Genomic DNA, 82,055 nt, shown 5'->3' on the forward strand with positions numbered 1-82,055 from the left:
CCAGCCGCTCCGGGCCGTAGTGGTAGAGCACGTTGCGGGTCTCGAACGCGGTCGCGTCGTCCGGGTCGTCGTAGTAGGAGTAGTCGCCGACGTCGATCAGCGGGGACGTCACCAACGGCTTGAGGAGCACCACACGCGGCTGCCCGGCCACCGGGTGGAGAGTCGAAGGGTCCGGCGGGACGGAACTCATGGCGGTGCCACTCCTGATCGTCAGGTGTGAAGAGCGGAAAGGACATTGATCATCCCACGGGCTAGGATCGCGGCCCATGGATGCGAGCACCCGAACCGACCTGATCGCCGTCCCGCCCGGCCGCGTCACGCTGTCGGACCGCCGTACGCAGCGGAGCTGGACTGTCGAGCTCGCCCCCTACGAGCTGGCGGCCTGTCCCGTCACCCGCGAGCAGTACGGCGCCGGGGCCGGCGACCGGCTCCCCGCCGACAGCGTCTCCTGGTACGACGCCGTCCGCTACTGCAACGACCTGTCCCGGCGGGACGGGCTGGCGCCGGCCTACCGGCTCGACGGCGAGTCCGTCACCTGGGACCGCGCCGCCGACGGCTACCGGCTGCCCACCGAGGCCGAGTGGGAGTACGCCTGCCGCGCCGGAACGGACGGCCCCCGCTACGGGCCGCTCGACGAGATCGCGTGGCACCGCGGCAACTCGGACGAGCGCCCGCACCCGGTGGGCGGCCTGCGCCCCAACGGCTTCGGCCTGTACGACCTGCTCGGCAACGTGTGGGAGTGGTGCTGGGACGTGTACGACGCCGAGGTGTACGGCGGCTACCGCGTGCTGCGCGGCGGCGGCTGGTTCGACGAGCACTGGAGCTGCCGCGCCTCCGTCCGCCGCCGCAGCCACCCCACCCTGCGGATCGACGACGTCGGCTTCCGGCTCGCCCGGTCGATCACCGCCTGAAGGCGTGCGCCGCGGGGAACCCGGGCCCGGTCGCGGACCGTTGGGGTCTGCATGAACGACGCACCGGTGTCCCTCAGACCGATCGGCGAAGCCGACCTCGACCCGCTCGAAGCACTGCTGAACGACCCCCAGGCGGTGGGCCCGTTCCAGTGGTACGGGTGGCGCGACCCCGGGCGGTTCCGGCGCCGCTGGGCGGAGCAGGGCCTGCTGGCGCCCGAGCAGTCGATGCTCGCGGTGCTCGCCGGGGACGAGTTCGCCGGGTTCGTCGCCTGGCGGCAGGTGGGCCAGGTGGACGTGGCGCCGTACTGGAACGTCGGCATCGTGCTCCGCCCGGAGGCGCGCGGCCGGGGCATCGGCACGCAGGCCCAACGGCTGCTGGTGGACTACCTGTTCGCCCACACCCCGGTGATGCGGCTGGAGGCGGACACCGAGGACGCCAACCTCGCCGAGCAGCGCGCGCTGGAGAAGTGCGGCTTCGTCCGCGAGGGCGTCCAGCGCAGCAGGGGCTTCCGGGACGGCCAATGGCGGGACATGGTCCTCTACAGCCTGCTGCGCACCGACCCCCGGCCCTGATCCGCAAGACCCGTCAGGCGACCCCGAACCACTCCTCCGCGAGGGCGTCCAGCGTCCGAGCGGAGGGCTTCAACTCCCGCAGGTACCACGGCAGGTGGCTGTACGCGTGGAGCAGCGTGTACGCCATCAGCAGGCGCGGGTCGAAGCCGCGCCCGTAGCCGGCGAGGAGGCGGCCGAGCAGGCGCCGGTCGGCGCGGGTGGTGAACAGGCCGACGGCGACGAGGTCGTAGGCCGGGTCGCCGACCATGGCGGGTTCGAAGTCGAGCAGGCCGGTCAGGCGCCAGCCGTCGGCCGGGTCGACGAGCAGGTGCTCGCGCATGAACTCGGTGTGCAGCAGGGCGCGTTGCGGCGTCGATGGCAGTGGCGCGGCGGCCAGGAAGTCGGGGATCTGCTCCAGCCAGGCCTCGGCCAGGCCGCGTTCGCGCTGGCGGGCCACCGCCCCGGCCCGCTGCCGGGCCAGGAAGGCGCCCCAGTCGCCGGGGCCGAGGGCGTCGGCGAGCGGTCCGGGGTCGAGGGCGTGCAGGGTGGCCAGTGCCCGGCCGCAGTCGTGGGCGATCCGCTCCCGGTCGGCCTGCGGGATCCGCGGCCAGGCGGGGGCCAGGCCCTCGCCGGACAGCCGTGACATCAGCACGTAGCGCCAGCCGTTGACGTAGGCGCCGGCGGCCCGTACGTCGGGGGTGGGGATCGGCAGGGCGCCCTGGAGGCGGGTGAGGACGCGCTCCTCGGTGACGCCGTCCTCGGCGCTGGCGGCGGGGAACAGCTTGAGGACGTACGCGTCGCCCACCGCGTAGACCGGGACTGACCCTTCCGTGAAACGCTCCAACGGCAGCCCGGCCAGGCCGAGTTCGGCGCAGAGGGCTTCGGCTCCGGGGCGCATCACCGCCTCGTCGGGCACGATCGCGTCCCACTGCTCTTCCGTCTCCACCGCTGGCAGCATGGGCGCACGGTAGGCAGGTCGGCGCCGCTGCGGCAACGGGTTTTCGCGGTCGGGGCCGACTGGTTCGGTGTCGGACACAGGATCGAACGCGTTCGGTGATCGGCGCCCGTTCGAGTGGAGGGCGATCGAAGGTCGTCCGGGCGGGCCCGGCACGGCTCTTGGCTGGGTGCGTCCGTCGTGGACGGGTGGCTAACTCGCAGGATGGAGTGCCGAGTTGTTGAAGGGTTTGGTCCGGGCCGCGCTGGTCTCGTCGCTGGTGACGGGGACGTTGTCGGTCGGGGCGCTGAGTGCCGAGGCGGCCGATGCGCGGTGTGCGGGTGACGGCGTGTGCCGGGCGGAGTTCACCAAGACCCAGGAGTGGGTCGAGTTCGTGGTCCCCAAGGGCGTGCACAGCCTCACCGCCTACGTGTGGGGTGCGGGTGGCGGCGGTGGCAGCGGTGCCACCGGTGGTGGTGGCGGCGGGGGCGGCGGCACCAGTGGTGGTGGCGGGGGTGGTGGCGGCGGCACCAGTGGCGGCTGCGCGTACGGCACGATCAAGGTCAAGCCGGGGCAGAAGCTGAAGGTGTTCGTCGGGCGCGGTGGGGAGGGTGCCGACGCGGGCGGGGCCGGCGGCGACGGCTACGTCGTGATCCGCTGGGACAAGCCGACCGGCGCCTGAGGTGGGCACGGAGTGGGAAGTCGGCAGGGTCGACTTCCCACTCCGTGTGCCGCAACGGTTCAGCGGGGCCCGCAGCCGTCGGCGGCGGGGGAGAGGGGTTCCGGGCCGCCGGCCGGGTCGCGGGTGAGGAGGTAGCGGGCGCCGGGGCCGGTGTCGCCGGCGCGGTCGGCGGCGTTGTAGAGGGCGCAGCGGGAGAGGGAGAGGCAGCCGCAGCCGATGCAGCCGGTCAGCTTGGCCTTGAGGCGCTGGAGTTCGGCGATCTGCTCGTCGATGCGGCTCTGCCAGGACGCGGCGACCCGGTCCCATTCGGCACCGCTGGGGGCGGGGCGTTCGGGGAGCCGGTCGAGGGCGACGCGGGCCTCGTCGAGGGAGAGGCCGACGCGCTGGGCGGCGCGGACGAAGGCGAGCCGGCGCAGCGTGCCGCGGGGGTAGCGGCGCTGGCCGCCGGCGGTGCGGGTGGCGTGGATGAGGCCGAGGCTCTCGTAGTAGCGCAGGGCGGAGGCGGCGAGGCCGCTGCGGCGGCCGAGTTGGCCGATGGTGAGCAGGTCGTCGCGGTGGGGGCCGGGGCTGCGGCCGTGGTCCGGGGGCGCGGTCATGGGCACCCACTGTAGCCGCTTGACCTCAAGTCGGCTTTAAGTTGCACCATCGTGGTCATGACGACGAACGCAACCGCGAACCTCGCGGAGACCGCCCGCTTCGAGGACCTGTCGGCGCTGATGGGCCTGATGACCGGCGACGAGAAGCACGGCCCCGCCGCCACCTCCACCCTGGACGCGCTCTGGGTGCTGTACGACAGGGTCCTGCGGGTGAGCCCGGAGCGGGCCGGGGCGCAGGACCGGGACCGCTTCCTGCTCTCCAAGGGCCACGGCCCGATGGCGTACTACGCGGTGCTGGCGGCCAAGGGCTTCATCGACCCCGGGGTGCTGCCGAGCTTCGGCGGCTACGACTCCCCGCTCGGCCACCACCCGGACCGGATGCTCGTCCCCGGTGTGGAGATCGCCTCCGGCTCGCTCGGGCACGGCCTGCCGCTGGGCGTCGGCACGGCGCTCGGGCTGCGGGCGCAGGGCCTGACCGACCCGGCGGTGTGGGTGCTGGTCGGCGACGCCGAGTTCGACGAGGGCTCCAACCACGAGGCGGTGGCCTTCGCCGGCGCGTACGGGCTGGACCGGCTGCACGTGGTGGTGATCGACAACTCCTCGGCCACGCACGGCTGGCAGGGCGGGATCGCGGCCCGGTTCGCGGCCGAGGGCTGGTCGGCGCAGACGGTGGACGGCCGCGACCACGAAGCGCTGTACCGGGCCTTCACCGCCGAGCACCCGGGCCGCCCGCACGTGGTGGTCGCCCGGGTCGAGCCCAAGAACTCCTGAGGCCGAGAAGCCCTGAGCCCAAGAATCCTTGAGCCCAAGAATCCTTGAGCCCAAGATCCTTGAGCCCGAGAACCCTTGAGCCCGAGAACCCCTGAGCCCGAGAAACCCCACGCACGAGCCAACCAGTGCGAACCGAGAGGCACTTCACCGATGGACACCATGCGCGACCGCTTCATCGACGTCACCAGCCGCCTGCTGGACGAGGACCCCCGGCTGGCCGTGGTGCTCGCCGACATCAGTGCGGCCGCCTTCGAGCCGGCCCAGCAGCGCCACCCGGACCGGGTGGTCAACGTCGGCATCCGCGAACAACTGCTGATCGGCGCGGCCGGCGGCCTGGCGCTGACCGGGATGCGCCCGATCGCCCACACCTTCGCCAGCTTTCTGATCGAACGGCCCTTCGAGCAGGTCAAGTTGGACCTCGTCCACCAGGGCGTCGGCGCCGTCCTGGTGAGCGCGGCCGGCTCCTACGACTGGCCGGCCGGCGGCCGCACCCACATGTCCCCGGGCGACGTCGCCCTGCTGGACACCCTGCCGGACTGGACCGTCCACGTGCCGGGCCACCCGGACGAGGCCGAGCAACTGCTGCGCCACGCCGCCGCCGACGGCGACCGCAACGTGTACGTCCGGCTCTCGGCGCACCAGAACGCGGCGGCCGTGCCGGTCGAGGCGGGCCGGTTCACCACCGTGCGGCAGGGCTCGCGCGGCGTGGTCCTCGCCGTCGGGCCGATGCTGGACGCGGTGCTCGCGGCCACCGAGGGCCTGGACGCCACCGTGCTGTACGCGGCGACGGTGCGCCCCTTCGACGCGGCCGGGCTGCGGGCGGCGGTGGGGGACCGGGCGGACGTGGTGCTGGTCGAGCCGTACCTGGCGGGCACCTCGGCGAACGAGGCGCACGCCGCGCTGGCCGACCGCCCGCACCGGGTGCTGGGCCTGGGCGTCCCGCGCGAGGAGCACCGGCACTACGGCTCGATCCCGGAGCACCTGGCCGCCTACGGTCTGGACGCGGCCTCGCTGCGGGAGCGGATCGGCACCTTCCTCTGGTGACGCACGCGGTGACGCACGCGGTGACGCACGCGGTGACGCACGTGGTGAGTCACACTGCCGAGTCACGCCGCCGAGTCACGCTGCCGAGTCACACCGCGACGATCGCCACCGCGTCCGCCCCCAGCCGTACCGCCGTCCCGTCCAGCGCCGCCGCCCCGAAGGCCGCGACCAGTTCGCGCCCGGTCCCGTCCAGCGGCAACGCGGCCTCGGCGGGGCCGAGGTTGACGGCGATCCGGTACGGCCCGCGGTGCACCACCAGCCAGCGCGCCGCCTCGTCGTACGCCACCCGCACCGCGCCGAGGTCGGGGTCGGACAGCTCCGGTCGTTCACGGCGCAGCCTGATCAACGTCCGGTGCCAGGTGAGGAGTTCGGCGTGCGGGGCGCGCCGGGGCTCGGTCCAGTCGAGGACGGAGCGCAGGACGGTGGCGGGCTCCTGCGGGTCGGGGACGGACTCGGCGGCCCAGCCGTGTTCGGCGAACTCCCGGCGCCGGCCCTGCCGGACGGCCTCGGCGAGCTGCGGGTCGGTGTGGTCGGTGAAGTACTGCCAGGGGGTGGCCGCGCCCCACTCCTCGCCCATGAACAGCATCGGGGTGAACGGTGAGGTGAGCACCAGCGCGGCGCCGCAGGCGAGTCGGCCGGCGGTGAGGCTGGTGGAGATGCGGTCCCCGAGGGCCCGGTTGCCGATCTGGTCGTGGGTCTGCAGGTAGCCGAGCAGCCGGTGTCCGCCGTCCGGCGGGAACGGGCGGCCGTGGCCGCGGCCGCGGAAGCCGGACCAGGTGCCGTCGTGGAAGAAGCCGCGGGTGAGCGTCTTGGCGACGGCGGCGAGCGGGCGGTGGGCGAAGTCGCCGTAGTAGCCCTGGGATTCGCCGGTGAGCGCGCAGTGCAGGGCGTGGTGGAAGTCGTCGTTCCACTGAGCGGTGAGGCCCTGGCCGCCGACCGCGCGCGGGGCGGTGGTGTGCGGGGTGTTGAGGTCGGACTCGGCGATCAGGAACAGCGGGCGGTTGGTCGCGACGGCCAACGTGTCGACCTCGTGGGACAGTTCCTCCAGGAAGTGGACGGCCCGGTCGTCCGCGAGGGCGTGCACGGCGTCCAGTCGCAGGCCGTCGATCCGGTAGTCGCGCAGCCAGCCGAGCGCGCTGCCGATCAGGTAGCGGCGCACCTCGTCGGAGCCGGGGGCGTCCAGGTTGACCGCCGCCCCCCACGGGGTGTGGTGCCGGTCGGTGAAGTACGGGCCGTACGCGGGAAGGTAGTTGCCGGAGGGGCCGAGGTGGTTGTGGACGACGTCCAGCACCACGCCGAGGCCCTTGCGGTGGGCGGCGTCGACGAAGCGCTTCAGCCCCTCGGGCCCGCCGTACGGCTCGTGCACGGCCCACGGCGAGACCCCGTCGTAGCCCCAGCCGTGCCGGCCGGGGAACGGGCAGACCGGCATCAGTTCGACGAAGTCGACGCCCAATTCGACGAGGTGGTCGAGGTGTTCGGCGGCGGCGTCGAAGGTGCCGCGCGGGGTGAAGGTGCCGATGTGCAGTTCGTACAGCACGGCGCCGGGCAGCGCGCGGCCGCGCCAGCCGGTCTGCGACCAGCGGAACGCGGCGTGGTCGACCGGGCGGCTGGGGCCGTCGGGGCCGTGCGGCTGCCAGGGCGAGCGCGGGTCGGGCAGCGGCGGCCCGCCGTCGAGGCGGAAGGCGTAGTCGCCGGTGGGGGCGTCGCCGGCCCACCAGCCCGGGCGGTCCGGGCAGCGCGCCAGCCGGTGGGCGGAGCCGTCGACGTCGACCTCGACCCGGTCGGTGGCGAGGGGCGCCCACACCTCGTAGGTCCGCACGCTCAGCTCCTCCTCGTCAGCAGCGCCACCGGCTGGTCCGCCAGCAGCTGCGCGACGGGCACCGCGCCCGCCGGGTGGGTCCGCAGCGTCAGCAGGTCCGTCCAGGGCCCGCCCTCGGGCAGCTCCAGGACGGTGCCGCGCCAGCCGCCGGCGCGGTCCAGCCCGTAGGGGAGCCGGGTGACGGCGGTGACCACGTCGGCGCCGCGGGCGAAGGCCAGCAGGTGGTCGGCGGCGGGGCCGGCGGCGGTCAGCGGCCGGTAGGGCCCGAGAGGGCGGGAGCGCCGCAGGTGCAGCGCCGTCCTGGTGAGGTGCAGCTTCTCGCGGGCGAGGTCGCCGGGGCGCGGGGTGGCCGCGTCGGTGAGCCGGACGGCGAGCGCGCCGAGGTCCACCACGCCCCGGTTGTCCGGGTCGACGAGGGTGTACAGCGGCTCCTCGCTGCCCTGGTAGAGGTCGGGCACGCCCGGGATGGTGAGGTGCAGCAGCGCGGCGGCGAGGGTGTTGGCGCGGGCGTACGGGGCGAGGGCGTGCACCAGGCCCTCGATCCGGGGCAGCAGGCCGGGGTTGGTGTGGACGGCGCGGGCGCGCGCGGCGAGCGCCTGCTCGAAACGGGCGTCGGGGGCGGTCCACGAGGTGTGCAGCTTGGCCTCGCGGGCGGCCTTGAGGAGGGCGGCGACGAGCCGGTCGGCGTCGATCGGCCAGGCGGCGACGAGGGTGTGCCAGAGCAGCCAGTCGCCGTCGCGGGCGCCGTGGCCGCTGTGGCCGTCGTGGCCGTCGCCGTCGCGGGCGCCATCGGAGCAGGAGCAGGAGCAGGAGCAGGACTCGGGGCCGGAGCCGGAGCCGGATCCGGATCCGGATCCGGGGCCGGAGTCGGCCCCGGCGGCGGTGGACCAGGCGGCGGCCTCGGCGGCCCAGGCCTCGGGCCGCTCGGCGAGGACGGCGAGCCGGGCGCGGGCGTCGGCGCTGCGCTTGGTGTCGTGGGTGGACAGCACGGTCATGCTGTGCGGCCAGGCGCGCTCCAGGTAGCGGCACCAGTCGTGGAACGCGGCCGGGTGCAGCCCCGGCCGGCCGGGCTCGCCGCCGACCTCGTTGAGGCCGGGCAGCGCGTTCCACCGGTAGAAGGCGGTGTCCTCGACGCCCTTGGCAGCGACGGCGGCGGCGGTCTGCGCGAAGCGCACGCAGAACTCGTCCTGCTGCGGCCCGCGCCCCAGCTCCCCGAGGGCCAGGGCGGCGACCAGCCGGTCCGTCGGGTCGGCCGAGCCGCCCAGCGCCGCGCGCACCTGCTCGGCCGAGGCCGGCGGCACCGACTCCCCGGGCCGGGCGTACGGCCGGTACGCCGGGTAGCCGGTGAACAGCCGCCGCAGCGCCGCGCGCAGCCGCCAGGGCGCGTGGTCGGCGTGCGCGGGCTCGGCGGCGCCGATCCGCAGCGCGATCCGCACCAGCCGGTCGACCTCGGCGGCCAGCTCGCCGTGCGGCGCGGTCATGTCGGCCCGCCCGCGCCGGGCGGCGGCGACCGCCGGGTGGGGGTCGGCGCGGGGTGCGCCGTCCGGGGCGGACCCGGTCAGGAACGCCGCGTACGCCCCGGCCAGCCGGCAGGCGCCCGCGTGGTCGGTGAGCACGCCGTCGATGCGGCGCAGCGTGTCGTAGCCGGTGGTGCCGGCGACCGGCCAGTCCTCGGGCAGCCGCTCGTCGCCGGTGAGGATCTTCTCGACGACGGTGTACGCCCCGCCGGTGGCGCGGGCGAGGCGGCGCAGGTAGCCGCGCGGGTCGGCGAGCCCGTCGGGGTGGTCGATCCGGAAGCCGTCGACGACGCCCTCGGCGTGCAGCCGCAGCAGGACGGCGTGGGTGGCGGCGAACACCTCGGGCTCCTCGACCCGGACGGCGATCAGCTCGTTGATGGTGAAGAAGCGCCGGTAGTTCAGTTCGGTGCGGGCCAGGCGCCACCAGGCGAGCCGGTACCACTGGCGGGCGAGCAGCTCGTCGAGCGGCAGCCCCGAGGTGCCGGGCCGCAGCGGCAGCTCGTGGTCGTGGTAGCGCAGCACCTCGCCGTCCACCACCAGCCGGTCCAGCTCGGCGCCGAGCCGGTCGCCGAGCAGCGGCAGCAGCACCCGGCCGCGTGCGGGGGCGTCGGCGGGGCCGGGCTGGGCGGTCCAGTCGATGTCGAACCAGCGTGCGTGCGGCGAGTCGGGGCCGTCGCGCAGCACCTGCCACAGCGGCCGGTTGAGCCGTTCGGGGACGGGCACGGCCATGTGGTTGGGCACCACGTCGACGAGCAGCCGCAGGCCGTGCCGGTGGGCGGCGGCGGCCAGGGCGCGCAGGGCGGCCTCGCCGCCGAGCTGCTCGCTGATCCGGCCGTGGTCGACGGTGTCGTAGCCGTGGGTGGAGCCGGGGGCGGCCTCCAGCAGCGGGGACAGGTGCAGGTGGGAGACGCCGAGGGCGGCGAGGTAGGGGACGGCGGTGGTGGCGTCGTGGAGGGTGAAGCCGGGTTGCAGCTGGAGGCGGTAGCTGGCCGTGGGGGCGGTGGCGGGGCCGGAGGAGGGGGAGGTGGCGGCCGGGCGGGGCGGTGCGGGCTCGGCGGCGGAGGTCATAGGTCCATGAGTACCCGGGGGAGCCCGCCGCCAAGACCCGTTGCTGGTCCGAACAGGTGAGCGCACCTGCCCCCGGGAGCGGTCAGGCCGGCCGCTGGAGCACCATCAGCGAACGGTCGGTGAGCCACAGCGCGTCCCCGGCCTTGACCCGCGCGCCCGCGCCCGGGGCGGGCAGCCGGGGCTGCGCGGTGTCGACGACGACCTGCCACTCCTGCCCGTGGTCGGCGGGCACGGTGAACTCCAGGGGCTCGAAGTGCGCGTTGAACATCAGCAGGAAGGAGTCGTCGACGATCCGCCCGCCGCGCCGGTCCGGCTCGGAGATGGCGTAGCCGTTGAGGAAGACGGTCAGCGACTTGGCGTAGCTGGCGCCCCAGTTGCGCTTGGTCATCTCCTCCCCGCCGGGGGTGAACCAGGCGATGTCGGTGAGGTCGTCGTGGCCGCCGGAGCCGTAGCCGCCGGAGCCGGGCCCGCCGGAGGCCAGCCGCCCCGCCCCGGGCCGCCCCGGGACCGGCCGCCCGTGGAAGAAGCGCCGCCGCCGGAACACCGGGTGGTCGCGGCGCAGCCAGATCATCCCCTGGGTGAACTCCAGCAGCCGCGCCTCGGGCCCGTCGCCGTCCGGCCAGTGCACCCAGGTGAGTTCGTTGTCCTGGCAGTAGGCGTTGTTGTTGCCCTGCTGGGTGCGGCCGAGTTCGTCGCCGTGGGAGAGCATCGGCACGCCCTGGGAGAGCATCAGGGTGGCGATGAAGTTGCGCTGCTGGCGGGCTCTGAGCTCCTCGACGGCCGGGTCGGTGCCGGGGCCCTCGACGCCGCAGTTCCAGGAGCGGTTGAAGGACTCGCCGTCGCGGTTGTCCTCGCCGTTGGCCTGGTTGTGCTTGTCGTTGTAGGAGACGAGGTCGCGCAGGGTGAAGCCGTCGTGGCAGGTCACGAAGTTGATGGAGGCGATGGGGCGGCGGCCGTCGTCCTGGTAGAGGTCGGAGGAGCCGGTGAGCCGGGAGCCGAACTCGGCGAGGGCGGCGGTCTCGCCGCGCCACAGATCGCGCACGGTGTCCCGGTACATGCCGTTCCACTCGGTCCACAGCGGCGGGAAGTTGCCGACCTGGTAGCCGCCCTCGCCGAGGTCCCAGGGTTCGGCGATCAGCTTGGCCTGGGAGACCACCGGGTCCTGCTGGACGAGGTCGAAGAAGGAGGAGAGCCGGTCGACCTCGTGGAACTGCCGGGCCAGGGTGGCGGCGAGGTCGAAGCGGAAGCCGTCGACGTGCATCTCGGTGACCCAGTAGCGCAGCGAGTCCATGATCAGCTGGAGCACGTGCGGGCTGCGCATCAGCAGGCTGTTGCCGGTGCCGGTGGTGTCCTCGTAGAACCGCTGGTCCCGGGCGAGGCGGTAGTAGGAGACGTTGTCCAGGCCGCGCAGGGAGAGCGTCGGCCCGAGGTGGTTGCCCTCGGCGGTGTGGTTGTAGACGACGTCCAGGATCACCTCGATCCCGGCCGCGTGCAGCGCCTTGACCATCGACTTGAACTCCTGCACCTGCTGGCCCCGGTCGCCGCTGGAGGCGTAGGAGGAGTGCGGGGCGAAGAAGCCGATGGTGTTGTAGCCCCAGTAGTTGGTCAGGCCCAGGTCGCGCAGCCGGTGGTCGCGGACGAACTGGTGCACCGGCATCAGCTCGATCGCGGTGACGCCGAGCTTGGCCAGGTGCTCGATCACCGCCGGGTGGGCCAGGCCCGCGTAGGTGCCGCGGATCTCCTCGGGGATGCCCGGGTGCAGCCGGGTGAGGCCCTTGACGTGGGCCTCGTAGATGACGGTGCGGTGGTAGTCGGTGCGCGGCGGGTGGTCGGTGCCCCAGTCGAAGTACGGGTTGATCACCACCGAGTGCATGGTGTGCGGGGCGGAGTCGAGGTCGTTGCGGCGCTCGGGGGCGCCGAAGTGGTAGCCGTAGACCGCCTCGTCCCAGTCGATGTGCCCGCTCATCGCCTTGGCGTACGGGTCCAGCAGCAGCTTGGCGCTGTTGTGGCGCTGGCCTAGGCCGGGGTTGTACGGGCCGTGGACGCGGAAGCCGTAGCGCTGGCCGGGCTGGACGCCCGGGAGGTAGGCGTGCCGGACGAAGGCGTCCGTCTCGCGCAGTTCGACGGCCGTCTCCGAGCCGTCCTCGTCGATCAGGCACAGCTCGATCCGGTCGGCACTCTCGGAGAACACCGCGAAGTTGGTGCCGACCCCGTCGTAGGTGGCGCCGAGGGGGTAGGGCTTACCGGGCCAGACCTGCATGAGTCCTCAACTTCCTTGCAGTCAACGGAAACTGACATGTAGTCCGATAACGTGCCCGGACCCGGACGCTCTCTTCCCGGCCGGGCGGCCGGGCATGTGCGGCGCTCGCGCGCCGTGATGCACGGCACAGTGCGCATACTCCCCGAGCCTTCCCCCGGCGGCCGGGACATGTGCCGCCGGTTCGCCCGAACGGGTGTCCAGCCGGCATTCCTGCGATAAGCGCGGGCCTGCGATGGGCGCGGGCCTGCGATCGGCGGGTCCTGCGACGAGCACGGGCCGGTGGCGGGTGGCGGCCTGTGAAGGGTGGGGGGCCGGCGGCGGGTGGGTCCGGTGGTGGTGCCGGGCCCCATGGGCCATCCGGCTGCGCACCGCTCGCGGCGGGCAGTACCCTTGATCGTCCGGCCGCCCCCGGTCCGGTGGCGCTCCATCAGCCGCGCGGGGGCGGAGCGAAGAGCAGCAACCAGGTGAGGTGGCGCATGGTGTTCCCCGCCGGCGGCCGCGGCCCGGGGCCCGACGGCCCCGACCGGGGCGGCGCCCGCAGCGAGGCGCCCACGGTCGTCATGCGCCCCACCCTGTCCGGCCGCCCCCTGGTGCCCGCCCAGGGCGGCCCGGTCGAGATACCCGCCCTCGCCTGGTCCGCCGCCGAATGGGAGGACGCCTACCAGCGGGTCCGCCTGTCCGGCCGCGCCTACGTCTGGCTCAACCTGGTCGAGCAGCGGCTGCGCTCCCTCGTCGACGAGGTGCTGCACCCCATCTACGCCCCCGCCCACGGCGAGGACTGGGTCACCGCCGCCGCCGGCCCCGCCGGCGAGGAGTGGGCGCACCGGGCGGGCGCCGTCCGCGAGGTCAGCCGCCGCAAGGGCTACCTGCTCGACCCGGCCGACGACGACCCGCTGGTCTTCCTCACCCTGCCCCAGCTGCGCGAGCTGATGGTCCAGCACTGGCCCTGCTTCGAGCCCTACCTGTCCGACCGGCGCGAGATCGAACTCGCCCTGGACGAACTGGAGGTGGCCCGGCACGTGGTCTCCCGCAACCGGGTGCTCACCCAGACCGTCCTCGCCCAGACCGAACGCGCCGCCGCCCGCCTGCTCGCCGTCCTCGACGGCGGCGCCGGCGGCGTGCCCGCCGACGTGGTCGAGTCGCTGGTGGCCGGCCGGTACGCGGACGTCGTCGCCGTGCACGCCGACCGCGTCCGCCTCCAGCGCGACCTGCCCGTCGAGGACCTGCTGGAAGGCGCCCGGCGCCTGGACGCGCTCGGCATCGGTCTCGGCATGCTCTGCCAGAACTACACCGGCAAGCGGCTGGTGCGCCTGGCCGGCGACGGCTGCCGGGTCCGCCTGCTCTTCCTCAACCCGGCGAGCAGCGCCGTCCGCCGCCGCGAACGCGAACTCGGCCTGGGGCGCGGCGAGTTGTCGCGCTCCATCGAGATGAACATCATGCACGTGCGCCGGGTGCGGGCCCGGCTGCGCGACCAGGGCGGCTTCGAGATCCGGGTCTTCGACGAGACCCCGCGCTTCACCGCCTACCTCGTCGAGGGCCCCCGCCCGACCGGCCAGGTCGGCGGCCGCCGCCAGAGCCGCGACCTCGGCGTCATCCAGCCCTACCTGCGCCGCGCCCGGGGCATGGAGTCCCCGGCCCTGGTGCTGCGCGGCGGCGCCGGCCAGCAGCCCGGCGGCAGCGAACAGGGCCTGCTGGAGGTCTACCGCGAGGAGTTCGAGGGCGCCTGGGGCGACTCCCGGTCGGTGTCCTGAACCCCGCCCAATCCTGACGGTCCGTCAGGCTCCGTTCTCCACCCCCGGGTGGAGACCCGGAACTCCATCCGTGCGGCGGCGACACCCCGGGGCCGCACCGCGCAAGCTGGGGGCGGGGTCGCGGCCGCACGAGCGGCGCGACGACGTCGAGGGGAGTGCGCCGTGATGGACGGAACAACGCGCGGGGCAGTGCGCGGGGCAGTGCGTGGACCAGCACGGGGAAGGCTGCACGAAGGACCCCGCGAAGGGCCCGGCGAGGGGCCGCGCGGAAGACTGCCGGGGAAGGCGGGCGGACCCGCCCGCCGGCGCTGGCCGTTCGCGCTGGCCGGTGTGACGGCGGCCCTGCTGGGCCTGCTGCCGGCCGTCCCCGCCGAGGCCCGGGAGGCGGGCGGCTGCCGTACGGCGACCTCCGTCGGCCGCCTGCAAGGGGTGGCCCAGGACGGCCGGTGCGCCTACCTGGGCGTCCCGTACGCGGCGCCGCCCACCGGCGAGCGCCGGTTCCGCCCGCCGCAGCCGGCCGCGCCCTGGTCCGGAACGCTGCGGGCCACCCAGGCCCGCCCCGGCTGCCCGCAGGACCTGAGCGCGGGCGGCGACGGCACCGAAGACTGCCTGTACCTCAACGTGTGGTCGGCGCACGGCGGCGGTGCCCGCAAACCCGTCATGGTCTTCCTGCACGGCGGCGCGGACGAACTCGGCGCCGCCGGCCAGCCCGTCTTCGACGGCGGCCTGCTGGCCGAGCGCGGCGGCGCCGTCGTGGTGAACCTGGACTACCGGCTCGGCATCCTGGGCTGGACGGAACTCGGCGCGCTCGACCCGTCCTACGCCGGCTCGGGCGACAACGGGCTGCGCGACGAGAGCGCCGCGCTGACCTGGGTGCGCCGGCACATCGGCGCCTTCGGCGGTGACCCGGGCAACGTCACCGTCTTCGGCCAGTCGGCCGGGGCGATCTCGATCAGCGCCCTGCTGGCCGGCGACCACCCCGAGCGCCTCTTCCAGCGCGCCATCGTCGAGAGCGGGCCCGGCTACCTGGTGCACACCGCGGCCGCCGCGCGGGCCACCGCCGGGAAGGTCTTCGCCACCGGCGGCATCCGCACCGTCGCGGACCTCGACCGGCTGAGCACCCAACAGGTCCTCGAACTCCAGGAACAGGTCCAGCACGGGCTCTCCGGACTGTCCTCCGCGGTCTTCTTCGGCCCCTCCATCGACGGGGCACTGGTGCCCGGCCCGGTCGTCGAACGGATCGCCGCCGGCAGCGCCCGCGACGTCGACGTGATGACCGGCACCACCGAGAACGAGACCGACTACTGGGCGCTGTTCGACCCCACGCTGCCGGACCTCCCGCTGAGCGCCTACCGCAACCTGCCCCCCGTGCTCGCCGACCGCAAACAGCAGCTGTACGACCGGTACGCCGCCGACCGACCCGGGGCCACCGAGGGCCGGGTGGTGAACGCGATGCTCACCGACCAGACCGAACGGATCCCCACCCTGCGCCTGGCCGAGGCCCAGTCCCGCTGGCGGCCCACCTACGTCTACCAGTTCGACTGGCACGTGCCCTACGTCCCCGGCCTGCCCGCCGCCCAGAACCTGGGCGCCATGCACACCCTGGAACTGCCCTTCGTCTTCGGCGGCCTGGACCTCGGCGCGTTCCCGCGCGGCGCGCAGACCGTCGCCGCCCAGCGGCCCGAACTCACCCGGCTGTCCGAGCGGATGGCGGACGCCTGGGCCTCCTTCGCCCGCCGGGGGGAGCCGGGCTGGCCGTCCTACACCGCCGACGCCCGGGCCACCCGGATCTGGGACCTCAACCCCAGCGTCCAGTACGCCCCGCACGACGACGAACGCGCCCTCTGGGACGACTACTCCTTCCCCGCCCTGGACCTCGGCACCCGCTAGCCGCACCGCCCACCGCAGGAGGGGGCCCGGCCGCCGCCAGGCCCGGCCCCCTCCTGCGCGCCGGTGTCCAACCCCCGAAACCCGCTGGCCAGGCCGGTGCGGCCGCTGCCACACTGCGGCCGTGAACAGCCTCGCCGCCTGGACCCTGCGCCCCGCCACCGCCGCCGACGTCGAACCCGTCGCCGAACTCAAGGCCGTCGTCCTGCGCGCCGACCTCGAACGCCTCGGCCGCTACGACGACGACCGGGTCCGCCGCCGCCTGCGGGCGGGCTTCTCCAGCCGGCACAGCTCCGTCATCCTCGTCGACGGCGCCTTCGCCGGCTCCGTCACCGTCCGCCCCGCCGAGCAGGGCGGCCGCTGGATCGAGCACTTCTACCTCGCCCCCGCCCACCAGGGCCGCGGCCTCGGCACCGCCGTCCTGCGCCACCTCCTCGCCCAGGCCGACGCCGCCGGTGAGCCCGTGCGCCTCGACGTCCTCCAGGGCAGCCCCGCCCGCCACCTCTACGAACGCCACGGCTTCGTCCTCGACCACGAGGACCCGATCGACGTCTACCTGCTCCGCGAGCCCGCCGCCTGAACCGGGGCCGGCCGCGCCCGGTGCCCCTCGCCCGGGTGACGCCAGTAGGCCGGACGGATGGTGACCGGCGGTCGGGCGCGGCGCTCACCCGAGTACCGGGCCCGACCGCTTGTTAGCGTCCCGTCCATGATCGACAGCCCGCACTCCACCGGCTCCGAACACCCCCGCGCCACCCGCCGCGGCCTGCTGCGCACCGCCCTCGGCGCCTCCACCGCCGGAGCCCTCGCCCTCACCGGCGCCCGCCCCGCCCAGGCCGCGCCCCGCACCGCCACCGGGCGCATCGCCTTCCACGGCGACCACCAGGCCGGCATCACCAACCCGCCCCCCGGCTACGGCACCTTCCTCGCCCTCGACGTCAAGGCCCGCGACCGCCAGGCCCTCGAAACCCTCCTGCGCACCCTCACCGACCGCATCCGCTTCCTCACCGCCGGCGGCACCCCGCCCGACCTCGGCCCCGCCGCCGCCCCCTCCGACAGCGGCACCCTCGGCCCCGACCTGCCCACCGACGACCTCACCGTCACCGTCGCCGTCGGCGCCTCCCTCTTCGACACCCGCTACGGACTCGCCCCCCGGCGCCCCCGCCGGCTCACCGCCATGCGCCCCTTCCCCGTCGACGCGCTGCGCCCCGCCGAATGCCACGGCGACCTCTCGCTCCAGATCTGCGCCGAGAACCGCGACACCGTCCAGCACACCATCCGCGACCTGCTGCGCAGCACCAACGGCCTGATCCGCCCGCGCTGGCAGCTCGACGGCTTCCAGAACCGCTCCCGCCCCACCGGCGCCGCCCGCAACCTGCTCGGCTTCAAGGACGGCATCGAGAACCCCGACACCGCGGACGCCCGCGAGATGGACGCCCTCGTCTGGGTCGGCGAGGGCGGCGACGAACCGCGCTGGGCCGCCGGCGGCAGCTACCAGGTCATCCGCGCCATCCGCACCCTCGTCGCCGGCTGGGACGAGGTGCCGCGCCGGCAGCAGGAACGCATGATCGGCCGGCGCAAGGACGACGGCGCCCCGCTCGGCGCCGCCACCGAGACCGACCCCCCGGACTACCGCAACGACCCCGACGGCGCCGTCATCCCCCTCGACTCCCACATCCGCCTCGCCAACCCCCGCACCGAGGGCACCCGCGCCAGCCGCATCCTGCGCCGCGCCTTCAACTACGACCGCGGCCTCGACCCCGACGGCGAACCCGACCTCGGCCTCGCCTTCTGCTGCTACCAGCAGGACGTGGCCCGCCAGTTCGAAGCCGTCCAGACCCGCCTCGACACCGAACCCCTCGCCCGCCACCTCCGCCCCACCGGCGGCGGCTACTTCTACGTCCTCCCCGGCGCCCACGACACCACCGACTGGCTCGGCCGCACCCTCCTCACCACCGGCTGACGCCCCGGGCGGGGCACCGCTCACCCAACCGGGGTGCGGGCGCCCGCCGTTGGGGCGACCCGCCGAAACCGAGGCCGGCCGTCCGCCGCCGCCGCGGCCCGCACCCCGACCGCCCCAGCGGCCGGGTTGTCGGTGGGGCGGGTGATGATAGGGGCTGTTTCGAGCGGCAGGACGGAAGGACACCCCCTTATGAGCTGGTGGCAGCAGCCACTGGTCGGCTTCGACCTGGAGACCACGGGCACCGACCCGGCCGTGGACCGCATCGTCACGGCCGCGCTCGTGGACACCGTCGGGGCCCGCCGGGCGGGGGCCGCGCACTGGCTGCTCGACCCCGGGGTGCCGATCCCGGCCGAGGCGGAGGCGATCCACGGCATCGGTGACGAACTGGCCCGCGGCAAGGGCCGGCCGGCCAAGGAGGCGGTGGAGGAGATAGCCGGCGCGCTCTGCGAGCGGCTCGCCGCAGGGCGCCCGGTGGTCGCGTTCAACGCGCCCTTCGACCTGTCGCTGCTCGACGCCGAGCTGCGCCGGTACGGGCTGGCGCCGCTCGCCGAGCGCCTCGGCGCCCCGGTCGGGCCGGTGCTGGACGCGCTGGTCGTCGACCGGGCGGTGGACAGGTACCGCAAGGGCTCGCGCACCCTGCAACGGGTGTGCGAGGTGTACGGCGTCGAACTGACGGACGCGCACGAGGCGGGCAGCGACGCGCTGGCCGCCGTCCGGGTCGCCGTAGCCCTCGCCGAGCGCTACCGGGCCGAGGTCGGCGACGTCGCGCCGGCCGAGCTGCACGAGCGCCAGATCGGCTGGTACCGGGACTGGGCCGAGGGCCTGCAGGCGTGGCTGCGCCGCGGCAAGGACCCGCAGGCCGTGGTCGACCCGCGGTGGCCGATGAGGTAGCCGGCCCCGGCGGAGTGCCGGAGTGCCGGAGTGACGTCACGGCCCGCCCGGCCCCGCCGACAACGGCCGGCAGTCGGCTATCCGGCCGGCCAGTCGAAGGTGTAGCCCTGGGCGACCAGCCAGGGCAGCAACTGCTTGAGCGCGGCCACGGTCTGGGTGCGGTCGCCGCCGCCGTCGTGCATGAGGATCACGCCGCCGGGCTTGAGCTGCTTCTGCACGGTGGAGACGATGGCGGGCACGCCGGGGCGGGACCAGTCGCGCGGGTCGACGGACCAGCCGAGCGAGGACATGCCGAGGCTCGCGGTGATCTGCTCGTTGTCGGCGTTGAAGCCGCCGCCGGGGGCGCGGAACCAGCCGACCCGGGTGCCGGGGCCGCCGGCCTGGACGATCATGTCCTTGGCGGCGGAGATCTCGTAGGCGGCCTTGTCGTGGGGGAGCTTCGCGAACGGCTGCGGGTGGTGGACGCTGTGGTCGCAGAGCCGGTGGCCGGCCGCGAGGACGCGCTTGACCAGGGCCGGATTGGCGGCGGCGTTCTGGCCGATCTCGCAGAAGGTGGCCTTGGCGTGGTACTGGGCGAGCAGGTCGAGGATCTGGCCGGTCGCGGGGCCGGGGCCGTCGTCGAAGGTGAGCGCCACGGTGCGGCCGCCGGAGGCGGTGGAGCCGATGACGGTGCCCGGCCTGACCGGCGCGGGCGGCGGCGCGGGAGTGCCCGCGGCGGGGGCGGTGGCGACGGGCGTGGCGGTGACCGGGGCGCTCGGGGTGCCGCCGTGGGGCGTGGCGGCCGTCTCGGCCGGCGGCTTGGGCGTGCGCGGCTCCGGGACGGCCGGCGGGGCGGCGGAGGCGGGGGCGCCGTCGGAGCCGGGGGTGGGCGCGACGGTGGCGACGGGGCTGCCGGCCGGCTGGCCGCTGACCGGCGCGATGGTGATCGGGGACTGGGTGCCGGCGCCGGGCGTCGGCTGGAGGGCGCCGCTGGCGGTGCCGCACGCGGCCAGGCCCAGGGTGGCGGCCACCGCGACGCAGCCTGCGATCAGCCGGCCGCGGGCCGTACGGGTCGGGAGGGAGGGCCGGCGGGTGGCGGAGTGGGGCATGGCGGCGGCTCCTGTGGTGCAGAGGGGTGCAGAGGACGGGTGCCGATCCCTCGGTCAGGATGACTGTCCGATAGGACGCCGAGCGTACGTGCCCCGGTTGCGAACCGGACCGGAGCGCCGTAGGAGTCTTCTCACACGCGCCGGGGTCGGCGCCCCCGCGGCCCGCCGGGTATCCCGGGGGGCCGGGACGGGGGCGTCCCGGCCCTTCAGCGGCCCGATGCCCCGGGAGGGCCCGATGCCCCGGGAGCCCGACGCCTCAGAACGGGTACCAGCGCACCTCGGTGGCGCCCTCCCGCAGCGAGGCGACCCGGCGCCGGAACTCGGCCAGCGCGGCCGGGTTGCCGGGCACCTGCTGGGCGACCCAGGAGGCGCTGGCGGTCTCCCGGGCCCCGCGCAGCACCGCGAAGCCGGGCCAGGCGCGCACGTCCCAGCCGTACGCCTCGACGAAGGCCCGGTACTCCTCGCCGGGCACGCCGTACCGGTCGTGGCTGAGCGCGAGGACCACCAGGTCGTGTTCGCGCAGGTCGTGCGAGACGTTCTCCAGGTCGAGCAGGACGGGCCCGTCCGGGCCGACGTGGACGTTGCGGGGCAGCGCGTCGCCGTGGATCAGGCCGGGGTGCAGGTGCGGCGAGAGGTCGGGCAGGGCGGCGGCGAAACCGTCCCGGCGGTGGCGCAGGAAGGCGACGTCGGCCGGGTCGACGTGGCCCTCGGCGGAGGCCAGCCAGCGTTCGACGGGGGCCAGCAGGTCGCGGTGGGCGAGCGGGAAGGGCGGCAGCGGCAGCCGGTGCAGGGCGCGCAGCAGCGGGGCGAGGTCGGCGGGGCGGGCGGGGCGGGCGGCGGGGGCGAGCCGGTGCCAGAAGGTGACGGGGTGCCCGTGGGCGAGCTGGGGCTCGGGGTCCACCGCGTCGTACGGGCGGACCACCGGGACGTCCTGGGCGGCGAGCCAGTGGGCGACGGCGAGTTCGTGCTGCGCCCGTTCGTACAGTTCGGGGCCGCGGCCGACCTTGGCGACGACGGCCGGGTCGCCGAGGTCGAAGACGGCGTTCTCGCCGAGTGCGAGCAGCCGGGCGTCGCCGGGGCCGGGCAGTCCGGCGGACTCGCAGGCGTGGGCGAGCAGCAGCCGGGCGCGGCCTTCGTCGAAGGGGATCATGGCGGTGCTCCGTTGGGGCGGCGTTCATCCGGAGGCCTCCGGACGGTGATCATCATGACGGACCGGGGTGGGGTTTCCCCTACCCTCCTACCCTGACATCTCCTCCTAGGGGGTAGGGGGTGGGATCCACCCTGAGGGGGAGCTGTCTCCACCCGGAGCACGAGGTCAAGGGGGGTGCGCCCGGGTGAGACTAGGTCGGGGTCGCTTCGGGGCGACCCGACGGGGGTTGGAACACGGGGGCTCCTTGCCGGGCGGCAAGCAAGTGCTCGTAGGATGACGCCCAGACCTACTTACCTGCCGACCGGCTAGGGAGCGCCGCCGCGCGACTCCCGCCGGTCCAGCCGTCGCCCGGCGTCCCGTCCCCCAAGGGCTGCGGTGAACCATGCCCAGGAGGCATCGAGCATGTTCCACCGACTAGGACAATTCGTCGTCCGCCGCGCGTGGTGGGTGATCATCGCGTGGGTGATCGGCATGATCGCCGTCATCATGACCGCGCCGAAGGTCAGTTCGCAGACCGACGAGGCCGCGTTCCTGCCCAAGCACTACGAGTCCATCCAGGCCGCACAGGTGCAGGAGCGGGCCTTCCCGGCCGCCTTCACCCCGGCTGCGCTCGCGCTCTTCGAGCGCAACGACGGCGCCGCGTTCACCGACGCGGACAAGGCCGCGATGGGCAAGCTCGTCCAGGACCTGACGGCCAAGAAGATCGACGGCGTCGAGAAGATCATCCCGCCGTCCGACCAGCTGGGCATATCCCCGGACCACAAGTACGCGATGGCCATGATCGCCGTCGACAAGTCGAAGCAGCAGGACCAGGCCAAGACCGCGGACGTCGCCAAGGCCATCCGCGACGAGGGCAAGGCACTGGCCTCCGGCACCGACCTGAAGTTCCAGCTCGGCGGACCCGCCGCCCAGGCCCTCGACCAGAAGGACGCCTCCGGCTCGGCCGAGGCCGTCATCACCATGGCCACGCTGCTGCTGGTCATCGTGATCGTCGGCATCATCTTCCGCAGCATCCTGGCCGGCCTGCTGCCGGTCCTGGTCTCGCTGATGATCGCGCTGCCCGCCTCCATGGGCCTGATCAACTACGCGACCGACATCTTCGACCTCAAGAGCACACCCATCCTGATGGCGATCCTGATCGTCGTCGTGCTCGGCGTCGGCACCGACTACTTCCTGTTCCTCGCCTTCCGCTACCGCGAGCGGCTGCGGGCCGGCGACGACCGCAAGGAGGCCGTGGTCAACGCGGTCGGCCGGGTCGGCGAGGCGATCGCCTCCGCGGCCGGCGCCGTCACCATCGCCTTCGCCGCACTGATCCTCTCCAGCCTCGGCATGTTCCAGGCGCTCGGCCCCGCGCTGGCGATCGCGGTCGTGGTCACCGCGCTGGCCTCGCTCACCCTGGCCCCGGCGCTGCTCGCGGTCATCCCCGCCCGCGCCGTCTTCTGGCCCGGCAGGAAGTGGATGAACGAGCCGAGCACCGCGCGCTTCACCGCGCTCGGCCGGGTCGTCCAGAAGCGCCCGGCGCTGGCCGCCGTCGCCTCCGGCGGCGTGCTGGTCGCCCTGTCCGTGGGCGCACTCGGCTACAACGGCCTCTTCGACATGGCCGGCAGCTCCATGCCCAAGGACAAGGAGTCGATGGTCGTCCAGGACAAGATGGCCAAGGGCTTCTCCGCAGGCGCCGCCGACCCGAGCCAGGTCTACCTGAGCAGCACCAACGGCAAGAAGCTCGACCCGGCCTCCTTCCCGGCCTACGCCGACAAGCTGCAGGGCGTCGGCGGGGTGTCCAAGGTCTACCTGCCGAGCGCCGACGCCAAGAGCATCAGCGCCGACGGCTCCACCGCCCAGTTCACCGTCATGCTCAAGGACGCCCCGGCCAGCAACGAGGCGATCGACGCGGTGACCGAGCTGCGCACGGTCGCGCACGCGCAGGCCCCGGCCGGCAGCGAGGCCAAGGTCGCCGGCCTCACCTCGGTGTTCAAGGACATCAACCTGGCGATGACCCACGACTACAAGCTGGTCTTCCCGATCGCCGGGCTGCTGATCCTGCTCATCCTGGCCCTCCAGCTGCGCAGCGTGGTCGCCCCCTGGTACCTGATGGCCTCGGTCGGCCTCGGCTTCAGCGCCACGCTGGGCGCCACCACGCTGATCTTCCAGAAGATCGGCAACGAGACCGGCCTGATGTTCATGATGCCGATCCTGATCTACCTCTTCGTGGTGGCGATCGGGACGGACTACAACATCCTGATCATCGCCCGCCTGCGCGAGGAGGCCCGCGCGGGCCGCAGTCCGCGCGAGGCGGCCCGCGAGGCGCTGCGCCACGGCGGCCCGACCGTCGCCGCGGCCGGCTTCATCCTGGCGGCCTCCTTCGGGACGTTCATGCTCGCGGGCAACACCTTCATGATGGAGTTCGGCTTCGCCATGGCCTTCGGCATCGTGCTGGCGGCCTTCGTGATGGCGATGTTCTTCACCCCGGCGCTCACCGCGCTGATCGGCAACCGCGCCTGGTGGCCCGGTCACGGCGCGGACCCCGGCCACGGCCACGGCGGGGGTCACGGCGGGGGTCACGGCGGGAGCCACGGCGGGAGCCACGGTGCCGGCCCGGCGCCGGCGGCGGACACGTACGGCGTACCGGAGCCGGCCGGACGGCGCTGACCGCTTCGTTCGGACACGGGCGACGCCCGACCGGCGCGTCAACAGGCGGCGCCCCGCTTCGGCGGGGCGCCGCCTGCCCCCTTTCGCTGGCCGCCAAACGTGATCTGCCGAGCACAAAAGTCCCCGGTCAATCGGGGTGTCGCCGTGCTACAGTCGACTCAGTTGCAGTTTTGGTTCCCATGAACGTATGTGTGCGCCTGCTGGTTCAACCAACAGGCGCATTTGTTTTGTCCGGTGTTTCAGTCTCCGGATGGGGATCGCGGCTACTTCGGGGTTCACGCGGTGTGAATCCCTGATGCCCCAGTTTTATGAGGAGACGGTTATGGCTACCGGCACCGTGAAGTGGTTCAACAGCGAAAAGGGCTTCGGCTTCATCGAGCAGGCCGAGGGTGGCCCGGACGTGTTCGCCCACTACTCGAACATCAGCGCTAACGGCTTCCGTGAGCTCGTCGAGGGCCAGCAGGTCGAGTTCGACGTCACCCAGGGCCAGAAGGGCCCGCAGGCCGAGAACATCCGCGTCATCGGCTGACGTCAGCTTTCGAGCTGACTCGCGATCTCGCGAAAGCGGGGGCCCGTACCGCAAGGTACGGGCCCTCGTTCATGCCGCCGTACGGCCGGGGCGGCGAACTTCCTACCGACGGCCGACCAGCCCCACCCGGGGCTGCCGCCCGACGTACGGAGACTTCGTGACCACCCCTGCCCGCCCGCCGCGCGACCGCGCCGCCCGCACCACCGACCAGGCCCGCCGCGGCGAGAACCCGCGCCGCAGCGCCGGCTCCGGCCGCGCCGAGAACGCCGGCCGCACCGGCAACACCGGTGGCACCGACCGCGCCCGCCGCGGCGAGAGCCCGCGCGCCACCGGCGACGCCGACCGCGCGCGCAAGCCGCGGGGCCGCACCGGCGCCCCCAAGAACACCCGCGCCGCCGCCGAGCCCGCCGACTTCACCGTCGTCGAGGGCACCCCGGCCCGGCCCCCGGCGGACACCTTCGCCGAGCTCGACCTGCCCAAGGGCATCCTCAGCGCGCTCACCCGCGAAGGCGTCACCGCGCCGTTCCCGATCCAGGGCGCCACCCTGCCCGACTCGATCGCCGGCCGCGACGTGCTCGGCCGCGGCCGCACCGGCTCCGGCAAGACCCTCGCCTTCGGCCTGCCGCTGCTCGCCCGCACCGCCGGGCGCCGCGCCGTCGCCCGCTACCCGCTGGCGCTCGTCCTGGTGCCCACCCGCGAGCTCGCCCAGCAGGTCACCGACGCGCTCACCCCCTACGCGACCGCCGTCAACCTGCGGATCACCACCGTCGTCGGCGGCATGTCGATCAACCGGCAGGCCAACGCCGTCCGCCGTGGCACCGAGGTCCTGGTCGCCACCCCCGGCCGGCTCGACGACCTGATCGGCCGCGGTGACGTCAACCTCTCCGACGTCGCCATCACCGTCCTCGACGAGGCCGACCAGATGGCCGACATGGGCTTCCTCCCGCAGGTCAGCAAGCTGCTGGAGCAGGTCGCCGAGGGCGGGCAGCGGATGCTGTTCTCCGCCACCCTGGACCGCAACGTCGACCGCCTGGTCAAGCGCTTCCTCAGCGACCCGGTCACCCACTCGGTCGACCCGTCGGCCGGCGCGGTCACCACCATGGACCACCACGTCCTCCAGCTCGAACCGGCGGACAAGGCGTCCACCACCGCGCACATCGCCTCCCGCGACGGGCGCGTGATCATGTTCGTGCACACCAAGCACGGCGCCGACCGCCTCGCCAAGCAGCTGCTCGCCACCGGCGTCCGGGCCGCGGCCCTGCACGGTGGCAAGTCCCAGCCACAGCGCAACCGGGTCCTCGACCAGTTCCGCGAAGGCCACGTCACCGCGCTGATCGCCACCAACGTCGCCGCTCGCGGCATCCACATCGACGGCCTCGACCTGGTCGTCAACGTCGACCCGCCGATCGACCACAAGGACTACCTGCACCGCGGCGGCCGTACCGCCCGGGCCGGCGAGTCCGGCACCGTCGTCACCCTCGTCCTGCCCGAGCAGCGCCGCGAGGTCAACCGGCTGATGACGGTCGCGGGCATCCGCCCCACCGTCACCAAGATCCGCCCCGGTGACGCCGACCTCGCCAAGATCACCGGTGCCCGCACCCCCAGCGGCGTCGCGGTCGCCGTCGCCGTCCCCGCGCCCGCCGAGGCCCCCGCCGCCAAGGCGGACGCCAAGTCCGGCAACCCGCGCCGCCGCCCCGGCAAGCGCTCCGCGCTGCCCGCCGACGTCGACATGAACGGCAACCCGCGCCGCCCCCGTCCCAAGCAGCGCATGGGCGCCGCCGGCGCCGCCCAGGGCGACCGCCCCCAGGCGGCCGGCTTCATCGGCCGCTCCTCCGGCCGCGCCAAGCCCGGCAGCGGCGCCAAGTCCGGCTCCAACTACGGCACCGGCCGCCAGCGCCGCGCCTTCGACTGACGGACCCCGAACGTCCGACGGCCCGGCCCCCTCGGTGTGAGGGGGCCGGGCCGTTTCGTCGTCAGACGCTCTCGTGGTCGGTGGTCGGTGGTCGGTGGTCGGTGGTCGGTGGCGGTGGTGGCGGTGGTGGCGGTGGTGGCGGTGGTGGCGGGCGTCGCGGCCGTCGCCCCGCCGCCGCGCTCCGCGTAGGCGGAACGCAACGGGGCCGGGAGCCGGCGGGTGTGCAACTCCCCGTCCACCACCCGGGCCCGGCGGCCGCGCAGAAAGCTCGACAGCGCCGCGCGGCGCTCCCCGGTTTCGGCCCCGGTGTCCTCCACGCTGTCGTCCATCTCCCCCGTCCTCCCTGGTAGTCGCACTACCGGCATTTCCACGCACCGCCGCGTCCCCCGCGGCCGGGCGGGGCTTGATCACGTCAACGGACCGCACGCCCGAGGGAATCCGATGCACCGTCAGAACCGCACCGCCCGCCGCGCCCTGGTCGCCGCCGCGGCCGCCGCCCTCCTGCTCGGCACGGCCGGCGCCCTGCCCGCCGCGGCCGCCCCCGACCGGGCCCCGGCCGTGATCGCCGGCCACGCGCCCGGGCTGGTGCCCGAGTCGGCGGTCTGGGACCAGTCCCACCACCGGTTCCTGGTCGGCTCGCTGGGGCACGGTACCGTCTCCGCCGTCGGCACCGACGGAAGCGTCCGCACGCTGGTCGACGACCCCGGCACCCTGATCGAGATCGCCGGCCTGCGGATCGACCCCGTCCACCGCCGCATCCTGGTCACCAACCTCGACAACGGCCTCGGCGACCGCACCGGCTCCGCCACCTACGGCCGCACCGCCGGCCTCGGTGCCTACGACCTGGACACCGGCCGTCGCCTCTTCTACGTCGACCTCGCCGCCGTCGCCGCCGACGGCGGAAGCCACCTCGCCAACGACATCGCCGTCGGCCCCGACGGCACCGCCTACGTCACCGACTCCTTCGCCCCGATCGTCTACCGGGTGCACCCGGACGGCACCGCCGCCGTCCTGCTGCGCGACCAGCGGCTCGCCGCACCGACCGGCTCCTACGGCCTCAACGGCATCGCCTACCGGGAGGGCCTGCTGGTCCTCGGCACATGGGATGACGGCACGCTCTGGCAGCTCCCGCCGCACGACCCGGCCGGGCTGCGACGCATCGAGGTGACCGGCGCCGACGCGCTGCTCCACCTCGACGGCATCCTCGGCCGCCCGGACGGCTCCCTGGCGGGCGTCACCAACGCCCTCTACGGCACCGGCCGCGACGCCGAGGTCGAACTGCGCTCCGACGACCACTGGCGCACCGCCCGCGTCACCGCCGTCCGCCCCTCCGCCGACCCCGTCCCCACCGCCGTCACCGCAGGACCCGCCGGCGCCCTCTACCAGCTCTCCGGCGGCCTCGCCGACGCCAGCGCCGGCCACCCGACGGACACCTTCGCGCTGCGGCGGATCTGAGTCGACCCCCACCCGGCGACGCACCCGGCGGCGCACCCGGCTCCGGCCGCGTGCGCCGTCCGCGTTTCCGCACGCCGTCACCCGTAGGTGTGGCGGCGGCTGGCCTGGTCCGTGGGGGCCGGTGGCACGGTGCCACACCGGAGGCCGCCGGGGCGCGGCGTCGTGAGCGCAGGGGTGGACGGCCGACGAGGATGCGGAGTTCGAGGCGATCGCCGAGTACTACGAGACACACGAGTTGACCGAGGACGAGCTCATGCGCGCCGAGCCGGCCGAGCCACTGGCGGCGGAGTCGGTGATGACCGCCACCTCGCTGCGACTACCGAAGCCGGTGATGGACGGGGTGCGGCACCGGGCACGGGAGCGGGGTCTGAAGCCGACGGCCGTCATGCGGGAGTGGACCGAGGCCGCCGTCGCCGACCCTGGCGGATCCCGTGCCGCCGAGTGTGGTCATCGCAGCGGCTGCGCGGTATCAGCTGCGGGAGCGGGCGGCCCGTAGTGGCCGGTAGTGGCCCGCACTTCGAGCGGACGCGGCACTGGGAAGCGGTCGGACGGGCCGAGCGGCTTCACCAGGCGGAGAAGGCGGCTCGGTGACGGTCGCGCCTTGCCCTGCTCCCGCTCAGGCGGTGAGCGCCGGCCGGTGCGCTCGGGCCGTCGTGCGCGCCGCGTCGTAGCGCTCCAGGAGGAGGGTGGCCAGTTCGGGGGCGGGGCCCAGGACATCGGCCACGACGTCCGCTCCGGCGGCGGCCTCGGCGATGCGGTCGGGGAGGAGGCCCGGGGCCAGCAGGTACGGGGCGACGGTCGTGCGCGCCGCGCCGGCGGCCCGGAGGGCGGCCAGGGCGTCCGGCACGCGGGGGCCGGCGGCGGAGGCGTAGGCCACCTCGACGGCGGCCCAGCCCCGGGTGCGGCGCCAGGCGGCGGCCACCGCGCGGGTGGCGGCGTCGGCGGCCGGGTCGGAGGAGCCGGCCGCCGCGAGCACCACGCCGGTGCGGGCCCGGACGGCGGCCGAGCGTACGTCCACCCCGGCCTCGGCGAGGCGGCGGTCCAGGGCGGCCAGCAGCAGCGGTGAGGGGCCCAGGACGTCGGCGACGGGCAGGGCGGCGCCGGCCGCGCGCAGGGCGGCCGGGACGTCGTGCTTGGCGTGGTAGGCCCGGTTGAGCAGCAGCGGGACGGCCACCGCGTCGTCGAGCCGCCCGACGACCTGCGGGATGCGCGGCGCGCAGTGGTCCAGGTAGGCGGTGGCGATGTCCAGTCCGGGGCGCCGTGCCCGCACCTCCTGGACCAGCGCGGCCACGGTCGCGGCGTGCCGCGGGTCGCGGCTGCCGTGGGCGATCAGCAGGAGGGCGGGCATCGGCGTCGGCCTTACTTGACGGCGGCCAGCAGGCCGCGGTTGCGCAGCACCCGGCGTTCGACCGGGGTGAAGACGAGCAGTTCGATGGCGATGCCGACGAACAGGATGAGGATGATGCCGAGCAGCACCCCGGACATGTCGGAGAACTCGCGCTGGTCCTCCAGGAACCGGCCCAGGCCCCGGCCGAGGTCGGGGGAGGAGGCGACGAGTTCGGCGGCCATCAGGGAGCGCCAGGAGAACGCCCAGCCCTGCTTGAGGCCGGCCAGGTAGCCGGGGAACGCGGCGGGGATCAGCACGTGCCGGGCGCCGGTGAGGCCGGTGGCGCCGATGGTGCGCCCGGCGCGCAGGAACAGCGGCGGCACCTGGTCGATGCCGGCGACCAGGCCGTTGGCGATGGAGGGGACGGCGCCGAGCAGGATGACCGCGTACATCATCTGGTCGTTGATGCCGAGCCAGATGACCGCGGCCGGCACCCAGGCGACCGAGGGCAGCGACTGGAGGCCCTGCAGCACCGGCCCGATGGCGGTGCGCACCGGCCGGACGCGGGCGACGACCAGCCCGATCGGGGTGCCGATGACGACGGCGAGCACGAAGCCGGACAGGCCGCGCCAGACGCTGGTCCAGATGATCGAGAACAGCGTGCCCTGGTACCAGAGTTCCTGGGCGGAGTGCCACACGTCGGCCGGGCTGGGCAGCTTGTAGGTGGAGGTGAGGTGCAGGCTGTAGGCGCCCTGCCACAGGGCGAGCACCACGACGACGCCGATCAGCGGCGGCAGCGCCTTGGTCCGCAGCGCCTCGCCGAGGGAGCCGCGCTGGGCGGAGACGGCGTCGAGGGCGTCCAGACCGGCGCCGACGCCTGCGGTGTCGGTGGCAGCGGCCTGGTCGGCCTTGTCGGCTTTATCGGCTTTATCGGCTTTGTCCAGGACCGGGGTGGTGTCAGTGCTGGCCATGGCGACGGATCTCCCCACGCAGTTCTTCGGTGATCTCGATGGACAGGTCGGCGACGCCGGCGGACTCGATGCGGCGCGGCTGCGGCAGGTCGATCCGCCACTCGCGGGCGACCCGGCCGGGGCGGGAGGAGAGCAGCACGACGCGCTGGGCCAGCCGTACGGCCTCGCGCACGTTGTGGGTGACGAACAGGACGGACAGCTGCCGTTCGGCCCAGATCCGGGTGATCTCGTCGTGCAGCACGTCGCGGGTGATGGCGTCGAGCGCGGCGAACGGCTCGTCCATCAGCAGCACCTGGCTGCCCTGGGCGAGCGCGCGGGCCATCGCGACGCGCTGGCGCATGCCGCCGGACAGCTCGTGCACGCGCTTGCCGCACGAGCCCTTGAGGCGGACGAGTTCGAGGAGGCGCTCGGCTTCGGCGCGGCGCTCGGGGCGGGGGACGCCGGCCAGCTTGAGGGCGAGTTCGATGTTGCGGCCGGCGGTGAGCCAGGGGAACAGCGCGTGCTCCTGGAACATCAGCGCGGGGCGGCCGCCGGGCACCTCGATGGTGCCGACGGTGGGCTTGTCGAGGCCGGCGACCAGGTTGAGCAGGGTGGACTTGCCGCAGCCCGAGGCGCCGAGCAGCGTGACGAACTCGCCGGGCGCGACGTCGAGGGTGATGTCGTCCAGAACGTGGGTCTGCGCGCCCGGGCGGCCGAAGGACTTGTGCACGTGCGAGATCCGGACGGCGGGCGCGGCGCCGCCGGCGTCGGCGCCGGCGGTGTCCGCCGAGGTGGTCAGTGCCGGGGTCATCGAGGCACCTCTCCTGCGTGAGATGGTCGGGGGCTGGCGGAGCGGGGGCCGGGGTCCGGGCCCCGCCCGTCCCGGTGGGCATCGACCGGGGATCGACCGGGTGGGCGGGTCCGGACCGCGGAGCTACTTGGTGCCGAGTCCGGCGTCCGCCACGGGGCCCTGGCCCTTGGCCGCGAGCACCTTGTTGAGCAGGGTGAGGTCGTAGATGCCGTTCAGGTTGGGCTTCTTGAGCAGCCCGGCGGTGACGGCGTGGTCGGCCTCGGCCTGCAGGGTGTTCGCCAGCGGGTCGTCGAGGAAGTCGATGTCGGCCCAGGCCGGGTCGAGGATGGCCGGCTCCAGCGCGTTGCCGGCCTCCTTCTTGATCGCCTCGTTGGCGTCGGCCTTGGCCTTGTCCGGGTTGGCCTTGATGAAGGCGTTGGTGTTCACCGAGCCGCGCAGCACGGCCTCCACCACGTCCGGGTGCTCCTTGAGGAACTTCTGCGAGACGATGATGTTGGTGATCACGAACTTCTTGTCCGGCCAGACGTCCTTCTCGTTGAGCAGGACCTTCGCGCCGAGGGTGGCCAGTTTGGAGGCGGTGGGCTCGGGCACCCAGGCGCCGTCGATGGAGCCCTGCCGGTAGGCGTCGGGGGTGACCTTGTTGTCGGTGCGCACCACTGAGACGTCGCCGGCGCCGGTCGCCGCGTCGACCTTGTAGCCCTTGCCGGCCAGGTAGTTGAGCAGCGCCACGTCCTGGGTGTTGCCCAGCTGCGGGGTGGCGATCTTCTTGCCCTTGAGGTCGTCCAGGGAGGAGATCTTGTCCGGGTTGACCACCAGCTTGACCCCGCCGGAGGCCGAACCGCCGATGATCTTCAGGGACTGGCCGTCGGACTTGGTGTAGCCGTTGATCGCGGGGGAGGGGCCGATCCAGCCGATGTCGATGGATCCGGCGTTGAGCGCCTCGATCTCGGACGGGCCCGCGTTGAAGACCTGGGTCTTGATCTGGGTGGCGCCCAACTCCTTCTGGAACAGCCCCTCCTGGAGGCCGACCAGCGCGGTGCCGTGGGTCAGGTTGGCGAAGTAGCCGATCTTCACGGTGTCCGCGGACAGCTTCGCGCCGGAGGCGCCGGCCGAACTGGCGGCGGAGTCGGCGGCGTTGGACTTCCTGTCGTCCGCCTTGGAGCCGTAGCTGCACGCCGACAGCAGGGTCACGGCGGTCAGGCCGGCCACGGCGGCCACCGCGGAACGTCTGATCCGTCCGGCGTTGGGGCGGGTACGGGTATGCGAGGGGGCCGGGTTCGGTGCCATGGTGAAGTCCTGTTCGTTGACGGACCGTCAGGAGGCGGTCTCGGGGACACGGCGGTCGCCCGTCGGGGCGGCCGGGGATCGCAACTCAGCGCTGTCGGCCCGCACATCGGGTCAGGCCGCCCTGGCCGCTGCCGAGGACGCCGCTGCCGATGCGGCCGCCTTCCTTGTCCATGTCCGAGAACGCCTCGCTGGGCATCAGACCCAGTCCTCCTCAGCGGGTTCGGTGGCGCGTACGGTCGCGAAGGCCTCGCCCGCCATGCCGGCGGTGAGGGTGGTGCCGTCGGCCGGGTCGATCAGGAGGAACGAGCCGGTGCGGCGGTTGTCGGAGTAGGCGTCGAGCGCCAGGGGCTCGGCGGTGCGCAGCACCACGTGGCCGAGGTCGTTGACGTTCAACCCCTCGGCGCCGGAGCGCTGTTCGAGCGTGTCGACGTCGATCCGGTAGGTGATCTCCTTGACGAGCGCGCGCACGGTGCGGGTGGTGTGCTTGAGCAGGACCTTGTCGCCGGTGCGCAGCGGGCGCTCGTCGAGGTGGCTGACGGTGGCCTCGATGTCCCTGGTGGGCGTGGGGATCACGCCGGCCGCGATCAGGTCGCCGCGGGAGACGTCGATGTCGTCGGCGAGGCGGACGGTGATCGACTGGGGTGCCCAGGCGAGGTCCGTCTCGCGGCCGAGCGCGTCGATCCCGGCGACGGTGGTGGTGTGGCCGGATGGCAGCACCGTCACCGGGTCGCCGACCCGCAGCACGCCGGAGGCCAACTGCCCGGCGTAGCCGCGGTAGTCGGGGTGTTCCTCGCTCTGCGGGCGGATCACGTACTGGACCGGGAAGCGGGCCGGCTCGGCGCCCGGGTCGCTGCCGACCGGGACGGTCTCCAGGTGCTCCAGCAGGGTCGGGCCGCCGTACCAGTCCATGTGCGCGGACGGCTCGACGACGTTGTCCCCGGCGAGGGCCGAGATCGGCACGGCCACCACGTCGCCCACACCGAGCGAGGCGGCGTAGGCGGTGAACTCCTCGGCGATGGCGGCGAAGACGGGCTCGGCGTAGTCGACCAGGTCCATCTTGTTGACGGCCAGGACGACGTGCGGCACCCGCAGCAGCGCGGCGACGGCGGCGTGCCGGCGGGTCTGCTCGACGACGCCGTTGCGGGCGTCGACCAGCACGACGGCCAGTTCGGCGGTGGAGGCGCCGGTCACCATGTTGCGGGTGTACTGCACGTGGCCGGGGGTGTCGGCGAGGATGAACCGCCGCCGGGGGGTGGCGAAGTAGCGGTAGGCCACGTCGATGGTGATGCCCTGCTCGCGCTCGGCGCGCAGGCCGTCGGTGAGCAGCGCGAGGTCGGGCGCGTCCTGGCCGCGGCCCAGGGAGACGCGTTCGACGGCCTCCAGCTGGTCGGCGAGCACCGACTTGGAGTCGTGCAGCAGCCGGCCGACCAGGGTGGACTTGCCGTCGTCGACGGACCCGGCGGTGGCGAAGCGCAGCAGCGAGGTGGCGGTGGCTTCCCGGGTGGTGCTGGTCATGGCTAGAAGTACCCCTCGCGCTTGCGGTCTTCCATCGCGGCCTCGGACAGCTTGTCGTCGGCTCGCGTCGCGCCTCGTTCGGTGAGGCGCGAGGCGGCGATCTCGGCGATCACGGCCTGGATGTCGGTGGCGTCCGAGTCGACGGCGCCGGTGCAGGACATGTCGCCGACGGTGCGGTAGCGGATCAGCCGCCGCTCGACGGGCTCGTTCTCCTTGGGGCCGCCCCACGCGCCGGCGGTCAGCCACATGCCGCCGCGGGCGAAGACGTCCCGCTCGTGGGCGTAGTAGATCTCCGGGAGGTCGATGCCCTCGCGCTCGATGTACTGCCAGACGTCCAGCTCGGTCCAGTTGGACAGCGGGAAGACGCGTACGTGCTCGCCGACGGCGTGCCGGCCGTTGTACAGCGACCACAGCTCGGGGCGCTGGCGGCGCGGGTCCCAGGCGCCGAACTCGTCGCGCAGGGAGAACACGCGCTCCTTGGCGCGGGCCTTCTCCTCGTCGCGGCGCCCGCCGCCGAACACCGCGTCGAAGCGGTTCGTCTCGATGGCGTCGAGCAGCGGGACGGTCTGCAGCGGGTTGCGGGTGCCGTCCGGGCGCTCGCGCAGCCGGCCGTCGTCGATGAAGTCCTGGACGTGGGCGACGTGCAGGCGCAGGCCGTGCTCGGCCACGACGCGGTCGCGGTACTCGATGACCTCGGGGAAGTTGTGCCCGGTGTCGACGTGCAGCAGCGAGAACGGCACGGCGGCCGGGTGGAAGGCCTTGAGTGCCAGGTGCAGCATGACGATGGAGTCCTTGCCGCCCGAGAAGAGGATCACCGGGCGCTCGAACTCCCCCGCGACCTCGCGGAAGACGTGCACCGACTCGGCCTCCAGCGCGTCCAGGTGGGACAGCGCGAAGGGGCCCCCCGCGTGCTGGTCCTGGTCCTGGGCGCCGGTGCGGACCGGGCCGTCGGTCGCGGTGGTCATGCGAGACCCCTCTCGGTCAGGAAGGCGTGCAGCTCGGCGGCGGACTCGGCGACCGCGCGGCCCTGGGTCTGGATCCGCAGCTCCGGCTTCTCCGGCGCCTCGTACGGGTCGTCCACGCCGGTGAGGCCGGCGAGCTCGCCGGCGGCCTGCTTGGCGTACAGGCCCTTGACGTCGCGTTCGGCGCACAGCTCGACCGGGGTGGCGACGTGGATCTCCAGGAACTCGGTGCCGGCCGCCGCGTGCCGCTCGCGCACCGCGGCGCGCGAGTCGGCGAACGGGGCGATCACCGGGGCGAGCACCTTGACGCCGTGGGCGGCGAGCCTCTCGGCGACGAAGCCGATCCGGGTCACGTTGGTGTGCCGGTCCTCGCGGGTGAAGCCGAGGCCCTTGGAGAGGAACTCGCGGACCTCGTCGCCGTCCAGGACCTCGACCCGGTGGCCCTCGGCGCGCAGCCGCCCGGCCAGGGCGAAGGCGAGCGTGGTCTTGCCCGCGCTCGGCAGCCCGGTCAGCCACACGGTGGCGCCGCGCTCGCAGGGGTCGGCCGCGGGGGCGGCCTCCGCGGCTCCGCCGGCGGCCTGGGTGTGAGCCGTCACAGTCTCAAGTCCTTCGTCGGTAGTGGGGGGTGGGTCAGAGGTGGATGCCGCACTCGGTCTTGCCGGAGCCGGACCAGCGCCCGGCCCGGGCGTCCTCGCCCTCGGCGGGCTTGCGGGTGCAGGACAGCGGCGAGCAGCCGATCGAGGTGTAGCCCTCCCACAGCAGCGGGTTGAGCAGCACCCCGTGGGCGGCGACGTAGGCGTCCACGTCCTCCTGCGTCCACCGGGCGATCGGGGCGATCTTGACCTTGCGGCGCCTGGCGTCCCAGGACACCACCGGGGTGTTCGCCCGGCTCGGGGACTCGTCGCGGCGCAGCCCGGTCGCCCAGGCGTCGTAGCCGCCGAGGCCGCGGTTCAGCGGCTCGACCTTGCGCAGCGCGCAGCACAGGTCCGGGTCGCGGTCGTGCAGGTCCGGCCCGTGCTCGGCGTCCTGCTCGGCCACGGTGCGCAGCGGCTTGAGGGTGATGACGTTGACCGGCATGGTCGCGGCCACCGCGTCCCGGGTGCCGATGGTCTCCGGGAAGTGGTAGCCGGTGTCCAGGAACACCACGTCCACGCCGGGGAACACCGAGGAGGCGAGGTGGGCGACGACCGCGTCCTCCATCGAGGAGGTGACGCAGAAGCGGTGGCCGAAGGTGTCGGCGGCCCAGGCCAGGATCTCCTGGGGCGTCGCCTCCGCCAGCTCGCGGCCGGCCCGGACGGCTATCTCCTCGTGGTCAGTCGTCGCGCTGGTCACTGGACGAACCCCCGTTGGTCGCAGTCGAGTTGGTCGCAGTCGAGGTGGCGGCAGTCGAGTTGGTCGGAGTCGAGGTGGCGGCAGTCGAGTTGGTCGGAGTCGAGGTGGCGGCAGTCGAGTCGGTCGCTCGCGGGGCGGCCGCGGTCGAGGCGGCCGGAGACAGCAGGCCGAGGAACTTGAGCTGGAAGGCGCGGCGGCACCCGTGGCACTCCCAGGCGCCGTGCCCGGCCTCGGAGGGACGCAGGTCCTCGTCCCCGCAGTACGGGCAGAAGAACGGCGCGGCACGCTCACTCACGACAGCTGCTCCTCGCCGGCCCGGGCCGCCCACTGGGCGAAGCGCTCGCCCTCGGTGCGGTCGGCCTGGTAGCGGGTCAGGACGCGCTCGACGTAGTCGGGCAGGTCGTCCTTGGTGACCTTGAGGCCGCGGACCTTGCGGCCGAACCCGGCCTCCAGGCCGAGCGCGCCGCCCAGGTGCACCTGGTAGCCCTCGACCTGCTCGCCGTTGCCGTCCGGGACCAGCTGGCCCTTGAGGCCGATGTCGGCGACCTGGATGCGGGCGCAGGCGTTCGGGCAGCCGTTGATGTTGATGGTCAGCGGTTCGGCGAAGTCCGGCAGGCGCTTCTCCAGTTCGTCGATGAGCGTGCGGCCGCGCTCCTTGGTCTCGACGATGGCGAGCTTGCAGTACTCGATGCCGGTGCAGGCCATGGTGCCGCGGCGGAACGGCGACGGGGTGACCCGCAGGTCCAGCGCTTCCAGGCCGGCCACCACCGAGTCGACCTGGTCCTCGGCGATGTCGAGGACCAGCATCTTCTGTTCGGCGGTGGTGCGCAGCCGGTCGCTGCCGTGCGCGGCGGCGAGGTCGGCGATCCGGCCGAGCAGCCGGCCGTCGACCCGGCCGACGCGCGGCGCGAAGCCGATGTAGTACCGGCCGTCCTTCTGCCGGTGGACGCCGACGTGGTCGCGCCAGCGGCCGCTGGGCTCCTGCGGCGCGGGGCCGTCGACCAGCCGGTACTTGAGGTACTCGTCCTCCAGCACCTGGCGGAACTTCTCCACGCCCCAGTCGGCGACCAGGAACTTCAGCCGGGCGCGGTTGCGCAGCCGGCGGTAGCCGTAGTCGCGGAAGATGCCGATGACGCCGCCGTAGACGTCGGCGACCTCGTCCAGCGGGACCCAGGCACCCAGGCGCACGCCCAGCTTGGGGTTGGTGGACAGCCCGCCGCCGACCCACAGGTCGAAGCCGGGGCCGTGTTCGGGGTGGACCACGCCGACGAAGGCGATGTCGTTGATCTCGTGCGCGACGTCCAGCAGCGGGGAGCCGGAGACGGCGGACTTGAACTTGCGCGGCAGGTTGGAGAAGTCCTTGTTGCCGATGAAGCGCCGCTGGATCTCGTCGATGGCGGGGGTGCCGTCGATGATCTCGTCCTCGGCGATGCCGGCCACCGGGGAGCCGAGGATGACGCGCGGGGTGTCGCCGCAGGCCTCGGTGGTGGACAGGCCGACGGCCTCCAGCTTCTGCCAGATCGCCGGGACGTCCTCGATTCGGATCCAGTGGTACTGGACGTTCTGGCGGTCGGTCAGGTCGGCGGTGTTGCGGGCGTACTGCTCGGAGACCTCGGCGATCGCCTTCAGCTGGGCGACGGTCAGCCGGCCGCCGTCGACGCGCACGCGCAGCATGAAGTACTCGGCGTCGAGCTCGTGCGGCTCCAGGATCGCGGTCCTGCCGCCGTCGATGCCCTCCTTGCGCTGGGTGTAGAGACCCCACCAGCGCATCCGGCCGCGCAGGTCGGCGGGGTCGATCGAGTCGAAGCCCCGGTGCGCGTAGATCGTCTCAATACGTGTCCGTACGTTGAGACCGTCGTCGTCCTTCTTGAACTGCTCGTTGGCGTTCAGGGGGGTGAAGTGGCCCATGCCCCACTGGCCCTCGCCGCGGTGACGGGTCACCTTGCGAGGCGCGGCGGGGCGGCGCGCGGCGGCGCGGTCGGCCGTGGGCTCGGCGGTCTCGGGGGTGGTGGCCATGGTGAAGTCCTTCGGGGCAGATGGCTCTGACGCCGGGTGGGTCGCTGGGGGTGCGCGGCGGTGCGGTGCTGCTGTGACCTGCGGGTTCACCCAGGTCCGGAGAGAGCAGTGACCGTGGCCGGCCGGGCGCCCACGCGTCCGCTCCAGCGGGGACTGCGAGGTGGGTGGCGCCGGGTGCGGTGGTGCGGCGGGGTGGGCTCAGATCACCGGACAGATGGCGCTGGACACGCGAAGGAGATCGACGTGGAGTCGACCAACTAGGGTGGTTCCGGCGCTCGGCATGGCAAGAGATTGGCACGGCGCGGGACTTGCGGTCCACTAACATCCGGATGGCGGACGCTGAGGTTTCGCTATGTGAGACTGCCGGGAATCCCCGCCGCTCCCCGCCCCGACGTCCGTCCACGCGCCCGTACCCCGGGGGAGATCAACCGCGCGGCCCCGGCCCGATACCGTTAGGCCTGTGCAAGCAGCAGGCGAGACGAGCAGACCGAACCCCGAGCGGCCCTCCCGGCGCCGGGGCAAGGGCTCCCGGCGTGCGGCCAAGCAGGCCGCCTGGCGCCGCACGGCGTGGGAGCTGGTCAAGGACACCACCAACACCTGCGTCGAGTACCGGGTCACCGGACTCGCCGCGGAGGCGGCCTTCTTCACGCTGCTGTCGATCCCGCCGCTGCTGCTCGGCCTGGCCGGCACCGTCGGTTACCTCGACCAGTTCCTCGACGCCACCACCATCGAGCGGCTCAAGCACGACATCGTCTCGGCCTCCGGGACGGTCCTGTCGGACTCGTCCGTCAACGAGGTCGTGGTGCCCCTGCTGAACCAGGTCTTCGACCAGGCCCGGCCCGACCTCGTCTCGATCGGCTTCCTGCTGTCGCTGTGGTCCGGCTCCAGAGCGCTCTACATCTTCATCGACACCATCACCGTCATGTACGGGCTCGACGGCAAGCGGGGCATCGTCAAGACCCGGCTGATGTCCCTCGGCCTCTACTTCGGCGCCCTCGTCATCAGCTCCCTGGTGCTGCCGCTGCTGATGGCCGGACCCGGACTCGTCGAGAACGCCGTGCCCGGCGCCGCCGGACTGGTCGGCGCCGCCTACTGGCCGGTCGCCATCGTGCTGCTGATCGTCTCCCTCACCACCCTCTACCACCTGGCCGTCCCCGTCTCCACCCCGTGGCGCGAGGACGTCCCCGGCGCCCTGGTCGCCCTGGTGGTGCTGGTCGTCTGCAGCGTCGCCCTGCGGATCTACCTGGTCAGCTCGGTCGAGGGCCCCTCGGTGTACGGCTCGCTGGCCGCGCCGGTGGCCGTACTGCTGTGGATCTTCGTGGTCGCCCTGGCCGTCCTCATCGGCGCCGCCATGAACGCCGCCATAGACCGCCGCTGGCCCACCCTGGAGACCGCCGACGCCCGCGCCGAGAACGAGCGCGCCCAGGAGGAGGCCGCCGCCGCCGTGGTCCGCGAGGTCGCCGCCCGGCGCGCCGCCGAACGGGCCCGGCGCGCCCGCGAACTCGGCCTCGCCGAAGGCGCCGAGGAGGAGTGGGGCGAGGAGGACGGCGACGACGTCGACGTCCCCTCCGAGTACCCGGAGCGCTGGGCCGACGTCCTGGCCGCCGACAACGTCCGCGGCCGCCTCACCGCCCGCGGCGGGCCCCACCACCGGCCCGGCCCGCCCCCGCCGGACAGCGACCGGCCGTCCGGGCCGCCGCCGGAGCGGCGGGCGCCCGACCACCCGCCCAGGCCGCCGTGGGAGCAGCGGTAGCGGGAGTCTCCGGGCGCGGTGAACGCACGCACAGGGCCTCCCCCGCATCTCGCGGGGGAGGCCCTGTGCCGTTCGTCCGTGTCCCGTGTCCCGTGTCCCGTTCGCCGGGCGCCGCGTCGGCTGCTCGGCTGCTCGGCGGGGCCGACGGGTGGTCGGCGGTGGTCGCCGGTGGTCGCCGGTGGCCGGCGGATGGTCAGGCGGTCGCCGGGTTCGGCGGGAAGGGGGACCGAGGGGCCGGGGGGTACCCGTACGGGGACTGCTCGGCCAGGGTGTGCGGGGCGTGCGGCGTGGCCGGGTTGACCTCGGTCCGGTCCGGGTCCGGGCCCGGGGCGACCGGGTTCGGGGCCGTCAGGTCCGGGCCGCTCGGCGCGGTCGGGCTCGGGCTCGGGCTCGGGTTCGCGGTCGGGCTCGGGTTCGTCGGGCCCGGACCGCCCGGGGCCGCCGACCGGCCCGCCGGTCCGGCCTGCGCAGGGAGCGGCTCGGGGCTCGGCGGCGCCGGCTCCAGGGCCGTGCGCCCGGCCGAGTCGCTCAGCTTGATCAGCAGCGCCACGATCAGCCAGTTCGCCAGCAGCGACGAGCCGCCCGCCGCCAGGAACGGCAGCGCCTTGCCGGTCAGCGGCACCAGCCCGCTCACCCCGCCGACCACCACGAACACCTGCAGCGCCAGCGCCGTCGACAACCCCGCCGCCAGCAGCTTGCCGAACGGGTCGGTCAGCCCGACCGCCGTCCGCAGCCCGCGCTGGACCAGCAGCAGGTACACCAGCAGCACCGCCGTCACCCCGGCCAGGCCCAGCTCCTCGCCGATCGTGGTGAAGACGAAGTCGCTGCGCCCGGCGAAGCCGATCAGCCACGGCCGCCCCGAGCCCAGGCCCGTCCCGGTCAGGTGCCCGGTGCCCAGGCTGAACAGCGCCTCGGCGGGCTGGTCGGAGATGATCGCCGGGTCGTGGTGCTCCTTGTAGATGTCGAGCGGGTGCAGCCAGGCCTCGACGCGCCCGTGCACGTGCGGCTCCACGGTGCCGACCACGGCCGCGCCGCCGACCGCCATCAGCACGCCGAGCACCACCCAACTGGTCCGCTCGGTCGCCACGTACAGCATCACGACGAAGACGCCGAAGAAGATCAGCGAGGTGCCGAGGTCGCGCTCGAAGACCAGCACCAGCAGGCTGACCACCCAGATCGCCAGCACCGGGCCGACGTGTCGCCCGCGCGGCAGGGTCATCCCCCAGATCTTCCGGCCGGCCAGCGCGAGCGCGTCCCGGGAGGCCATCAGGTAGCCGGCGAAGAAGATCGTGATCGCGACCTTCACGAACTCGTCCGGCTCGAAGGAGAGGCCGAACAGGCGGATCCAGCGCTTGGCGCCGAAGTCCTCCGGCCGGCCCGGGAAGAACGCGGGCGCCGCCAGCAGGATCAGCGCCCCCGTCATCAGCAGGTACACGTACCGCTGGAAGAACCGGTGGTGCTTGATCAGCACGATCAGCGCGATCGCCACCGCGACCGAGACGAACACCCACATCAGTTGTGAGGGCGCGGCCGGGAGCTTCTGGTAGTCGCCCTTCCGGGCGTGCGCCGCCGCGTAGGAGATGTCCAGCCGGTCCAGCAGCATCAGCCCGAAGCCGGTCAGGAAGACGCCCAGCGGCAGGATCAGCGGATCCGCGTACGGGGCGAAGCGCCGCACCGCCAGGTGCGCCGCCCCGGCCAGGCCGCCCAGCGCCAGGCCGTGGACCAGCAGCCCGGGCGGCATCTTGCCGGTCAGTGCCAGATCGGCGTCGACGTGCCCCGCCAGACAGACGGCCACCGCGAGCGCCAGCAGGCCCAGCTCGATGTTGCGGTGGCGCGCCGCCAGCCGGCGGCCCTCGCCGCGTGCAGTGCTTTGCACCCTTGTCGTCCCCTTGTCATCACCCGCGTGGCCGGTATCGCCGACGGTGCATCCTGCCAGACGAACACGCCCCTCCGCCGGTTGCGGTCCGGGGGCCGACGAGGCCGGAACTTTGCCTGGGCAAAGCTTTTTTCGGGCTTGGTAAAGCTTTGTTCAGGCGCAGGTATAGAGGCGGGCCCCGGGCGCGGCGGGCGCCGGGCGGGAGGCCATCATGGCCGGGCGCCGTGGTCCGGTCCGCGGCGTCCGACGGACCGCCGGACGGCGCCGGCGGCGGCAGGGCGCGAGCGAGGTGGGCGGACGGATGGACGGCGCGGTGCGAGTGCTCGCCTACAGCGGACCGCCGCCCTGGCAGTGGTCCGACCTCGCCACCTCGTGGACGGCCGAACCGCTCGTGCTCGCCCTCTCCGTGCTGCTCGGCGGCTGGTACCTGACCGCGGTGCGCACCGTCCACCGGGCCGGGGGCGAACGCTGGCAGCCGTCCCGCACCGCCGCCTTCCTCGGCGGGCTGCTGCTGTGGATCTGGTGCACCTGCTCCGGCCTCGGCGTGTACGAGCGGATCCTGTTCACCGACCGGGCCGTCCAGGTCGTGCTGCTGCTGATGGTCGTCCCGCTGCTGCTCGCGCTCGGCGCGCCGGTCTCGCTGCTGGTCGCGGCCGCGCCGCCGGCCCGGCGCGAGCGCGTCCTGCGGGCGCTGCGCAGCGGGCCGTCCAAGGTGCTGATGTTCCCGGCCGTCTCCACCGCGCTGCTGATGGCCCCGCCGTGGCTGCTCTACTTCACGCCCTGGTACGAGGAGTCGGTGTCCAGCGCGTTCGGGAACGTGCTGCTGCACCTGGCGCTGGTGCTGCTCGGGCTGGCGTACTTCTGGCCGCGGCTGCAGATCGACCCGGTCGGGCGTGAGTACCCGCACCTGGTCGGGCTGTTCATCACCTTCGCCGAGGTGATCTTCGACGCGGGGCTCGGGCTGGTGCTGATCTACGGCGGCCACCTGGTCGCCGAGCACTACTACGTGGCGCTCGGGCGGCCGTGGGGGCCGAGCCTGGCACAGGACCAGACCTGGGGCGGCAACATGCTCTGGGTGCTGGGTGACCTGGTCGGGCTGCCGTTCCTGGCCGCGCTGGTGCGGCGGATGGTGGTCCAGGGCCGGGAGGAGATCAAGGCGGTGGACGCCGAACTGGACGCGCGCTTCGAGGAGGCCGCGGCGCAGGCGCAGGCGGCGGGGCTGCCGGCCGAGGAGGAGGCCGGGATGCGGCCCTGGTGGCTGGACGACCCGAACCTCAAGCACCGGTACGGCGGGTAGCCGGCTCCGGCGGTTTCCTGAGCGCGAAGTCCGCGCTTTTGTAGGTCCAATGTTGGCCCCTTCGCTGCGTTTCCGCAGGTCAAAAATCAGTTGGCCAAGCCACGCCGACCAGCTAGCGTTTCTCCCGTCCGGATCGGGGGCCTTCGCGGCCGCCCGAGGAGCAGAGAGCAGGAGGTGAACCCCGTGGTCGTTGTCGCCCCGATAGCTGCCTTGGGCAGCACTCGCGTTCACCTCCTCTTCCCGGCCGCCGGCTGACCCCTTCCGCGCCAGCCGCAGCCCGCCGGGATCATCTCCTCCCGAAGGGCCCACCGCGTTGTTCAACGCTGCCTCCGCTCCGTCGTTCCCCTCCACCTCTCCCTCTGGCGAGCTGCCGCTGTCCGGCTACGGCTGGAAGCCCGAGCTCGCCGAACTCTTCACCCCACTGACCGAGGCCGGGCTGATCCCGGCCCGGATCGTCCGGGTCGACCGCGGCCAGTGCGACGCCGTGCTCGCCGATCCGGAGACGGGTGAGCCGCGCACCGTCCGGCTCGACACCCGCCCGGTCGGCGATGCCGACATGATCAACTGCCCGTGCACCGGAGACTGGGCCGCCGTGGACCTCCACGCCCAGCCGATGGCCGCCGTCGCCGCACTGCTGCCCCGCTCGACCGCGATCATCCGCAAGGTGGCCGGCAAGCGTTCCGACGGCCAGGTGCTCGCGGCCAACGTCGACACCGTCCTGATCGCCGCCTCGCTCGCGGCCGACCCGGACCTCGGCCGGATAGAGCGCTTCCTCGCCCTGGCCTGGGAGTCCGGCGCCGACCCCCTGGTCGTCCTCACCAAGGCCGACCTGGTGGACGACGCCGAGTTCATCCGCGCCGACGTCGAGGCCGTCGCGCCCGGTGTCACCGTGCTCGTGGTCAGCGCCGAGACCGGCGAGGGCATGGAGGTGCTGCGCGCCTGCGCGCCCGGCACCACGGCCGTGATCGGCCAGTCCGGCGTCGGCAAGTCCACGCTCACCAACGCGCTCGCCGGCGTCACGGCGATGGCCGTCCAGGAGGCCCGCTCGGTCGACCAGAAGGGGCGCCACACCACGACCACCCGTGAGCTGATCCCGCTGCCCGGCGGGGGTGTGCTCATCGACACCCCGGGGCTGCGCGAGGTCGGCCTCTACGGTGGCGAGGGCGTGGACCTGGCCTTCGCCGACATCGCCGAACTGGCCGAGGAATGCCGCTTCCACGACTGCGGCCACCACACCGAGCCCGGCTGTGCGGTGCAGGCCGCGCTGGTCGACGGCACCCTGCCGCAACGCCGGATGGACAGCTACCTCAAGCTCCAGCGCGAGAACGAGTGGATCGCCTCCCGTTCGGACGCCCGGGTGGCCTCGGCCCGGGCGAAGAAGTGGAAGTCGCTCTCCAAGTCGATGCGCGCGGCGGGAGGCCCCGTGAAGCGCTGAGCAGGATGCGGGAGGCCGCGACCGGCCTCCGCCTGGGCCACCCGGCTCAGCGGAGGCCGGCCGGCGGCCGGAAACGCTCCAGGACCACCGCGGTGGTCGCGTCCACGGTGAAACCCGGGTCACCGAGGGCGCGGCGAGCCACCCTGGCCGGCGCCGGACCGTGCCAGCAACGCGCGTGGAGCCCCGGCCTGCGGCAGCGCGTGCGCCGAGCGCTGCGGCGTGGCCTTCGTGGCGTGGTCTCCTCGGGGGTGGTCTCCTCGGGCGTGGTCTCCGAGGCATGGCCTCCCCGGCCCGGGCCCTCCGGGCCGGTGCTCGGGATGGGCGGGTGGATGGGTGGGTGGGACGGGCGGAGGGGAGGGGGTGGGGGGAGGGGGGAGGGGGGAGAGCCCCCAATGGCCATGTCCGATTCCCGCCAGTCACCCCCCGCCCCAGTGCCGCAGACTGGACAGCGTGATCGACGACGACATCCGGTACCGAGCCGTGGACAGCCGCGACGCCCGCTTCGACGGGGTCTTCTTCACGGCCGTCACCTCCACCGGCATCTACTGCCGACCGAGTTGCCCCGCCGTGACTCCCAAGCGCGTCAACTGCGTCTTCTACCCCAGCGCCGCGGCCGCCCAGGGGGCCGGCTTCCGCGCCTGCCGCCGCTGCCGCCCCGACTCCGTGCCGGGCTCGCCGGAGTGGAACCACCGCGCCGACCTGGTCGGCCGCGCGATGCGCCTGATCGGCGACGGCGTGGTGGACCGCGAGGGCGTCGCGGGCCTGGCCGGCCGCCTCGGCTACAGCGCCCGCCAGCTCCAGCGCCAGCTCATCGCAGAACTGGGCGCCGGCCCGATCGCCCTGGCCCGCGCCCGCCGCGCCCAGACCGCCCGGCTGCTGCTGCAGACCACCGAACTCCCGGTCACCGACGTCGCGTTCGCGGCCGGCTTCGCCTCGGTGCGCCAGTTCAACGACACCGTTCGCGAGGTCTACGACCGCACCCCCAGCGGCCTGCGCGCCGAGGTCGCCGCCGGCCGCCGCATCGCGACCCCGGCCGGCGGCCTCACCCTGCGCCTGGCCTACCGCGGCGCGCTCGACAGCGACCACCTGATCGACTTCCTGGCCCTGCGCGCCGTCCCCGGCGTGGAGGAGGTCGTCCCCGGCCCGCGCCCCGGCGTCCGCAGCTACCGGCGCACCCTGGCACTCCCGTACGGGCACGGCATCGCCGAGGTCGACGGGCTGGCGCCGGGCGAACCGCGCACCCGAGGCTGGCTCGACTGCCGCCTGCTGCTCGCCGACCTGCGCGACCTCCCGACCGCCGTCCAGCGTCTGCGCGGCCTGTTCGACCTGGACGCCGACCCGGACGCGGTCGACGAGCAGCTCGGCGCCGACCCGGTGCTCGGCCCCCTGGTCCGGGAACGTCCCGGCCTGCGCTCGCCCGGCCACGTGGACCCGCACGAGCTGGCCGTCCGCGCCGTCCTCGGCCAGCAGATCACGGTGGGCGCCGCCCGGACCCTGGCCGGCCGGCTGGCCGAGAAGTACGGCACCGCGCTGCCCGAGCCGAGCGGCGGCCTGCGACTGCTGTTCCCGACGGCGGCGGTGCTGGCCACCGCCGATCCGGAGGACTTCGCGATGCCCGCCGCCCGCCGCCGCGCGCTCACCGGCCTGTGCGCGGCCCTGGCCGAGGGGGCGGTGCGACTCGACGGCGGGGTGGACCGGGAGGAGTCCGCCGCCCGGCTGCTGGCCCTGCCCGGCATCGGCCCCTGGACCGTCGGCTACCTGAGGATGCGGGCCCTCGCCGACCCCGACGTCTTCCTCCCGAGCGATGTGGGCGTCAAGCACGGCCTCGTCCGGCTCGGCGCCCCCGGCGACCCGAAGAACGCCGCCCGCGCGGCCGAGGCGTGGGCCCCGTGGCGCTCCTACGCCGTGCACCGGCTGTGGGCCGGGCCCGTGAGCGCCAGCACTGGAACGGAGAACGTACAGGCATGAGTACCACCGTCTACACCACCATGGAGAGCCCGTTCGGCCAGCTGCTGCTGTCCGGCGTCCTGCCCGAGGGCGGCGGCGCGGCGGCGCTGGCCACCGTCACCGCGCCCGGTCAGAAGTACGCGCTGGCCGAGCCCGCCGACGACTGGGTCCTCGACCCGGAGGCGCTCGCCGAGCCGGTCGCCCAACTGGCCGCCTACTTCGCGGGCGAGCGCACCACCTTCGACCTCCCGCTCGCCCCGGTGGGCACCGAGTTCCGCCGGCGGATCTGGGCCGCCCTGGACGAGATCCCCTACGGCGAGACCGTCACCTACGGCCAACTCGCCGATCTGGCAGGGGAGTCGCCGCGCGCGGTGCGGGCGGTCGGCGGCGCGGTGGGCGCCAATCCGCTGCTCATCGTCCGCCCCTGCCACCGCGTCATGGGTGCCAACGGTTCGCTGACCGGCTTCGCGGCGGGCGTGGACCGCAAGCGCTGGCTGCTGGAGCTGGAGTGCGGCACGCTGTTCTGACGCGTCCGCCCGGGCGGCGGCGCGGGTTCAGCCCGCCGCTGCCCGCAGGTCCAGGTCCTCCAGGTCCACCCGCCAGTTGTGGCTGCGCATGAACCGCCCGGGCGGGAACTCGAAGTCCGTCTCGCCGACGAGGCTGAACCCGGCCTTCGCGCAGACCGCGTTGGAGGCCGGGTTGTCCACCGAGGGGAAGGCGTGCAGGTGGCGGTGGGCGGCCTCGCGGCGGGCGGCCGCGACGGCGGCGCGGGTGGCGGCGACGGCGATGCCCCGCCCCTGGTGGCCGGGCAGGACGTTCCACCCCATCTCGTGGACGGTCTCGCCCTCCCAGGTGCGGGTGCCGTAGCCGACGGTGCCGACGGCCTCGCCCTCGGGGAGCAGCACGATCCGGTACATGCAGCCCAGGCCGGACGGGACGAAGTCCAGGTAGCGCCGGTGCCGGACGAGCAGTTGCTCCTCGGTCTCCGGGCCGCCGACGTGCTTCTTCATCTCCGAGGTGTTCACCCGGCGCAGCAGCGCGAGGTCGGCGTCCGTCCAGGGCTCGATCAGTACCTGCGCTGTGCTCATGCCGGGGACGGTAGCGGTCCGGACGGGTCGGTGACCAGCGGTTTTGGCGGCGCCCGGGGGTTCAGCCCTGGGCGGGTTCAGCCCTGGGCCGGGCCGGGCCGGGGTTCAGGTCGGGTCGGGGCCCTGGCTGGTCTCGGCGAGGGCGCGGGCGAGTTGTTCGAGGGCGGGCAGGGCGTGGACGACGGCGTCGCGGTCGGCGGGGTCGAGGGTGCCGAGGGCGGTGGCGATGCGGCGCTCGTGGGCGTGCTGCCAGTCGTCGAGCTGGCGCCGGCCGGCCGGGGTGAGGGCGATGCGGGCGGTGCGGCGGTCGCCGGGGTCGGCCTGGCGGTCGACGAATCCGGCGTCGAGGAGCTTGCCGACCAGTCCGCTGACGGTGTTGGGGGCGAGCCGCTGCCGGGCGGCGAGTTCGCCGACCCGCAGGGGCGCGGCTGCGAGGGTCTGGAGGAGTTCGACCTGCGCCATGGGCAGGGACTCCCACGGGTAGTCGGTGCGGATGCTGCTGCGCAGGGCGCGGCGCAGCCGGGTGACGGTGTCGGTGAGCCGCCGGGCGTGGTCGACCGCCGTTTCGGGGCTTTCGGTGGCGGGGTCGGGGACGTGTGGTGACGACGGCATGGCGGACAGCGTATCGCCTGGTACGGGCCGGTCCGGCGGGCTGTCCACCGGCGGACGGGGGCTCCCGGAGGTCCCCGGAGGTCCCCGGAACTTCGCGGAACTTCGCGGAACTTCGCGGAACGTCAAGAGATCCCGTCGGAAAGCGAGCAGCTCGTAGAAAGAACATATCTGCATCCGATATATTTGTGGCATGAACGCCACCGCCCTTGCCGCGCGGCTGCTCACCGAGCGGCCCCGGCCCCGCGGCATAGCCGGCTGGCGTCACGCCCACTGGCTGGCCGTCGGCACCGTCTGCCTCGGCGCCTTCCTCGGCCAGCTCACCGCCAGCGTCACCGCCCTCGTCTTCCCGGCCCTCGGCCGGCACTTCAACGCGGGCTTCGCGGCCGTCGAATGGGTCGCCCTCGCCTACCTCCTGGTGCTGGTCGCCCTGCTCGCCCCGGTCGGCTGGCTCTCCGACCTGGTCGGCCGCAAGACCATGTACCTCGGCGGCTTCGCCGTCTTCGCCCTGGCCTCGCTCGGCGCCGGATACGCCGGCAGCCTCGGCGTGCTGGTCGCCTGCCGGGCCGTCCAGGCCGTCGGCGGCGCGATGATGCAGGCCAACAGCGTCGCGCTGGTGGCGCGCGGCGTCCCGGAGCACGCCATGCGGCGGGCGCTCGGCATCCAGGCGGCCGCCCAGGGGCTCGGACTGGCGCTCGGGCCCAGCCTCGGCGGGCTGCTGGTCGAGCACGCCTCCTGGCGGTGGGTGTTCTGGATCAACGTGCCGATCGGGGTGCTGGGCATCCTGGCCGGCTGGTTCCTGCTGCCCCGCACCCGCACCGGGAGCCCGCTCACCGCTGGGAACCTGCTCACTACCGGGAACCCGCTCACCGCCAGTGCCGGGAGCCCGCTCGCGGGGGCCGCCACGACCCTGCCCGCCCCCCGCGCCGAGGGCGCCCCCCGCGCGAGCGCCGCCGCGAGCCCGCCGGCCACCCAGTCCGGCGGCCGCTTCGACCTGCCCGGCCTGCTGCTGCTCACCGGCTCCACCACCGCGCTGCTGCTCGCCCTGTCCACCGCCTCCGGACTGCCGCTGCCCGGCTGGGCCGTCGCCGCCCTGCTGCTCGCTGCCGCCGTCCTCGCGCTCGCGCTGGTCCGCCAGGAGCGGCGGGCCGCCCGGCCGATCCTGGCGCCCGGCCTGGTCAACACCCCGGGGGTGCGGTCCGGACTGGTGGTCTCGCTGATCGGCTACCTGCTGCTGTTCTGCCCGCTCGTGCTCGGCCCGGTGCTGCTCACCGGCGCGGGCGTGCCGGTGGCCCGGGCGGGCCTGGTGATCACCCTGCTGCCCGCCGCGTTCGCGCTCGCCGCGACCGTCGGCGGCGCGCTGCTGCCGCGCGGCTGGTCGGACGTCGCCCGCTGCCGCGCGGGCGCGCTGCTCGCGGCTGCGGGGTTGCTGCTGTTCGCCCTGCTGCCGGTCTCCGGGGCGGCCGTGGCGGTGCCGTTGCTGCTCGCCGGCTACGGGCTGGGCCTGCTGCTGCCCGCCAACAACGCGCTGGTGATGCGGGCGATCCCGGCGCAGTGCTCGGCGGTCGGCGGCGGCATGGTGAACATGGCGCGCAGCCTCGGGACGGCGCTCGGCACCGCGCTGCCCGTCCTCGGCGTCCACCTGGCGGGCCCGGCGTCCGGCGGCCGTACGGTGCTGCTCGCCCTCGCGGCGGTCGCGGTGGCGGCCGTGGCCCTGACCCGGCCGGTCCACCAGAGCTGAGGCCGGAGCTCCGTCCCCGGGGCCTGAGGCCGGAACTCCGTCCCCGGGCCTGAGCCCGGAGCTCCGTCCCCGGGCCTGAGCCCAGGCCTCCGTCGCTAGGCTTCCGAGCGGACGTTCAGCGCGTCCTGGGCCCGGTTGAGGCCGAGCCGCACCAGTGTGTCCAGCGCGTCCGCGCACCGGTCCAACACCCCTGGCAGGGCGGCCTGTTCGTGGTCCGAGAACTTCTTCAGCACGAAGTCGCCGATGCTCTGCCCCTTCGGCGGGCGCCCGATGCCGAAGCGCAGCCGCACGAAGTCACGGGTGCCGAGCACCTCGCCCACCGAGCGCACGCCGTTGTGGCCACCGGGGCCGCCGCCGCGCTTGAGCCGTCCGGCGCCGAACGCGAAGTCCAGGTCGTCCTGCACGACCACCAGGTGCTCGACCGGGACGCCGTAGCGCCGCAGCAGGCCGGACACCGGCCGGCCGGACAGGTTGACGAACCACTGCGGCTTGGCCAGCACCACCCGGTGGCCGTCGACCTCGATCTCCGCCACCAGGGCGCCGATCCCGCGCCGCCGGAACCGGGCGCCGTACCGTTCGGCCAGCCGCTCCACGGTCAGGAAGCCGGCGTTGTGCCGGGTCAGCCGGAACCACGGGCCGGGGTTGCCCAGTCCGGCGATCAGCCAGGGCGCGGCGGGGGTCATCGGAACTCCAGGGGCTTGTCGCGGACGCGGGACGGCCGGGGCACGGTACGCACGGTACGGGACCGTCGACCGCGCCCCGGCCGTCCGGGGACACACGGAGTGGGGTGGGTCAGGACGCGGGCACGCCGGGGGCGGCGCCGCGCTCCGTGAGCATGTCGGTCATCAGCTGGACCTCAGAGGTCTGCGCGACCACCATCGACTGGGCGAGCCGCTTCTCGGCGTCGTTCCTCGCCAGGTCCACATAGCCCTGGGCCATTTCGACGCCGCCCTTGTGGTGCTGGATCATCAGCTGCAGGTAGTACACCTCGGCGTCCCGCCCGCTGAGCGAACGCAGCTTCGCCAGTTGGGTGTTGGTGGCCATGCCGGGCATCAGCGAACCGTCGTGGGCCTGGTAGTCGTGGTCCATCCTCATCCACGCCATCGGCTTGGCGGTCGAGTGCTGCGGCAGCCCCCACTGGTCGATCCAGCCCATCATCATCCCGCGCTGGTTGGCCTGGGTGTTGATGATGTCGAAGGCCAGGGTGCGGGTCGCGTCGTCGCCGGTGCGGTCCCGGACGATGAACGACAGGTCCACCGCCTGCTGGTGGTGGGTCGCCATGTCGCGGGCGAACCCGGCCTCGGGCGAGTCGTCCGCCGGGACGGCCACCGAGGCCGACCCGGACGCCGACGTCCCGCTCGCCACCAGGGCGGGCACCCCGAGGGCCAGCGCGAGCGCGGCGGCCAGCGCGGCCGGCCACCACAGCCGCCGACGGGCCGGGCGCGGCGCCTCGGCCTCGTCCGCGAACTCCTCGGCGGCGTGCTCGGAGCCGTCCTCGGGCAGGGCCGCGTCGGCGGTCACATCTGCCCCATGGTGCAGGAGGCGCCGGGCTCCTGGGTCTGCTTGCCCTGGACGTACTTGGTGAAGAACTGGTTCACCCGGGGGTCGCTGGCGCTGTCCACGATCAGCTGGGTGCTCCAGGCGTTCAGGGTGATGGTGCCCTTCTCGTCCGGGTACGGGCTCATCAGCGAGTACGGGGTGGTCTTGACCTTGTCGGACAGCGTCTTGACGTCGTCCGGCGTCGCCTTGCCGTTGTACGTCACCCAGACCGCGCCGTGCTCCAGCGAGTGGACGGCGCGCTCGTTCTCGACCGGCTGGTCGTAGACGTGGCCCATGCAGTCCAGCCAGATCGCGTTGTGGTCGCCGCCGACCGGCGGGGTCATCGGGTAGCTGACCTTGTCCTTGACGTGGGTGCGGCTCAGCTCGCCGAAGGTCTGCACGCCCGGGATGTCCGCGTTGGCGGCGGCCTGCTTGTCCTTCTTGCTCTGGTTGGCGTCCATGATGATCCAGGTGCCGGTGGCGATCGCGCCGATCACCAGCACACCGGCCGCGATCGAGGCGATGACCTTGTTGCGGCGGTCGCGGCGCTGTTCGCCGGCGCGCAGCTCGGCTATCCGGGCGCGGCGGTCGGTCGGGCCGGGCTTGCCGGACTGCTTGCTGGACTGCTTCGAGGCGGAACCCATGGTGGTTGTCCTTGTCCCCGCCGCGCACTGCTGGTGGCGCGGCGGTCAGCTGAAAGAGGGGGAGGGGCGGATCCGCCGGCGGATGCCGGGCGGTGGGTTCCGCTCAGGACCGGTGTACTTGCAGCTCGTGCAGATCGGGCGCCGGATGCGGACCGTCCAGCAGCCCGGCGGGCACCACCCTGGGCAGCGCCTCGGCTGCCGGCGCGAGCGGTGACGCGGCCGGCTGCGGATGCGGCGGCGGGTTCGGCAGCTGGGCGTCCTGGGGGCAGTACGGGTGGCTGGAGCAGCCGTTGTCACGGCGCGGCGGCCCGCCGTCGGCCGTGCACCACGTCCAGTGCCGCTGCTCCTCGGCGCGCTGGCGCTGGTCGGAGGCCTTGGCGGCGGGGCCGGTGTGCGGGGCGTGCCCGGAGGCCGTCGTGACGGTGACGGCGGCGCTGACGGTGGTCGGCGTCGGAGGGGCGTGTGTGCCGACCGCCTTCGCCTGGCCCGCGCACGGCAGCGCCGTGAGCAGCGCGACCAGCAGCAGGACCCACAGCGCACTCACCGGGCGGCCCGCCGGTGCGGCCCTCCCCGGTCGGGGTGAGCTGGGGGTCGACGCGGTCATGCGCACATTTAATCAGCCGAACGAGTGAAGCGATGCCCCTCCTCCGCCCCCATTTTCGGCCGCTCCCGGGCCCGAACACCCCGGAAACGCCCTGCTCCGGGCACATCCGGCAAGCAGGGACGAACGGGACCGAACGCGGGGTGAATGCGGGGGTGAACGCGGCACCGGACTCCCCGGTGAAACCCGAGGTGAACGCGGTGGCCGGGAACGGCCGGGCGCTGACCGGTTGTCGCCGAAACCCGGACAGCGTCGTTGCACTTGGAGACAATGACGTCGAGTCCGGCCCCGCCGGGGGCGGCGCGACCACGGACCGACCAGGAGCCGCCAGATGAGCAAGCAGGGTGCCCCCGCACAGTCGCACCGGCCGGACGACGGCTGGTGGGACACGGTCTACGACGGCCCGGCGGGCACCCTCCCCGACACCCCGCACGCCGACCCCGGCGACGGCAGCGTCGACGACTGGTTCGACACGGCGGTCGGCCTCATCGGCCAGCAGCGCACGGTCGAGCCGGAGCCGGAGCCGGTGCCGGACGCGGACCCGGTGCTGGAGCCGGTGCCGGTGGTGGACCCGGAGCCGGTGCCGGAACCGGCAGTGGAACCGGCGGCGGACGAGGTGCTGGGACGGGACAGTATCGACGACTGGTTCGACACCGCGATCGGCGTCATCGGACCCCAGCGGACGGCGGAGCAGACCCATACCGTCCCCGCCCCTGATGCCCTTGACGGCCCGGGACCCGAAGCCGAGGCCGCCCCCACCCCGGTCTCCCTGGACAAGCCCGCTCCCGAGCCCATCCCCGAGCCCATCCCCGAGCCCATCCCCGAGCCCATCCCCGAGCCCGCGCCCGTGCCGGAACCGGCCCCCGCACCGGCCGCCGCCACCGCGGAACCCGAGCCCGAGCCCGAGCCCGAACCCGAGGCCGTCGTCGAACCGGTACCCGCTCCCGCTTCCGCACCGGAACCGGAGCCCGAACCCGAGCCCGACACCCTCGCCACCGCGACCATCCCCGACCCGCGCCCGGCCGTCCGCTCACCGCTCGCCGACGGCGCCCCCGCCGTACCGCACATCGGTGAGCGGCCGCCGACCTACGGGCCGGAGCCGACCGCCGTCCCGGAGGCGGACCCGGGCGTGCTCGGGGCGCTCGTGCCGGACACCGTCCTGGAGGGCGCCCAGTACGGGCCGTCCGTGCTGCGCGCCGTCTCCGTCCGCGGCGACTCCGCCCGCTACCGGGGCGAGTCGCGGCGGGACGCGCTGCTGATCACCAGGTTCGGGGACGGTCCGGACGGGCTGCTGCTCGCCGTGCTCGGCGGCATCGACCGGACCGGCACCGCCGCGGACGAGGCGCTCTCCCCGGAGGCCGTCGCCACCAGCACGGGCGAGGCCTGCCGCCACCTGGCCGCCGCGGTGGGCCGCAGCCGGGAGGGCCTGGCCGCCGACCTGCGCGACGGCGCCCGGGACCGGCTCCGCTACGGCCTCCAGCGGCTCGCCACCGGCGCGGTCGCCCCGCTGCGCGCGCTCGTGCCCCGGGGCGAGGAGGACGGCACGCCGTCCCCGGCCTCGCTGCACTGCCTGCTGCTGTCACTCGACCCGGCGGCCGGCCACCGGGCGGCCTTCGGGGTCGGTCCGGGCGGGCTCTACCTGCTGCGCTCCGGCCACTGGATCGACGCGTACGCGGCCCGTCTGCTGCACCACCCGGACGGCCAGCAGCAGCCGGAGGAGGAGCCGAGGCCGTTCCGCTTCCGGCTGGTCCCCGCCACCCCGGGCGACGTCCTGCTGCTCTGCACCCCCGGCCTGGCCCGCCCGATCGCCGACGAGCCGGCCGTCGCCCACTTCCTGTCCACCCACTGGGCCCACCCGCACCCGCCCGGCACCGTCGACTTCCTCCGCCAGGTCCAGGTCCGCGCCAAGGGCTACGCTGACGACCGCACGGCCGCCGCCGTCTGGACCGAATGACGACCGCATGACGACCAAATGACGACCGCATGCCGGCTGGAGCACCGCCGGCCCGGTCGGGTGCTTACCGCCGGCCGGGGCGGCTGCGGCGGTCCTCGGGCTCGGCGGGCCGGAACCCGCCGCTCGCCTGGCCGGGGCGCTCGGTGTGGTCGTGGCCGTCGCCTCCGCCCCGTACGTCTGACGGCCCGTCGTACCGGTGGCGGGGCGCTTCCTGCGCCCGTCGCCGTCGCCGTCGCCGTCGCCGTCGCCGTCGCCGTCGATGGTGATGGTGATGGCGGAGGCGGAGGCGGAGCGGGTCGAGTAACTGGTCGTCCAGCGCGCGGACGTGACGGCCACGCAGGCCGCCGAGATCCCCTGGATCGAACGGGACCTGTACGACGGGGCGCCGCCCGTCTGGTCGCGCTCGGGCTCTCGCCGTCGACCGCCGGGGAGCTGACGGGAAGTCACCCCGGCCGGGCCGGGGCACTGATGCGGGACGCGCAGGCCGGTGCCACCGCCTCGCCGGCCGAACTCCGTGACCTGATCCGGGGGATCAGCCCGCCGGTGCTGAACGGGCGGGGGATCGTCGACGCCGTCCGCGCCCTCGCCCTGGACGTCCCGCTCGACGTGGCCGTCAGCGCCGGCGCCCCGCTGCGCCTGGACCCGCCGATCGAGTCCGCCGTCTACTTCGGCGTCTACTTCGGCGTCGCCGAACTGCCGGCCGACGCGGTCCGGCACGCCGGGGCGTCCCGGGCACGGATCTCCCCCACGCGGGACGGCACCGAGGGGCTCTCCAGCCAGGCCGTCGGCCGCCGGCTCCTCCTCGGCGAGAGTGCGATCGGCAAGTACGCCACCTCGATGTCCGGCAAGCTCGGCATCTCCGAGGATGACGCCAACCGTCGCGTCCGCGCCGTCCTCACGTACCTGAACAAGCCCTAGCCCGATCCGGGCCCTCCCGTGGCGAAATATGTAGACCGACCGACATATTTGCCGGCCGCGCGAGAAGGCGGCGGGCCCGACTTCTCGCGCACTGCCCGCGCCCTCGGCGGGTGAATATGTAGACCGACCGACATATTTTCCCGTGGCAGCGGCCGTTGCGGCCGTGCTGGCGCGATGGACTGCGCAGGAAGTCGGCCTGGCCGACTTCCTGCGCGCCAAGCGCCCAGGCGCCACGCATCACCACGCACCCTGTCGTCACGCCACCGGGGAGAAATCTATAGACCGGTCGGTATATTTCCCCCTTGCCGCAGGCCCCGGAGTCAGGTGCGCAGGAGGATGGCGGCGACGGCGGTGGCCTGGGTGAGGGCGGCGGGGCGGTGGGCGTCGGGGAGGCCGATGGCGATGGGGACGGCCAGGCCGTCGAGGAGCGCGCGGATCTGGGCGGCGCGGTCGGCGGCGGGCCCGGGGGTGAAGTGGCCGGTGGCGGCGCCCTCCTCGATGAGGGCGACCAGGTCGGCCTGCCAGGGCGCCTCGATCTCCTGCTGTCCCTGGCGGATCTCGGCGCTGGCGGGGGAGCGCCCCCACACCTCGACCCACAGGATCCAGCGCGGGTCGCCCGCCCCGTCGGGCAGGTAGAGGCGAAGGTAGGCGTCGAGCCGCTGCCAGGGGTCGCGGGAGCGGTCGGCGAGGGCGTCGCGGCGGCGGGCGCCGAGTTGGTCCTCGCTCCAGCGGAGGGTCTCCAGCAGCAGCTGGTCCTTGCTGCCGAAGTAGTAGAGCAGGTGCCCGGCGCTCATCTGGAGCTGTTTGCCGAGCCCGGCCATGGTGAGTTTGGCGAGCCCGTGCTCGGCGATCGCGGCCCGGGCGGTGGCGAAGACCTCCTCGCGGGGGCGCGCCGGTCGGCGTGGGCGGGCGTCCGCCATGTGTGTCGCTCTCCCTCGGTGGAACGGGCGTCCTCGGTGGAACGGGCGTCCGGACGCTGCCGGGGCGGGGGAGGTGCTCCGCCCCGGCAGCACAGGTGGCACGGGCAGCACAGGCAGCACAGGCAGCCGGGGGTCAGACGGACTTCGGCTGCTGCTGGGTGATGCAGTGGATGCCGCCGCCGTTGGCGAAGATCTCGCGGGCGTCGACGAGTTCGACGGTGCGGCCCGGGTAGGCGCGGCCGAGGATGGCGGCGGCCTCCTGATCGCGCGGGTCGTCGAAGGCGCACAGGACCACGGCGCCGTTGGCCACGTAGTGGTTGATGTAGGAGTAGTCGACCGGTTCGCCGTCCTCGTCCAGCAGGACGGTGGGGGCGGGGAGTTCGATGACCTCCAGCGGCCGGCCCCGGGCGTCGGTGGCGGCGCGCAGGATGGCGACGAGCTCCTGGCAGACCGCGTGGTCCGGGTGGGCGGCGTCCGGCTGGACGTGGGCGACGACGACGCCGGGGCGCACGAAGGAGGCGACGATGTCGATGTGCCCGCGGGTGCCGAACTCGTCGTAGTCGCGGGTGAGTCCGCGCGGCAGCCAGATCGCCTTGGTGGTGCCGAGGAAGGCGTGCAGCTCGGCCTCGACCTCCTCCTTGGTCCAGTCCGCGTTGCGGCCCTCGCCGAGTTGGACGGTCTCGGTGACCAGGACGGTGCCCTCGCCGTCGACGTGGATGCCGCCGCCCTCGTTGATCAGCCGGGAGGCGAAGCGCTGGACGCCCGTCAGTTCGCTGATGTGCTCGGCGATGTGCTGGTCGTCGTCCCAGCGGGCCCAGGACTGGGCGCCCCAGCCGTTGAAGATCCAGTCGGCGGCGGCCAGCGAGCCCTTGCCGTCGATCAGGAAGGACGGGCCGATGTCGCGCATCCAGGCGTCGTCGAGCGGGCGCTCGACGATCTCGACCTGCTCGGAGACGTACTGGCGGGCGTCCGCGGTCTCGCCGGTGTTGACGACCAGGGTGACCGGCTCGTACCGGACGATGGTGTTGGCGACGGCGGCCCAGGCCTCGCGGCCCGCGTGCAGGTTCTCGGGGGTGTCGAAGGTGGGGTTGGCGGTGGGGAAGGCCATCCAGGTGCGGTCGTGCGGGTGCCACTCGGCGGGCATCCGGTAGCCGAGGGAGGCGGGCGTGGGGGTGGTCATCCGGGAGTCCTAGTGGGGGGAGGCGTTCGGCGGAGGCGTTCGGCGGAAGTGTCAGAGGAAGTAGAGGCGGCTGAGCGAGACGCTGTCCGCGGGTTCGGAGCGCAGCGGTTCGCCGTCCAGCGAGACCAGGCCGGTCTGGGTGACGTCGACGCGGCCGACCCGGGCGTTGCGGACCATGTCGCGCGGGCCGATGCCGCGGGTGTTCCGGACGCCGACGCGGCGGCGGCGGGTGGGCAGCCCGTCGGCGGGGCGGTCGAGGTAGGCGCCGTCGGCGGCGGCCTGGGCGACGAAGGCGACCGAGATGTCGGCGGCGGTGGCGCCGTGGGCGCCGAACTGCGGTCCGAGGACGAGGGGTTCGCAGGTGTCGGTGGAGGCGTTGGGGTCGCCGACCACACCGTAGGCGGGGAATCCGGCCTTCAGCACCAGCTGGGGTTTGGCGCCGAAGTGGTCGGGGCGCCACAGCACGATGTCGGCGAGCTTGCCGACCTCGATGGAGCCGACCTCGTGGGAGAGGCCGTGGGCGATGGCGGGGTTGATGGTGAGCTTGGCGATGTAGCGCAGCACGCGCTCGTTGTCGTCGCCGCTGGCCGTGGTCCCGTAGCCGCCGTCGAGGGGGCCGAGTTCGGCCTTCATCTTGCCGGCCATGGCGAAGGTGCGGCGGACGGTCTCGCCGGCGCGGCCCATGCCCTGGGCGTCGGAGGAGGTGATGCCGATGACGCCGAGGTCGTGCAGGACGTCCTCGGCACCCATGGTGCCGGCGCGGATGCGGTCGCGGGCCATGGCGGCGTCGCCGGGCAGGTCGGTCTTGAGGTCGTGGGCGGAGACGATCATGCCGAAGTGCTCGCCGAGCGCGTCGCGGCCGAACGGCAGGGTGGGGTTGGTGGAGGAGCCGATGACGTTCGGCACGCCCGCCATCTTCAGCACGTTGGGGACGTGTCCGCCGCCGCAGCCCTCGATGTGGAAGGCGTGGATCGTCCGCCCCTCCAGCACCTTCAGCGTGTCCTCCACCGACAGGCACTCGTTCAGGCCGTCGGTGTGCAGGGCGACCTGGACGTCGTACTCCTCGGCGACGCGCAGCGCGGTGTCCAGGGCGCGGGTGTGGGCGCCCATGTCCTCGTGGACCTTGAAGCCGGAGGCGCCGCCCTCGGCGAGGGCTTCGACGAGCGGGGCCGGGTCGGAGGACGAGCCGCGGCCCAGGAAGCCGATGTTGACGGGCCAGGCGTCGAAGGCGTTGAAGGCGTGGCGCAGCGCCCACGGTGAGTTGACGCCGACGCCCCAGACCGGGCCGAACTCCTGGCCGATGATGGTGGTGACGCCGGAGGCGAGCGAGGCCTCCATGATCCGCGGCGAGAGCAGGTGGACGTGGGTGTCGATGGCGCCGGCGGTGGCGATCATGCCCTCGCCGGAGACGATGGTGGTGCCGGTGCCGACGACGACGTCCACGCCGTCGAGGGTGTCGGGGTTGCCGGCGCGGCCGATCGAGGCGATCCGGCCGTCGATCAGGCCGATCGAGGTCTTGCGGATGCCCTGGATCGCGTCGATCACCAGGACGTTGCTGATCACCACGTCGCAGGTGTTGCGGACGGCGGCGGCCTTGAGGTGCAGTCCGTCGCGGGCGGTCTTGCCGAAGCCGGCCAGGAACTCCTCGCCGGGGGTCTGCGAGTCGGACTCGACCCGGACGATCAGGCCGGAGTCGCCGAGCCGGATCCGGTCGCCCGCCCGGGGGCCGTGCACCGAGATGTAGTCGTGGGGGGTGATGGACGTCATGACGGCACCTCCGCGTCGCCGAAGGTGGTCAGGTAGCCGGTCGCGCGGGCCTTGGCCAGGGCGGCCTCCTTCGCGCCGGGCGCGTCCAGCGGGCCGTCGACCAGGCCGGCGAAGCCGATCGCGACGCGCTCGCCGCCGATCGGCACCAGGCCGACCTCGACGGTGGCGCCCGGGTCGAAGCGCACCGAGGAGCCGGCCGGGACGGCCAGGTGGGTGCCGTAGGCGGCGGCGCGGTCGAAGGCGAGGCGCGGGTTGGCCTCGAAGAAGTGGAAGTGCGAGGTGACCGAGATCGGCACCTCGGAGGTGTTGTGGACGGGGAGCAGCACCGTCTCCTCGACCGGGTCGTAGCCGGCGCCGGCGCCGATCAGCGCGCCGCCGGGGGCCTCGTCGCCGAGCGATCCGGCGCCCTGGAACGGGTCGTTGACGACGGCCAGGCGGGTGCCGTCGTCGAAGACGGCCTCGACCTGGACGACGGTGACGACGTCCGGCACGCCGGGCAGCACGTCGTCGGCGGTGAGCACGGTGCGGCCGGCCTCGATGGCCTCGGCCAGGCGCCTGCCGTCGCGGGCGGCCTCGCAGACGGTGTCCGCGATCAGGGCGGTGGCCTCGGGGATGTTGAGGCGTACGCCCCGGGCGCGGCGGGCGCGGGCCAGCTCGGCTGCTGTGAAGATCAGCAGTCGGTCCCGCTCGGTGGGGGTCAGTCGCACGGTTCCTCGCTCGCGGTCGCCGGGGGAGGGGGTCGGCTTTCGGGGCGATGTTAGAACGTCGTTCAAACATCTCGGGCCATTGAACCCGGACCGGGCCGTCGTGTCCAGCGTTGCCGGTCCGGAGCGGTTCGGCTCGCCGGGCACGCGCCGGGCACGCGCCGGGCACGCGGCGAGGGTGGGGCGGGCACGCGGCGAGGGTGGGGCGGGCGCGCGGCGGGGTGCGACGGGGAGCGGGAGGGCGAAGCGGCCCGGCGCCCGGGCGCCGGGTGTGCGCGGGATCGAGCGGGGGCGGGCTCGAAAACAGACTCTGCGCTTCGCAAACCTGTCCGGCGCGGGCAGTTGGATCACGTGAACCTCCCCGTGCCCCTTTCACCCCACGTGATCGGACGCACACTGTTGCAAACGCCGTCAACTGGGCATGAGGATGGGTGGTCAGAACGAGGGGGCCACCCGGCCGGCGGGGGATCCGGAGGCGGGGGCCCGGATTTGAGGGCGGGGGCATGTGTTGATGGACGGTCAGTCGCGATTCCCGCGGCAGCGGACGAGTTCGGGTGACGCCTACCGGTCCGGGCCCGCCCAGGGCCCGGCCGGTGGCACCGGGACGACCCGGCCGGGCACCTCGGCCCCCGGCTGCGCCCTGCACCGCCGGCTGCACCTGACGCTCGATCCGGCCGACCTGGTCGCGGTCGGCTCGGTCCGGCGGCGGCTGCGGACGGCGCTCAGCCACTGGGGGGTGCCCGAGCTGTCGGACACCGCCGAACTGCTCTCCTCCGAGCTGGTGACCAACGCGCTGCTGCACACCGGCAAGGGCGCGGTGTTCGACGCGGTGCTCGGGTCGGACCACCGGTTGCGGATCGAGGTGCAGGACGGCACGACCCGGCTGCCCGGCCGACGTCGCGATCCGGACGTCGAGTACGCGACCTCGGGGCGTGGCCTGCTGCTGGTGGAGGCGCTCGCGGACGCGTGGGGCGTGCAACTGCGGGGCGACGGCAAAGTCACCTGGTTCGAGCTCGCCCTGCCCTGAGTCCGGTTGACCGGGCCGACCCGGCCGACCCGGCGGCCCCGGCCTTCGCGGACTGTGCGGGATGCGGGGTGCGGGGCGTACGGGGCACGCGCCCTGCCGCACCGTTCGGCGTCGATTCATTCGTCTTCGAAGGATGCCCAGAACAGAAGGCGGAACGGAAGATTTCCGGCCCGTTGCCATTGCCGCTCGGCCCAACATTGGACAGGATGGTGGGAATGTGTGTCCACGTGCGGGAAGCAGCGGGGAGACCGAACCTCGACCGACCACCGCCCGTCGACACCGTCCGATCCAGCACCACCCATCACACCGCCACGCGGCCCGTCCGGACGGTCGGCGCGGTCCGCCACGGCAGCGGCAGGAGCAGCATGCCCACTGAGCCCGAGTCGCCGGGGCCGGCGCTTCCACCCGGTGCGCCCACCGCCGAAGCGCAGCAGGCAGCCTCCACCCACACCGATCCGAAACCCGGCGGCCCCGCGACCGCCGGTCAGCCCCCCACCGGCCCCACCACGGCGGGGCAGGGCCGGGCGAAGCCGCCCGCCCAGGTCGTGCGCCGGCCCGCGCTGCGCCCGGCGCCCGCGCTCGCCGCCGGACGGCTGGCGACGGTGCTCCCCGGCGGCCTGCCGCCCGCCTCCGCGGACACCATGCCGGACTGGCTGGAGCCCGCGATGGCCGCCAACGGCATCGGCTCCTTCGACTGGGACATCCGCCGTGACGTCCTGGAGGGCGACCACCGGGCCTGCGCGATCATCGGCCTGGACAGCATGGACCAGGGCCGCTTCGACCGCACCGCCGGTTCCTTCCTGGCCCTGCTGCACCCCGAGGACGCGCCGGTGGTGCGCCGCCGGGTCGAGCGCGCGGTGGCCGAACTGGGCCAGTGCGGCGCCTACTACCGCACCGTCGGGCCCAACGGCACCATGCGCGCGGTGCGCTTCCGCGGCCGGGTGCTCGCGGACGCCTTCGGCCGGGCCTCCCGGATGGTGGGCTTCGTCTGGGACGCCACCGTCGAACTGCACAAGCGCGACCGCGCCGACCGGATGGCCCTGCTGCGCGAGGAGCGCTCCCGGTTCATCAAGGAGGCGGCCCGCGCCCTCTCCGAAGCCGTCACCGTCCGTGACGTGGCCCGGGTGTTCACCGGGCTGCCGCTGCCCGGACTGCCGCCGGACGGCCTGGTGCTGTCCTCCTTCGAGGCCGGCCGGACGCAGGTGCTCGGTGCCTCCGGCTACCGGACCGAGGCGCTGGCGGTCTGGGACCGCACGGTGCTGCCGGCCGGGCACCCGGCCGCCGAGGCGGTGCGCCACCGGGCGCCGGTGTTCATCCCGACCCGCGAGGAGTTCCGCGCGTCCTACCCCGAGGTGTGGGAACCGACCAGCCGTACCGGCCGCGGCTCCTGGGCGTTCCTGCCGCTGGTGGCCAGCGGGCGGGCGATCGGCGTGTGCGTGGTCAGCTTCGACGACGAGCGCGAGCTGGACGCGGACGAGCGCACCCTGCTGTCCACCCTGGGAGGGCTGGTCGCCCAGTCCCTGGCCCGGGCCCGGCTGCACGACGCCGAGCACGAGCTGGCGGCCGGCCTCCAGCGGGTGATGCTGCCGCGCACCGTGCCGTCCGTGCCGGGGGTGACGACCGCGGTGCGCTACCTGGCGGCCGGTTCCGGCCTGCAGATCGGCGGCGACTGGTACGACGTGGTGCCGCTGCCGGGCGGGCACGTCGGCCTGGTGATCGGGGACGTCCAGGGCCACGACGTGCACGCCGCCGGGATCATGGGCCAGCTGCGGATCGCGCTGCGCGCCTACGCGGCCGAGGGGCACCCGCCGGCCGCGGTGATGGCCCGCGCCTCCCGCTTCCTCGCCGACCTGGACACCGACCACTTCGCGACCTGCGCCTACGCCGAGGTCAACGTGGACTACGGCGTGGTCTACGCGGTCCGGGCCGGCCACCTCGACCCGGTGGTGCGCCGCGCGGACGGCACCGCCGCCGTGGTGCCGGTGGCCGGCGGGCTGCCGCTGGGCATCGACCCGGACCAGGAGTACCGGGTCACCCGGTTCAGCCTGGACCCGGGCGAGACCGTGCTGCTCTGTACCGACGGCCTGGTCGAGGCGCGCGGCACGGACCTGGACGAGGGCATCGCCCGGCTCACCCGGGCGCTCGCCCGGCCGCTGCTGCCCGCCGGGGAGGCGGCCCGCGACCCGTTGGAGGACCTGGCCGACCGGATCGCCTCCCAGGCCGCCGACTCCAGCGAGCGCGAGGACGACATAGCGTTGCTGCTCCTGCGCTGGGACGGCCCGGCCGGCGGCCTGGCCGCCCAGCAACTGCGCCGCCGGATCGGCCAGGCCGACCTGGCGCGGATCTCCGAGGTCCGGGCCGAGCTGCGCGACGCGCTGCGCCGCTGGGGCGTCGCCGAGTTCATCGACACCGCCGAGCTGCTCTCCTCCGAGCTGGTCACCAACGCCATCCGGCACACCGACCGGGACGCCATGTTCACCGCCCGGCTCTACCGGGAGCCGGTCTCGGACGGCGGCCGGGCCCGGCTGCGGGTCGAGGTGGAGGACGAGTCGGACCTGTGGCCGACCCGCCGGACGCCGGGGGAGCAGGCCTCCTCCGGGCGCGGGCTGATGCTCGTCGAGGCGCTGGCGGACGCCTGGGGCGTGGAGCCGCGCGGGTCCGGCAAGCGGATGTGGTTCGAGCTCAGCGGTACTCCCGCGGCCTGAGCGGCCCGACCGCCCTGTGCGCCCCGTGCGCCCCGACCGCCCCGTGTGCCCTGAGCGGCCCGACCGGCCGGGCCGCCGGGGTTACCCGAACTGCTGCTCCAGGTCCTTCAGTTTGCGCTCCAGCGAGTCCAGCCGGGGCAGCGTCACGGTGTCCTCGTCGACGGTCAGGTCGATGGTGCGCCGCTCCGGGCGGGCGGGCAGGCCCGGCTGCACCACCGCCCCCTCGGCGGGCACCACGGCCCCCTCGGCGGCCTCGACCTCGCGCGGCCCGGCGGGCCGCTCCGCCGCGGGCCCGCCGGCTATGGCGGGCTCCGAGCCGGACTCCAACTGCCGTGCGGCGCCGCCGCGTCCGCGCCAGGCGCTGGTGCTGCGGCTGATCGCCCGGATCTCCGCCCGCTCGCGGCGGCCGGCGAGCCTGCGGCGTTCCCGCTCCACGGCCTTCTCCCGCTTGTCCTCGCGGACCTCGTCCACCGCCTCGTCGAGGCTGCGGACGCCTTCCAGGAGCATCAGCGACCAGGCCGCGTAGGTCTCGCGCGGGGCGCGCAGCCAGCGCACGATGCGGATCTGCGGCAGCGGGCGGGGGACGAGCCCCTGCTCGCGCAGCGCGGCCCGGCGGGTCTGCTTGAGCGCCCGGTCGAACAGGATGGCCGCCGAGAGGGACATGCCGGAGAAGAACTGCGGGGCGCCGGCGTGGCCGAAGCCGCGCGGGGCGTGCACCCAGTTGAACCAGGCCGAGGCGCCGGCGAACAGCCAGACCAGCAGCCGGGAGCCGAGCGCGGCGTCGCCGTGGCTGGCCTCGCGGACGGCGAGCACCGAGCAGAACATCGCGGCGCCGTCGAGGCCGAACGGGACGAGGTACTCCCAGCCGCCGGACAGTCCGAGGTTCTGCACCCCGAATCCGACCAGCCCGTGGAAGGAGAGCGCGGCGGCGACACCGGCGCAGCAGAACAGCAGCGTGTACGAGGCGCCGCCGTAGAGGGATTCCTTGCGGCGGCGCCGTTCCTCGGAACGCTCCCAGGAATCCGGCCCGCCGGCGGCGGCGGATCCCCGGCTCCGGACCAGGGCCACCAGGAGCGCGCTGACCAGCAGCCCCGCACCTCCGGTGACGGCCCAGCCGAGCGGTATGTCGGACAATTTCATCGCCGGAACCAGCCTCGCTTTTCTGCGTCGCGTTCCTGCGTCGTGATGGCGGGGACCATCATGGCGGATGCTCGGCGGGGGAATGGCTGATTCGCCGTCAATGCGCTGAGTAGAGGGATTTCTGACCCCACGAAAATAGCATTGTCGTATGAATTTGAAGCGGGTTGTTCCTGGAATTCCGGGCTTTCCGGATCCGATGTCGTACGGAGTTTCGTCAACCCCGCATGACGCGGGGACAGCCGCCGCACATGTCCTCCGGTTGCGCGGTGTACACGAGGCAGCAACTGGCCCGGGCCCGGTCGGTGCCCGAAGCATCCCCGCACCCGGCGGCCGGCGCGGCGAAACCGGCACCCGGAGCGAAGGGGGACGGAGCCGGAGCGGGGCCGCCGGGTGCGCCGGGCGCGCACTCCGGTGCCGCCGTCGCCCCGCCCGCCGGCGGGGGCTCCAGCAGCGCGGACAGCTCGGCGCGCGCCCGCTCCCGCTCCCCGAGCAGCCCGCCGGCGTACCAGAGCCCCTCCACCGCCGCGTCCGTGGCCATCGCCCACAGCACCCGCGGCCCGCGCCGCACCTCGGGCCGGAAGGCGGCCAGCACCGGCTCCAGGAATCCGCCCAGCGCGCACCGCAGTTCGGCGGCCAGCGCGTTCTCGTCCGGCACCGTACGGGCCTGCGGCGCCCCGCCCGCCGGGTCGTCCGGCAGGCAGGCGAAGGCCTCCGGGCGGACCGTCAGCTCCACCCGGTCGGCGCCGCGGCGCACCGAGACGTCCCCCGGGCCGAGCAGCGGGACCCGGCGCTCCAGGAACCACGGCAGCGTGAACAGCAGCGAGACCGGCCACACGACGCGGTGCAGGCCGAAGCCGGCCGCCACGTCCGGGCGCAGCGGCCGACCGTAGCGGGCGAGGCCCTGCCGGGCGTCGTGGGCGATCAGCTCGCGGACCGCCTCGGGCCGGGTGGCCAGGTCGGCGGCGGGGATCCAGCCGTCGCCGCGCCGGGGCGGGGCGCAGCGCACCCGCAGGACGGGGGCGAGCGCGGTGAGCCGGTGGTACGAGGTCGCGCCGGGGGCGGTCGCGGCCGGCGCGGGGGCGAGGGCGTGCGCCTCGGTGGTGCGGGGGGCGCACGGCGCGGGGCCGGGCCGGGTGCTGCTCGCGGTCATGGGCGGGCCCCATCGGGTCGACCGGGGGCCGCCCATGGACCGCCCGGCGGTGCCCGGTCGGGGTGGTGGCCCGCCGGGCCCGGTCGGACCGGGGCATGGCGGTGCCCGGAGAACGGCAAGGCGAACCCGGCCGGGGTGCTGCTCACCCCGGCCAGGTTAGGCTCACCTTAGCTGATTGTCCCCGGGGTCTCGCGGGTGATGCACCCGTCCGGGGGAGGCCCCGGCGCGCGGACGGCAGCCAACTGGCGCGCGAGCCAGACCGGCACGCCGCCCAGCGCGTGGACCAGCCGGGCCGCCTCGGCGCGCAGCCGGGCGGCCTCGGCCGGCTCGGACACCTCGGCGAGCGCCGCGAGCGCCGGCGCCACCCCCACCGTGAAGCCGAGTTGCTCGCGCAGCCGCAGCGAGGCGTCGAAGCCCTCGCGGGCGTGGCCGCGGTCCCCGCGGGCCAGGGCCAGCGCCGCCAGGTGGCGCCAGGTGTACGAGCGCAGCAGTTCGTCCCCGCGCTCGCCCGCGCCGTCGTGCGCCCGGCGGTAGGCGATCCAGGCGGCACTGCGGTCGCGCAGCAGGTTCTCGGCGACCAGCCCGCGCCGGAAGTCCAGCAGCGGGCGGCCCGGCGCGTCCGGCGGCAGCAGTGCCGAGGTGCGGCCGAGCGCGGCCTGCGCCTCGTCCAGCCGGTCACGGGGGCCGAGCATGCTGGCCACGTACGCCAGGAAGCCGCGGGCGCAGGCGGCGGCCGCGCGCTGTTCGGTGCTGGCCACCACGGCCTCCGCGAGGCGCAGTGCCTGTTCCGCCTGGGTCCACTGCGCGGCGGTGAACAGGCACTGCTCGATGAGGAGTTCGGCCCGTGCCAGGGCCGCCGTCGGGTCCTGTTCGGCGGCCGGGCGCAACAGTTCGGCCGCCTCCTGCCAGCACCCCCGGGACCTCAGCCGCCACACGGTGTCGCCCGGCTCCTCCGCTGCCGCCCGCCCCCGCCCGTTCGGGCCGCTCGGGCTCCATCCGTGCTCTGACAACGCCACCTCCTTGTGTGCGCCATCCAGCGGGGCGCGGGCCTGCCCGACATCGCCGCCGTCGACTGGCGACAGCATGGCGACGGCAGCGCAAAGGCCCGCGCTGTGGCGGCAATTCAACACGGGGGTGAGCTTGTGCACCAGATCACGAGCGGAGGTTCTTGCATTCGCGGGGGAAATGATCTAGTGGGCTCCCTGGTGGCCCCCGGTCGGTCAGGACGTCCAGCCGGTCTCCATCAGGGCCTCGGCGGCGCCGTTGGCGGGCTGCGGCACCCCCGCCAGGTCCAGGCTGAACAGGGCGACCAGCAACTGCTCGCCGCGCACGGTGGCCTGGTGCGAGTAGCCGGCCAGGGTGAACATGGCGGCGGCCATCTCCTCGGCGTGCAGGGTCTGCAGCCACAGGCACTCGACCGACTTCACGTCGGCCGGCTCGGTCCAGGTGTCCACCTGGGCGACCATCCGGCTGCCCAGCAGGGTGACCCCGTCGCGCTCCTGGGCCTCGGTCAGCTCCAGGTCGTCGAAGCCGAGCCACTCCAGGTAGCGGGCGGCGGTGAAGACCGCGTCCTGCGAGGTGCGCACCGGGTGCGGGCGGAACGGCGCGCGGTGGCGGAAGGGCTTGGGCTGGCCGCCGGAGCCGCCGGGCGGGGCGGGCACCGGCGCGCCCAACGGGTGGGCCGGGTACGGGCGGGAGGCCTGCGGGCCGGGGGTGGCGAGCGGTCCGGCCGTACCGCCGCCGAGCCGGGTGGTGCGGTCCACCGGAAGCCGGACGGTGGCACCGCAGTTGCAGGTGAACTCGGGCTGCGGCCACTGGTCGGAGCGGCCGCAGTGCGGACAGCGCATGCTCAGCCAGGAGTCCTCCCAGGAGCGGAACCGGACCTGTACCGGCACCCCGCCGCGCAGCAGCGGCACCTTCAGCGAGGCGCCGCACGGGCAGGGCAGCGACGGCGGCTCGTAGAGGTGCTCGCGGCGGCAGGCGGGGCAGCGGATAGCCCGGGCGCCACCGCCCGCCCCGGTCCCTGGCCGCGCGGGGTCGTGTCCGGTGAAGTCGTCGGGCAGTCCGGCCATCGCGGGCTCCGTCCGTTCGAGTCGGGTGGTGGGACGGTTCCATGCTCCCCGAAACGTTGGGTCCTTGGCGCGGAATGGGGCAATCCTCAGGGTGGGATCAGGGGTGTGCGCCCGGTCGGTGCCCGCCACGGGTGCTTCGGGCACCCGGACCGGCGGGGGGCGGTCAGCCGGCGGACCAGCGGGCCAGGTCGGCGGGGGTGTCCAGGTCGTCCGGGACGGCGATGTCGGCGCACTCGACCAGGGCGACCGCGTCCGCGTGCGCGGCCAGCAGGGTGCGGGCTCCGGCGTCGCCGGAGGCGCCCGCCGCCGCCTCCGCGAAGTGCCGGGCGCCGATCAGCACCGGGTGTCCGCGCCGCCCGCCGTAGGCCGCCGCGGCCAGTTCCGCGCCGGCCCGGTGCGCGGCCAGCAGCCGGGCCACCGCGGCCGGGGTGACGCCCGGGGTGTCCACCAGCATCACCAGCACCGCCGACACCTCCGGCGCCAGTGCGGCCAGCCCGGCGCGCAGCGAGGAGCCCATGCCGCCCGGCCAGTCCGGGTTGGCCACCAGCCGGCAGCCCGGCAGGTGCGCCGTCGAGCGGACGCGGTCGCCGTCCGCGCCCAGCACCACCGTGACGTCCGTGCAGCCGCCCGCCCGCACCACCGCCACCGCGTGCTCGACCAGTGGACGGCCCGCGTACCGGATCAGGGCCTTCGGCCGCCCGCCGAGGCGTCGCCCGCCCCCGGCGGCGAGCACCAGTGCGGCGACGGGGCCGGTTCGGTCTTCGGTGGTCTGCATGGGCCCAGCCTGCCCGTCGGGGCCGCCGCCGCGCAGCCGTACGAACCCACAGTTGTACGAATGCACAAGGGGAACCCGCAGGTGGTGGCCGGTCCCCGGCGGTTCGGCCGCTGGTCCTGCGGCCCGTCGCCCCCTGTACTGGGTCGATGAACACCGCACCGCGCCCGCTGCTGGACCGTTTCGGCCGGGTCCACACCGACCTGCGGGTCTCGCTGACCGACCGCTGCAACCTGCGCTGCACCTACTGCATGCCGGCCGAGGGCCTGGACTGGCTGCCGAGGGCGGAGGTGCTGGGCGACGACGAGGTGGTGCGGCTGGTGCGGATCGCGGTCGGGCGGCTGGGGATCGTCTCGGTGCGGCTGACCGGTGGGGAGCCGCTGTTGCGGCGGGGCCTGCCGGAACTGGTGGGGCGGATCGCCGGGTCGGGGCCGGAGGTGTCGTTGACGACGAACGGGATCGGGCTGGCCCGGACGGCGGTGGCGCTGCGGGCGGCGGGGCTGGAGCGGGTGAACGTCAGCCTGGACACGCTGCGCCCGGAGCGGTTCGCGCGGATCACGCGGCGGGACCGGATCGCGGACGTGTTCGCGGGGCTGGCGGCGGCGCGGGCGGCGGGGCTGGGGCCGGTGAAGGTGAACGCGGTGCCGGTGCGCGGCGTGAACGAGGACGAGATCCCGGAGCTGGCGGCCTTCGCGGTGGAGCACGGGTACCGGATGCGGTTCATCGAGTCGATGCCGTTGGACGCGCAGGGCGCCTGGGACCGTTCCGCGATGGTCACCGCCGCCGAGGTCCTGGAGCGGCTCGGGGAGCGCTTCGACCTGGTGCCGGTGGGGCGGCGGGGCAACGCCCCGGCGGAGGAGTGGCGGGTCGCGGGCACCGATGCCGTCATCGGGGTGATCGCCTCCGTGACCCGTCCGTTCTGCGGGGGCTGTGACCGGGTCCGGCTCACCGCCGACGGCCAGTTGCGCAACTGCCTGTTCGCGACGGAGGAGTCCGATCTGCGCGCGCTGTTGCGCGGTGGTGCCGACGACGACCGGATCGAGGCGGCCTGGCGGGCCTCGGTGGCCGGGAAGGGGCCCGGACACGCCGTCAACTCCGCCGGCTTCGTCCGGCCCGACCGCCCGATGTCCGCCATCGGTGGCTGAGGTCCGCCGTCGGTGGCTGAGGCCTGTCGTCGGTGGCTGAGGCCTGTCGTCGGGCTCCCGTCCGCGTGGCGACGCCGGGAGTCCGACGACGGATCCCGGGGCGCGCGGTGTGAGCTTCGACATGGTCGGCGGGGTTCGCGTGGCGCCGCCTTGACCGGCTCTCGGGGTGGCTGATCTGCTGGTTCGCCGTCAACCCGCCCCAGATCCCGGGAGTTCTCCGTGCCCGCCCGCCGCACCGCACTGTCCGCCGCCACCGTGTTCCTGATATGCGCTCTCGCACTGGCGGGGTGGCTGCTCGGCGGCCGTGACCACAACAGCGGCGACTCCGCCGCGCCCGCCGGGGGCCCGGGCGCCAGCCCGCTGCAGAACCCGGACGGCACCAAGCCCGGCCTGGCCCCGCTGGCCACGCCCGAGGAGCAGAAGGCCGGCCGGGACGTCATAGCCAAGGTCGCCACCGCCGCCACCGGCCCCAAGGACGGCTACGACCGCAACGAGTTCGGCCCCGCCTGGACGGACAACGTCGACGGCGTCCCGCTCGGCCACAACAACTGCGACACCCGCAACGACCTGCTCGCCCGCGACGGCACCGCCGTCGAGCGCAAGGACGGCTCGGACTGCGTCGTCACCGCGATGACCATCCACGACCCGTACACCGGCAAGAACGTCCAGTGGACCAAGCAGCAGGCCACGAAGATCCAGATCGACCACGTGATGCCGCTGTCCTACGACTGGCAGATGGGCGCTGCCAAGTGGGACAAGGCCAAGCGCGTCCAGATCGCCAACGACCCGCTCAACCTGATCCCCGCCGACGGCTCGCAGAACGCCTCCAAGGGCGACTCCGGCCCGGCCTCCTGGCTCCCCGCCAACACCGCCGTCCGCTGCTCCTACGCCGTCCGCTTCGCCCAGGTCTCGCTCAAGTACCAACTCCCCGTCACCGTCGCCGACAAGCAGGCCATGCTGCAGCAGTGCGGCGGCTGAGGAATCGTTACAGCAGGTGCTGGTGTGACGGGGGAGGTCGGCGGGTGGTATTCGTGGGCGGTGTACTCGTCGACCCTCGGGCGCCCGCTCCGCGCCCTGCTCGCCGCCGCCCTCCTCGCGCTCGCCGCGGGCTGCACCGGGCCGTCGGACCCGGGCGCCCGCCAGCCCGGCACCGCGGCCGCGGCCGGGCCCCGGGACCTGGTGCCCGGCACGGCCGCCCCCGCGCTCGCGGCCCTGTACCTCCAGCCGCTGGACTGGAAGGACTGCCCGGACCGGCCCGAGCGCCCGGCCGGCGAGCCGGTCGCGCAGTGCGCCGGACTCAAGGTCCCGCTGGACTACGCCGATCCGGGCGGCGAGACGATCGACGTCGCCGTCGCCCGGATCCGCGCCACCGAGGCCGACCGGCGGATCGGGGCGCTGGTGCTCAACCCCGGCGGGCCGGGCAACTCCGGCGCGGACCGGGTGGTCTGGGGCTGGGAGGACTACCGCGGCCCGCTGTCCGACCACTTCGACCTGGTCGGCTTCGACCCGCGCGGCGCCGGGCGCACCACCCCCGTGCACTGCCTCGACGACCGCACCCGGGACGAGTGGACCGGCACCGATGACCCCGGCTACGACCACGGTCGGATCCTCGCCGACGCCTGCGAGGCCCGGCACGCCACGCTGCTGCCGCACCTCTCCACCCGTGACACCGCCCGCGACCTGGACGTCCTGCGCGGCGCCCTGGGCGAACGGCGGCTCGACTTCCTCGGCAGCTCCTACGGCACCTACCTGGGCGCCCTCTACGCCGAGGAGTTCCCCGCCCGCACCGGCCGCCTCGTCCTGGACGGCGCCTTCGAACGCAGCCTCGACCCGGTCCGGTTGAACGTCGAGGCGGCCGCCGCCACCGAGACCGCCCTGCGGGACTTCGCCGCCGACTGCGCGGACCGCGACGACTGCCCGCTCGGCCACGACCCCGCCGCCGCCCCGCAACGGCTCGCCGACTTCCTGGACGGCCTGCGTGAACACCCGCTGCTCGCCGCCGACGGCCGCCGCCTCACCGCCACCCTGGCCTGGACCGGCACCCTCGACGCCCTCTACGCCGGCCACCGCTCCTGGGGGCGGGTGCGCCAGGCCCTCGACCCGGCGATCACCCGAGGCGACGCCGCCGGACTGCTCGACCTCGCCGACAGCGGCAACGGCCGCGGCGAGGAGGGCGGTTACACCACCGCGGCGGACGCCTTCGCCGCCATCAGCTGCGCGGACGCCCTGATGGCCCCCGGCGACGGGGACCTGCGCACCGCCCGCGCCGAACTCGCTGCCCGCGCCCCGCTGATGAGCCGGCACGACACCTCGGCGGCACTGTTCGCCCCGGACTGCCGCTCCTGGCCGTACCGCACCGCCGAACGGCCCGCCCGGATCCGGGCCGAGGGTAGCGCCCCGATCCTGGTGATCGGCTCCACCGCCGACCCGGTCACGCCGTACGCGTGGGCGCAGCGGATGACCTCCGGCCTCGCCCACGCCGTCCTGCTCACCCGGGACGGCGACGGGCACACCGGGTACGACAAGAGCGGGTGCGTGCGGGAGGCGGTGGCCGCGTTCCTGGTCGACGGCACGATGCCCGCCGCCGGGACGCACTGCCCGTCCGACTGACGGGGGCTGCCGGGCGGGGGCGGGGCGAGGGTGCCGACGGCCCGGGCGGGCACCGGTAACGCGACGGGGGCGCACCGCCGGCTGCGGTGCGCCCCCGGAACGGGACGGTCAGGACGTCGGGGCCGTCAGGTCGTAGAAGGTGGTGGAGCCGACCGTCTTCGCGGTGAAGTGGCTCGTCACCCAGCTCTCGATCTGGGCGGTCTCCGACTCCTGCCCCCCGGTGTCGCCGCGTCCGCTCTCGGCCCCGCCGAAGCCGCGGTGGGAGCCGCCGGCGATGAACCAGTGCACCTTGCCCTCCTGGACGTACTTCTGGAAGCCGGCCAGGCTGAGCGAGGGGTCGGTGCCGTTGAAGCCGCCGAGGGCCATCACCGGCTCCCCGGTGGCGAGTTGGTAGCTGGCGGCGTTCTGCGAGCCGCTGGTGGCGGCCGTCCAGGTGTACCGGTCGGCGTTCTCCTCGAGCAGGGCGGAGGCCTCCTCGCTCACCTTGGTGCCGCCGAGCAGGCCGCCCATCATGCCACCGGGGCCGCCCGTGCCGCCGGTGCCACCGGGGCCGCCCGTGCCGCCGGGGCCGAAGGCGCCGGGGTCCTCGCCGCCGCCGGGGTTGCCGCTGCCCGGGTTGCCGCTGCCCGGGTTGCCGTTGCCGGGGTTGGCGCCCGTGCCGCGCTCGCGGTGGCCGTTGCCGCCGCCCGAGCCCTTGCCCGAACCGCCGCCCGGCCAGCCGCCGTTGCCGCCGTTGAACCCGCCCTGGCCGCCGCCGGTGCCGCCGCCCTGGCCCCCGCCGTTGAACCCCCCGCCGCCCTGGCCCTTGCCCGAACCGCCGCCCGAACCGCCGCCCGGCCAGCCGCCGTTGCCGGTGCCGTTGCCCCCGCCGGGGAAGCCGGGCGCGCCGCCGTTCTGTCCGCCGCCGGGGCCGGCCTGGGACGTCCGCCCGTTGCCCGCGAAGCCCTGCCCGCCGTGCCGGCCGCCGCCGCCCGGGCCGAAGGCGCCCCGCACGGCCGGTCCGGCCGTCACGATGGAGCCGCTGTGCGCCGTGTTGACGGTGTCCACCGCGTACGCGGCCGGTCCGCCGAGCGCCGCCGCCAGGCCGATCAGGCCGGAGACCGAGGCGATCCGGGCCCCGAGCCGTCCGTCGGCCCGCCCGGCGAGCTGCCCGGCGACCAGCGCGGCCGCCGCCGCCAGCCCGCCGACCAGCACCACCCAACGCAGCCAGGGCAGGAACTGCGTGGTCCGCCCGAGCAGGACGAACGCCCACACCGCCGTCACCGCGAGGGTGCCGGCCAGCACCAGCGCCCACGGAAGCCGGTGCCGGGCCCGCCACAGGCCGTCCACGCCCATGCCGACCAGCGCCGCGACGGCCGGGGCGAGCGCCACCGTGTAGTACTGGTGGAAGATCCCGGACATGAAGCTGAACACCAGCGCGGTGGACAGCATCGCGCCGCCCCAGACCAGGAACGCCGCACGGGCGGTGTCGGTGCGGGCGTAGCGACGGGTCGCCCACAGGGCGGCGACCAGCAGGATCAGCGCGGCCGGCAGCAGCCAGGCGATCTGACCGCCGATGTCGCTCCCGAACAGCCGGGTGAGGCCGGTCTGGCCCCAGCCGCGCCCGCCGCGCATCGCCCCGGCCGGCAGGTCGAGCCCGGCCGGGAGCCGCCCGCCGCCGCCGACGCTGCCGGTCTCGTCGCCGTTGATCCGGCCGAGGCCGTTGTAGCCGAAGGTGAGGGAGAGGAAGCTGTCGTCCTGCGAGCCGCCGACGTACGGGCGGGCCGAGGCCGGCAGCAGCTCGACCACCGCGACCCACCAGCCGCCCGCGACCACCATGGCCGCGCCCGCGAGCAGCAGCTGCCGCACCCGCCGCCACAGGCCGGTCGGCGCGACGACCAGGTAGACCAGCGCGAAGGCGGGCAGCACGAGGAAGGCCTGGAGGGTCTTGGTGAGGAAGGCCAGGCCGAACATCGCCCCGGTGAACACCAGCCACCGGGTGCCCGCCGCCTCGATGGCCCGCACCAGCCCGTACGCGGCCAGGGTGAGCAGCAGTGCCAGCAGCGCGTCGGGGTTGTTGAAGCGGAACATCAGCGCCGCCACCGGGGTGAGCGCCAGGGCGGCCCCGGCGAGCAGGCCGCCGAGCGGGGAGAAGCGGCGGCGCACCGTCGCGTACACGACGCCGACGGTGGCGGAGCCCATCAGCGCCTGCGGGGCGAGTACGGACCACGAGGACAGGCCGAAGACCCGCACCGAGAGGGCCATCGGCCACAGCGACATCGGGGGCTTGTCGACGGTGATGAAGTTCCCGGCGTCGGAGGAGCCGAAGAAGAAGGCCTTCCAGCTCTGGCTGCCGGCCTGGACGGCGGCCGAGTAGAAGGCGTTGGCCCAGCCGGAGGCGCTCAGGCCCCAGAGGTAGAGGACGGCGGTCGCGGCCAGCAGTGCCAGCAGGGCCGGGCGCACCCAGCGCGGGTCGTCCGCGCGGCCGCGCCAGGCGCGGGCGGGGAGGGTGCGCAGCCGGCCGGACCAGGAGGCGGGGCCCTTGGGGCCGGCGGGCGGCAGGGGCTGCTCGGGGAAGAGCGGCGCCGGGTCCGGCCGGGCTGGGTCCGGCTGCGGCACCTCCGGCGGCGGGAAGTTCGCGGCCTCGGGCCACGGTTCGCCGGCCGGAGGGGAGTAGCTGGTCGTGGTCATGCGCCATACCGTGCGTGGTGTGGCTGAGAGGAGCGTGAGACGACGCTGTGAGACGGGTGTGATCTGCGGGGCATCCGGGTGATCCGGGTGATCCGGGTGGGCCGCCGGGGGGTCGGTCAGGCGGCCTGCGGCATGGTGAGGTGCTTGCCGAGCCACTCCAGGGCCGGGGGGATCTCCCGGGTCCAGGTGTGGAAGTTGTGGCCGCCGGTGTCCAGGGTGATGGTGGACAGCTTGGTGGGGGCCTTGAAGGCGCCGACCATGGCCTGGGTGTCGGCGTAGTTGTTCTCGTCGTAGCTGGTGGTGAGCAGCAGGGAGACGGGGGCGGCCGGCTGGTTCTTCAGCCGCCACAGCAGGTCGTTCTGCTGCTTCAGCTGGTCGTTGCCGCCGAACAGGTCGCCGGTGGTCTCGTCGTGCGCCGCGCTGTAGTAGCCGGAGAGCGCGACCGCCGCGCGGTAGGCGTCGGGCTTGCGCAGCGCGAACTTGAGCGCGCAGTAGCCGCCGGTCGAGTTGCCGATCACGGCGCGGCTCGCCGGGTCGTCGCCGATCCGGTAGGTGGTGGCGAGCGCCTTGGGCAGGTCGGCGGTGAAGAAGGTCTCCGCCTGGGGGCCGCCCGGTACGTCGACGCACTCGGTGTCCCGGTTGCCGACGACCGTGGGGCGCATCATCACCAGGACGGTCGGCGGCAGCTTCTTCTCCTCGATCGCGGTGAGGGTGGAGGCCGGGTACTGCATCAGCGAGATCAGCTTCTCCGGGGTGCCCGGGTAGCCGGTGAGCACCAGCGCCATCGGGAACCGTCGCTGCGCGTAGTCCGGCTGGAAGTACTGCGGGGGCAGGTAGACGAACGCCTCGGTGCTCAGACCGGTCGAGGCTCCTTTGACGGCGACCTGCTGGATCAGCCCGGAGCGCTCCCGGTCGGAGCCCTGGGCCGAGTAGAACTTCTGCTCGCCGGTGACGGCCACGGAGGCGTTCGACGTGTGGTCGACGACCGTGCCCGGCTTGCCGTCGGTGCCGAGCAGGTCGCTCCAGGAGCTGTAGAAGCCGAAGTAGCCGTTGGCGATCAGGCCCATGGCGACCAGCACGGCGATCTGGGTGGCGAGGAAGGCGCCGATCCGGCCCGTCCAGGACTTCCAGCCCTTCCCGCCGAAGCGCGGCCAGAGCCACATGGTGGCGCCGAAGACGAGGATCGCGACGACCGAGGTGACGATCTGGAGGGGGAGTCCGGTGAGGCTGAGCACGCCCCGATCGTAGTTGACCTCGATCGGCGCCCCCGGGCGCCCCCTGGCGTGTGTGAATCCGGTTGACCCCGTCCTTCGGGCTCGGGACCATGGCGGCGGACACGCGCACACTGTGTGCGCGGGGCGTCACCGGGGCGGGGTTCATGAAGTCCATCACCAAGGTCGGTCTGGCCGTCGGCACCGTACTGCTGCTCGCGGCCTGCACCAGCGGCACCGGGGGCGGCGGGGGCGGCGGGGGGAGCGCTGCGGGCGGGCCGTCCACCGGCACGGCCCCGCCCGCGCCGGCGCGGACGCCGACCCCCACCCCGACGCCGTACGGCCCGGTGCTCGGCACGAGCATCGACCCGGTGAACGCCGCGCTCGGCCAGGTGGCCGGGGCCAAGACCCTGGGCGACCTCGACGGTGTGCTCGGCGGCATCGCCACCAGCGCGCGGACGGCCGGCCGGAGCCTGAACCTGGCGAACGGGCCGGCCGCGGTCGCGACGGCGCAGACCGAGCTGGTGGCGGCGCTGACGTCGCTGGCCACCGACGCGACGAAGGTCCGCAGCGACATCAAGAGCAGGGGCGTCTGCGCGGTGGGCTCCGCGCAGGCCGAGCTGGGCGCCTCCGAGAGCCTGGCGGCGGTGTCGGCGGCCCTGGCCAAGATGACGGCGGCCGGCTACCCGACGACCTTCGCCGTCCCGCAGACCCCGAAGCAGCAGTCCCGTTCGCTGGACAACGGCACCCTGGTGCGCGAGGGGCGGCATCGCGGCGAGGGCGTGTTCAAGGTCGACAACGGCGGCAAGGGGGACGCGGTCGTCTCGCTCGCGCTGAACGGCAAGTCGGTGCACTCGGTGTACGTGGCCAAGGGGCAGAAGGCCAGCATCGAGGGCGTCGAGGACGGCACGTACGAGGTGTACTTCGCGGGCGGGGTGGACTGGGACTCCGAGGCGAAGGCGTTCACGCAGAGCTGCCGGTTCACCAAGTTCCAGGACACGCTGGCGTTCGAGACCGGGCGCACCGCGACGTCCTGGTCGATCACCCTCCAGCCGACGGTCGGCGGCACCGCCAAGACCGACGACGTGGACGCGAACTCCTTCCCGCAGCCGTAGCCGTAGCCGTAGCCGTAAGGGGCCGAGGGCACGGTCGGTGCCGTGGGGTGCCACCGTGCCCGCCCTTAACGGGCATACCGGGGCGGATGGTCGCCGCCCCGGGGCGCAACGGCCGATTGGCGTCGGCGAGTTCGGCCAATACGGTTGACCACTTGAAGTGACCATGGCACTTTCGTGCGGCGCGGGTCTCGGCGACCAGTCGTGCACCCCGCGATCCCCCACAAGGAGAGCCATGTTCAAGAGACTTGCCGCGATGGCCGGTGCCGGCGCCGTCGTCGCGGGCGGGCTGACCCTCGCCGCCGCCCCCGCGCACGCCGTCCAGGCCAGCGATCTGACCTCCACCATCGCCCTGAGCAACTGCTCGGCCTCGCTGGTGCGTTACCCCACCTCGGTGGCCGGCGACCGGGCCCTGATGCTCACCAACGGCCACTGCCTGCCGACCATGCCCACGGCCGGCCAGGTCATCCAGAACGTGAGCGCGAGCCGCAGCGGCACCCTGCTGGACGGCGCCGGCAACAGCCTCGGCACCGTCCAGGCCGACAAGGTCGTCTACGCGACCATGACCGGCACCGACGTCGCGCTCTACCAACTCACCGACACCTACGGCTCGATCAGCTCCAAGTACGGCGCCACCGCGCTGACCGTCAACGACACCCACCCGACCGACGGCGCCGCGATGTACATACCCTCCTCGTACTGGAAGCAGGTGTGGAACTGCTCCGTCAACGGGTTCGTGCCCACCCTGCGCGAGGACCAGTGGACCTGGCACGACTCACTGCGCTACAGCTCCGGCTGCAACACCACGCACGGCACCTCCGGTTCGCCGATCATCGACTCCGCCAGCGGGCGGATCATCGGCATCAACAACACCGGCAACGACAACGGCGAGATGTGCACCCTGGACAACCCGTGCGAGGTCGCCGCGGACGGTACCACCACGGCCACCAAGGGCCAGAGCTACGGTGAGGAGACCTACTGGTTCACCACCTGCCTCGGCAACGGCCGGGTCATCGACCTCAACGTGGCCGGCTGCCTGCTCACCAAGCCGGCCGGCAGCGGCGCCGTCTCCGTCAGCACCCCCGGCGACCAGTCCACCGCGGTCGGCGGTGCGGTGAACCTCCAGATCAACGCTTCCGGTGGTACGGCGCCGCTGTCCTACAGTGCCTCCGGGCTGCCGGCGGGGTTGGCGATCAACGCTTCCACGGGTGCGATCACGGGTGCCGCGACGACGGCGGGTTCGTCGAGCGTGACGGTGACGGTGACGGACTCGGCGGGCAAGTCGGGTACGGCGAGCTTCACGTGGACCGTGACGGGTGGTGGCGGTGGCACCTGCACGCCGGCGCAGCTGCTGGGCAACCAGGGCTTCGAGACGGGTTCGGCGGCGCCGTGGACGACCAGCTCCGGTGTGGTGGACAACAGCTCCTCGCAGGCGGCGCACGGTGGTTCGTGGAAGGCGTGGCTGAACGGCTACGGTTCCTCGCACACCGACACGCTGTCGCAGACGGTGACGATTCCGGCGGGCTGCAAGGCGACGCTGAGCTTCTGGCTGCACATCGACACCGCGGAGTCGGGCAGCACCGCGTACGACAAGCTGGCCGTGTCGGTGAACGGCGCCACGCTGAAGACGTACTCCAACGCGGACGCCGCGGCCGGGTACCAGCAGCGCACCTTCGACCTCTCGTCCTACGCGGGCCAGAGCGTCACCCTGAAGTTCACCGGCACCGAGGACGCCTCGCTGCAGACGAGCTTCGTGATCGACGACACCTCCGTCCAGACCAGCTGACGCACCACCAGCGCGCCGACCGGCCCCGGGGCCTCCACACCCCGGGGCCGGACCGCGCGGCCGTCCGCACCGCCTCGTCGGCGAGCCGCCCGGCCCGCCGGTCTGGATCCACGCGGACCTGCAACCGGGCAACCTGCTGGTCTCCGGGGGCCGACTGAGCGCCGTCATCGACTTCGGCTGCACGGGCCTGGGGGATCCGGCCGTCGACCTGATCCCGGCCTGGCACGTGCTGCCGGCGCCGGCCCGGGGTGCCTTCCGGGCGGCGGTGGACGCCGACGGGGCGGCCTGGGCGCGCGGCCGGGGGTGGGCGCTGTCGATCGCGCTGAGCGAACTGAACTACTACCGGGAGACGAACCCGGTCATGGCGGGCATCGCCCGGCAGGTGATCGCGGAGGTGCTGGCCGACCACGCGCACCGGGGCGGCCAGCGCGCGTAGCGGGGCGGCGCGCTCTCGCCCGCCGCCCCGGTGCGCGGTGGCCGCTCGGTGTCACGCCCGGCGGGCGTCGGCGATCACGGCCGGGGTGGTGCCGAGCCACCAGGTGGGGTTGGCGGTGCCGTCGGTGGTGCGGCCGTCGCTGTGGACGTAGTGCCGCACGTCGCGGCCCGGCTCGGCGAACTCGCCGTTCAGGGCGCGCTCGACCCACTCGGCGCCGAAGCGGAACACCTCGGCGGCGGTGCCGCCCAGCGGGTGGAACTCGTTCTCGTAGACGCGCATCTCCTTGGGTGCCCGCACCCGCTCGTAGTTGGCCAGCGCCTGCTCCAGCACGGTGAGTTCGTCGAACTCGCCGATGCCGTAGACGACCGGGCAGGTGATCTCCTGGACCAGGTCGCCCAGCGGCATCCGGGCGACCAGCTCGGTGTCGAAGGCGTCCTCGTCGGTGTAGCCGGCCATGAACATGTAGTTGTTCTTGAAGGTCGGCTGGGCGCGCTCGAAGATGGTGGCGAAGTCGCCGGTGACGGCCTCGAAGGCGGCCAGTGCGGCGAGGCGGCGGTCGGTGGCGGCGGCGCGCGAGCCCCAGTAGCCGCTCATCGAGATGCCGAACATGCCGATGCGGGCCGCGTCGACCTCGGGCAGCGAGGCCAGGTGGTCGATGTAGCGGCTGATCGCGCGCTCGTAGTTGGTGAGGTCGACGGTCAGTCCGTTGGCCCGGCTCTCGCCCTGGCCCGGCCCTTCGATGGACAGGGCCACGATGCCGCGCGAGGTGTAGTACCGCTCGGCCGCGTAGATGTAGTCCTCCTTGATCATGTCCATCCCCGGGCCGAGGATCACCGCGGGGGCGTTGCGGACCTCGCCGGCCGGCAGGTGCAGCAGGGCGAAGATCTGCTTGCCCTCGAAGTCGAGGACGACGCGGCGCACCCGGTTGTCGCGCAGCGCGCCCAGGCGCTCGACGCAGTGGTTGGCGTGCTCGCGGAAGGCGAGCTTGCGCGGGTCGGTGGCGTCGAAGATCGAGTACTGGGCGCGGCCCCACATCACCGAGGCGCGCACGTAGAGGTCGGCGGCGGTCCGGGCGAAGCCGCCGCGCTCGTGGTGGGCGGCGCGCTCCTCGGCCTGGCCGGCGATGGCGGCCCAGGCCTTGGGGAGCATCACTCCGCTCTGCACCAGGTCGAAGACCTTGTCGAAGTCGCTGTGGTCGTGGCCGAGCTGCTCCAGGGTGCCCTTGGCCTGGGGGTGCAGGGCGTCGAAGCCGCCCTGGGCGAGGGCGATGTCCAGGGCCCAGTTCTGGCCGGTCGAACGAACGGTCATGACGGGTGTCCTCCGTGTCGATGGGGGCTCGGTGGCGGTGCCGCCGAGTCATTAAGTACTTATCTATTAAGTACTTAGGCTAGATTGGTTGTCAACCCGCCCACCGATCGCGCCACGGAGGCCGCCCCATGCCCGAGCCGCAGACCACCCCCGCCCGCGAGCAGGCCCTCGACCGGCTCGCCCGCGCCGCCTACAGCCTCAGCGCCGCCGACTCCCGACTGCGCGGACGCGCCACCCGCACCCCCGGCGCGCTCTCCCTCACCCACGCACGGGCCCTGCGCGTCCTGGCCGGGACGGGCCCGCTGTCGATCGGCCAACTGGCCGCCGCCACCGAGACCACCAGCGCCGCCACCACCCAGCTGGTCAACAACCTCGCCGCGGCCGGCTACGTCACCCGTGAACGCCCCCCGGGCGACAAGCGGTCCGTCCTGGTCGCCCTCACCGATGCGGGCCGGCGCCGCCACGACGAACGCGAGGCCACCCTGGCCCGGGCGCTCGACACCGCACTCGCGCACCACGAGGCCCCCGCCCTGGACGTCGCGACCGACGTGCTCCGGCAGCTGGTCGCCATCTACGACCGGCTCTGACCGGGAGGCCTCAGGGCGTGCCCCGCGGATCCTGCCGGGCACGCGGCGCGCTGATCCGACAAGATCCGCAAGACACGCCCTACCCTGCGGAAGGCGCGGCAGGGCCGCGCGAGGCCCTTCCTGGAGGCGAGTGCCCGTGACGAAGTACGTGATCGCGCCGGCCGTGGCGCTGCGCCTCGCCGGCGACCGGGCCGCCATCGCGCAGGAGCACCGGCTGCTGGCCCCGACGCTGCTCCGCTCGCAGGTGCTGTCGCTCCTCTACCAGGCCGTGCGCCAGGGCGGGATGACCAGGGCGGAGGCCGACCTCCGGCTGGACCACCTGCGCGCGCTGAGGATCCGGCTCCTTGGGGACCGCGTCCTGCAGTCCACCGCCTGGGGGATCGCCGAGCGCCTCGGCTGGCCCGACACCCTCGACGCCGAGTACATCGCGCTGACCCGGCTCCAGGCCGACGCGTTCATCACGCTCGACCGGAGGGTCGCCCGCGCCGCCGAGGGCCTGGTGGCCGTCGCCCCCATCGAGGCCCTAACCGGGTGACGCGCGGCCGGCCCCCGGCCGGCCCGCCGCGAGGCCCTCCGATCCGGTCGGCCGTCACGGGTGCGGGGCGGCGTGGTGAGTTCGCCGAGGGGGCGCTAGTAGTGCTTGGTCAGGTGTACGCGCTGGTGGCGTGTCCTGCGGGGCTGTGCCGCGTTGATGGTGTGTGACACCTGGGGAGTTGGATAAGGTC

At 74.2% G+C, this 82,055-nt stretch carries 70 protein-coding genes and 3 pseudogenes (1 of these 73 only partly in view); 34 read left to right on the plus strand and 39 right to left on the minus strand.

From position 1 onward, the window contains the following. Positions 1-190, minus strand: the 5' end (the start) of a protein-coding gene (locus ACIPLC_RS09695) for a CatB-related O-acetyltransferase (protein WP_400472392.1). Its footprint begins 455 nt before the window's first position; the window shows 190 of its 645 coding nt (coding positions 1-190); it begins with the start codon at positions 188-190; the stop codon falls past the left edge of the window. Between the two features lie 76 nt (positions 191-266). Here ACIPLC_RS09695 and ACIPLC_RS09700 point away from each other — a divergent pair, with 76 nt between their 5' ends. Then, positions 267-911 carry a formylglycine-generating enzyme family protein gene (locus ACIPLC_RS09700; protein ID WP_400472393.1) on the plus strand — a complete coding sequence of 215 codons (645 nt, stop codon included), beginning with the start codon at positions 267-269 and terminating at the stop codon, positions 909-911. A 51-nt stretch (positions 912-962) separates the two neighbouring features. Further along, the gene (locus tag ACIPLC_RS09705) at positions 963-1,484 is read left to right on the plus strand and encodes a GNAT family N-acetyltransferase (protein ID WP_400472394.1); all 522 of its coding nucleotides are present in this window, start codon (positions 963-965) and stop codon (positions 1,482-1,484) included. 13 nt (positions 1,485-1,497) lie between these two features. Here the strand turns inward: ACIPLC_RS09705 and ACIPLC_RS09710 are convergent, their stop codons facing one another. Then, on the minus strand, positions 1,498-2,421 hold the full coding sequence (locus tag ACIPLC_RS09710) for a phosphotransferase family protein (protein WP_400472395.1): 924 nt from the start codon (positions 2,419-2,421) through the stop codon (positions 1,498-1,500). Between the two features lie 214 nt (positions 2,422-2,635). Between ACIPLC_RS09710 and ACIPLC_RS09715 the strand changes: the two genes are divergently transcribed. Continuing rightward, positions 2,636-3,079: a hypothetical protein gene (locus ACIPLC_RS09715; RefSeq protein ID WP_400472396.1), complete on the plus strand. Its 444-nt coding sequence runs from the start codon at positions 2,636-2,638 to the stop codon at positions 3,077-3,079. A gap of 59 nt (positions 3,080-3,138) precedes the next feature. On the opposite strand, the gene soxR is transcribed toward ACIPLC_RS09715, so the two are convergent. Beyond that, positions 3,139-3,675: a redox-sensitive transcriptional activator SoxR gene (gene soxR / locus ACIPLC_RS09720; protein ID WP_400472397.1), complete on the minus strand. Its 537-nt coding sequence runs from the start codon at positions 3,673-3,675 to the stop codon at positions 3,139-3,141. Between the two features lie 57 nt (positions 3,676-3,732). Between soxR and ACIPLC_RS09725 the strand changes: the two genes are divergently transcribed. Together ACIPLC_RS09725 and ACIPLC_RS09730 are read left to right on the plus strand one after the other, a co-directional pair. Next, entirely contained in the window at positions 3,733-4,446 is a 714-nt protein-coding gene (locus ACIPLC_RS09725) for a transketolase (protein ID WP_400472398.1), read from the plus strand. A gap of 150 nt (positions 4,447-4,596) precedes the next feature. After that, positions 4,597-5,490: a transketolase family protein gene (locus ACIPLC_RS09730; RefSeq protein WP_400472399.1), complete on the plus strand. Its 894-nt coding sequence runs from the start codon at positions 4,597-4,599 to the stop codon at positions 5,488-5,490. Positions 5,491-5,578: 88 nt separating this feature from the next. Here the strand turns inward: ACIPLC_RS09730 and treZ are convergent, their stop codons facing one another. From treZ to glgX, 3 genes are all read right to left on the minus strand, one after another. Beyond that, the gene (treZ, locus tag ACIPLC_RS09735) at positions 5,579-7,309 is read right to left on the minus strand and encodes a malto-oligosyltrehalose trehalohydrolase (RefSeq protein ID WP_400472400.1); all 1,731 of its coding nucleotides are present in this window, start codon (positions 7,307-7,309) and stop codon (positions 5,579-5,581) included. 2 nt (positions 7,310-7,311) lie between these two features. Beyond that, positions 7,312-9,894: a malto-oligosyltrehalose synthase gene (treY, locus tag ACIPLC_RS09740; RefSeq protein ID WP_400472401.1), complete on the minus strand. Its 2,583-nt coding sequence runs from the start codon at positions 9,892-9,894 to the stop codon at positions 7,312-7,314. 82 nt (positions 9,895-9,976) lie between these two features. After that, positions 9,977-12,154: a glycogen debranching protein GlgX gene (glgX, locus tag ACIPLC_RS09745; protein ID WP_400472402.1), complete on the minus strand. Its 2,178-nt coding sequence runs from the start codon at positions 12,152-12,154 to the stop codon at positions 9,977-9,979. 476 nt (positions 12,155-12,630) lie between these two features. On the opposite strand from glgX, the gene ACIPLC_RS09750 reads away from it, so the two are divergent. The 5 genes from ACIPLC_RS09750 (at position 12,631) to ACIPLC_RS09770 (ending at position 18,643) form a co-directional block, all read left to right on the plus strand. Further along, positions 12,631-13,905, plus strand: coding sequence for an SAV2148 family HEPN domain-containing protein (locus ACIPLC_RS09750; RefSeq protein ID WP_400472403.1), 1,275 nt, complete (start codon positions 12,631-12,633; stop codon positions 13,903-13,905). A 330-nt stretch (positions 13,906-14,235) separates the two neighbouring features. Next, positions 14,236-15,795, plus strand: a complete 1,560-nt coding sequence (locus ACIPLC_RS09755; RefSeq protein ID WP_400472404.1) for a carboxylesterase/lipase family protein — start codon at positions 14,236-14,238, stop codon at positions 15,793-15,795. Positions 15,796-15,916: 121 nt separating this feature from the next. After that, positions 15,917-16,372 carry a GNAT family N-acetyltransferase gene (locus tag ACIPLC_RS09760; protein WP_400472405.1) on the plus strand — a complete coding sequence of 152 codons (456 nt, stop codon included), beginning with the start codon at positions 15,917-15,919 and terminating at the stop codon, positions 16,370-16,372. 126 nt (positions 16,373-16,498) lie between these two features. Beyond that, positions 16,499-17,752: a Dyp-type peroxidase gene (locus tag ACIPLC_RS09765; protein WP_400472406.1), complete on the plus strand. Its 1,254-nt coding sequence runs from the start codon at positions 16,499-16,501 to the stop codon at positions 17,750-17,752. Positions 17,753-17,941: 189 nt separating this feature from the next. Continuing rightward, complete coding sequence (locus tag ACIPLC_RS09770) at positions 17,942-18,643, plus strand: exonuclease domain-containing protein (protein ID WP_400472407.1); 702 nt, start codon at positions 17,942-17,944, stop codon at positions 18,641-18,643. 77 nt (positions 18,644-18,720) lie between these two features. Here the strand turns inward: ACIPLC_RS09770 and ACIPLC_RS09775 are convergent, their stop codons facing one another. Together ACIPLC_RS09775 and ACIPLC_RS09780 are read right to left on the minus strand one after the other, a co-directional pair. Next, positions 18,721-19,731 carry a polysaccharide deacetylase family protein gene (locus ACIPLC_RS09775; protein ID WP_400472408.1) on the minus strand — a complete coding sequence of 337 codons (1,011 nt, stop codon included), beginning with the start codon at positions 19,729-19,731 and terminating at the stop codon, positions 18,721-18,723. 256 nt (positions 19,732-19,987) lie between these two features. Continuing rightward, positions 19,988-20,881, minus strand: a complete 894-nt coding sequence (locus tag ACIPLC_RS09780; protein WP_400472409.1) for a phosphotransferase enzyme family protein — start codon at positions 20,879-20,881, stop codon at positions 19,988-19,990. A gap of 402 nt (positions 20,882-21,283) precedes the next feature. Here ACIPLC_RS09780 and ACIPLC_RS09785 point away from each other — a divergent pair, with 402 nt between their 5' ends. The 3 genes from ACIPLC_RS09785 to ACIPLC_RS09795 all read left to right on the plus strand — a co-directional run bounded on the left by ACIPLC_RS09785 (position 21,284) and on the right by ACIPLC_RS09795 (position 25,971). After that, positions 21,284-23,530: an MMPL family transporter gene (locus ACIPLC_RS09785; protein WP_400472410.1), complete on the plus strand. Its 2,247-nt coding sequence runs from the start codon at positions 21,284-21,286 to the stop codon at positions 23,528-23,530. A 322-nt stretch (positions 23,531-23,852) separates the two neighbouring features. After that, positions 23,853-24,059, plus strand: coding sequence for a cold-shock protein (locus tag ACIPLC_RS09790; protein WP_400472411.1), 207 nt, complete (start codon positions 23,853-23,855; stop codon positions 24,057-24,059). Between the two features lie 157 nt (positions 24,060-24,216). Continuing rightward, positions 24,217-25,971, plus strand: coding sequence for a DEAD/DEAH box helicase (locus ACIPLC_RS09795; protein WP_400472412.1), 1,755 nt, complete (start codon positions 24,217-24,219; stop codon positions 25,969-25,971). Here the strand turns inward: ACIPLC_RS09795 and ACIPLC_RS09800 are convergent. After that, entirely contained in the window at positions 25,935-26,300 is a 366-nt protein-coding gene (locus ACIPLC_RS09800) for a hypothetical protein (protein ID WP_400472413.1), read from the minus strand. The two genes, ACIPLC_RS09795 and ACIPLC_RS09800, sit on opposite strands and share 37 nt — an antisense overlap. Positions 26,301-26,412: 112 nt before the next feature. Between ACIPLC_RS09800 and ACIPLC_RS09805 the strand changes: the two genes are divergently transcribed. Further along, the gene (locus ACIPLC_RS09805) at positions 26,413-27,426 is read left to right on the plus strand and encodes a hypothetical protein (protein WP_400472414.1); all 1,014 of its coding nucleotides are present in this window, start codon (positions 26,413-26,415) and stop codon (positions 27,424-27,426) included. Between the two features lie 253 nt (positions 27,427-27,679). Then, positions 27,680-27,922: a hypothetical protein gene (locus ACIPLC_RS09810; RefSeq protein ID WP_400472415.1), complete on the plus strand. Its 243-nt coding sequence runs from the start codon at positions 27,680-27,682 to the stop codon at positions 27,920-27,922. Between the two features lie 120 nt (positions 27,923-28,042). Here the strand turns inward: ACIPLC_RS09810 and ACIPLC_RS09815 are convergent, their stop codons facing one another. The 11 genes from ACIPLC_RS09815 to ACIPLC_RS09865 form a co-directional block, all read right to left on the minus strand. Next, positions 28,043-28,774 carry a sirohydrochlorin chelatase gene (locus tag ACIPLC_RS09815; RefSeq protein ID WP_400472416.1) on the minus strand — a complete coding sequence of 244 codons (732 nt, stop codon included), beginning with the start codon at positions 28,772-28,774 and terminating at the stop codon, positions 28,043-28,045. 11 nt (positions 28,775-28,785) lie between these two features. Then, a complete protein-coding gene (locus tag ACIPLC_RS09820) occupies positions 28,786-29,724 on the minus strand; it encodes an ABC transporter permease (protein ID WP_400472417.1) in 939 nt (312 codons plus the stop codon). Continuing rightward, positions 29,711-30,514: an ABC transporter ATP-binding protein gene (locus ACIPLC_RS09825; RefSeq protein ID WP_400472418.1), complete on the minus strand. Its 804-nt coding sequence runs from the start codon at positions 30,512-30,514 to the stop codon at positions 29,711-29,713. Before ACIPLC_RS09825 ends, ACIPLC_RS09820 begins: the two co-directional genes overlap by 14 nt. 123 nt (positions 30,515-30,637) lie before the next feature. Beyond that, on the minus strand, positions 30,638-31,801 hold the full coding sequence (locus ACIPLC_RS09830) for an aliphatic sulfonate ABC transporter substrate-binding protein (protein ID WP_400472419.1): 1,164 nt from the start codon (positions 31,799-31,801) through the stop codon (positions 30,638-30,640). Between the two features lie 195 nt (positions 31,802-31,996). Then, on the minus strand, positions 31,997-33,316 hold the full coding sequence (locus ACIPLC_RS09835) for a sulfate adenylyltransferase subunit 1 (RefSeq protein WP_400472420.1): 1,320 nt from the start codon (positions 33,314-33,316) through the stop codon (positions 31,997-31,999). 2 nt (positions 33,317-33,318) lie between these two features. Continuing rightward, on the minus strand, positions 33,319-34,281 hold the full coding sequence (gene cysD / locus ACIPLC_RS09840; RefSeq protein WP_400472421.1) for a sulfate adenylyltransferase subunit CysD: 963 nt from the start codon (positions 34,279-34,281) through the stop codon (positions 33,319-33,321). Further along, on the minus strand, positions 34,278-34,874 hold the full coding sequence (gene cysC / locus ACIPLC_RS09845; protein ID WP_400472422.1) for an adenylyl-sulfate kinase: 597 nt from the start codon (positions 34,872-34,874) through the stop codon (positions 34,278-34,280). Before cysC ends, cysD begins: the two co-directional genes overlap by 4 nt. Before the next feature lie 34 nt (positions 34,875-34,908). Next, positions 34,909-35,610 carry a phosphoadenylyl-sulfate reductase gene (locus ACIPLC_RS09850; RefSeq protein WP_400472423.1) on the minus strand — a complete coding sequence of 234 codons (702 nt, stop codon included), beginning with the start codon at positions 35,608-35,610 and terminating at the stop codon, positions 34,909-34,911. Next, positions 35,591-35,905: a hypothetical protein gene (locus tag ACIPLC_RS09855; protein ID WP_400472474.1), complete on the minus strand. Its 315-nt coding sequence runs from the start codon at positions 35,903-35,905 to the stop codon at positions 35,591-35,593. The genes ACIPLC_RS09850 and ACIPLC_RS09855 overlap by 20 nt, the downstream gene beginning before the upstream one ends. Then, positions 35,902-37,626, minus strand: coding sequence for a nitrite/sulfite reductase (locus ACIPLC_RS09860; RefSeq protein WP_400472424.1), 1,725 nt, complete (start codon positions 37,624-37,626; stop codon positions 35,902-35,904). Before ACIPLC_RS09860 ends, ACIPLC_RS09855 begins: the two co-directional genes overlap by 4 nt. A 198-nt stretch (positions 37,627-37,824) precedes the next feature. Beyond that, positions 37,825-37,908 carry a putative leader peptide gene (locus ACIPLC_RS09865; RefSeq protein WP_329492070.1) on the minus strand — a complete coding sequence of 28 codons (84 nt, stop codon included), beginning with the start codon at positions 37,906-37,908 and terminating at the stop codon, positions 37,825-37,827. Positions 37,909-38,086: 178 nt separating this feature from the next. On the opposite strand from ACIPLC_RS09865, the gene ACIPLC_RS09870 reads away from it, so the two are divergent. Then, positions 38,087-39,379 (plus strand): YihY/virulence factor BrkB family protein, encoded by a 1,293-nt coding sequence (locus ACIPLC_RS09870; RefSeq protein ID WP_400472425.1) that lies wholly within the window; start codon positions 38,087-38,089, stop codon positions 39,377-39,379. Positions 39,380-39,572: 193 nt separating this feature from the next. Here ACIPLC_RS09870 and ACIPLC_RS09875 read toward each other — a convergent pair whose 3' ends face one another. Beyond that, a complete protein-coding gene (locus ACIPLC_RS09875; RefSeq protein ID WP_400472426.1) occupies positions 39,573-41,255 on the minus strand; it encodes an FtsW/RodA/SpoVE family cell cycle protein in 1,683 nt (560 codons plus the stop codon). A gap of 211 nt (positions 41,256-41,466) precedes the next feature. On the opposite strand from ACIPLC_RS09875, the gene ACIPLC_RS09880 reads away from it, so the two are divergent. The 4 genes from ACIPLC_RS09880 to ACIPLC_RS09895 all read left to right on the plus strand — a co-directional run bounded on the left by ACIPLC_RS09880 (position 41,467) and on the right by ACIPLC_RS09895 (position 46,461). Beyond that, positions 41,467-42,552, plus strand: a complete 1,086-nt coding sequence (locus ACIPLC_RS09880; RefSeq protein WP_400472427.1) for a cytochrome c oxidase assembly protein — start codon at positions 41,467-41,469, stop codon at positions 42,550-42,552. 313 nt (positions 42,553-42,865) lie between these two features. Beyond that, positions 42,866-43,987, plus strand: coding sequence for a ribosome small subunit-dependent GTPase A (rsgA, locus tag ACIPLC_RS09885; RefSeq protein WP_400472428.1), 1,122 nt, complete (start codon positions 42,866-42,868; stop codon positions 43,985-43,987). Positions 43,988-44,437: 450 nt separating this feature from the next. Beyond that, positions 44,438-45,955: a DNA-3-methyladenine glycosylase 2 family protein gene (locus tag ACIPLC_RS09890; RefSeq protein WP_400472429.1), complete on the plus strand. Its 1,518-nt coding sequence runs from the start codon at positions 44,438-44,440 to the stop codon at positions 45,953-45,955. After that, a complete protein-coding gene (locus ACIPLC_RS09895; RefSeq protein ID WP_400472430.1) occupies positions 45,952-46,461 on the plus strand; it encodes a methylated-DNA--[protein]-cysteine S-methyltransferase in 510 nt (169 codons plus the stop codon). Before ACIPLC_RS09890 ends, ACIPLC_RS09895 begins: the two co-directional genes overlap by 4 nt. A gap of 27 nt (positions 46,462-46,488) precedes the next feature. Here ACIPLC_RS09895 and ACIPLC_RS09900 read toward each other — a convergent pair whose 3' ends face one another. Together ACIPLC_RS09900 and ACIPLC_RS09905 are read right to left on the minus strand one after the other, a co-directional pair. Further along, positions 46,489-47,022: a GNAT family N-acetyltransferase gene (locus ACIPLC_RS09900; RefSeq protein WP_400472431.1), complete on the minus strand. Its 534-nt coding sequence runs from the start codon at positions 47,020-47,022 to the stop codon at positions 46,489-46,491. Positions 47,023-47,127: 105 nt separating this feature from the next. Next, complete coding sequence (locus tag ACIPLC_RS09905; RefSeq protein ID WP_400472432.1) at positions 47,128-47,634, minus strand: MarR family winged helix-turn-helix transcriptional regulator; 507 nt, start codon at positions 47,632-47,634, stop codon at positions 47,128-47,130. Positions 47,635-47,824: 190 nt separating this feature from the next. Here ACIPLC_RS09905 and ACIPLC_RS09910 point away from each other — a divergent pair, with 190 nt between their 5' ends. After that, positions 47,825-49,372 (plus strand): MFS transporter, encoded by a 1,548-nt coding sequence (locus tag ACIPLC_RS09910; RefSeq protein WP_400472433.1) that lies wholly within the window; start codon positions 47,825-47,827, stop codon positions 49,370-49,372. Between the two features lie 95 nt (positions 49,373-49,467). On the opposite strand, the gene pth is transcribed toward ACIPLC_RS09910, so the two are convergent. From pth to ACIPLC_RS09930, 4 genes are all read right to left on the minus strand, one after another. Further along, positions 49,468-50,055 (minus strand): aminoacyl-tRNA hydrolase, encoded by a 588-nt coding sequence (pth, locus tag ACIPLC_RS09915; RefSeq protein WP_400472434.1) that lies wholly within the window; start codon positions 50,053-50,055, stop codon positions 49,468-49,470. Between the two features lie 109 nt (positions 50,056-50,164). Continuing rightward, the gene (locus ACIPLC_RS09920) at positions 50,165-50,893 is read right to left on the minus strand and encodes a DUF305 domain-containing protein (protein WP_400472435.1); all 729 of its coding nucleotides are present in this window, start codon (positions 50,891-50,893) and stop codon (positions 50,165-50,167) included. Next, entirely contained in the window at positions 50,890-51,555 is a 666-nt protein-coding gene (locus ACIPLC_RS09925) for a DUF3105 domain-containing protein (protein WP_400472436.1), read from the minus strand. The genes ACIPLC_RS09920 and ACIPLC_RS09925 overlap by 4 nt, the downstream gene beginning before the upstream one ends. A 103-nt stretch (positions 51,556-51,658) precedes the next feature. Next, positions 51,659-52,159 carry a hypothetical protein gene (locus ACIPLC_RS09930; protein WP_400472437.1) on the minus strand — a complete coding sequence of 167 codons (501 nt, stop codon included), beginning with the start codon at positions 52,157-52,159 and terminating at the stop codon, positions 51,659-51,661. A gap of 328 nt (positions 52,160-52,487) precedes the next feature. Between ACIPLC_RS09930 and ACIPLC_RS09935 the strand changes: the two genes are divergently transcribed. Together ACIPLC_RS09935 and ACIPLC_RS09940 are read left to right on the plus strand one after the other, a co-directional pair. Then, positions 52,488-54,110: a hypothetical protein gene (locus tag ACIPLC_RS09935; protein WP_400472438.1), complete on the plus strand. Its 1,623-nt coding sequence runs from the start codon at positions 52,488-52,490 to the stop codon at positions 54,108-54,110. A 468-nt stretch (positions 54,111-54,578) separates the two neighbouring features. Then, complete coding sequence (locus ACIPLC_RS09940; protein ID WP_400472439.1) at positions 54,579-55,028, plus strand: hypothetical protein; 450 nt, start codon at positions 54,579-54,581, stop codon at positions 55,026-55,028. 320 nt (positions 55,029-55,348) lie between these two features. On the opposite strand, the gene ACIPLC_RS09945 is transcribed toward ACIPLC_RS09940, so the two are convergent. From ACIPLC_RS09945 to ACIPLC_RS09960, 4 genes are all read right to left on the minus strand, one after another. Beyond that, positions 55,349-55,948 (minus strand): TetR/AcrR family transcriptional regulator, encoded by a 600-nt coding sequence (locus ACIPLC_RS09945; RefSeq protein ID WP_400472440.1) that lies wholly within the window; start codon positions 55,946-55,948, stop codon positions 55,349-55,351. A 133-nt stretch (positions 55,949-56,081) separates the two neighbouring features. Then, positions 56,082-57,128: an agmatine/peptidylarginine deiminase gene (locus ACIPLC_RS09950; RefSeq protein WP_400472441.1), complete on the minus strand. Its 1,047-nt coding sequence runs from the start codon at positions 57,126-57,128 to the stop codon at positions 56,082-56,084. Positions 57,129-57,179: 51 nt separating this feature from the next. Beyond that, entirely contained in the window at positions 57,180-58,895 is a 1,716-nt protein-coding gene (locus tag ACIPLC_RS09955; RefSeq protein WP_400472442.1) for an urease subunit alpha, read from the minus strand. Further along, positions 58,892-59,602 carry an urease subunit gamma gene (locus ACIPLC_RS09960; RefSeq protein ID WP_400472443.1) on the minus strand — a complete coding sequence of 237 codons (711 nt, stop codon included), beginning with the start codon at positions 59,600-59,602 and terminating at the stop codon, positions 58,892-58,894. Before ACIPLC_RS09960 ends, ACIPLC_RS09955 begins: the two co-directional genes overlap by 4 nt. Positions 59,603-60,110: 508 nt before the next feature. On the opposite strand from ACIPLC_RS09960, the gene ACIPLC_RS09965 reads away from it, so the two are divergent. Continuing rightward, on the plus strand, positions 60,111-60,626 hold the full coding sequence (locus tag ACIPLC_RS09965; protein ID WP_400472444.1) for an ATP-binding protein: 516 nt from the start codon (positions 60,111-60,113) through the stop codon (positions 60,624-60,626). A gap of 365 nt (positions 60,627-60,991) precedes the next feature. After that, the gene (locus tag ACIPLC_RS09970) at positions 60,992-63,331 is read left to right on the plus strand and encodes a SpoIIE family protein phosphatase (protein WP_400472445.1); all 2,340 of its coding nucleotides are present in this window, start codon (positions 60,992-60,994) and stop codon (positions 63,329-63,331) included. 81 nt (positions 63,332-63,412) lie between these two features. Here the strand turns inward: ACIPLC_RS09970 and ACIPLC_RS09975 are convergent, their stop codons facing one another. The 5 genes from ACIPLC_RS09975 to ACIPLC_RS09995 all read right to left on the minus strand — a co-directional run bounded on the left by ACIPLC_RS09975 (position 63,413) and on the right by ACIPLC_RS09995 (position 68,468). Continuing rightward, positions 63,413-64,471: a DUF2637 domain-containing protein gene (locus tag ACIPLC_RS09975; RefSeq protein WP_400472446.1), complete on the minus strand. Its 1,059-nt coding sequence runs from the start codon at positions 64,469-64,471 to the stop codon at positions 63,413-63,415. A gap of 214 nt (positions 64,472-64,685) precedes the next feature. Beyond that, the gene (locus tag ACIPLC_RS09980; protein ID WP_400472447.1) at positions 64,686-65,621 is read right to left on the minus strand and encodes a (2Fe-2S)-binding protein; all 936 of its coding nucleotides are present in this window, start codon (positions 65,619-65,621) and stop codon (positions 64,686-64,688) included. A gap of 167 nt (positions 65,622-65,788) precedes the next feature. Further along, complete coding sequence (locus ACIPLC_RS09985) at positions 65,789-66,631, minus strand: hypothetical protein (protein WP_400472448.1); 843 nt, start codon at positions 66,629-66,631, stop codon at positions 65,789-65,791. Positions 66,632-66,841: 210 nt separating this feature from the next. After that, the gene (locus ACIPLC_RS09990; RefSeq protein ID WP_400472449.1) at positions 66,842-67,693 is read right to left on the minus strand and encodes a hypothetical protein; all 852 of its coding nucleotides are present in this window, start codon (positions 67,691-67,693) and stop codon (positions 66,842-66,844) included. Positions 67,694-67,856: 163 nt separating this feature from the next. Further along, the gene (locus ACIPLC_RS09995; protein WP_400472450.1) at positions 67,857-68,468 is read right to left on the minus strand and encodes an NTP transferase domain-containing protein; all 612 of its coding nucleotides are present in this window, start codon (positions 68,466-68,468) and stop codon (positions 67,857-67,859) included. A 146-nt stretch (positions 68,469-68,614) separates the two neighbouring features. Between ACIPLC_RS09995 and moaA the strand changes: the two genes are divergently transcribed. The 3 genes from moaA to ACIPLC_RS10010 all read left to right on the plus strand — a co-directional run bounded on the left by moaA (position 68,615) and on the right by ACIPLC_RS10010 (position 72,220). Next, the gene (gene moaA / locus ACIPLC_RS10000) at positions 68,615-69,610 is read left to right on the plus strand and encodes a GTP 3',8-cyclase MoaA (RefSeq protein ID WP_400472451.1); all 996 of its coding nucleotides are present in this window, start codon (positions 68,615-68,617) and stop codon (positions 69,608-69,610) included. A gap of 219 nt (positions 69,611-69,829) precedes the next feature. Continuing rightward, complete coding sequence (locus ACIPLC_RS10005; protein WP_400472452.1) at positions 69,830-70,588, plus strand: HNH endonuclease family protein; 759 nt, start codon at positions 69,830-69,832, stop codon at positions 70,586-70,588. A 60-nt stretch (positions 70,589-70,648) separates the two neighbouring features. Further along, the gene (locus ACIPLC_RS10010; protein WP_400472453.1) at positions 70,649-72,220 is read left to right on the plus strand and encodes an alpha/beta hydrolase; all 1,572 of its coding nucleotides are present in this window, start codon (positions 70,649-70,651) and stop codon (positions 72,218-72,220) included. 108 nt (positions 72,221-72,328) lie between these two features. On the opposite strand, the gene ACIPLC_RS10015 is transcribed toward ACIPLC_RS10010, so the two are convergent. After that, positions 72,329-74,890, minus strand: coding sequence for a glycosyltransferase family 39 protein (locus tag ACIPLC_RS10015; RefSeq protein ID WP_400472454.1), 2,562 nt, complete (start codon positions 74,888-74,890; stop codon positions 72,329-72,331). A gap of 116 nt (positions 74,891-75,006) precedes the next feature. Continuing rightward, positions 75,007-76,125, minus strand: a complete 1,119-nt coding sequence (locus ACIPLC_RS10020) for an alpha/beta hydrolase (RefSeq protein WP_400472455.1) — start codon at positions 76,123-76,125, stop codon at positions 75,007-75,009. Between the two features lie 143 nt (positions 76,126-76,268). Here ACIPLC_RS10020 and ACIPLC_RS10025 point away from each other — a divergent pair, with 143 nt between their 5' ends. The 4 genes and pseudogenes from ACIPLC_RS10025 to ACIPLC_RS10040 form a co-directional block, all read left to right on the plus strand. Continuing rightward, positions 76,269-77,216: a hypothetical protein gene (locus tag ACIPLC_RS10025; protein ID WP_400472456.1), complete on the plus strand. Its 948-nt coding sequence runs from the start codon at positions 76,269-76,271 to the stop codon at positions 77,214-77,216. A gap of 253 nt (positions 77,217-77,469) precedes the next feature. Further along, positions 77,470-78,066: pseudogene (locus tag ACIPLC_RS10030) on the plus strand (serine protease); the annotation flags it as partial. A gap of 204 nt (positions 78,067-78,270) precedes the next feature. Next, positions 78,271-78,999, plus strand: a pseudogene (locus ACIPLC_RS10035) (putative Ig domain-containing protein); the annotation flags it as partial. Positions 79,000-79,087: 88 nt separating this feature from the next. Then, a pseudogene (locus ACIPLC_RS10040) lies at positions 79,088-79,435 on the plus strand (phosphotransferase); the annotation flags it as partial. A gap of 51 nt (positions 79,436-79,486) precedes the next feature. Here the strand turns inward: ACIPLC_RS10040 and ACIPLC_RS10045 are convergent. Beyond that, entirely contained in the window at positions 79,487-80,743 is a 1,257-nt protein-coding gene (locus ACIPLC_RS10045) for an alpha/beta hydrolase (RefSeq protein WP_400472457.1), read from the minus strand. Between the two features lie 128 nt (positions 80,744-80,871). On the opposite strand from ACIPLC_RS10045, the gene ACIPLC_RS10050 reads away from it, so the two are divergent. Both ACIPLC_RS10050 and ACIPLC_RS10055 read left to right on the plus strand, forming a co-directional pair. Continuing rightward, positions 80,872-81,330 carry a MarR family winged helix-turn-helix transcriptional regulator gene (locus ACIPLC_RS10050; RefSeq protein WP_400472458.1) on the plus strand — a complete coding sequence of 153 codons (459 nt, stop codon included), beginning with the start codon at positions 80,872-80,874 and terminating at the stop codon, positions 81,328-81,330. 136 nt (positions 81,331-81,466) lie between these two features. Next, positions 81,467-81,865, plus strand: a complete 399-nt coding sequence (locus ACIPLC_RS10055; RefSeq protein WP_400472459.1) for a type II toxin-antitoxin system VapC family toxin — start codon at positions 81,467-81,469, stop codon at positions 81,863-81,865. Positions 81,866-82,055 lie beyond the last annotated feature (190 nt).

The sequence above is a fragment of the Kitasatospora sp. NPDC086801 genome, assembly GCF_044745805.1.
GTDB lineage: Bacteria > Actinomycetota > Actinomycetes > Streptomycetales > Streptomycetaceae > Kitasatospora.

What these genes read in the sequence shown, in the direction of transcription:
- ACIPLC_RS09700 (WP_400472393.1), top strand. Translation starts at nt 267, where the DNA reads ATGGATGCGAGCACCCGAACCGACCTGATCGCCGTCCCGCCCGGCCGC.
- ACIPLC_RS09705 (WP_400472394.1), top strand. Translation starts at nt 963, where the DNA reads ATGAACGACGCACCGGTGTCCCTCAGACCGATCGGCGAAGCCGACCTC.
- ACIPLC_RS09710 (WP_400472395.1), bottom strand. Translation starts at nt 2,421, where the DNA reads ATGCTGCCAGCGGTGGAGACGGAAGAGCAGTGGGACGCGATCGTGCCC.
- soxR (WP_400472397.1), bottom strand. Translation starts at nt 3,675, where the DNA reads ATGACCGCGCCCCCGGACCACGGCCGCAGCCCCGGCCCCCACCGCGAC.
- ACIPLC_RS09725 (WP_400472398.1), top strand. Translation starts at nt 3,733, where the DNA reads ATGACGACGAACGCAACCGCGAACCTCGCGGAGACCGCCCGCTTCGAG.
- ACIPLC_RS09730 (WP_400472399.1), top strand. Translation starts at nt 4,597, where the DNA reads ATGGACACCATGCGCGACCGCTTCATCGACGTCACCAGCCGCCTGCTG.
- treY (WP_400472401.1), bottom strand. Translation starts at nt 9,894, where the DNA reads ATGACCTCCGCCGCCGAGCCCGCACCGCCCCGCCCGGCCGCCACCTCC.
- glgX (WP_400472402.1), bottom strand. Translation starts at nt 12,154, where the DNA reads ATGCAGGTCTGGCCCGGTAAGCCCTACCCCCTCGGCGCCACCTACGAC.
- ACIPLC_RS09750 (WP_400472403.1), top strand. Translation starts at nt 12,631, where the DNA reads ATGGTGTTCCCCGCCGGCGGCCGCGGCCCGGGGCCCGACGGCCCCGAC.
- ACIPLC_RS09765 (WP_400472406.1), top strand. Translation starts at nt 16,499, where the DNA reads ATGATCGACAGCCCGCACTCCACCGGCTCCGAACACCCCCGCGCCACC.
- ACIPLC_RS09770 (WP_400472407.1), top strand. Translation starts at nt 17,942, where the DNA reads ATGAGCTGGTGGCAGCAGCCACTGGTCGGCTTCGACCTGGAGACCACG.
- ACIPLC_RS09775 (WP_400472408.1), bottom strand. Translation starts at nt 19,731, where the DNA reads ATGCCCCACTCCGCCACCCGCCGGCCCTCCCTCCCGACCCGTACGGCC.
- ACIPLC_RS09780 (WP_400472409.1), bottom strand. Translation starts at nt 20,881, where the DNA reads ATGATCCCCTTCGACGAAGGCCGCGCCCGGCTGCTGCTCGCCCACGCC.
- ACIPLC_RS09785 (WP_400472410.1), top strand. Translation starts at nt 21,284, where the DNA reads ATGTTCCACCGACTAGGACAATTCGTCGTCCGCCGCGCGTGGTGGGTG.
- ACIPLC_RS09790 (WP_400472411.1), top strand. Translation starts at nt 23,853, where the DNA reads ATGGCTACCGGCACCGTGAAGTGGTTCAACAGCGAAAAGGGCTTCGGC.
- ACIPLC_RS09800 (WP_400472413.1), bottom strand. Translation starts at nt 26,300, where the DNA reads ATGGACGACAGCGTGGAGGACACCGGGGCCGAAACCGGGGAGCGCCGC.
- ACIPLC_RS09805 (WP_400472414.1), top strand. Translation starts at nt 26,413, where the DNA reads ATGCACCGTCAGAACCGCACCGCCCGCCGCGCCCTGGTCGCCGCCGCG.
- ACIPLC_RS09810 (WP_400472415.1), top strand. Translation starts at nt 27,680, where the DNA reads ATGCGCGCCGAGCCGGCCGAGCCACTGGCGGCGGAGTCGGTGATGACC.
- ACIPLC_RS09815 (WP_400472416.1), bottom strand. Translation starts at nt 28,774, where the DNA reads ATGCCCGCCCTCCTGCTGATCGCCCACGGCAGCCGCGACCCGCGGCAC.
- ACIPLC_RS09820 (WP_400472417.1), bottom strand. Translation starts at nt 29,724, where the DNA reads ATGGCCAGCACTGACACCACCCCGGTCCTGGACAAAGCCGATAAAGCC.
- ACIPLC_RS09825 (WP_400472418.1), bottom strand. Translation starts at nt 30,514, where the DNA reads ATGACCCCGGCACTGACCACCTCGGCGGACACCGCCGGCGCCGACGCC.
- ACIPLC_RS09830 (WP_400472419.1), bottom strand. Translation starts at nt 31,801, where the DNA reads ATGGCACCGAACCCGGCCCCCTCGCATACCCGTACCCGCCCCAACGCC.
- ACIPLC_RS09835 (WP_400472420.1), bottom strand. Translation starts at nt 33,316, where the DNA reads ATGACCAGCACCACCCGGGAAGCCACCGCCACCTCGCTGCTGCGCTTC.
- cysD (WP_400472421.1), bottom strand. Translation starts at nt 34,281, where the DNA reads ATGACCACCGCGACCGACGGCCCGGTCCGCACCGGCGCCCAGGACCAG.
- ACIPLC_RS09860 (WP_400472424.1), bottom strand. Translation starts at nt 37,626, where the DNA reads ATGGCCACCACCCCCGAGACCGCCGAGCCCACGGCCGACCGCGCCGCC.
- ACIPLC_RS09865 (WP_329492070.1), bottom strand. Translation starts at nt 37,908, where the DNA reads ATGCCGAGCGCCGGAACCACCCTAGTTGGTCGACTCCACGTCGATCTC.
- ACIPLC_RS09880 (WP_400472427.1), top strand. Translation starts at nt 41,467, where the DNA reads ATGGCCGGGCGCCGTGGTCCGGTCCGCGGCGTCCGACGGACCGCCGGA.
- ACIPLC_RS09895 (WP_400472430.1), top strand. Translation starts at nt 45,952, where the DNA reads ATGAGTACCACCGTCTACACCACCATGGAGAGCCCGTTCGGCCAGCTG.
- ACIPLC_RS09900 (WP_400472431.1), bottom strand. Translation starts at nt 47,022, where the DNA reads ATGAGCACAGCGCAGGTACTGATCGAGCCCTGGACGGACGCCGACCTC.
- ACIPLC_RS09905 (WP_400472432.1), bottom strand. Translation starts at nt 47,634, where the DNA reads ATGCCGTCGTCACCACACGTCCCCGACCCCGCCACCGAAAGCCCCGAA.
- ACIPLC_RS09910 (WP_400472433.1), top strand. Translation starts at nt 47,825, where the DNA reads ATGAACGCCACCGCCCTTGCCGCGCGGCTGCTCACCGAGCGGCCCCGG.
- pth (WP_400472434.1), bottom strand. Translation starts at nt 50,055, where the DNA reads ATGACCCCCGCCGCGCCCTGGCTGATCGCCGGACTGGGCAACCCCGGC.
- ACIPLC_RS09925 (WP_400472436.1), bottom strand. Translation starts at nt 51,555, where the DNA reads ATGGGTTCCGCCTCGAAGCAGTCCAGCAAGCAGTCCGGCAAGCCCGGC.
- ACIPLC_RS09930 (WP_400472437.1), bottom strand. Translation starts at nt 52,159, where the DNA reads ATGACCGCGTCGACCCCCAGCTCACCCCGACCGGGGAGGGCCGCACCG.
- ACIPLC_RS09935 (WP_400472438.1), top strand. Translation starts at nt 52,488, where the DNA reads ATGAGCAAGCAGGGTGCCCCCGCACAGTCGCACCGGCCGGACGACGGC.
- ACIPLC_RS09940 (WP_400472439.1), top strand. Translation starts at nt 54,579, where the DNA reads ATGCGGGACGCGCAGGCCGGTGCCACCGCCTCGCCGGCCGAACTCCGT.
- ACIPLC_RS09945 (WP_400472440.1), bottom strand. Translation starts at nt 55,948, where the DNA reads ATGGCGGACGCCCGCCCACGCCGACCGGCGCGCCCCCGCGAGGAGGTC.
- ACIPLC_RS09950 (WP_400472441.1), bottom strand. Translation starts at nt 57,128, where the DNA reads ATGACCACCCCCACGCCCGCCTCCCTCGGCTACCGGATGCCCGCCGAG.
- ACIPLC_RS09955 (WP_400472442.1), bottom strand. Translation starts at nt 58,895, where the DNA reads ATGACGTCCATCACCCCCCACGACTACATCTCGGTGCACGGCCCCCGG.
- ACIPLC_RS09965 (WP_400472444.1), top strand. Translation starts at nt 60,111, where the DNA reads ATGGACGGTCAGTCGCGATTCCCGCGGCAGCGGACGAGTTCGGGTGAC.
- ACIPLC_RS09970 (WP_400472445.1), top strand. Translation starts at nt 60,992, where the DNA reads ATGCCCACTGAGCCCGAGTCGCCGGGGCCGGCGCTTCCACCCGGTGCG.
- ACIPLC_RS09975 (WP_400472446.1), bottom strand. Translation starts at nt 64,471, where the DNA reads ATGAAATTGTCCGACATACCGCTCGGCTGGGCCGTCACCGGAGGTGCG.
- ACIPLC_RS09980 (WP_400472447.1), bottom strand. Translation starts at nt 65,621, where the DNA reads ATGACCGCGAGCAGCACCCGGCCCGGCCCCGCGCCGTGCGCCCCCCGC.
- ACIPLC_RS09990 (WP_400472449.1), bottom strand. Translation starts at nt 67,693, where the DNA reads ATGGCCGGACTGCCCGACGACTTCACCGGACACGACCCCGCGCGGCCA.
- ACIPLC_RS09995 (WP_400472450.1), bottom strand. Translation starts at nt 68,468, where the DNA reads ATGCAGACCACCGAAGACCGAACCGGCCCCGTCGCCGCACTGGTGCTC.
- moaA (WP_400472451.1), top strand. Translation starts at nt 68,615, where the DNA reads ATGAACACCGCACCGCGCCCGCTGCTGGACCGTTTCGGCCGGGTCCAC.
- ACIPLC_RS10015 (WP_400472454.1), bottom strand. Translation starts at nt 74,890, where the DNA reads ATGACCACGACCAGCTACTCCCCTCCGGCCGGCGAACCGTGGCCCGAG.
- ACIPLC_RS10025 (WP_400472456.1), top strand. Translation starts at nt 76,269, where the DNA reads ATGAAGTCCATCACCAAGGTCGGTCTGGCCGTCGGCACCGTACTGCTG.
- ACIPLC_RS10045 (WP_400472457.1), bottom strand. Translation starts at nt 80,743, where the DNA reads ATGACCGTTCGTTCGACCGGCCAGAACTGGGCCCTGGACATCGCCCTC.
- ACIPLC_RS10050 (WP_400472458.1), top strand. Translation starts at nt 80,872, where the DNA reads ATGCCCGAGCCGCAGACCACCCCCGCCCGCGAGCAGGCCCTCGACCGG.